Source organism: Cryobacterium sp. AP23 (assembly GCF_054075385.1).
In genome coordinates this window covers 4024776-4140118 of the sequence record NZ_CM133415.1, presented here as the reverse complement: position 1 = coordinate 4140118, position 115343 = coordinate 4024776, and the positions used below count along the sequence as shown (strand labels likewise).

Genomic DNA, 115343 nt, shown 5'->3' with positions numbered 1-115343 from the left:
CTCCACTGCACGGGCACCCCGAACTCGCTGAAGGTCTGGTTGAAGGCCGGCAGGTGGCCGTCCCGTTCGGTGTCGGCGAGCACCCCGTCGCAGTCGAAGATCAGCGCCGGCATGTCACGCCTTTCCCGCGCTACCGAACTGCTCGGCGAGCCCCGTGGTGAGGTTGACGATGTCGGTGCGCACCTTCGTGAACAGCGACGGCGGGTCCCACTTGTCGCGCGCCTGCGCATCCGTGAGGAAGGACAGGTTCGATTTCATGAAGGTGATCTTCAGCGCCGTGGAGATGTTCACCTTGGCGCAGCCGCGCGCGATCAGGTCGGTGAACTGGGCGTCGGTCATGCCGCTGCCGCCGTGCAGGGCGATCGGGATCGGGTGCGCGGCCACGAGGTCGCTCACCCGCTGGAAATCCAGCACCGGTTCCCGCTTGTACACGCCGTGCGCGTTGCCGATCGCCGGCGCGAACACGTCGACCCCGGTGGCTTCGAGGAAGCGCAGCGACACCTCGAGGCTCTGCCTGGCCGCCTCGGTGTCGCTGCCCACGCCGTCTTCCACCCCGGTGATCGATTCGATCTCGCCCTCCACATGGGCGCCGAAGGTGCGCGCCTGCTTGACCACTTCGATGGTCTGGCGCTGGTTCTCCTCCACCGGCAGGGTGGATGCGTCGAAGAGCACCGAGTTCCAGCCCCGCTCGAGGCATTCGGTGATCACGTCCCGGTCGGGGCAATGGTCCAGGTGCAGGGCCACGGGCACCTCGATGCCGGCCGTCATCGACGACCACATGGCGAAGAGCACGTCGGAGCCGATCGACTTGACCGTTTTCACCGAGGTTTGCACGATCACCGGGGAGCGCGCTTCAACCGCTCCGGCCAGCACCGCCTCCATCGTCAGGTCGTTCACGATGTTGATCGCGGGAACGCCGTATTTCTCGGCGAACGCACGATCGACGATGTCCTTGAGAGTGCTCACGGCCATGTGCGCCTCGCTTCCTCGCGTGTTGCTGGGGATGGTAGGCGGGAACCCGTGAACCGGCAATGGCAGGCGTGGGCGGTGCGGCAGCGTTCGCGCCCCGCCCTTGCGCATAATGGTCGCTATGGACCCTGTCAGCACCATCGTCTGGATCGTCGCGTTCGTCGTGGTCACGGTCACCGTGACCGGCTTCTCCCGGCGGATCGGCTGGTCGGCGCCCTTCGTGCTGGTGGTGGTCGGTGCGGCGGCGTCATTCCTGCCGTCGGTGCCGCGGATCGAGCTCGAACCGGAGCTGGTGCTCTACGGTTTGCTGCCTCCGCTGCTGTTCGCGGCGGCCATCCGCACGTCGGTGGTGGATGTGCGCGCCAGGCGGGACGGCATCCTGTTGCTGTCGGTGGGCCTGGTGGCCTTCACGGTGGTGGCCGTCGGGCTCACGGCCTGGCTGGTGGTGCCGGCGATCACGCTCGCCGCCGCGTTCGCGTTCGGTGCCGTCGTGGCGCCGACGGATGCCGTGGCGATCACGGCCATCGCCGGGCGCCTCGGCCTGCCGCGGCGGGTGGTGACGGTGCTCGAGGGTGAGAGCCTGCTCAACGACGCCACCGCGCTGGTGGCCCTCAACGCGGCGATCGCGGCCATCCTGAGCACCGTGAGCCCGTGGTCGGTGACCGGCGACTTCGTGGTGGCCGTGGTCGGCGGGGTGGGCGTGGGGCTCGTGGTGGGCTACGTCCTGGCCATGATCCGCAAGCAGTTGCGCGCCCCTGTTCTCGACACCAGCCTGTCGCTTGTGACGCCCTACCTGGCGTTCATCCTGGGCGAACTCGTGCATGGTTCCGGCGTGCTGGCGGTGGTGATCGCCGGGCTGTTCCTGGGCTATCGCGCCCCGGTGATCCAGTCGGCCGAGGCCCGCATCGCCGAGTCGATCAACTGGCGCACCATCCAGTTCCTGCTGGAGAACGCCGTGTTCCTCTTCATCGGGTTGAACCTGGAATCCATCCTCGAGGGCGTGATGCAGACCGGCACCGGCTTCTGGGCGACCGTGCGGATCTCCCTGGTGATCTTCGCCGCCCTGCTGCTGTCGCGGTTCGTGTGGATGGCAATCACCACCTCGATCTACCGGTACGGGCCGAGACGGCTGCGGGAGCGGGGCTGGAGTTGGCGCACCGGGGTGGCCGTGTCGTTCGCGGGGATGCGCGGCGTGGTCACGCTCGCGGCGGTGTTCCTGCTGCCGCCCGAGACGCCGCAACGGGAGCTGCTGCAGCTGCTGGCGTTCGTCGTGGTGGTCGGCACCCTGCTGCAGGGGCTTGCCCTGCCGTGGATCATCCGCCGGCTGCGGCTGCCGCCGCCCAATAAGTCGCAGGAGCGGATCGAGGCGCAGATGCTGTTGGCGGAGGCGCAGACCGCGGGCCTGGCCCGGCTGGATGCCGAGGTCACCGACGCCGACGAGGATCGGGTGATCGGCCGGTTGCGCACCAACGCCCGGTTCCTCGCCGATGCGCTCGACAACCCGGCTCCGGAAGAGGCGGAGCCGCTGCCGGCCGCGTACAACCGGCTGCGGCGGGCCATGATCGAGGCCGAGCGGGAGGCCGTGCTCGCCGCCCGGGTGGAGGGGCGCTACCAGGAGCCGGCCATCCGTTCGGCGCTGGCGTTCATCGACGTGGAGGAGACGGCCCTCAAGGCCGGCTCCCCCAAGCGCCTCGAGACCTGAGCGATAAAGCCTCACGGCACGTGTTACGCCCGGCGGCACGTGTACGCACTCTCGCGGCACGCGTTACGCCCGGCGGCACGTGTACGACCACGTGCCGCCGGGACTACGGCGTGCCGCGAGAGTTCAGCCGGCGCTTGTGCCGCGAACGCCGCCCGCGGCGGCTACGTGAGCGCGGGGCGCGGGGTGAGTTCGGGCTTGTTCCAGGTCTTCGCGATGGCCCAGCCGACGGCGGCGATCGGCACGGCGAGCACCGCGCCGATGATGCCGGCCAGGATGGTGCCGGCGGTGAGCGCCACGAGGATGACCAGCGGGTGCAGCTTGAGCGACTGTGCCATGACCACGGGCTGCAGGAAGTTGCCCTCCAGCTGGTTGACCACCACGACGATGCCCACCACGATCAGGGCCACGACCCAGCCGTTCGCCACGAGGGCGACCAGCGCGGCCAGGATGCCGGCCACGGTCGCGCCGACCAGCGGGATGAAGGCGGTGAGGAACACGATGACCGCCAACGGCAGTGCCAGCGGAACCTGGAGGATGGTGAGTCCGATTCCGATGGCGGCCGCGTCGACGAAGGCCACGATGGCGGTGCCCCGCACGTACCCGCCGAGTACCCGCACCGAGGTGTGGCCAATGCGTCGGCCGCGCTGCAGGCGCTCGCCCTTGAACGGGCTCAGGAAGAAGTTCCAGATGACGTCGCCGTCCTTGAGGAAGAAGAAGAGGATCACGATCACGAGCGCGAGCCCGGTGATGAACTGTCCGGCGGCCGAGACCCCGGCGAGCGCGCCGGAGCCGAACTGGCTGCTGGTGAGGAAGTCGATGCCGGCATTCTTGGCATCCTCGATCTGGCTGGCGTCGATGGCCAACGGGCCCTCGGCGAGGTAGGTGGACAGCTCATCGATGCCGTCAGACGCGCTGGAGTACAGCTCGTTCCACTGGTTCTCGACGGCGAAGACGATGAGCGTGATGATCCCGCCGAACACGACGATGGCGGTGAGCAGGGTGACCCAGGTCGCCAGGATGGCCGACAGCCCGCGCCGGCGCAGCCATCCGACAACCGGGCTCAACGCCGAGGCCAGGATGATGGCGATCAGCACGGGAATCACCACGAGCTTCACCTGCACGAGGATGAAGATGATGACGGCGACCAGCGCGAGCGCGAGCAGGATCTGCCCGCTGCGCAGGCCGAGCCAGCCCAGCTGGTCGGTCAGCAGTGTGCGCAGCGTTGTCGGAGAGTCGGTTCGGTGACCGGTCTGACGGGCGCCGGAGTTGTCGGGAGTTCGCATGTGACCACACTAAACAACGTTTCGCGACATATCTCGATAAAACGCGGCGATCGCACGCAGTTTGCGGGGCGCGATTTGGCGTTCGACACACACACGATACACACCTTTTGCATTACCGACACCCTTGAAATTCCCAGTCTCGTGGAGTGCCATTGAGAGTGTTCCGGCGCCTTCTGCTGCTCGGGACGAACCACCGAGAAACACCACTGAGGATGCCGTGCGCCACAAGCGCGAACCGACAGGTTCAGGTGTCACAACAGGTATCAAGGAGGATACAAATAATGGCAACAAACAGAGCAGTTGCTTACGAAGGACCCGGCAAGGTCGACGTCATAGACATCGACTACCCCACCTTCGAGCTCAAGGACGGACCCGGCGTCAACCCGGCAAATGTCGGGCGCCAGGTTCAGCATGGCGTGATCCTGAGGACCATCACAACGAATATCTGTGGGTCAGACCAGCACATGGTCCGGGGGCGCACGACCGCTCCGACCGGGCTGGTGCTCGGGCATGAAATCACCGGCGAGGTGGTCGAAGTCGGCCGCGACGTCGAGTTCATCAAGGTCGGCGACATCGTCTCCGTCCCGTTCAACATCTCCTGCGGTCGCTGTCGCAACTGCAAGGAACGCAAGACCGGCGTCTGCCTGAACGTGAACCCGGACCGTCCGGGTAGCGCGTACGGCTACGTCGACATGGGCGGCTGGGTCGGCGGGCAGTCGCAGTACGTGCTCGTGCCCTACGCCGACTGGAACCTGCTGAAGTTCCCGGACCGGGAGCAGGCGCTGGAGAAGATCCTGGACCTCACCATGCTGTCCGACATCTTCCCGACCGGGTTCCACGGTGCGTTCACCGCCGGAATCGGCGTGGGCTCAACGGCCTACATCGCCGGTGCCGGACCGGTAGGCCTTGCGGCGGCCGTTTCGGCCCAGCTGCTGGGCGCGGCCGTCGTGATCGTCGGCGACCTCAACCCCGAGCGGCTGGCGCAGGCCCGCAGCTTCGGATGCGAGACCGTCGACCTCACCAAGGGCGAGCCGCAGGACCAGATCGAACAGATCCTGGGCGTGCCGGAGGTGGATGCGGCGGTGGACGCCGTCGGCTTCGAGGCACACGGCCACGGCAAGGACGCCGGAACGGAAAAGCCGGCAACGGTGCTGAACTCGCTGATGAGCATCACTGCCGCCGGCGGTGCGCTCGGTATCCCTGGCCTCTACGTCACGGGTGACCCGGGAGCGGCGACCGAAGCGGCCAAGGTGGGCTCACTGTCGCTCAGCCTCGGTACCGGTTGGGCGAAGTCACTGTCGTTCACCACCGGTCAGTGCCCGGTGATGAAGTACAACCGGCAGCTGATGATGGCCATCCTGCACGACCGGGTACAGATCGCCAAGGCCGTGCACGCACAGCCGATCAGCCTCGAGGATGCCCCGCGCGGGTACGCCGAATTCGATGCGGGTGCGGCGACCAAGTACGTGCTCAACCCGAACGGCTACCTGAAGGACTAGGTCAACAGAACTAGGGCAGCGCAGCCGTCGGCCTCTCCAACCGAGACGGCCGGCAGGCGACAACCGGGATCGGGCGGCATCATGCGGCCCGGTCCCGGTTGTCGTGTTCGGGGCCTTGGCGGCGGTCGTCGTATTTCGTGGTGTTCGTCGTGTCAGTCGTGTTCGTCGGCAGTCGAGCCCCGGTAGCCTGATCGGGTCGCCGCAGCCGTCTCACGCCGAGCAACCGCCCGTTCCACCCGATCCCCTGGACCCGCCATGCACCCCGATCCTTCGCCTGCCTCACCGAGTTTCGCCCCCGCTCCACGCTGGGATGCGATCATCGTGGCGGGCGGCCGCGCCAATCGGTTGGGTGGCATCGACAAGACCGCATTGCTCTGGCACGGACGAACCCTGCTCGACGGTGCTGTCACCGCCGTCGCCGGGGCCGGTCGCCTGTGCGTGGTCGGCTCTGACGCCGACCTGCCCGCATCCGTCGTGCGCACTGTGGAGGAGCCGCGCTGGGGCGGCCCCGCCGCGGCGATCGCGGCCGGGCTGGCTGCCCTGGCCGCGGCTCACGGCGCCGACAGCCACACCGGCGCCGATACCGATGCCGATATCGACGCGGACTGGGTCGTCGTGCTCGCCGGCGACCTCGTGCGGCCCGGCGATGCGGTCACTGCGCTGCTGGCCGAGCTCGGCACGGTCCGCGACTCCCCCGAGATCGGTGGCCAGCCCGCGGTCATCGACGGTGTGATCACTCTCGATGCCGGGGGTCGGCGCCAGCCCCTGCTCGCCGTCTATCGTCGGGCCGCCCTCGTCGCCGCCGCGCGGCGGCTCGGCAGCGCCGAAAACCTCGCCGTGAACAGCCTGATCGGCGGCCTCAACCTGGTGGAATTACGCCTTTCCGAGGCGCTCAGCGATGATGTCGACACCCCGGCTGACGCGGCCCGGCTCGGCATCGTGCTTCCCGCTCCCGCCGGATCGCCGGCGACTCCGCAGCGAGAGCGGTGAGTGGCTAGCCTTGACTCAGGCGACCTGTCGTCGATGATCCGCAAGGAGTCAGCAATGCCCACGATCCACCCTGCCCGGCCGGCCACCTTCGGCGCGACCCGTAGCGACGGAGTGGCCCGCTGATGGAGTGGCTGGAGGCCCGGGCCACCGTGCACCGACTCGGCACGGAGCTGCCCCGCACGACCACAACCGTGCCGCTCGCCGAGGCCACCGGACGCACGCTGGCCGCTGATGTGCACTCCCTGACCCCCCTGCCGAGCTTCGCGTCTTCGGCCATGGACGGCTGGGCCGTCAGCGGCGAGGCGCCGTGGCTGCTCGGCGACCCGATCCTCGCGGGCGATCCGCCGGCAGCGCAGCCCCTCACACCGGGAACTGCACGGGCCATCGCCACCGGCGGCTGCGTGCCGGCCGGAACCCACGGCATCCTGCGCTCTGAGCACGGGGTGGTCGGCCCGTCTGCATCGGCGGGCGCCGGGACCACTCTGACCCGGTCGGCGGAGTCCCGCGCCGACGAACCGGCGCCCGGGGAGCATGTGCGTGCCCGCGGCGAGGAGTGCGGACTGGACGAACGGATGCTCCAGGCCGGCTGCCTGCTCACGGCACCGCGCGTGGCGTTGGCCGCGGTGACCGGCCACGACAGCGTCTCCGTGACGACGCCGCCCACCGTGGAACTGCTGCTGCTGGGCACCGAAGTGATCGAGGCCGGAATCCCCGGTCCGGGACAGGTGCGCGACGCCTACTCCCCCGAGTTCCCGGCGCTCCTGACGAGCCTCGGCGTGCAGCTGAGCGGTCTGCGACGACTGCCCGACGACCTCGGCCAGACCATCGACGCCGTGCGGTCGAGCACCGCCAGCCTGGTGATCAGCACCGGCGGCAGCGCCCGCGGTCCGGCCGACCACGTACGCGCCGCGCTCACCGAGCTCGGCGCCACGGTGCTCATCGACGGTGTGCGGATGCGGCCGGGGCACCCTGTGATGGTGGCTCGGCTGGTCGATGGGCGGCTGATGCTGTGCCTGCCCGGCAATCCTCTGGCCGCGATGTTGGTGCTGGCGAGCCTCGGTGTGCCGCTCATCGACGGGATGCTGGGACGTCCGCTGGCCCCGCTGGGCCGGGTCACGCTGGCCCAGGATGTGGCCAATCTCAGCGGCTCGACCCGCCTGGTGGCGTACCGGCAGAGCGCTGAGGGTGCGGTTCCGACGGCACGGCAGGGCTCGGGGATGATGCGCGGACTCGCCGAGGCCGATGGCGTGGCCATTGTGCCGGCCGGCGGCGCGTGCGCCCCCGATTCGGTTGCCACCCTGCCGCTGCCCTGGTAGCGGAGACCGACCGGTGTACTCAGCCGGCCAGCGCCGTCAGCGTCTTCGTTTCGCCATTCCAGAAGCGCGCCGCGACGCACTGACCGGCCGGCGGCGGCTCACCGAGCACCTCGAGCGCCTCAGCGACCTGGGCGGCGCTGATCCGCCGGGCAAGCGTGACATGCGGAGTCCACCGGTCGGGCTGGGTCAGCGCCACCGCACCCGGGGCCTGCGCGAGGACGGTCCGATGGAGCGCAAGCAGTGCTCGGCTCATCACCACGGGACGGGCGAGGACGAACCGGCCGGAGCTCGCCGTGAACAGCACCAGGCCGGAGACCCCGAGGTCCACCGGCAACGGGAATGCCGGATGCGGTTCGAACACGCCTCGCAGGGCATCGGTGAGCGCGACGGTCGACCCGGCGGCCAATGTGAGGTGTGGCCGGTTGCTCGGATCCGGGTGTCGGCCGAGGTTCGGTAGTCCGGCTTCCTGCAGTGCCGCCCACTCCGCACGAAAGGCGGCCTCGGTGTCCGGGTCGAAGGTCAACTCGATGCTGCGCATGTCCTCATCCTGCCCTGCCATGACAGGAAGGTGGCGTCAGGACGGCGGGTCTTCGGGAAGGTCGCTGCCCGCTGCCTCGGACGGTGACGCCGGGTCTGGTTGTTCCGGTGTCGGTGCCTGGGTGATGGGTGGGCCGAGGCAGGTTTCCGGGTACCTGCGGTGGGTACGCACGCATCACGATTGCCGTGCGGCGAAGACGGTGCTACTCCTGAAGCACGAATCGCGCACCCGAATCCGGCCACAAGGAGATCCCATGAGCAACCCGATCGACGACACCCGAGCGCTGGATGACCTCAGCCGACGCCTGACCCAGGCACTCCAGATCCTCGACCTGGAGGTGGACCACGCACTGCTGCTGAGCCTGGCCGACCAAACGACACGGGCAGCGGGCGAGGGTGCCGGCCCGATCAGCACGTTCCTGGTGGGGTATGCGGCCGGCATGACGTCCACGGACGGAAAACAGGAAGCGACCGCGGCCGTGGAACGGGCCGTCGGCGTGGCCAGGCAGGCCACTGAGAAGACCGGCAGCGGCGGCATCGACGACGGCTGGGCGCACACGGCCCAGTGACCTGGTCAGCCCTCCCCGATGGCCCTCGGAGCCGGGAGGCTACGCCTAGGAGGTCAGCACCGCCTCGACGTTGCGCGCCGCCTGCAACCGCACGATGACCGCCTTCGACACCGGCGTATTGCTGCCCTCGGCCAGATGCCCCAGCGGCACAAGCACATTCGCCTCCGGGTAGTACGCCGCCGCGCAGCCGCGCGCCGTCGGATACGCCACCGCCCGGAACCCGCGCAGCACCCGCTCGACGCCGTCGTCGTACACGCCGTGGACATCCACCAGCTGCTCGTCGGCCAGGCCCAGCGCAACGAGGTCGTTGGGATTCACGAACACGACGTGCCGGCCCTTCTTGATGCCGCGGTACCTGTCGTCGTGCCCGTAGATGGTGGTGTTGAACTGGTCGTGCGAACGCAGGCTCTGCAGAATGAGGGTGCCGTCCGGCCGGTCGAGGTACTCGAGGTCGTTGACGGTGAGCATGGCCTTGCCCGTCGGGGTCGGAAAGGTGCGGGAATCCCGCGGACCGTTCGGCAGCAGGAAGCCGCCGTCCTGGCGGATTTTGGTGTTGTAGTCATCGCAGCCGGCCACGACGTGGGAGATGTGCTCCCTGATCAGGTCGTAGTTGCGCTCGAACCCGGCCCAGTCCACGTTCACGGCGGAGCCCAGCACGGCCCGGGCGAGGCGGCTGATGATCGCGACCTCGGAGAGCAGGTCCGGTGACACCGGCGACACCTGTCCCCACGACGGATGCACCGCGCAGACGGTGTCCTCCACGGAAACGAACTGCACGCCGGTGGCCTGCCGGTCGATCTCGGTGCGGCCCATCGTCGGCAGGATCAGCGCCTCGGCACCGACGACGGCGTGCGACCGGTTCAGCTTGGTGGACACCTGTACCGTCATCTCCGCGCCGTGCATCGCCGCTTCGGCGGCCTGGGTGTCGCTGATCGCCGACACCAGGTTGCCGCCGACGGCCATGAAGAACTTGATCCGGCCGTCGCGCAGCCCCTCGATCGTCTGCACCGAGTCGGTGCCGTGCTCGCGGGGCGGGTCGAAGCCGAACTCCCGTTGCAGTGAGTCCAGGAACGTCGGCGGCATCTGCTCCCAGATGCCCATGGTGCGGTCGCCCTGCACGTTGCTGTGGCCACGGATCGGCGACGCACCGGCTCCCGGCTTGCCGATGTTGCCGCGCAGCAGCAGCAGGTTGATGATCTCCTTGATCGTGGCCACACCCTTCTTGTGCTGCGTGAGGCCCATCGCCCAGGTGATGATCACATTCTCGGCCCGGAGGTAGCGTTCGGCGAGCTCGTCGATCTCGGCCGTGCGCAGGCCCGTCGCCTCGAGCACGGCGGCCTCGTCCACCTGGGAGAGGTGGTCGGTGAGTTCTTCCAGCCCCTGGCAATGCTCGGCCAGGAAGGCGTGGTCCAGCACGGTGCCCGGCTTCGCCGCCTCGGCGGCCAGCACCCGCTTCGACACCGCCTGCAGCAGGGCCATGTCACCACCGAGCCGGATCTGCACGAACTGGTCGGCCATGTCGGTGCCGTGCCCGATGATGCCCTTCACCTTCTGCGGGTTCTTGTATCGCTTGAGCCCGGCCTCCGGCATGGGATTGACCGCGACGATCTCGGCGCCGTTCTCCTTGGCCTCTTCCAGTGCGGTGAGCATCCGTGGGTGATTGGTGCCCGGGTTCTGGCCCATCACGATGATGAGATCGGCCTTGCCGAAGTCGTCATAGGTGATGGTCGCCTTGCCGATGCCGATGGTCTGGCCCATCGCCCAGCCGGAGGATTCGTGGCACATGTTGGAGCAGTCCGGCAGATTGTTGGTGCCGAAGGCGCGTACGAAGAGCTGGTAGGCGAACGCGGCCTCATTGGAGGTGCGGCCGCTGGTGTAGAACGCGGCCTGGTTGGGTGACTCCAGCGAGTTGAGCTTGTCGGCGATCACCCGGAACGCGTCCGGCCAGCTGACCGGGCGGTAGTAGTCGTCGCCGGCGGCTTTATAGACGGGCTCGGTGAGCCGGCCCTGCATGCCCAGCCAGTATTCGGTGCGGCCGAGCAGGTCACTGACCGGATGCTCGGCCCAGAATTCACTGCCGATCGTGACGGGCGTGGCCTCCCAGGTGACGGCCTTGGCGCCGTTCTCGCAGAACTCGAAGGTCTTGCGGTGGGTGGGGTCCGGCCAGGCGCAGCTCATGCAGTCGAAGCCGTCCTTCTGGTTCATCGCCAGCAGGGTCTTGCGGGTGCGGGTGACGCCCATCCCCTCCAGTGCCGGGATGGTGGAGTGCAGCACCCCGGGGACGCCCGCCGCCCAGGACTTGGGAGTGCCGACCTCGAGGGTGGACTCGCCTCGTTCATCGGTGTCGTCCAGGTGCACGGGGCTCGGCTGGTTCGTCGTCGGGTTGGTGCTGGACTTCTTGGGCGTCATCGTGGGCATCCCTTCAAGGCGGGATTACCGGCACTGGCGCCGCTACCCGGAGAACACTGCAGTTACAGCTTCAGGGCTATCAGCATCCGGCACTCACGGCAAGCACCCGGGAACGTTCACGGCACACTCTGGGGCACCCGCCGCTCGACCTCCACCGGCCACTCCCGCCAAAGTTCCCCTTCGGGCGCCGGGAAGGGGCCGTTTGCAGCAAGTCGGGAGAAGAGGCTCTCCCGACTTCCGCCAAAGTTCCCCTTCGGGCGCCGGGAAGGGGCCGTTTGCGGCAACTCGCGTGCGGGCGACAGTGGTCGGACGGCGCAGCCGGATCCTCAGACGCTCTGGACGGCGAAGCGCTCGAGCACCTCGCCGATGCGGCCCTTGCAGCCTCCGCAGCCGGTTCCCGCCCGGGTGGCCTTGCCGATGCAGGCCACGGTGTCGTTGCCCGCTTCCGCGGAGGCGGTGATCGCCTCGACGGTCACGCCGTTGCACCAGCACACCGTGGACTCCGGCGCGAACGCGTCCCCCGCGGTGGCCGGGTCGTAGTCCGGGCCGTCGAAGCGCAGCAGCACCGACCGGTCGGCGGGCAGTTCGCTGCCGCGCTCGAACAGCAGCGTCAGTTCGGCGCCGGTGCGCGGCATGCCCACGCAGACGAAACCGGTGAGGATGCCGCCGCGGGTGACCATCTTCACATACCGGCCGTGCTCGGGGTCGGCCCACTGGGAGACGCTGAGCGGGCCCGGGCCGGCCGCGCAGCCGTGCGCATGCTCATCGACCTCGATCAGGGCAGCGTCGAACGGGTCGGCGGACGTGTCACCGGCGGCGACCACGTCGATGCCCTCGGCCTTGAGCATCACGACGGATGCGCCGGGTGCGGCCGCGACCACCAGCTCCGCCGCGACGGTGGCTGCGCCGCCCGCCGCGATGCTGCCGTCGGGGGTGCCTGCCGTGGCCGCGACCCCGAGCTCGTCGGCGCTCCCGGTCGGTACCGCCGGCGCGGTCCTGGTGGTGATCCCCGCACCCCGGCCCGCGGGAATGCCGGCAGTGATCTCGGCGGTGAACCGGGCAGCAAGGCTGTCGGCCTGCCGCCAGCCCGGCCCGATCAGGCCGGAGGGACCGCCGGGCGGCGCCATGCGGGCACCGTTCCAGGCGGCACCGAGGTCGGTGTCGGCGGGGCGGGCGGCCACGTGCGCGCAGTCCCCGATGGCGTGGATCGCCGCATCCGCCCAGCTTCGCTGCGACTCGTCGACCAGGATGCCGGTGGACACGGGCAGGCCGGCCAGGTGGGCGAGTTCGGTGCGGGCGCCCACACCGCAGGAGAGCAGCAGCAGGTCGCCGTTGATCTGCTTGCCGTCGGCGCAGATGAGGGCCTCGAAGCGTTCGATGCCGTCGTCGTCGTGGTGGAACAGCACGCTCTCGGCGCGAGCGTGGTTGACCATGGTCACCCCGGCCCGCCGGGCGCTCCGGGTGAGCACAGAGCCGGCACCGCGGTCGAGGTTGCGGTTCATCGGAATCTCGCCGTGGTACACCACGCACACCTGCGCGCCGGCTGCCGCTGCGGCGAGCGCGATCTCCATGCCCAGCACGCCGGCACCGAGCACCACGATGCGCTGGCCGGCCTGCACCGCCGCGAGCACGGTGGCGGCGTCGGCGAGGTCGCGGAGCGCTGAGATGCCGCGCGGCAGCGGGGCCTCGGCGGAGTCCAGGGTGGCGGCATCCGTGCCGGGTTTCATCAGGCCGCGGCGCACCCGCTTCACACCGTCGAGGGTGGGCACGTTGGCGCGGGCACCGGTGGCCAGCACGAGCCGGTCGTAGGGCAGCGTGCTGCCGTCGCTGAGGCTGACTGTGCAGATGGTGCGGTTGACGGAGGTGACGTTGATGCCGGTGAGGATCGTGGCACCGGCGGCGCGGGCCCGGCCGCCGTCGGTGAGGTCGAGCGTGTCGCGGTCGGTGCGTCCCACGGCGTAGTCGGCCAGCAGCACCCGGTTGTAGGCGTGCTCCTGCTCGGCGCCGACGACGGTGAGGTCGGCCAGGCCGGCCTCGACCAGCGGGAGCAGCTCGTCGACGAACCGGGCGCCGACCGGGCCGTAGCCGACGACGATGATGCGTTCGGGGGACGTGCGCCCGGCGTTGGTCAGTTCAGGCATCCGCCATCACCCTCTCGTGGTCGGTGGCCGGCTGGTCGGGCGCATCGATCGCCCGCACCCGCACGGCCGTGCGCTTGAACTCGGGCATGCCCGAGATCGGGTCGGTTGCCCCAGCGGTGAGCAGGTTGGCGCGCTGGTCGGCGGGAAAGTGGAAGGGCAGGAACACCGTGTCGGGCCGGATGTCGGCGCTCAACTGGGCCCGGCAACGCACGATCCCGCGTTCGTTGGCCAGTTCGGCCCAGCCGCCGTCGACAAGGCCGAGGCCCGCGGCGGTGGCCGGGTGCACCTGCATCCGCGCCTCCGGCTGCGCGTCGGCCAGCTCAGGCACCCGCCGGGTCTGCGAGCCGGACTGGTAGTGCTCGAGCAGCCGGCCGGTGATCAGCGTGAGCGCGCCCCGCGTCTGGGCGGGCGCGGCGACGGCGCGGGCCGTGACGGCGACGATGCGCGCCCGGCCGTCGTCGTGGGCGAACCGGTCCAGGAACAGGCGTGGGGTGCCGCCGGATCCGGCCGGGTACGGCCAGTAGGCGGGCTCCCCCGCATCCAGCAGCGCATAGTCGATGCCGGAGTAGTCTGCGATGCCGCCCTCCGAGGCCCGGCAGAGCTCGTCGAAGACCTCGCCGGGTTCGGCGCTGTAGACGCCGGGGGCGTCCAGGCGCCGGGCCAGTTCCTGGAAGATCCACAGCTCGCTGCGCACCCCAGCGGGCGGGTCGATCGCCCGGCGGCGGCGGATGACGCGGCCCTCGAGCGAGGTCATCGTGCCCTCCTCCTCGGCCCACTGGGTCACCGGCAGCACGACGTCGGCCAGGGCGGCGGTCTCGGAGAAGAAGAAGTCGCACACCACGAGGAAGTCGAGGCTGGCGAGGCCCGCGCGCACCCGGTCGGCGTCCGGAGCGGACACAACGACGTTCGCGCCGTGCACGAGCAGGACCCGGATGCCGCCCGGCTGGCCGAGCGCATTGAGCAGGTCGACCGCGGGGAGACCGGCACCGGGAATGATGGCCGGGTCGACGCCCCACACCGCGGCGACGTGGGTGCGGGCGGCGGGGTCGGTGATCTTGCGGTAGCCGGGCAGCTGGTCGCACTTCTGGCCGTGTTCACGGCCGCCCTGCCCGTTGCCCTGGCCGGTGAGGGTGCCGTAGCCGGAGTGCGCGGTGCCGACCAGGCCGAGCACCAGCGCGAGGTTGATCGCGGCGGTGGCGGTGTCGGTGCCGTCGACGTGCTGCTCGACGCCGCGGCCGGTGAGGATGTAGGTGCCCCGGCCGTTCGCGAGCCGGCGGGCCAGGTCGCGCAGCTGCCAGACCGGAACGCCGGTGTGCTCCTGCACCCGCTGCGGGTACCAACCGGCCACGCTCATCCGCAGCTGGTCGAAGCCGGTGGTGCGGGCGGCGAGGTAGTCGGTGTCGGCGAGGCGTTCGGCGAGAGCGAGGTGGGTGAGGCCGAGCAGCAGCACCAGGTCGGTGCCGGGGGCGGGCTGCACGTGCATGCCGGCGCCGTCGTCGGTGAGGCGGGCGGTGGCGGTGCGGCGCGGGTCGACGACGACGAGGCCGCCGGCCTGCCGGGCGCCGTCGAGGTGGCCGATGAACGGCGGCATGGTCTGGGCGACGTTGGAGCCGAGCATCAGGATGGTCTCGGCCGCATCGAGGTCCTCGACCCGGAACGGCAACCCGCGGTCGAGGCCGAAGGCGCGGTTGCCGGCCGCGGCGGCGCTGGACATGCAGAACCGGCCGTTGTAGTCGATGCGGGAGGAGCCGAGCGCCAGCCGGGTGAACTTGCCCAGCTGGTAGGCCTTCTCGTTGGTCAGTCCGCCGCCGCCGAAGACGCCCACCGAGTCGGCGCCGTTGTCGGCACGGCTGGTGCGGAGCGTGTCGGCGATGAGGTCGAGCGCCTCAGCCCAGGAGACCGGCGCGAAGCTGCCGTCGGCCTGGCGCCGCATGGGTTCGCGGATGCGGTCGGCCGAGGCGAGCAGTTCCGCCGCGGTCCAGCCTTTCTTGCACAGCCCGCCGCGATTGGTGGGGAACGCCCGGCCGGCGATGGTGACCGGCAGGGTGATGGCATCCGCGGGTACGGCGGAACCGGCGGGGGCGGGGGTGGTGGGCGTGAGCGTCATCGCGCACTGCAGGGCGCAGTACGGGCAGTGCGTGTCGACGGGGTTCACGGTGGCGCCTTTCGTATCGCTGGTCGAGCTTGTCGACTTGTACTGAGCCTGTCGAAGCAGACCCGCTGATCGAGCTTGTCGAGATCCGGTGAGGGTCACGACAAGCTCGACCGGCGAGGCGGTGGCGAGCGGGGTGGAGCTAGATGCGGTGGCCGGCCACCGAGGAGTTGCGGCGGAGGTAGACGAACGCGGTGACGGCCATCATCACGACATAGGCGCCGGCGAAGGCGTAGATGGCGCTGGAGTAGTCGCCCGTGGTGGTCTTCGAGAAACCGAGCACCTGCGGGATGACGAATCCGCCGTAGGCGCCGATCGCGGAGATGAGGCCGAGGGCCGCCGCGGTCTTGCGCTGCGTGCCGACGTCGCCGGAGTTCTTGTGGGCATCCGCGACCCCGCTCTTGGCGGCGAACACGCTGGGGATCATGCGGTAGGTGGAGCCGTTGCCGACGCCGGTGGCGACGAAGATGAGCAGGAACGTGACCAGGAACAGCCAGAAGTTGCCCAGCGGCAGCACCAGGTTCACCAGTACCGCACCGCACGCCATCACGCCGAACGCGACGACGGTGACCAGGGCGCCGCCGAACCGGTCGGCCAGGCGGCCGCCGAACGGGCGGGCCAGGGAGCCGGTGAGGGCGCCGAGGAAGGCGAGCGACAGCGACGCCGAGACGACGTGGAAGGTGGAGAAGTCGGGGAACTGGTCGGCGATGAGCTTGGGGAAGACGCTGGCGAAGCCGATGAACGAACCAAAGGTGCCGATGTAGAGGAACGCCATGATCCACAGGTGCGGTTCCTTCACCGCCGCGATCGAGCCGGCGAAGTCGGCCTTGGCGCTGGAGAGGTTGTCCATGTACTTCCAGGCCCCGAACATGGCGAGCAGGATGAACGGCACCCAGAAGAATCCGGCCAGCGGCAGGTTGAGCGTGCCGAGGGCGCCGAGGGTGATGACGATGGGCACGACGAGCTGCGCGACGGCCGCACCGAGGTTGCCGCCGGCGGCGTTCAGGCCGAGCGCGTAGCCCTTCTGGCTCTGCGGGTAGAAGTAGGTGATGTTCGACATCGAGGAGGCGAAGTTGCCGCCGCCGAGACCGGCGAGCGCTGCGATGAGCAGCATCACCGGGAACGGGGTGTCCGGGTTTCCGACCGCGATGCCCAGCCCGATCGAGGGGATGAGGAGCATCCCGGCGGAGATGATGGTCCAGTTGCGGCCGCCGAACTTGGGCACCAGGAAGGTGTACGGGAACCGCATGGTGGCACCGACGAGGGTGGGGATGGAGATCAGCCAGAAGATCTGGCCGGTGTCGAAGGTGAAGCCGGCGTTGGGCAGCTGCACCACCACGATGCTCCAGAGCTGCCAGATCACGAAGCCGAGGAATTCGGCGAAGATCGACCACTTGAGGTTGCGGGAGGCGATGGCCTTGCCGCCACCGGCCCACTGCTGGGGGTTCTCGGCGTTCCAGTTGTCGATCCACCGGCCCGGCCGGTGCACCAGTTCAGCGGACGCTGCGGGAGGGGAGGTCGCGGAGAGCGGGGCTGGTGGTGCGCTGGTCGTCTGGGACATCAGGTTCTCCTCAAGAATGTGGTGCCGAGTGATGCGCTGGCTTGCGTGTCTTCGACGCTACGCAGCCGGTGTTTCGGTGGTTCGCTGGCCCAGTTACCTTTTGATCACCGTGTTCTCACCCCCGGCGGGTGCCGGTGATAGGCCGCTGTTACATGTCGGACACATGAGCGCGGCGACCAACCCGACCGGTCACCGGACACCCCAAACGACCGTCGCGTCGGCATAACTCCTGCTGGATTCTCGGCCAGCCCGGTCAGCCCGCAAAACTGCAGCCGGATCCGGGAAATTGCAGGAGTTATGCACAGCGCGGGGCGGACGAGCCGGGGAATGGGGCTAGGAACGGGTGCTGAACGACCAGGGCAGGCCGGCGAGCGCCTGCTCGAGCCGGGCGGCGGAGGTATAGAGGTCGACGACCACGTCGACGAGCTCCTGCGGCGGAGCCACGCCGTCCACCAGCAGCGGGGAGCTGACGGCATCCGCACCGCAGTCGGCGGCCAGGCCGGCGAAGTAGCCGGGCGCCAGCAGGTAGGTGGCCACCACCACCCGACCGGATGCCCCGGCGCGGGCCGCGACCACGGCGTCGGCCAGGCGGGGCTGGGCGGCGGAAATGAAACCGACGGTGACGGCACGGCCGAGCACTGCGGCGAGTTGGTCGCCCACGGTGTGGCAGTCGGCGACGGCGTTGGCGTCGGTGGAGCCCGCCGCGGCGAGCACCACGGTGTCGTCCGGCCTGAGGCCGATCTCGTGCAGCCGGCCGGCGAGCACGCGGGCCAGGCGCAGGTCGGGGCCGAGCGCCCCGGTGACCCGCACGGGCTGGCTGGCCTCGGCGGCCGCCTCGGCCAGGTCGACGCGCACGTGGTAACCGGCCGAGAGCAGCAGCGGCACGATCACCACTGGCCTGCCGGCCAGGTCGCTCGAGATGACGAGGTCGGAGCCGACAGGGTCTGCGGCGGCGGTGGCGGTGTCGACGTCGCTGGAGGCGGCGATCGCGGTCAGGCAGGTGGGCACATCCGGGCTCTGCACGTCGACGTAACCGCCCACAACGGTGAGGTGCGGCGCCGCGACAGCCACGGCGTCGACCAGGGCCACGACGGCGCGCTGACCGGCCGGGTCGCTGGTGCCGTGCGAGGTCGCCAGCAGCACCGGGGCGAGGCCCGTCGCCGTGCGGCGCACCGGCGCCGGCCGGACCGGGACGGTGATCATGCGGCCGCGAACTCCGCGTCGACGCCCTGCACCGAGCCGAGTTCGACCTGCTCGCGCACCTGGACCTGGACCATGCCGTTGTCGATGCGCACCGGGAAGGTGCGCAGGGCGTACTCCGGCGAGGTGAAGCACTCGCCGGTTTCGAGGTCGTAGACCTGCTTGTGCAGCGGGGAGGCGAGGGTGGGCCGGGCGCCGCGGGATCCGACGATGCCGCGGCTCATCACGAACGACCCGGTGGCGGGGTCCTGGTTCGAGACGGCGTAGAGGCTGCCGTCCGGCAGCAGCACGAGGGCGATCTGCACACCGTCGATCAGCGCGGCCTCGCCCCAGAGCGGTTCGAGCCCGTCGAACTCGCACACGCCAGTCCAGTCGGTGGGAGTGCCTTCGGCGTCGTGCGAGCGGGAAGTTGTCTGCACGGGATCCTCCAGTGGTGTGGCGAGCGGCGGATGCCGCCGTCCAGCGGTTCCTGGTGTCCAAGGTAAGCAGCCCGCATGTCGGCCACCGTGCAAGGCCGTGACGATCGCGTAACGAAGACCTCTCAGGGCGCCCAAACGGACGTGAGGCGCCCGTCACACTCCGTTACTCCGGCGACACGGTAGGGAAATCGCCGACTTTTAGGCTGACGGAACAGCTCGCCACACTGAGAGGCCATCCCATGGACAACGTCACCCCCGCCCCGGATCACTCCGGCACGCCGCGACGCGTCGTGGTGATCGGCGGCGGCCCCGCCGCACACCGGTTCACCGAAGCCATGTCCGCCCGCGCCACCGCGTCCGGCAACACAGCGGCCGGTCACACAGCGGCCGGAATCATTGCCCACACCGTGACGGTGTTCGGCGAGGAGCCGCACCTGCCCTACGACCGGGTGGCGCTGTCCCGCCGCCTCGTCGACTCCGAAGACCTCACCCTCGGCGACACCACCCTCTGGGACGCCGAGGCGATCAGCTACCGCGGCGGCAGCAAGGTCGTCGGCCTCGACGCCGAGGCCAAGGCCATCACCCTCGAAGACGGCGAACGGGTCCACTACGACGACCTGGTCCTCGCCACCGGTTCCGCCGCGACCGTGCCGCCCATTCCCGGCGCCGAGGCCGGCCACGTCTACCGCACCCTCGAAGACGTCGACTTCCTCGTCGGCGAGATCGCCCGGCTGAAGGAACGCCTCGGCCGCCCGGCCAACGTCGTCGTCGTCGGCGGCGGCCTGCTCGGCCTCGAGGCCGCCGGCGGCCTGGCCCGGCTGGGCGCCGCCTCCACCCTGGTGCACTCGGGCAACTGGCTGATGAGCGCCCAGCTCGACGAAGGCGCCGGCCAGGCGCTCGGCCGGTTGATCGGCGCGCAGGGCATCATCCTGGCGCTCGGCACCCGTCCCACCGAGATCCTGCGCTCCCCCACCGGCCGCGTCCTCGGCGTCTCCCTCACCAACGGCACCCAGCTGCACGCCGACCTCGTGGTCTTCTCCATCGGCATCACCCCGCGGGACGAACTCGCCCGCGCCGCCGGCCTCGACCTCGGCCCGCGCGGCGGCATCGTCATCGGCGACGACTGCCGCACTTCGGCCGACGGTATCTGGGCCATCGGCGAGGTCGCCAGCATCAACGGCGTCTGCGTCGGACTGGTCGCCCCGGCCAACGCCATGGCCGAGGTCGCCGCCGACCGGCTGCACGGCGGCGAAGCCCTCTTCCCCGGCATCGACGACGCCACCAAGCTCAAGCTCTCCGGTGTCGAGGTGGCCAGCTTCGGCGACGCCCTCGGACGCACCGAACACTCCCTCGAAGTCGTCTACGCCGACCCCGCCCGCGGCCTGTACCAAAAGATCGTCGTCACCGGCGACGCCAAGACCCTGCTCGGCGGCATCTTCGTCGGCGACGCGTCCCCGTACACGTCGCTCCGCCCGCTGCTCGGCCGCGAGCTGCCCTCCGAGCCCGGCGCGTACCTCTCCGCCGCCGGCGCCGAACCGCCCGCGGGCACCGACCTGCCCGACGACGTGCAGCTCTGCTCGTGCAACAACGTCTCCGTCGGCGCCGTGCGCGAAGCCATCCGCGGCGACCACGGCGAGGCCTGCACCGAACTCGGCCCGCTGAAGGCCTGCACCCGCGCCGGCACGCAGTGCGGCTCCTGCGTGCCCCTGGTCAAGAAGATCCTCGAAACCGAGCTGAAGAAGGCCGGCATCGAGGTCTCCAAGGCCCTCTGTGAGCACATCATTCTCAGCCGCAGCGAACTGTTCGAGAGCGTGCGCATCCTGCAGCTCACCTCGTTCGACGACATCATGGAACGCTTCGGCACCGGCCTCGGCTGCGACATCTGCAAGCCCACCATCGCGTCGATCCTCGCCACCCAGACCAACGGCTACGTGCTGGATGCCGGCCGCGGCGGCCTGCAGGACACCAACGACCGCGCGCTGGCCAACATGCAGAAGGACGGCACCTACTCGGTGGTGCCGCGCATCCCGGGCGGCGAGATCACGCCGGCCAAGCTCAAGGTGATCGCCGAGGTCGCCGAGGAATACAAGCTGTACACGAAGATCACCGGCGGCCAGCGCATCGACATGTTCGGTGCCCGGCTTGAGCAGCTGCCCGAGATCTGGAAGATCCTCGTCGACGCCGGCTTCGAATCCGGCCAGGCCTACGGCAAGAGCTTGCGCACCGTGAAGAGCTGCGTCGGCAGCACCTGGTGCCGGTTCGGCGTGCAGGATGCCGTGTCCATGGCCATCCAGCTGGAGCTGCGTTACCGGGGCCTGCGGTCACCGCACAAGTTCAAGCTCGGCGTCTCCGGCTGCGCCCGCGAATGCGCGGAGGCCCGCGGCAAGGACATCGGCATCATCGCCACCGACCAGGGCTGGAACCTGTACGTGGGCGGCAACGGCGGCTACCAGCCCGCGCACGCGCAGCTGCTCGCCCAGGACCTCGACGACGACACCCTGATCGCCTACATCGACCGCTACCTGATGTACTACATCCGCACCGGCGACCGGCTGCAGCGCACCGCCCGCTGGCAGGAGGAACTGCCCGGCGGCCTCGACCACGTGCGCGACGTCGTCGTGAACGACACCCTCGGCCTGGCCGCCGAACTGGAACTGGCCATGGCCGCCCACGTCGGCAGCTACGAGGACGAGTGGGCGGCGACCCTCAAGGACCCGGAGCGGCTGCGCCGGTTCCGCTCGTTCGTGAACGCGCCCACCACGCCCGACCCGGCCATCGTGCAGGTCCTCGAGCGCGGCCAGCCGCGCCCGGCCTGGCCCGGCGAGCGCGAGGCCGCCGCGGCCGCCGCGGCCGCGCAGCCGACCGAGTACTTCGGCGTCAGCGTCAACGAACCGTCCGACGACGACACCGGCGACGCGCACACCGGCTCGGTGATGCTGTCCGGTGCCCGCATTCCGATGCGCCCGGCCGACCCGGCCGGAACCTCTCGTTCCGCCCCGGCGGCAGAAGTCGGAGAATAGGGCCATGTCCTACCGTCCCATCGAACTCAACCTCGACGTGACCGGCCGGCGAGTGCTCGTCGTCGGCGGCAGCCGCCCGGCGCGCCGGGTGATCGCCAAGTACCTCGCCGCGGGCGCCATCGTCTTCGTCGCCGCCGACACCTACGAAGTGCCCAACCCCGACGTGCACCCGGTCGAGTGGCCGCGCTCACCGGCCGGCTGGCGCAACCTCGTCTCGGCGGTCGACCTCGTCGTGGCTGTCGACGTGCCGGCATCCGCCGAACCGCATCTCATCGCCGCCTGTACCGACAAGTCGGTCTGGCTCACGCGCGAAGCGGCCGCGCCGGTGTCCCGGCCCGGCCGCGTCACCCTCGTCGGCGGTGGCCCCGGCGAGAACGACCTGCTCACCGTCGCCGCGCTCACCGCGCTCCGCGGCGCCGACATCGTCTACTACGACCGGCTCGGCCCGCACGACCGGCTCGACGAGTGGGCGCCCGGCGCCGAACAGGTGAACGTGGGCAAGCTGCCCGGCCACCACGCGGTTCCCCAGGTCGAGATCGAGCGGATGCTGGTCGCCAGCGCCCTCAGCGGCCAGACCGTCGTGCGCCTCAAGGGCGGCGACCCGTTCGTGTTCGGCCGCGGCGGCGAGGAGATGGCCGCCTGCCGTGCCGCCGGGGTGCCGGTCACCGTCATCTCCGGGGTCACCAGCGCCATCAGCGTGCCGGCACTGGCGGGCATCCCCGTCACCCACCGCGAGGTGTCGAAGATGTTCACGGTGCTCAGCGGCCACGTGCCGCTCAGCGAAACCGAGCTGGCCCACCTGGTGGGCCTCGGCGGCACCATCGTGGTCCTCATGGGCGTTGGCACGTTGCCGCACCTGGCCAGCGGCCTCGCCCGGCACGGCATGCCCGCGAACATGCCCATCGCCATCATCGAACGCGGCTTCTCCGCCCAGCAGCGCACCACGGTGGCCGACATCGACACCGTGGTGAGGGTCGCCGGCGAGGTGGGCGCACGCTCGCCCGCGGTGCTCGTGATCGGCGAGGTCGTGCGCCTGGCGCAATGCGACGACGCCGCGGCCGTCGCGGTGCTCGCAAACGCCGCTACACTCTCAGGCCAGAGGTAACCTGCCCGGACGACCCTGCCCCCAGACAATCGGAGACACCGTTAACGACATCGGAATCGAAGCGGGGCTGCCCGGCTTCCGACCGGACCAGCTCGAGGGCTTCCGCATCGGGGTCACCTCCGACCGCAGAAGTGAAGACCTCATCGCCGCGTTCGAACGACGCGGCGCAGACGTTCTGCACGCCCCCGCCATCCGCATCGCCGCCGCCGCAGACGACGCGCAGATCACCGCGGACACCGCAGCGATCATCGCGGGCCGGCCCGACGTGCTGCTGGCCACCACCTCCTACGGCGTGCGCCGCTGGTTCGAGGCGGCGGATGCGGCGGGGCTCGGCCACGACCTCACCACCACCCTCGAGCACAGCCGCATCCTGGTGCGCGGGCCCAAGGCGCGCGGCGCCATCCGGGCGGCGAACCTGGACGACTCGGGCATGAGCGACGAGGAGACGACCCGCTCGCTCGTGGACAAGGTGCTCCAGGACGGCGCGACCGGGCTGACCGTGGCCGTGCAGTTGCACGGTTTCACCGACGAGTCCCAGATCGAACGTCTCCGGGACGCCGGCGCGACGGTGCTCACCGTCGCGCCGTACCGGTGGCTGCTGCCCGAAGATTCGAGCCGGGTGCTCAAGCTCATCGACGCCGTCTGTTCCGGTTCGCTGGACGCCGTCACGTTCACCAGCGCGCCCGCAGTGGAGGCCCTGTTCGGTGCCGCCGACGGCGTCGGCAAGCTCGACGCGCTGCAGGAGGCCCTGCGCGGCCCGGTGGTGGCCGCCGCGGTCGGTCACGTCACGGCCGCCCCACTGGTGGCGGCGGGCATCACGCCGATCGTGCCGGAGCGGTTCCGGATGGGCGCCCTGATCAAGCTGGTCTGCGATTACCTCGCCGACGAGCGGGTGCTGCGCCTGGACAGCCAGCACGGGCTGGTGGAATTGCGCGGCCGTCAGGTGCGGGTCGCCGGGGCATCCGCCCTGCTGCCGCCGACGTCGCTCACGCTGCTGCGCGCCCTGCTCGCCGCCAGGGGGTCGGTGCTCTCCCGGGCCGACCTCACCAAGGCGCTGCCCGAGATCCAGGACGACCACGCCGTGGATGTGGCCATCAGCCGGCTGCGCCAGGCTCTGCCGGTGCCGGCCCTGATCGCCACCGTCATCAAGCGCGGCTACCGCGTCGACGTCTAGCCGAGCTGCCCCGCGCATCCGCCCCCACGACTTGCCGCAAACACCCCCTTCAATCGCCCTGAAGGGGCACTTCGCGGCAAGTCGGCCCCGGCAGCGGCGGGTGCCCGGCTGCTTAGGACAGGCGGGCGGCCACCTCGTCGAGGACGGACTCCGCTCCGGCGTAGATGCCGTCGGGGCGGGGCCAGTGGCTGATCACGTCGGTGAAGCCCAGTTCGGCGGCCCGGCCGACGGCGTCGTCGAAGGCGCCGATGCTCTGCAGCGAGTACGCGCCGCCACTATCGAGCGAGAGGTACCGGTCGAGCGTCGCCGGCTCACGGTCCGTCGCGGCCAGGGTGTCATCGAGCCGGCCCGCCAGGGCGGAAACCGCGCTCCACCATTCCTCACCCACGGCCCCGTCGGCACCGGTGGTCACCCAGCCGGCGGCGTGCTCGGAGACGAGCTTCAGGCCCTTCGGCCCGTTGGCGGCGATCACGAACGGAACCCGCGGAGGCTGGGCGGGCCGGCCCACCATGCGGGCATCCACCGCGGTGAACCAGTCGCCGGTGAAGCTGAACCCGCCGGCGCCGGGCTCCTCGTGGCGCAGCAGCAGGTCGAGGTCGCTGACGAACTCGGCGAACCGCTCGTGCCGTTGGCGGGGCGTGTAGCCGGGCTGGCCGAGCACGAACGCGTCGAAGCCCGTGCCGCCGGAGCCCACCCCGAGGGTGAACCGCCCGCCCGAGATTTCGTCCACGGTGGCGATCTCCTTGGCGAACGGCACCGGATGCCGGAAATTCGGTGAGGCGACGAAGGTGCCGAGCCGGATCCGGTCGGTGACCGCCGCGGCGGCGGCCAGCGTGGGAATCGTGGCGTGCCACGGCTGGTCGGCCAGGCTGCGCCAGGAGAGGTGGTCGTAGGTCCAGGCGTGGTCGAACCCGTATTCCTCGGCCGCCTGCCACCTGCGACGGGCCTCCGGCCACTCGAACTGGGGCAGGATCACGATTCCGTAGCGCATACCCGCAGTCTACAAACCGGCGCCGACGCCGCATCCGGCCCGCCCGCGCCGGCGCGGCCGGACGGTGCTATGAATGGTGCGTCCGCGCCCCGCAGGCGCGCCCCGGCACACTCGTCAGCCAGCAAGGGAGCATCTGATGAACACAACCGTGACCCCGGACCGGTTCGCCGGCCAGACCGCGATCGTCACCGGGGCCGGTTCCGGCATCGGCAAGGCGACCGCCGTGCGGCTGGCCAGGGAGGGCGCGCGCGTGATCGCCGGCGATGTGGTGCCCGCCCGGCTGCAGGAGCTGGTCGACCAGTACGGTGACCTCGACATCGTCACCGTCGACGGCGACATCAGCCGGGAGGACACCACCACCCGGCTGGTCGCCGCGGCGCACGGCCGCATCGACGTCGTCGCGAACGTGGCGGGCATCATGGACGGCTTCCTGCCCGCCGGCGAGGTCGATGACGCCACCTGGGAGCGGGTCTTCGGTATCAACGTGACCGGCATGATGCGCCTGATCCGCGCGGCCCTGCCCATCATGGTGTCCGGCGGCGGCGGGTCCATCGTCAACGTCACGTCGGAGGCCGGCCTGCGCGGCGGCGCGGCGGGCGTCGCCTACACCGCCTCAAAACACGCCGTGGTCGGCCTCACTCGCAACACCTCGGTGATGTACTCGGCGCAGCACATCCGCTGCAATGCCGTCGCCCCCGGTGGCGTGCAGACGAACATCGAAGCGCCGATGCTGTCGGCGCTGGCCGGTTCGGTGCTCGGCCCGGTGTTCCAGCATGTGCTGCCGCCGGTCGCGACGGCCGACCAGCTCGCCGCCGCCATCACCTGGCTCGCCAGCACCGACTCCGCGAACGTCACCGGCATCGTGCTGGCCTCCGACGGCGGCTGGTCGGCGCTGTGACGCGTCCCCAAAACGCCTGGATGCGAATGTCGGTCGGTGCTGGCAGACTCTCCGCATGACAGGCACAGACCACACCCAGAGCCCCGTCCCGTTCCCCGGCCGCCCGCGCGGAACCTTCCCGCTGCAACCCCACCTGCAGTCCCACCAACACGCCGACAACCGCTTCCCCGGAAACGGCCCGGCCGCCGGACCGGTGCGCTGCGGCATCGTGCCGCCGTACCTGCTGGCCCGCCTCGCCACCGTCGACGACCCGCGCTTCCTCACCGCGGCCGAGGCCGCCCGGCGGTCCCTGCGAGTGGACGACCCGATCCGCAGCCTGCGCGCGACCGAACGCCGCGCCACCGTGCCCCCGCCTGCGGCTGCCCCCGCCGTTGCCGGCGTCACCCGGCGCACCATCAGCGACGCCCTCCACCTGCAGTCGCTTCCCGGCCGCATCGTCCGCACCGAGGGGCAGCCCCCGGTCGCTGACATCGCCGTGAACGAGGCCTACAACGGCCTCGGCGACACCCACGACCTGTTCTGGAGCCGCTACCAGCGCGACTCCATCGACGGCCGCGGCCTGCCGCTGGACGCGAGCGTGCACTACGGCCAGGCCTACGACAACGCGTTCTGGGACGGCGAGCGCATGGTGTTCGGCGACGGTGACGGCGAGGTGTTCAACCGGTTCACGATCTCGCTGAGCGTGATCGCGCATGAACTCACCCACGGCGTCACCCAGTACAGCGCCAACCTGGCCTACCGCGACCAGTCCGGCGCCCTGAACGAGTCGGTGTCCGACGTGTTCGGCGCCCTCGTCGAACAGTACGCGGCGGGCCAGGACACCGCCTCGGCGAGCTGGCTGATCGGCGCGGGCCTGTTCACCGAGGAGGTGCAGGGCCAAGCGCTGCGCTCGATGAAGGCGCCGGGCACCGCCTACGACGACGACGTTCTCGGCACCGACCCGCAGCCGGACTCAATGGACGGCTACATCGAGACCGAGGACGACAACGGTGGAGTCCACCTCAATTCGGGCATCCCCAACCGGGCGTTCTATCTGGTCGCCGACGCCATCGGCGGCAACGCCTGGGAAGCGCCGGGCCAGATCTGGTACGACACCCTCACCGGGGCGGACCTCACCGCCAACGCGACCTTCGCCGTGTTCGCCCGCGCCACGGAAACGGCGGCCATCAACCGTTACGGCCGGGGCTCCCTCGAGCACGAGGCCGTGCGCACGGGCTGGGACGGCGTCGGGCTCACCCTGGGCCCGCTGCGGGCCGCCTCCTGACCCGGCGCCCGATCGGGGACTGACTGGGAAGGCACTGCCGATCATCCCGACATCCCCGATCGGGGCCTGACCAGACGTAGCATGGGGCCATGAAGGTCGTCGTCTCACGCAGCGGGGGCATCGCTGGGCTCCGGGTGACCTGGGATGTGCAAGTCGACGAGCAACCGGATGCGGCAGCGTGGATGCAATTCCTGCAGGAGTTGCCCTGGGACGAGGCCGAAGACACCACCCCGGCAGCAGATCGCTTCGTCTACCGGATCCGCTGCGCCCCGCACGAGGTGGTGCTTGCCGAACCGCAGGTGCACGGCCCGTGGAAGGACCTCATCGACCGGGTCCGCGCCGCCAGCGAACGCTGAAGCACACCCGTTACGCAGGGTCGTAACATTCCAGTGCCTGCCTCACGCCGCTTGGGATACTGACGGGATGACCTCCGCGAACCGCATCCCCACCACGCACGCCGGCAGCCTGCCCCGCACCGACGCTCTGCTCTCCGCCAACGATGCCCGTCTGGCGGCGGCCGCTGACGGCCTCACGCTCGACAGCCCGGACGGATTCCAGCCGCTGCTCGAGGGTGCGGTCGTGGACCTGGTGCAGCGGCAGAAGGACACCGGCATCACCCTGCCCGGTGACGGCGAGTTCGGCAAGGCCATGTCGAGCGCCGTGGACTACGGCGCCTGGTGGTCGTACTCCTTCCAGCGCCTGAGCGGCCTTGAGCTGGTTCCCGGCGGCCCGTTCGCCGGGTCCCCGGTGCACTCCAGCCCCGGGAACGTGAAGCTGACCACCTTCCCCGACCGCCGCGACTGGACCCGGTTCGCCGACGCCTATGGTGACCCCAAGAGCGGTATCTCCGTTGGCGACCGGGCCCCGGCCTTCCCCACCGCCACCGGCCCGGTGGCGTACACCGGCCAGGCCGCGATCGCCTCCGACATCGCCCACCTGAAGACCGGTCTCGCGGCGGCCGGCGTGGAGCAGGGCTTCATCACCGCGCTCTCCCCCGGCAGCGCCTCGCGGATCGGCAATGAGTTCTACGCCACCGAAGAGGAATTCGTCTGGGCGATGGCCGACGCGCTCCGCGAAGAATACCGGGCCGTGATCGACGCCGGCCTGATCTTGCAGATCGACGACCCGTCGATCGCCGAGAATTGGGACCAGATCAACCCCGCCCCCACCGTCGAGGACTACCTGGCCTTCACCCGCATCCGGGTCGAAGCCCTCAACCACGCCCTCAGGGGCCTCCCCGAGGAGCAGATCCGCTTCCACCTCTGTTGGGGCAGCTGGCACGGACCGCACACGACCGACCTCGAATTCCGCTATCTCGTCGACGCCATGCTCGAGATCAACGCCGGGTCGTACTCCTTCGAGGGCGCCAACGCCCGCCACGAACACGAATGGCGCATCTGGGAAGACGCCACGCTCCCGGCCGGCAAGACCATCGTGCCCGGCGTGATCGGCCACGCCACCAACGTCGTCGAGCACCCCGAACTCGTCGCCGACCGCATCGAACGCTTCGCAAGCGTCGTCGGACGCGACAACGTGATCGCCTCCACCGACTGCGGCCTTGGCGGCCGGATTCACCCGCAAATCGCCTGGGCGAAGCTGGATTCGCTCGTCGCCGGCGCGGACCTGGCAACCTCGAGACTGTGGGGCAAGGCCGCCGTCACCGTTCCGTTGTAAAGCGGCGCCGCTGCACCTGCTAACGTGACCCTTCTGGGGGTTGCTTGACCCTCTCGCGAGGGGGGCCACTGATGGCTACGGCACGTTCACTTGATTTCACGACTACCGACCACGGCCCCATCCCGGGATCTCGCCGCACGACAGCCTCGACCTCTCTCCTGCGTCGCGGCCTGGCCGTCACGTTCGGACTCGTCGTTGCCGCCGCCGCGATGCTCGGAACCACGCAGGCACCGGCATCCGCCGCGGTCGTCGCCGGCGTTGCCGAGCAGTGCAACGGGATCCAGAACGCCGGCGGCCAGGCCGTGGAGTGCGAGGTCACCATCGAGAACTACCTTGACGTGGCCACCGGCCTCTCCAGCTCGGTCGTCGTCGCCCGTTCGTGCACCGGAGCCGCCAACACTGAGCTCCTCTGCACGACCCTCCCGGTCAGCTTCCCCACCGCCACCACGGAAATCGACCAGTGCAACGCCGCCGGCCAGGGCGGCGGCGCCACCGTCACCTGCCGTGTGACGGTAGTCAACAACATCATCGGCGACACCACGCTCACCCCAGCGACGGTGAACCAGTGCGTCGGGTCGGGCGCCGGCGGCGGAACCCAGCCCACCCTGGATTGCACCCCGGTGCAGTCCACGACGAACGCCACCATCACGCAGTGCAACGGCGCCGCCAACGGTGGTGGCGACACCCGCCGGGTCACCTGCGTCGTGCGACCGTCGACCCAGAGCACCGCGCTGCCCGTCTCGATCACCCAGTGCAACAACGGCAACGTCACCGCACCCGGCTCCCTCGTCACCTGCACCGCGTCCCTCACCCACCGCCTGCTGCCGGCCGGCACCGTGATCCCGACCCCGACGTCGACCGCCACCCCCGTGCCCACGCCGACAACCACCCCGACGTCGACCCCCACCAACACGCCGGTACCCACACCGTCCGCCACCGCGACGGCGACGCCGACGCCGACCTCGACTCCGACGCCCACCGCGTCGGCGCCGACCCCCAGCGCCTCCGCCACGCCCGTTCCGTCCACCACACCGACACCGTCGAGCACCCCGACGTCCGCCCCCACCCAGGCCGCCAGCCCGGTCGTGCCGGCGATCCCCACGTCGACGCCCACCCCCGCGGCGACCATCGTCGCGAGTCCGCTGATCCCCGCCGGCGGCACCGGGCAGGCCGGCGCGCTGGCTGAGACCGGCATGGATGCGCTGCCGGTGTTCCTGATCGCCGCCGGCGCCCTCCTGGCCGGCGGGGTCCTCCTCGCCGTCGTGCTGATCCGCCGCCGCAGCGGCTCCGCTGCCGACCGGAACCCCACCCGCAGGCCCTGACCCCACCGCGCCCGGCGACCAACACGCCGCGGCCCACTCGCCTGTAGTCGCCGAGTGGGCCGCAAAGTGGGAACATGAGGGCATGGACATCAACGACCCTGATCCGGTCCGCATTCTGGGCGCCGACGAATGCTGGGAGCTGTTGCTCTCCTCGAGTTTCGGGCGCCTCGCGGCGAGCGTCGCCGACGACATCGAGATCTTTCCGCTCAACTTCGTCGCGGCGGACCAGCGGCTGCTGTTCCGCACTGCGGAGGGCACCAAACTCCTCGCGCTGACGGTGAACAACAAGGTCGCCCTGGAGACCGATGACATCGGCCGCGCGGATGCCTGGAGCGTCGTCGTCAAGGGGATCGCCCGCATTCTGGACACCCAGGCCGAGATCGACGCCGCCAATGCCCTGCCGCTGCGCCCGCTCGTCCCCACCCTCAAGTACATCTGGGTGGAGATCACCCCCACCGAGATCACCGGCCGGCGGTTCGAGCTCGAACCCGAGCCGGAGAGGTACTAGCCGAAGCGGTACGAGCCGATACGCGCGATCACTCCGCAGCGGACATCACTCCGGAGCGGTACCGGGCCCCGCAGCCAGGCTCGCGCCAGAGCGGCCGATGAGCATGAGCACGGCGGTCGCGTAGGCGTCCTCGGCGGTCGCCGCCTCGAACGACTCGTCGGCCCCGGCCAGGTGCACGCTCACTCGGTACCGCTCGTCACCCTGTCGGTGCAACGAACGGAACGTGCCGCGCAGGAGCGAGCGGAGCTGATCCTCCCTGGGCAGCCATAGGGCGTCCTCCAGGGCGAGGGAGTCCAACGCCCACTCGGTGGTGCCGTTGAAGCCGAGGATCGTGCCGGTGTCGAATTCGTGCGCCTCGATGGTCATCTCGCTGACCGTGAAGACCTCGGAGTCGAAACCGGGCCGTTCGATCCGGAAGGAATCCCCGGACGCCGGTCGCCAGCGCAATCCGGCCTGCTGCAGGGCACGGGCACAGTCGGTTGTGATCATGCCCCATTATCACCGCGCTGCACCGTGAACGCGAGAAAGGGCCCGCTCGTTTGAGCGGGCCCTGTCGAGGATGGTTCGTTTAGCTGACGCCGAGCAGGTCGATCACGAAGATCAGGGTCTTGCCGGAGAGGCGGTGACCCGAGCCGGCGGGGCCGTAGGCCAGGTGCGCTGGAACGGTGAGCTTGCGGCGGCCGCCGACCTTCATGCCGGGGATGCCCTGCTGCCAACCGGCGATGAGGGAGCCGAGGGGGAAGTTGATCGACTGGCCCCGGTTCCAGGAGGAGTCGAATTCCTCTCCGGTGTCGTACTCGACACCGAGGTAGTGCACGTCGACGGTGGCGCCGGCGGTGGCCTCTGCGCCGTCGCCCACCACGATGTCAACGATGTCGAGCTGTTCGGGCGCGGGGCCCTCCGGGAAGTCGAGTTCTGGCTTGCTGTTCAGATCAGTCATGACTCCATCCAACCGGATTCCGGGCCGCGGTGCCTACCCCGAAATTCCCCCTTGCGCGAACGAAGACCCAAGGTGCATCCTTAACCCATAGAAACTCGCCGCTCCGGGAGAGTTGTCGGCATTGCCACACCACCGGGCGGCGAGTTTTCTCGTTAAGCGAGTTTCCTCAGCCGAGCACCTCGGCCCGGTCCGCCATCAACAGTCCCAGCAGCCGGGCCTCTTCGACCTGGTCCGGCGTGGGCCCAGGGGCGCCGCCGCGCGCGGGTCGGGTGTGCCCGCTCACCAGGCGATGACGCACGGAAGCGAGCCGGGTCGCATCCACGATGAAGCGGTTCATCGCCAGCCGGCGCGGCGCCGGCTGGCCATGGGCCCAGGCGCGGGCCTGGCGGCGACCGCGGGTGGTGGCGAGCATCTCCACCTCGGCCGGGGTGAACCAGCCCACCGCCGCGTAGTCGCCGAGCCGGTGCACGGTCAGTTTCTCCTCGTGGCGGCGCAGCCACACCATGGTGAGGATGGCGCCGAGGAACATCGGGAACTGGACGAGGAAGTAGTAGCCGATCAGGGACTCATCCGTGGTGAGGAAGAAGAAGGCGCCGTTCCACAGGGCGTGCAGCAGCACGGCCGCGACGAACCCGATCAGCACGGTGCCGATGTAACCGGACCCGTGGGCGCGCCGCGCGGCGAGGCCGAGGGCGAATCCGGTGCAGGCCGTGAACAGCACGTGCGCGAATGGCGACAGCACACCGCGCAGCAGGAAGGTGACGCCGAGGGTGCCGAGGCCGCCCTCGAGCATGGCGATCCCGAAGTACTGGATGTTCTCCGAGAAGGCGAAGCCGGCCGCGATCATGGCCGCGTAGACCACGCCGTCGATCGGACCGTTGAACTGGCCGCGGATGACCCAGAACAGCAGCAACAGGCCGAAGCCCTTTGCGCCCTCTTCCACCAGCGGCGCCTGCACGACGGCGGACATGAATTCACCGGCGGGGCGGGCGGCACCGCTGGTGGCCGCGACGATCTGCACTCCGAGGTCGAAGACGAGGGCCGTGACGATGGATACGCCCGCGCCCCACAGGAATGCGAACCACAGGGCCGGCCGCGGTTCCGGCTCCCAGCGGTCGACCCAGCGCACGGCCAGGATCACCAGGGTCAACGGCACGAGTGCCAGCACCAGGCAGACCCCCAGGGCGGCCGCCCCGAGGAACGAGGCCAGGTAGACGAGCACCAGGATCACGGCGAGTGCGCCGATCACGATCCCGACGCTGGCCCACACGACGGTGCTGGTCTTGGCACGCCGGACCGGCGCACTCCAGACCGGGCTCTGAATGGGCGCATCCTGCGTGGGGACGGCGTTGGGCCGGCCCGTCGGGTCGAGGGTCATGCCCGTCAGTTTAGGGGGACGGAACCCGTGCCGCAGGCCCCCGTTGCTGCGCCCGTTGGGGCCCCCGTCGCCGCCGGGACGGCGGTGTCCGATTTCCGCTACCGGCAGCGGGGTGAACCTGTCAGGCTGGACGGGTGACAGCAGCGACCGCCCTTCCCCGGCAGACCTCCCCCGCGAGCACCTCCCCCGCCGGCGCCTCCGCCAGGGGCAGCGTCGACGACCCCGTCTTCGCCGAACGCTACCGGGCGATGTCGTCGCGGGATGCCCGGTTCGACGGGCAGTTCATCACCGGTGTGCACTCCACCGGCATCTACTGCCGGCCCAGCTGCCCGGCGACGACGCCCAAGCCCGCGAACGTGTCGTTCTACCTCACGGCCGCGGCCGCGCATGAGGCGGGGCTGCGGGCCTGCAAGCGCTGCCTGCCCGACGCCGTGCCGGGCTCGCCGGCCTGGAACATCCGCGACGACCTGGCCGCCAGGGCGATGCGGCTGATCGGCGACGGCACCCTCGAACGCGAGGGCGTGCCCGGCCTGGCCCGGCGACTCGGCTACACCCCCCGACACCTGACCAGGGTGCTCGTCGCCGAGGTCGGCGCCGGACCCCTCGCCCTGGCCAGGGCGCACCGCGCGCAAACCGCGCGGGTGCTGCTCACCAGCACCGACCTGTCCATCACCGACGTCGCGTTCGCGGCCGGCTTCGGCAGTGTCCGGCAGTTCAACGACACCATCACGGCGGTGTACGAACGCACCCCCTCCGCCCTGCGCGCTGCCCGGCGTGGCGGCACCGCGGCCGCCGATCTGGCGCCGGGCTCGGGCATCCGCCTGCTGCTGCCCGCCCGAGCGCCGTTCGACGGTGCCGGCCTGTTGGAGTTCCTCGGCGTGCGCGCGGTGGCCGGGGTGGAATCGTACGGCCCGGACGGTTACGAACGCACGCTGCGCCTCCCGCACGGCTCCGCGCGCCTGCACCTGTCCCTGGCCGGCACCCCCGCCGCCCCCATGGTCGCCTGTGTGGCCCGGTTGGACAGCCTCGCCGACCTGGCTCCCCTGGTCAGCCGGGTCCGCCGTTTGTTCGACCTCGATGCGGATGCCCAGGCCATCGACCGTGCACTGGCCGACGACCCGGCACTGGCCGACTCGGTGCGCCGCACCCCGGGAATCCGGGTGCCGGGCAGCCTCGACCCGGAGGAGACGCTGTTCCGGGCCCTGCTCGGCCAGCAGGTGTCGGTGGCGTCCGCCCGCACCGCCCTCGGCCGGCTCAGCAGGGCCCTCGGCGAGCCGATCCCCGGCAGCGGCGGCGACCCCGACGACGCACCGCTCCTACTCTTCCCCACCGCCGCCCGCATCGCCGAACACGGCCGCGACGTGCTGCGCGGGCCGGCCGCGCGCATCACCGCCATCGTGGGTGTGGCCGAGGCCCTCGCGACCGGCGACCTCCAGCTCGACGTCGGCGAATCACGCGACGACCTGCAGGCCCGGCTCACCGCCCTGCCCGGGATCGGCCCGTGGACGGCCGGGTACGTGGCCATGCGGGTGCTCGGCAGTCCCGACATCCTGCTCACCAGCGACCTCGCGTTGCGGCAGGGGGCCGAGCGGATGGGACTGCCGCCGAAGGCCGCGGACCTCGCCGCCCACGGTGCCCGTTGGGCGCCATGGCGCAGCTACGCCGGCATGCACCTCTGGCGGGCGGCGGGCGCTCCGCGTCCTGCGCCGGATCCTGTGACGCGACCGGCCGGGGCCGCAGATGACACCGGGATGGGTGTCGCGCCGTTACTCTGAGGAGGTGAAGTTTGCGCATCTCAGAGTCGAAGGCCAATCCACCCCCCGTCTAGCCATCGTGGTGGACGACGCGGCGCTGTTCCTCGACGAGGTGATCGACGACGCCCCCCGCGACCTGCAGGACCTCCTCGAAAAGGGTGCCCCGGAGTACGACCGGGTGCGGGCGCTCACCGCGAACGCGCTGACCCACGGCGCCACCCTCACCCCGATCGACGACCTGCGGCACTCCTCCGCGGTGCTCCGGCCGCCGCAGATCATCGCGATCGGCGCCAACTACGCCGCCCACTCCTCCGAGCTCAAGCTGCGCAGCGAGACCGCGGCCACGGTCTTCTCGCTCTGGCCGAACTCCCTCACCGGACACGAATCGATCGTCACCTGGCCCACCGACCTCACCACGCAGGTGGACTATGAGGCGGAACTCGGCGTCATCATCGGCCGGCCCGCCCGCAACGTGTCGGTGCGCGACGCCCTCGACTATGTCTTCGGCTACACGGTCGTGAACGACATCACCGCGCGCGACCTGCAGTTCTCCGAGGCCCAGTGGTCACGCTGCAAGTCCTTCGACGGCTTCACCCCCACCGGTCCGCTCGTGGTGACCGCGGACGAGATCGCCGACCCGCAGAACCTCTGGCTGACCACCCACGTCGACGGCCGGATCCTGCAGGACGCGTCAAGCGGCGACATGGTGCGCACCGTGGCCGAGATCATCTCGTATCTCTCGCTCACCTCCACCCTCATGCCCGGCACACTGATCTCCACCGGCAGCCCCGGCGGCGCCGGCTACAGCCGCAAGCCGCAGGTGTTCCTCAAGCACGGGTCCACGGTCACCGTCTCCATCGACCGCATCGGCCTGCTCACGACCCATTGCCGTGAAATCTGACCCGCCCCCGCTCCACCCGCCCATCACCGTTTCGGTCGTCATCCCGGTCTACAACGACGCCGAGTTCCTGAGCACCTGCCTCCGTGCCCTGTCCCAGCAACGCCGCCCGGCCGACGAGATCATCGTCGTCGACAACGCGAGCACGGATGCCACGGCTGCGGTCGCACGAGCGGCCGGCGTTCGCCTGATCGCCGAGCCGGTGCGCGGCATCTGGCCCGCCGCATCCGCCGGCTACGACGCGGCCACCGGGGACGTGATCGCCAGGCTCGACGCCGATTCGGTGCCGCCGGTGGACTGGCTGGAACGGATCGACGCCCGGTTCACGGCCCACCCCGACACCGCCGTGTACACCGGTCCCGGCGACTTCTACAACTGCGGCCCCGTCACCGCCTGGTTCGGCGGCCGGGTGTACATCGGCGGCTACTTCGTCTGGATGGGGCTGTGGCTCGGCCACTACCCGCTGTTCGGGTCCAACTTCGCCATGCGGCGGCACGTCTGGAGCGCCAACCGCACCCGGGTTCGCCGCGGCAGCGCCGACGTGCACGACGACCTGGATTTCAGCATGCACCTGGCCGGGGACCAGCCCGTCACCCTCGACCGCACCTTGCGGGTCGCGATCTCCGCCCGCCCGTTCGAAACCCCGCGCGGGCTCGGCCGCCGGATCCGCTGGGCCGGGCGCACCCTCTTCTCCGGCTGGCCAGAGTACTCGCCCTGGCGCATCCGCCGGAACGCCGGGCGAGGCCGCTGACTCCCGGCGGTCTCAGCGCCCGCGGGCGTAGAGCGCGAGCATGTCCCGGGCCAGCTGGTGCGGGGTGGTCTCGCACGGGCTGTGCCCGGCCGGGTAGATCTGCAGTTCGGCGCCGATCCGGTCGGCGAACCGGCGGTGCAGCCGCACCTTCCACAGGTCGCGGTCACCGACGGCGATGAGCACGGGCACCGGGCTCCGGGCCAGCGCACCGCGCGCATCCGGGGTGTGCTTCATCAGGGCCATGATCTGATCGATGCTCGAACGGCTGGTGAAGTCGAACCTCTCGCGGGCGAGCGCCAGGCGGCCCGGCCGGGTGTGGTTGCGGTTGGTGACGATGCCCCAGATCATCAGGGACGCGATCGTGTGCGACGGCACCAGGCCGCTGACCGGGCCGAGCCACCGCACGCCCCGGAACGTCTGGCCGGGCTGCGGCGGGGTGGTCAGCAGGGTGAGCGAGGCGAACAGCTCCGGCCGGCGGGACAGGGCCAGTTCCGCGACCAGCCCGGCGAACGAGTACCCCAACACGTGCACCGGGTACTCCCCCGAGTCCAGCACCGCGATGAGGTCGGCCACGAACAGCTCGTAGCCGTACCGGTCGCCCGGGCGCGGTCCGGCCGCCGCTGACTGGTACTGGCCCGCCAGGTCGAAGCTTTCCACCCGGTAGCCGGCGTCGGCGAGCAGCGGCGCGAGCAGCACGAAGTCCTCCTTCGAGCCGGTCGCTCCGGGCACCAGCAGCACCCGCGGGTCGCCGGGCCGGCCGAGTGCCGTCGCGGCCAGGTCGCCGCTGGGCGCGTGGAATGTGAACGTCTCGGTGCCGGGCGGCAGGACCGTCCAGTCGAGGTCGGGCAGGGCAGCATCCAGGGCCGCGAGACGGTCCCGCTGAACCGTCTCCTGCCGGCGGTTGTGCTGCCTCACACGCAGGGACACGGCACCAGAGTAGCCCCGCCGCCCCCGTGGCGCGCGGCCCGCGCGCCACGGGGCTGTGGTTACTCGATGATCGGGATGGAGGAGGTGCCGGTGTCCAGGAGCATGCCGGACAGCCGGGCGGGCTCGAGCTCGCGCATCACGTCGTCCCTAGTCATCAGGCGCGCTTCGACCACGAGGTCGGCCACGTTGCGGCCGGTGAGCAGCGCCGTCTGGGCGAGCGCGGCCGCGGCCGCATAGCCGATGTGCGGGATCAGCGCGGTGATCACGCCCACGCTGGACCCGACCATCGCGGCGAGCCGTTCCTCGTTGGCGGTGATGCCGTCGATGCAGTTCACCCGCAGGGTCCACATCGCCTGGGTCATCCAGGTCAGGCTCTGGAACAGGTAGTGCGCGATGACGGGTTCGAACGCGTTCAGCTGCAGCTGCCCGCCCTCGGCGGCCATCGTCACCGTCACATCCGCCCCGGCGACGGCGAACGCCACCTGGTTCACGACCTCGGGGATCACCGGGTTGACCTTGCCGGGCATGATGCTCGAGCCGGCCTGTCGCGGCGGCAGGTTGATCTCGCCGAAGCCGGCCTGCGGACCGGAGGAGAGCAGTCGCAGGTCGTTGCAGATCTTCGACAGCTTGATGGCGCTGCGCTTGAGGTTGCCGCTGAACGACATGAAACTGCCGGCGTCGCTGGTGGACTCGATCAGGTCGGGGGCCGCCTCCAGTTTGAGGCCGGTGATCAGGTTGAGGTGGCGGATGGCCGCGGCCGCGTAGCCGGGATCGGCCGTGATGCCGGTGCCGATCGCGGTGGCGCCCAGGTTGACCTCGGCGAGCAGCCAGATCGTCTCGGTGAGCCGGTCGTAGTCCTCGCCGAGCGTGGTGGCGAAGCCGTGGAATTCCTGGCCGAGGGTCATCGGCACGGCGTCCTGCATCTGGGTGCGGCCCACCTTGAGGATCTGGGAGAACTCGTCGGCCTTGACCGAGAATGAACCCTGCAGGGCCTTGAGCTCGCGGAGCAGGTGCTTGAGGAAGAACGCCAGGGCGACCTTGATCGCGGTGGGGTAGGTGTCGTTGGTGGACTGGCTGCGGTTGACGTGGTCGATCGGGCTGAGGACGTCGTAGCGCCCCCGGCCGTAACCGGCGTTCTCCAGCGCCAGGTTGCAAATGACCTCGTTGGCGTTCATGTTCGTGGAGGTGCCGGCGCCGCCCTGCATGACGCCCACCACGAACTGGTCATGGTGCTTGCCCTCGATGATCTCCTGGCAGGCGGCGTCGATCCAGTCGGCCCGTTCCCGGGACAGGGCGCCCACCTCGGCGTTGGCGCGGGCGCAGGCCTGCTTCACGGAGGCCAGGGCGACGACGAAATCGGGGTACACCGAGATCGGCCGCTTGGCGATGGGGAAATTCTCCAGGGCCCGCTTGGTGTGCACACCCCAATACGCCTCGGCGGGGACCTCGACGCGGCCGAGCGAGTCACGCTCGATGCGGAAGCCAGGGGTGGCGGCGGGGATGTCGGCGCTGAGATCCCCCGTGGTGGTGGTGCTGTCTATGGTCAATTCGCGATTCGTTTCGGTGTTTGCGGACATGCTGCTGGTGGTGTGCACGCTGGCTCCATTGCCGTCGGTGAAGAGCTTGTGGCTCATGACCGGTTCACTCTATCGCGAGGCCAACGCCCGGCCCCAGACCCGCACATTTCATTTGTTGTGCGCAGCGAAGCGCCGCCGGCGGCCCGGCCGAAGCAAGAAATCGCAGCCGAACCGCCGACCCGTCCCACCCTGTTCCGCTGGAGCTCCCGGACCGGGCGGCGGCCCGGTCCGGCGGAGGGAGCTAGGCGCTGGGGAAGACGTCCTTCTCCATGGCGTCGTACCCCTCGGCCTGCGGGTCGCCGTGCATGCCGCCGGACAGCGCGTATTCCTCTTCGGGCGAGAGCACCAGGCGGCTGCGGCCGAACACCGCGAACAACACCAGGCCCACCACGTAGACCACGGCGATCGCCACGATGGCCGGGCGGAAGGCTTCGTTGAGCAGGAAGCCCAGGAAGATCGCCAGGGCGATGATGCCGGCGACGACGGCACCGGGCACCCCGGTGGGGCTCAGGTAGGGCCGCTTGGCGTTGGGGAACACCCGGCGCAGGATGATGAAGGACGCCATCTGCAGCACGTACGCGAGCACCGCACCCCAGACGGCGATGTTCAGCACGATCGCGCCACCCGAGCCGGTCGCTCCACCGGTCAGGTCGACCACGGCGAGCGCCAGGAAGCCGATGACGGCACCGACCAGCAGCGCCACCCACGGCGTCTGCCGCTTGCCGGTGAGCGAGAGGAACTTGGGGTAGTAGCCGGCCCGGCTCAGCGAGTACATGTTGCGGCCGTAAGCGAACATGATTCCCTGCAGCGACGCGAGCAGGCCGATCAGCGCGAAGGCGCTGAGCACGGCGGCGAGGCCGTCGGGCAGGATCGCCCGGAACCCGTCGAGGAGGGGTTCGCCGGAGACGCCGAGTGCCTCGGAGCCGTTGATACCGGGGTTGAGCACGAGCACGGCGGCGCCGCAGACCACGAGCGTGATCATGCCCGTGATGCCGGCCCGCGGGATGTCCTTGGTCGGGTTGTGCGCTTCCTCCGCCACCAGCGGCAGTTCCTCGATGCCCAGGAAGAACCACATCGCGAACGGCAGCGCGAACAGGATGGGAAGCACGCCGTGCGGGAGGAACTCGGTCTGGCCGGCATCCGGGACGATGTCGAACAGGTTGGCGACGCTCCACTGGCCGGAGACAACGGCCAGGACCGCGAAGACGGCCAGGATCGCGATCGAGATCACGGCCACCACCAGGGCGAAGGCGAAGGAGACGGATGCCCCGGCCATGTTCAGCAGGATGAACACTGCGTACAGGATCACCCACCACAACCAGCCCGGCAGTTCGAAGCCGAACAACACGGAGGTGATGCCGTTGGCGTAGGCCGCGGAGAAGTACACGATCACGGCCGTCGTGGCCACGTACTCGATGGTCTCGGCCAGTCCGGTGATGAACCCGCCCCACGGGCCCATGGCCGCGCGGGCGAAGGAGTACGCGCCGCCGGTGTGCGGCATGGCGGCGGACATCTCCCCGATCGAGAACAGCATCGTGAAGTACATCACCACCACGAGCACGAAGGCAATCAGCATGCCGCCGAAGCCGGCGGAGGCCAGGCCGAAGTTCCAGCCGGAGAAGTCTCCGGAGATGACCGCGGCGATCCCGATCCCCCAGATGCCCCAGAATCCGGCGGTGCGCTTGAGGGAGCGTTTCTCGAAATAGCCGGCTTCGGCAGGCGTATACGTGACGCCGGAGACGGATCGGGCGGACTCAGACACCAGGGGGCTCCTTGAAGGTAGTCGACAACGGGATGCTGTCGGTCGTGCCGTGGCCGAGTGGTTCGGTTGTCGAGAGCCTAGGCACTCAATGGTCGTCTGCACAGACCTTTGGATGTAAACAACATGTAACAAGTCGCCCGGGTTTTCGTCGTCGCCCTGTGCTCTAATGGTCGCAGATCGCTCCGTTTGACCCCTGTCAGCTCTCGCACTCACGCGCTTCGCGCACCGTCCACGAGGAGATCCCATGACCGAGAACGCTCCCTCCGCCCCGACAGCCGGGCTCCGCAACACCGGCTACCTCGGCGTCGACGCGCTCGCCGAGGCGGTCTCCGCCGGCCGGATCGACACCGTGATCGTGGCATTCACCGACATGCAGGGGCGGCTGGTCGGCAAACGGGTCTCCGCCCGGCTGTTCGTGGAGGACGTGCAGTCCCACGGCGCCGAATGCTGCAATTACCTGCTCGCCGTCGACGTGGACATGAACACCGTCGACGGGTATGCCATGTCCAGCTGGGAACGCGGCTACGGCGACATGGTGATGATGCCCGACCTCGACACCCTGCGCCTGGCACCGTGGCTGCCCGGCACCGCCCTGGTCACCGCCGACCTGCGCTGGCTCGACGAGGCACCGGTGGTGCAATCGCCGCGCCGGATCCTGCAGACCCAGCTGGACCGGCTGGCCGCACTGGGGCTGGAGGCCTTCGTCGGCACCGAGCTCGAGTTCCTGGTCTTCGAGGACGGCTACCGCGACGCGTGGAAGAAGGGCTACCGGGAGCTGACCCCGGCCACCGACTACAACATCGACTACGCCCTGCTCGCCAGCACCCGGATGGAGCCGCTGCTGCGCGACATCCGCCTGGCCATGGACGGCGCCGGCATGTACTGCGAGGGCGTGAAGGGCGAGTGCAACCTGGGCCAGCAAGAAATCGCCTTCCGGTACGCCCCGGCGCTGGTCACCTGCGACAACCACTCGATCTACAAGAACGGTGCCAAGGAGATCGCGGACGCGCACGGCAAGAGCCTGACCTTCATGGCCAAGTTCAACGAGCGCGAGGGCAACAGCTGCCACATCCACATCAGCCTGCGTGGCACTGACGGCTCCGCGGTGTTCGCCGACGCGGATGCCGAGCACGGCATGTCCACCCTGTTCCGGCAGTTCCTGGCCGGCCAGCTCGCCGTGATGCGGGAGCTCACGCTGTTCTCGGCCCCCAACATCAACTCGTACAAGCGGTACGTGCCCGGCAGCTTCGCCCCCACGGCCATCGCCTGGGGCCTGGACAATCGCACCTGCGCGCTGCGGGTCGTGGGCCGCGGCCACGGTATGCGGGTGGAGAACCGGGTGCCCGGCGGGGACGTCAACCAGTACCTGGCCGTGAGCGCGCTGATCGCCGCCGGGTTGTACGGCATCGAGAACAAGCTCGAGCTCGACGACGTCTTCGTGGGCAACGCCTACGACAGTAACGCCCCGCGGGTGCCGGCAACGCTGCGGGACGCGGCGGCGTTGTTCGCCGAGTCGACCGTGGCCCGGGAGGCGTTCGGCGACGAGGTCGTCGACCACTACCTCAACAACGCCCGCATCGAACTGGCCGCGTACGACTCCGTGGTCACCGACTGGGAGAGGGTACGCGGCTTTGAACGGCTCTGAGAACGACATCGACCCCGGCACCGACGGCGGAACGCCTCCGCTGATCGGCCTCACCACCTATCTCGAGCAGGCCCGCACCGGGGTCTGGGATGTCCCTGCCGCGTTCCTGCCGAAGGTGTACTTCGACGCCATCACCCGGGCCGGCGGCATCGCGGTGCTGTTGCCGCCGCAACCGGTCACGGCGGGAATCTCGCACCGGGTGCTCGACTCCCTGGACGGCCTGGTGATCACCGGCGGCAAGGACATCGAACCGGGACGCTACGGCCAGTCGCCGCATCCACAGACCGACGCTCCCCGGCGAGACCGGGACGCGTGGGAGGACGCGCTCCTCTCGGCCGCCCTCGACCGGGACCTGCCGTTCCTCGGCATCTGCCGCGGCGCCCAGGTGCTCAACGTCACGCTGGGCGGCACCCTGCACCAGCACCTGCCCGACCTGATCGGTGACACCCGGTACCAGGCCGGCCACGGGATCTACTCCCCCGCCGACGTCACCGTCGAGCCCGGCTCCCGGCTCAGCGCGCTTCTCGGCGGGGACGACCGCATCACGGTGCCGGTGTATCACCACCAGGCGATCGACACCCTGGCCGACGGCCTCGTGGTCACCGCGGTGTCCGAGCCGGGAATCGTGCAGGCCGTCGAGCTGCCCACCGCCGCCTTCGCGGTCGCCGTGCAGTGGCATCCGGAGGAGGCCAGGGACGACCTGCGGCTCTTCGCCGGGCTCGTTGCCGCGGCAACCGAGTACCGCGACCGCGGGCAGGCACCCCGCCCCGCCGCGCCGGCCCCAGGACCCTCTTCCGCGGAGTCTCCCGCGTACTCTCCCAAAGGACGACACCGACCATGACCAGCTACACCGTGATCAACCCGGCCACCGAGACCGCGGTGGCCACCGTCGCGCACCTCGACCTGACGGCCACCGACGACGCGGTCGCCCGCGCCGTGGCCGCGCAGAAGCTGTGGGCCGGGGTCGCCCCCGCCGACAAGGCCACCATGCTGCGCCGCTTCGCCGAGGCCGTCGACGGGGACCGGGAGAACCTCGCCGGCATCGAGGTGACCAACTCCGGGCATCCGATCAGCCAGGCCCGCTGGGAGGCCGGCCATGTGCGCGACGTGCTGCAGTACTACTCCGCCGCCCCCGAACGCCTGTTCGGCCGGCAGATTCCCGTCGCCGGCGGCATCGACGTGACCTTCCAGGAACCGCTGGGGGTGGTGGGCGTCATCACCCCGTGGAACTTTCCCATGACCATCGCGGCCTGGGGCTTCGCGCCCGCTCTCGCCGCCGGCAACGCGGTGCTCCTGAAGCCGGCGGAGTGGACGCCGCTGTCGAGCATCCGCTTGGGCGAGCTGGCGTTGGCGGCCGGCCTGCCCGAGGGACTGTTCCAGGTGCTGCCCGGCCAGGGCTCCGTGGTGGGCGAACGGTTCGTCACCCACCCGGAGGTGCGCAAGGTGGTTTTCACCGGGTCGACCGCAGTGGGCACCCGGATCATGGCCGGCTGTGCCGCGCAGGTGAAACGGGTCACCCTCGAGCTCGGCGGCAAGAGCGCCAACATCGTCTTCGCCGATTCCGACCTCGAGCAGGCCGCCGCGACGGCGCCGTACGGGGTGTTCGAGAACGCCGGCCAGGATTGCTGCGCGCGCAGCCGCATCCTGGTGGAACGGAGCGCCTACGACAGGTTCATGGAGCTACTCGAACCTGCAGTGGCCGGGGTCGTGGTCGGCGACCCGACCGACGAGGCCACCGAAATGGGACCGCTGGTCTCCGCCGAACACCTGGCCAGGGTGTCGGCGTACCTGCCGGCCGACGCCCCGGTCGCCTTCCGCGGCAGCGCGCCGGACGGCCCGGGCTACTGGGTACCGCCCACCGTGCTCACCCCGGCCAGCCGCACCGACCGCACCGTCACCGACGAGATCTTCGGTCCCGTCGTGACCGTGCTTCCGTTCGACGACGAGACGGATGCGGTGCAGCTGGCCAACGCCTCCCGCTACGGCCTCTCCGGCTCGATCTGGACCAGGGACCTGGGCCGCGCCGTGCGGGTGGCGCGGGGAGTGGAGTCCGGCAACCTGTCGGTGAATTCGCATTCCTCGGTGCGCTACACCACCCCGTTCGGCGGTTTCAAGCAGTCCGGTCTCGGCCGGGAGCTCGGGCCGGACGCACCGCTGAACTTCACCGAGACCAAGAACGTCTTCATCGCCGTCGACGGCCTGTGATCGTCGTCACCACCATCCCCACCCTTTCTCGCAAGGAGCAGTCATGAGCATCACCCCGATCAACCTCACCCAGCGCCTGGCCGGGAAGGTCGCCGTGATCACCGGCGGCGCGAGCGGGATCGGCCTGGCCACGGCGAAACGGTTCGCCGCCGAGGGAGCCACCGTCGTGATCGGCGACGTCGATGAGAGCACCGGAACGGCCGCCGCCGAACTGGTCGGCGGCCTGTTCGTGCGGGTGGATGTGACCGACGAGGACCAGGTGAACGCCCTCTTCGACACCGCGGCCGGCACCTACGGTTCGGTCGACATCGCCTTCAACAACGCCGGCATCTCCCCGCCGGACGACGACTCCATCGAGACCACGGAGCTGCCCGCCTGGAACAAGGTGCAGGACGTCAATCTGAAGTCGGTGTACCTGTGCTGCCGGGCCGCACTGCGGCACATGGTGGCCCAGGGCAGCGGGTCGATCATCAACACTGCCTCGTTCGTCGCCGTGCTCGGTTCGGCGACCAGCCAGATCTCCTACACCGCGTCGAAGGGCGGGGTGCTCGCGATGAGCCGGGAACTCGGCGTGCAATTCGCCCGCCAGGGCATCCGGGTGAACGCGCTCTGCCCCGGGCCGGTGAACACCCCGCTGCTGCAGGAGCTCTTCGCGAAGGACCAGGCCAGGGCGGCCCGCCGGCTGATCCACATCCCGGTCGGCCGGTTCGCCGAACCGGAAGAGCTCGCCGCTGCCGTGGCCTTCCTGGCCAGCGATGACGCGTCCTTCATCACCGGGTCCACCTTCCTCGTCGACGGCGGCATCAGTTCGGCGTACGTCACGCCGGAGTGAGCGAGCGGGCAGACCGGCGTAATTCACGCCGGAGTGAGCGAGCGGGCAGAATGGACAGCATGATCCAGCAGGGCGCAGCCGCCGAACCGGCCCGCCCTGAAACGGCCGGCCCTGACCCGGCCGGCGCTGAAACGGCCGGCGCTGACCCGGCTGTGGCCGCCGACACCGAACCGGCCGCCACCGAACCGGCCGCCGGCATCCGGTCGGAGCTTCTGCTGCGGCCGGTGCACGGCGGCAACGCCTTCGAGGAGACCGTGCAGCGGCTGCTGCAGACCGTGCGGCTGGGCCTGATCGCTCCCGGCGAGCGGCTGCCGGCCGAGCGTGATCTCGCGGGCATGCTCGCGGTGAGCCGGGACACCCTGAGGGACGCGCTCGCGTCGCTGGGTGAGGCCGGATACCTGGTCTCCCGCCGCGGCCGCTACGGCGGAACCTTCGTGGTGGACGAGTTGCCCACCACGGTGCCGGGCACCCGCGACGCGAGCGGCCGGCCCAGCGGGCACCGGTTCAGCGCCGCCGAGATCGAGGACGCCCTGATCCTGCGCGAGGTGCTGGAGGTGGGCGCGGCACGCCAGGCCGCCGCCCGCGCCCTGTCCCCCGCCGAGCGGGAGGCGCTCTGGTCGAGCCTGGGTGAATCCATCGACGCCACCGACGACGACTACCGGCGGCTGGATTCCCGGCTGCACCTCACCATCGGCGAACTCGCCGGCTCCAGCTCTCTCGTGCCGCTGCTGGCCGAGGTGCGGATGCGGGTCAACGAGTTGCTGGACAGCATCCCGTCGCTCGGCCCCAACATCGCCCACTCCAACCGGCAGCACGAGCAGATCGTGATGGCCGTCCTCACCGGCAATCCGGACGCAGCGGCGCAGGCCATGGCCGAACACCTGGCCGGCACGGCGCTGCTCCTGCGCGGCTTCCTGGAGTAGCGGCGCTCCCGCCGGCGCGCATCCGCTAGACGCCGAACAGTGCCTCGACGGGGCCGCGCACGAAGAAGACCAGGAAGCCGACGGCGACGATCCAGAGCAGCGGGCTGATCTCGCGCGCCTTGCCCGACAGCGACCGCACGACGACCCAGCTGATGAAGCCGGCGCCGATGCCGTTGGCGATGGAGTAGCTCAGCGGCATCACCAGGATGGTGAGGAACACCGGCAGCACCATCGAGAAGTCGCTGAAGTCGATGAACCGGATCTGGGAGACCATCATCGCGCCCACGATGACGAGGGCGGCGGCGGCCACCTCCAGCGGAACGATCTGGGTGAGCGGGGTGAAGAACATCGCTGCGAGGAACAGCACACCGGTGACGACGTTGGCGAAGCCGGTGCGGGCGCCCTCGCCGATGCCGGCGCCGGACTCGACGAAGACGGTGTTCGACGAGGCGGATGCGGCGCCACCGACGACGGCGCCGACGCCCTCGACGATCAGGGCCGACTTGAGCCGCGGGAAGTTGCCGTCCTTGTCGGACACGCCGGCCTCGTTGGACAGGCCGGTCATTGTGCCCATGGCGTCGAAGAAGTTGGTGAACACGAGCGTGAAGACCAGCATCACGGCCGCGAGCATGCCGATGCGTTCGAAGGCGCCGAAGCTCACCTGGCCGACGAGCGACAGGTCGGGCAGCGCGACGAGGCTCGTCGGCAGCACGGGGGCGTTGAGGTTCCAGCCGGCCGGGTTCGTGCCGAGCGACGGGCCGACCTTGAAGATCGCCTCGAGGATCACGGCGAGCACGGTGGTGCCGACGATGCCGATGAGCAGGGCGCCCTTGACCTTGCGGGCCACGAGCACGCCGATGACGAGCAGGCCGATCACGAACACCGTGGTGGGCAGGGTGGCGATGGAGCCGTCCTCGCCCAGCTGCACGGGCGGTGAGGCCAGCCCGCTGGAGCGCACGAAACCGGAGTCGACCAGGCCGATGAACGCGATGAACAGGCCGATGCCCACGGTGATGGCGATCTTGAGCTGGCGGGGCACGGCGGTGAAGATCATCTGGCGGAGGCCCGTCGAGGCCAGCAACACGATGATGAGCCCGTTGATGACAACGAGTCCCATCGCTTCCGGCCAGGTGACCTGGCCGACGACGCTCACGGCGAGGAAGGAGTTGATGCCCAGCCCGGCGGCGAAGCCGAAGGGCAGGCGGGCGATGACGCCGAAGAGGATCGTCATCACGCCGGCGGTCAGCGCCGTCACGGCGGCGACCTGGCCGTTGGGCAGCCAGTTGCCGGCCACATCCACCGCGGCCTGGTCGGCGCTGAACCCGCCGAGGATGAGCGGGTTGAGGATGACGATGTAGGCCATCGTGACGAAGGTCACCAGGCCGCCGCGCACCTCGCGGCTCCAGCTGGAGCCGCGGCGGGTGATCTCGAAGTAGCGGTCGAGCGCGGACTTCGTGCCGCGTCCGGTCGGCTCGGACCGAGGGGGCGATGCCGGGGCCGTTCCGGTCGGGGCGCCGGTCGTGGCGGGTGCGGCTGCGGCGGTGGACTCGTGCTCTGATGCGGAAATGATGCTCTCCCGGTCGACGTTCGGCGGCGTGCCAAACGCCTCAGTCTACGACGCGGCTCGCGACGGTGGAAATCAGCCCAACCGGGCTGGTCAAACGTGCGGCACGAATTTGCCCCACGCCAGCCGGCGCTCGGCCCACGGATCGGCCTCGATCCGGTCGCGGGTGTCGATGATGAGGGTGAGCCGGTCGGCCTCCGTGTAGGCCGGCCAGGCGGCATCCGGGTCGCCGCTGGCGGCGAAGGCCAGCCACCAGCCCTGCATCCGCGCGCCGATGGCCTTGAACGCCCGCCGGCCGCCCAGCACGGTCATGCCCCGACCGAACCAGCCGTCGAGCCGGTCGAAGAGCGGGAAGAGTTCCAGGCCGTGGGTGGCGTCCAGGCCCATCCGGCGCAGCAGCCGGGGCGCGGCGTCGAAGCGATAGAAGTGCACCGGCGCGTACCGGGAGTGCCGCTCCCCCACCTTCACGCTCGGGTACCAGAACGAGTAGTCGCCGCCGAAATCGAGCGCCGCCCGGGCCGCGGGGATGCCCGGGTATTGCGCCTTGAGGGCCTTCTTGGCCTTCTTCTTGGTGTTGGCAAAGACCGCCCGCATCCGCGGCGGCGTCGAGGCGAGGATGTCGATCCGGCCACTGAACAAGGATCCCTCGCGCTCGTTTGTGCCGATGATGAGCGGGATCCGGTGCGCCCGGCCGTCGCGGAACGCGTCGAGGGGGCGTTCGGGCAGGAAGTCGCCGTCGATGACGGGACAGAGCGGGATCGTGCCCGGGTACCGGTCGGGTGAGCGGACGGTCAGCGTCGTCGTGGCGCCGGCGAGGCGGGCCGGTTCGGCCTCCACGAGCAGCCGCACGGCGTCGGCGTCGGTGAGGCCGGACTCGCCGGGGTCACCGGCGGCGGGCGCGTGCAACGTCTGCTCGGCGAGGATGCCCACGAACGTGGCCGCCCACTCGGCGGTCAGCGCCGGCGGGTACACGGCGTTGGGCGGGGAGCTCTGCGCGATCGCGCGCTGGAACAGGCCGGCCGCGGCCGGAACCGTCATGAGGGTGGTCACGGCGTTTCCGCCAGCGGACTCGCCGAACAGGGTCACGGCGTCGGGGTCACCGCCGAACGCCCGGATGTTCGCGCGCACCCAGGCCAGTGCCGCCACCTGGTCGCGGAGGCCCAGGTTGCTCTCGAACGGGCGCTCCGGGGTGGAGTAGCGACTGAAGTCCAGGTACCCGAGCGCCCCCAGCCGGTAGTTGATGCTGACATAGACGATGCCGCCGCGCCGCACGAGTCCCTCGCCCTGGCGCGGGTTCTCCCTCGACGACCCGACGCTGTAGGCGCCGCCGTGCACGAACACCATCACCGGGCGCAGCGCCGCATCGTCGACAGGCGCATCCGGGGCGATCACGTTGAGGTTCAGGCAGTCCTCGCTCTGCGGGATCCGCGGGTGCGCGCCGATGAACTGGCCTTTGTGGCTCTGCGTGGCCACCGGCCCGAACCCGGCGGCGTCCCGCACGCCCGACCACGGCACCGGCGGCGTGGGGGCGCGGAACCGCAACGGCCCCACCGGCGCCGCCGCATAGGGGATGCCCCGCCAGGCCCGGATGCCGCGCTCGCTGACGCCACGCAGCCGCCCGCCCGACACGGTGACCTCGAGCGGATCGCGCGCGCGAGTGCCGGTGTGCGAGGTCATGGGGTGATCCTAATCCGCTCCGCTGACGCCGGGGCAAACTCGGTGGGCCGGCCGCGGAGCAACTACGCTCAGCTAGGGCCGCTCGAACCGGCCGGCCGGCTTCCACAGAAACGAGTTACGAATGGCACTGCCCTGGACCCTGCACGGCGACGGGAAAACCGTCGCCTCGACCGACGTCGTGGCCCCCGGCGAGCGCCTCAACTGGCCGATCACCATCGGCGTCGGCGCGCAGCACGTCGTCGCGATGTTCGGTGCCACCTTCCTGGTGCCGCTGATCACCGGCTTCCCGCCGAGCACCACCATCTTCTTCTCCGGCATCGGCACGATCCTGTTCCTGCTGATCACCAAGAACAAGCTGCCGTCCTACCTGGGATCGTCGTTCGCGTTCCTCGCCCCGATCGCCGCGGCCACCGCCACGGCGGGCATGGGCAGCGCGTTGTTCGGCATCCTGGCCGTCGGCCTGCTGCTGGCCATCGTGGGCGCGATCGTGCAGTTCACCGGCGCCGGCTGGATCGACGCGCTGATGCCGCCCGTCGTCTCCGGCGCCATCGTCGCCCTGATCGGCTTCAACCTGGCCCCAGCGGCCAAGGCCAACTTCACCCTCGCCCCGCTCACCGCCGTGATCACCCTCGCTGCCGTCATCCTGTCGACGGTGCTGTTCCGGGGCATCCTGGGCCGGCTGTCGATCTTCATCGGCGTCATCGTGGGCTACCTCGCCGCGCTGCTGCAGGGCCAGGTCGACTTCAGCGGCGTCGCCGACGCCGCCTGGGTCGGACTGCCGCCGTTCACCCTGCCCACCAACCCGTTCGAGAACCCGGCGGTGCTCGCCATCCTGCCGGCGTTCCTGCCCGTCGTGCTCGTGCTGATCGCGGAGAACGTCGGCCACATCCGCGGCGTCGCACAGATGACCGACAGGTCGGTCAACAAGCTCACCGGTCGCGCGCTGCTCGCCGACGGCCTGGCCACCATGCTCGCCGGTTTCGGCGGCGGCTCCGGCACCACCACCTACGGCGAGAACATCGGCGTCATGGCCGCCACCCGGATCTACTCCACCGCCGCATACTGGGTCGCCGGGATCGTGGCCGTGCTGCTCGGCCTCTCCCCCAAGATCGGCGCGGTCATCTACACCATCCCGGTCGGGGTGCTCGGCGGGGTCACGACGGCGCTCTACGGCCTCATCGGCATCATCGGTGTGAAGATCTGGCTCGACAACAAGGTGGACTTCTCCAAGCCGGTCAACCAGTTCACCGCGGCGACGGCGCTCATCATCGGCATCGCCGACTACACCTTCAGCGCCGGCACCCTCACCTTCAATGGCATCGCGCTGGGCACGATCGCCGCGATCGTGATCTACCACCTCATGACCTTGGTGGCCCGCCTCCGCCGTACGGCGTAAGGCGCACCACACAGCCCACGAGCCGTGAGCTGAGCACCCACATCCCACCCGGGATGGTGCTCAGGTCACGGCTCGCGGGCTTTTTGGGGTTAAGAGTGCAGGGCGGGGACGATCAGGTAGACGCCGTAGAGCACGATCAGGCCACACAGGGTGAAGCAGAGGTAGCCGGAGTACTGGGCGAGGCGCTTCTGCCCGGAGGTGAGCGGGTTGGCCTTACGGGCCTTCTTCGCCCTCTTGGCGTTCTTGGCCGCCCGGGCCGGGGTGAGCACGGTGATGGCGCCGGTGAACTCGAGGGGCTCCACCGTCGGGATGCGCCCGGCCGTGGTCAGGAGGCGGAGGCCCAGTGAGTACAGCGAGACGACGACGGCCGACGACACCAGGGCGGCGGCGGCGACAACGAGGAAAGCGGCCCAGTCGATCACAGTGCAACCTTCTGTCGGTCCTTGCGGGACGGCTTGCGGGGTGTCTTCTTGATGCGCACGACGTGCCCGGCGTCATCGATGTCGTGCAGCATGTTGTCGTGCGAGACCCGGTCGCGCTTGGACCAGCGGAAGAGGATGTAGACCACGGCGGTGCCGATCACGACGTCGAGGATGATCCCGACCGGGCCCAGCAGCGCGAGTCCGGCGGCGAACGCGCCCATGATGGCGGAGGCGGGCAGGGTGAGCAACCAGCCGAGCGCGATCTGGCCGGCCATGCCCCAGCGCACGGTGGAGCCGCGCCGGCCGAGGCCGGAACCGATCACGGAGCCGGAGGCGACCTGGGTGGTGGAGAGGGCGAAGCCGAGGTGGCTGGAGGCGAGGATGGTGGCGGCGGTGCTGGTTTCGGCGGCGAAACCCTGGGCCGGCTTGATCTCGGTCAGTCCGCGGCCCATGGTGAGGATGATGCGCCAGCCGCCGGTGTACGTGCCGATCGCGATGGCGAGGGCGCAGCAGGCGACCACCCAGAACTGCGGTCCCGAGCCCACGGCCTGGTACCCGCCGGCGATGAGGGTGAGGGTGATCACACCCATCGTCTTCTGCGCGTCGTTGGTGCCGTGCGAGAGGGCCACGAGCGAGGAGGAGAAGATCTGGGCGTAGCGGAAGCCGCCACGGCCGTCCGGCTTGCCGACGTCGCGGCGGGTGATGGCGTAGGCCAGGCGGGTGGCGATGAACGCCACGATGCCCACGGTGATGGGGGCGATCAGCGCGGGCAGGATGACCTTGGCGACGACCACGTCGAAGGCTACGGCCTGCGCGCCGACGCCGATCACGGTGGCGCCGATCAGGCCGCCGAACAGGGCGTGGCTGGAGCTGGACGGGAGTCCCCGCAGCCAGGTGATCAGGTTCCAGACGATCGCCCCGATCAGCCCGGCGAAGATGAGCTCGGGGGTGATCTGGATGCCGCCGTCGCCCTCCTTGATGATGCCGCCGGACACCGTCTTGGCGACCTCGGTGGAGAGGAACGCACCGACGAGGTTGAGCACGGCGGCGACACCGACGGCGACCTTGGGCTTCATGGCCCCGGTGGCGATCGGCGTTGCCATGGCGTTGGCCGTGTCGTGGAAGCCGTTGGTGAAGTCAAAGATGAGGGCTAGTGCGATGACCAGCACGACGATAAGGGTGAAATCCACCGGCGTCTTTCCTTGTGTATTCGCCCCGGACCGCGCCTGGACTTCAGGTCCGCGCACGTCAAGAGAACTGGCTGGCTCGAAACCGGGCCTCGTTGATCCTGACAGCCAGCGGCGGGCAGGTCAATTCAGGCGGTGTTCAGACGCCGTCTTCATAACGTTCAGGTAGAGGGTTGCCAGGGTCAGCCGCGGGCCACAACGGTGGCCAGATCTTCCCCGAAGGTGAAGGTGGCCTTGACCGGGATTCCGGCCAGCACGCCGGGCAGCCAGTGCCTGGCATCGTCCCACATGTCGTCGACGGGCAGGTCGGCGATGGTGAACCACACCGGGTTCAGTTCGTCGGACTCGCGGGGCACGCCGCTGAACCGGTCGGTGACGAACACGTTGGAGCGTTGGCTCCAGGCCGGCTTGTGTGGGAACAGGTAGGTGAGCACGCCCATCGGGGTGAGCGCATCCTGCGTCACGGTCAGGCCGGATTCCTCCTCGACCTCCCGCACGGCGGCATCCAGGGCCGACTCCCCCGGCTCGAGCTTGCCGCCGAGACCGACGATGTTGCCCAGGCCCAGGCCCTTCTTCTTCCGGCCGAGCAGCACCTGCGGCTGGCCGGTATCGGAGAGGCGGGTGAGGTAGCACACGCACACCTGGGGCAGGTCGGTCATGAATCAATCGTAGCGAGCGGTCACCGGAGCGAAGCCGCAAGCGTTTTCGGGGGAATCTCGGTTACGCTGTATGCATGGATTTTGTGCCTGAGACCGGAACTATCACGATGTTCACCACCAGCTGGTGCGGCTACTGCTCGCGTCTGAAGACGCAGCTCGACAAGAACGGCATCGGTTACACCGAGGTGAACATCGAAGAGGTCGAGGGAACCCCCGAGCTCGTGATGAGCCTCAACGGCGGCAACCAGACCGTTCCCACCGTTCTGTTCCCGGATGGCTCGGCCGCGACCAACCCGTCGCTCGCGCAGGTGCAGGCCAAGCTCGCCCCCGCAGCCTAGGCAGACCGTTCGAGCGGTTCCACCGCCACGTACCCGACAGCGCAATACCTGACAGCGCAATACCCGACAGCAGACTGCCCGGGCGGCCGAAGCCGTCCGGGCAGTTCTCTGCCTGTTTCGGGTTTAGCCGAAGAGCACGGCCGCTTCGTCGTACCGCGCCTGGGTGACCCGGTTGAGGTCCATGGTGGCGTCGGCGATGCTGACGGTGTGGATGTCGGTGCCCTTGAGGGAGACCATCGAGCCCCACTTCTCGTCGTAGACGGCGTCGACGGCCGACATGCCCAGGCGGGTGGCGAGCACCCGGTCGTAGGCCGACGGGGCGCCACCGCGCTGGGTGTGGCCGAGCACGGTCGCCCGGGCCTCGATGCCGGTGCGCTCTTCGACCATGGGGGCGATGAGCTCGGAGATGCCGCCGAGGCGGGGACGGTTGAACGCGTCCAGGCCCTTGTGCGAGTGGGCCTCGCCCATCTCGGCGAGCAGGAAGCCCTCGGAGACGACGAGGACCGGGGCGCGGCCGCGGTCGCGGACGCTCTCGACCCACTCGCAGATCTGCTCGATGGTCTGCGGCTGCTCGGGGATGAGGATGGCGTGTGCTCCACCGGCCATGCCGGAGTGCAGGGCGATCCAGCCCACGTGGCGGCCCATGACCTCGACGATCATGCAGCGGCCGTGTGAGTCGGCGGTGGTGCGGAGCCGGTCGATGGCCTCGGTGGCGATCTCGACGGCGGTGTTGAAGCCGAACGAGTAGTCGGTGGCGGCGAGGTCGTTGTCGATGGTCTTCGGCACGCCGACGATCTTGATACCGGCGTCGGTGAGACGGCGGGCAGCGGTGAGGGTGCCCTCGCCGCCGATGGCGATGATCGCGTCGATGCCCTCGGCATCCATGGTCTTCTGGATGTTCTCGGGTCCGGCGTTCTCGCCCTCGAACGGGTTGGTGCGGGAGCTGCCGAGGATGGTGCCACCCTGGCGGGAGAGGCCACGAACGCTGTGCCGGTCGAGTTTCATGAACTCGCCCTGCACCAACCCCCGCCAGCCGTTGCGGATGCCCACGAATTCGGAGTCGTAGGCGCGGCCGCCCTTGAGGACAGCACCCCGAATCACTGCGTTGAGGCCTGGGCAGTCTCCACCGCTGGTCAGGATACCGATCTTCATTTTCTGGCTACTCCTTTAGTGCATGCATGTTGTGGTGCGGCAGTCGCCCGTCCCATCATGGGGGCGAGTGAGTACCTGGATCAAGTCAACACCGACGGCGCTGCTCTCAGTAGGGACTTCCGGCCCGGTGTTACAGCTCTCCGTCGAGCGCCTGCGTGAGCACGAAGGCCAACGCGCTGGCTTGCACGGAGTCGGCTGGGGAGACATCCTCGTCGGCACCGTCGAGCGCACGGGCCGCGAGGCCCTGCTTGCTGCCGATGAGTTCGGCGATGCGCGCGTCGATGGTGTGCGCGGCGATGATCCGCCACGCCGTCACCGGTTCGGACTGGCCGATGCGGTGCACCCGGTCGATGGCCTGCGTCTGCTCCGCCGCGGTCCAGCTGAGTTCGGCGAGCACCACGTTGGATGCGGCCTGCAGGTTCACGCCGACGCCGGCGGCGGTGAGCGAACACACCACAACGGCGACCTCGGGGTCGGTGTTGAAGGAGTCGATCGCCGCCTGGCGGGCCAGGGCGCTCTGGTCGCCGCGCAGCGACACCGTGCGGAGGCCGCGCTTGGCGAAGATCTCCTCCGCGGCATCCATCACGTCGATGTGCTTGGCGAAGAACACCACCTTGCCCACCGAGTGCGCGAGCTGGGCTGCGTAGTCGGCGGCGAGCCCGGCCTTGGCCTGGCCGATCTTCCGCACCATGGTGAACACGTTCTCGCCGGTGCTGGTGCCCTTGGACTCCTCGAGGTCGGCGTGCGCGACGGCGCGGATGTACGCGGTGCGTTCGTCGTCGGTGAGGACAGGGGCCTTGACTCCGGGGTGGCGGGCGGCGACGAGGGCGTTGTAACGCTTGACCAGGCGGGCGCCGAGTTCGCGTTCGGCCTTCTGGATCGACCGGCCGAGTTCACTGTCGAGCTCCACCGGGAGGTCGGCGATGCGCTTGGCGGGCAGGTCGGCGGCGACGTCGACCTTGCGGCGGCGCACGATGCCCATGTCGATGACGGCGGAGCGGGCGGCGGTGTAGAAACCGGCGTCCGCGGGGGTGAGCCCGGTTTCCTCCAGCCGCTGCATGAGCTTGGCCGTGGGTTTGTCGCCGTCTATCCAGCCGAGGAACTGCCAGATGGCCCGGAAGTCGTCGACGTCGTTGATCAGCGGCGTGCCGGTCAGCGCCATCAGCAGTGGGTTGTTGCCCGGTGTGCGGCGACGGATCTGGTCCGCGAGGCTGAGCACGTGCTTGGAGCGCTGCGACTGCAGGTTCTTGATGAAGTGCGCCTCGTCGACGACCATGCCTTTGAAACCGAGGGTGCCGAGCCAGGCGAGGTGGCGGTCGAGCACGTCGTAGTTGACCACGACGACGTCGGCGAACGCGTCGAGGGTGTCGCCGTCACCGTGGATGACGGTGGCGCGGCGGTGCGGCGTCCATAGTTCTACCTCGCGTACCCAGTTCATCTTCACGACGTTGGGCACGATCGCCAGCAGCGGGTAGGCGCCGGCGACGGAGGCGGCGAGCAGGCTCTGCGCGGTCTTGCCGAGGCCGGGCTCGTCGGCGAGCAGGTAGCTGCGATGGCCGAGGCGGGCGCTCTCGATGAAGCGCGCCTGGTGCCGCATGAGCTCCATGCCGCGCGGGGAGAACCGGTCGACGTTCGGGGCCTCGGGCAGGTCCATGCTGGCGGCCTGGCCGCCGGAGCCGTATTCGAATGCCTTGAAGAGCGGGCCGAGCAGTTCCCAGTTGGCGAGCCTGCGGGCGGAGGACACCGGGGCGGCCTTGACGGCGCTGAAGTCGGGGGCGAGGAACGGGTTGGCGAGCTGGCGGGCCCGCACGGACTGCGGGATGACCTGGTTCTGCGGCACCTCGGGCTTGGCCTCGGGTTCGCGGGTGATGATGAGCTCATCGGGGCTGAGTTCGGCGCCGGATTCCAGCAGCCAGTCGCGGCGGAAGCGCTGCGCGACGGTGGAGACACCGGCATCCGGTTCGAGGAGGGTGATCAGGCTGGTGTCCCTTGCGGCGGTCTTCGCGAGGATCTGCGCGATGCCGTCGAGGCGTTTGAGCAACTCGGCCCGGTTCGCGTCGGTGAGTTCGCCGTCGGCCTTCACCCGGGCGCGTTCCTCGCGCATCAGCAGCGCGATGACCTGGTACTTCGTGCGGTTGGTCGGACCGAGCTTGGCTCCGCTCTGCGCCTTCGCCTCGACCTCGCGCACCTTGCGGGCGAGGATCGGGATGATGGGGGCGTCGTCGTCGCGGGAACGCGGACGTTGACGGGTACGACCGCTGCCGGCGCCGGCGCGGCCCGCTCCGTTGGGGCGGGTGTAGGCCATTTTTCTCCACTTCACACCAGCGCGTACAAACATGCGCGCTCGTCGTGTTGCGCATCCGCAGGATGCCTTTGCGATCGATACGCCGAACCCCAGAATCGAGCAACGCGACGCCGCAACGCTCAGGCACAGGTGCGCTGATCCTTGCAGGGCCACGGTCGAGACACTGACCGGGTTCTCCAGACGTGCCTTCAGTCTATGCCCGTGCCCGGATTCAGCGGTGCATCGGCACCGGGACCTTTGTTCGGACGCCGATGACGATGAACAGCAGCGCGGCGATGAACTGGGCGGACACCCAGCCCTGGCCGTGTAGTTCGATGACCACGATCGGGTTCCACAGCACCGCGATCGGCACCAGGCCGATGAGCCACCACCAGGCCTTCGCCTGGATGACGAAGACGCAGATGATCAGGGCCAGGATGCTCACCACGTAGCGGATGATGACGAAACTGTCCACGTCGAGCAGCGCCAGTCCGGCCAGCAGCGCGATCGCGCCGAGCAGGCCGGGCGCGAGTGCCGACCGGGTGTAGGTGGGTTCTGCCGGGGTGCCCATCAGACGCCCCCTCCCCCGCCGCCGCCGCCTCCGCCGCCGACGGAACCACCGCCGCCTGAGCCCGAACTGGACGAGCTCGCCGCACTGCCGGACCACGCCGACGAGGTGGTGGTGGCGAAGGCGGCCACCCCGGTGGCGAAGTACGCGGCGGAGAACGGCGCGTTGCCGACGTACCAGTCGGGCTGCTCGCGGGTGCCGTCGTAGTAATCACCGAGGACCTTCGACCACTGCTTCTCCTCGCCGGTGAGCACGGCGTACGGCAGCAGCCGTTCATAGAGTTTGAGCACCTGGACGGGGGCGGTCCCGGCCGGTGCGGCGTCGTCCGGCCGGTAGGGCGTGCGCAGGGCGCCCTGGGGGCTCTGCAGCACGCGGAGCCGGTCGGCTTCGGCCAGCGAAATGTACACGATGACGCCTTTCAGGTAGTCGCGGAGTTCGGCGCCGCGAGCGGTGAGCGGGCGCACCTCGACGGTGACTGCAAGCGTAACAATGGCGGCGACCAGTCCCACCGCGAGGGTAAGCGCCGGCCAGGCGCCGGCGACCTCGGTCGCGAACGACATGATGCTCGCCACGAGCGCGAGGATGCCGGTGACGATGGCCGCGGCGATGAGCCAGCGGCGCAAGGCGCCACCCTTGTGCTCGCGGAGGCCGTCGGTGAGCATCCGCTTGCGGGCCGTACTGCGGATCTTCTGTAGCGCGGTGCCCAGCTTGGTGCTCTTCTTCTTGAGGTCGCGGACCGCACCGATCTTCCGGCCGGCGGGGAACAGGGCGGTCAGCACGGCCGTCTCGGTGGCGTCGAGGCCGTCCCGGCTGCGCAGTTCGAGCAGGTAGTGGTTGGTGCCGTCGCCCTCGAGCACCCGCACGTTGCCGCGCACGGCGAACTGCAGGAACTGGGCGGTGAGGGCCCGACTGCCGGCGCGGGCACCGAGGACGTCGCCGGCCTGCAGCAGGTTCGCCCCCGCCGGCGGCAGGTATTCGGGGATGATGGTGGGCCGGCCCGGGGCGCTACGCCACCGGGTGACCCGGGCGATCACGCCGACGACGGCAGCGGCCACCGCGGCCAGTGCCGCGAGCAGGGCGATGGTGGGGAACGGGTTGGCGGTGAACGAGTCGTCCCGGGGCACGAAGGTTCCGTCGGAGAAGCCCACGGCGAGGGCGAGTCCCTCGTGGGGGCCGAGGTCGCGCGCGGTGGCCTCGATCAGCCACTCGTCGCCGGCGGCGGCGCTGGTCAGCGCGTCGCACTCGGCACCGGACGCCGAACTGCCCTGGTAACACGCCGACTGGCCGGTGAGCGCCGGCACCAGGCTGGCTGGCACGTGCACGGTTGCCGAGACGGTGCCGAACGGCTGGGCCCATCCGGTGCCGTTCACCTCCCAGTAGAACTCCTGGTCCGCCGCGTCGTCGGGGAAGAGGATGACGTGGCGCTGGCTGTAGCTGATGACGTAGGTCTGGTCGCCGTGCACGAAACCGTCGGCGGCGATGGTGACGCTGAGGTACTCGGCATCCGAGTCGTCGGAGATGGTCTCGGTCTCGTAGTCCCGGGCGGCGCCGTTCTCGTCGGTGACCGACTCGATGGTGAGACTGGTGGGCTGGCCGCGGTAGTGGGTGGGGATGTTGCGGCGGATGCCGTGGTTCTGGTCGGCCTGGGGGAACTGGGCGATGAGGGTCTCGGTGGTGGCCAGGGTGGAGTGGCCGTCGTCGTCGCGGCCGAGCGTGTAGTCGGCGTGCATGGACGGGAAACTGAAATCATCGACGTCGGCAGGCAGGCTTTGCGCGGCGATCCGCTCCGGAGCAGGGGCCGAGATCGTCTGGGCCGTCGCCCCGGATGCTGCGAACCCGAGGAGTCCGGTGAGCGTCAGCGCGCCCACCGTCAGGCTGGTGAAAAACCGGAGGGGTCTGCGCATGCCTTCATGCTAGCCACCCGCGACCGGTGACCCGGTCACGCGGGTTGGGTTCAGGCGGGTTGGGTACTGACGGGCAGAGCGAGCGGATGCTGCAAGGCGTCGACCAGTGCCGGGCGCAGCTCAGCGAGCCACACGTCGTAGCCGGCTTCGGTGAGACGCAAGCCGTCGGTCGACCACTCTGCGCTGAGCCGGCCGTGAGCGTCGGCCAGTACCGGCCAGAGATCGAGGTACCTGGCCTTCACCGTCGGGGCGAACTGGCGCAGGTGGCGGTTGACCGACCGGATCACCGGCGTGAAGTCTTCTTCCCGCGGCGGCACGGACTGGATGAGCAACCGCGCGCTGGGAAGCTGCTTGCGAAGGTTGCAGAGGATGGTTTCGATGTTGCGCACGATGTACTCGTCCGAACGATGCCAGCCGACGTCGTTGGTGCCCACCTGCAGCACGACCGCGTCAGGAGCCGCCTCCACGACGTCGTCGAGCCGGGCGATCACTTCGTCTGTCGTGTCACCGCTCACCCCGAGGTTGTGAACTTCGAACTCTTGCAGTCGTTCTTGCCAGCGGGCGGCCGCGCTGAGGCCATCACCTACAAACACCACAACTTCAGACATGCTGCCTCCCGCGCTTGCCTTCCATAATGCGTCAGCGGGTGGAGCTTGGCTAGAGTCCAAGCTGGCAACCTACCGTCAGACCGCCACGCGGTGCGGTCGGAGTCCCATCGGCACAACGCTTGCTTCTCCCTCATGTCAATCCTCGCCCCGACCCGGGCCCAACCAGCGTGTCGCGCGGCTTAGTGCTGGTCGTGCTTTTCGAGGGCGACGGGGCTCTTGCTGCGGAGCCGGATGAGCGTCTGGCCGGGATCGACCGCGGCTGGAGGCCGGAGCCAGTAGGTGCCGTGGTGTTCGAAGATCTGCCAGCCCTGGTTGTGTAACAGCAGGTGGTGCGGGCTGCAGAGCAGGATTCCCAGGCGGATGTCGGTGCTGCCGTGGTCGCGAAGCCACTGGTCGAGGTGGTGCACCTCGGTGCGGGAGGGCGGTTTGTCGCAGTCACCCCACATGCAGCCGCCGTCGCGGGCCGCCAGGGCGATGCGTTGGGCCTGGCTGAAGATGCGTTCTTCCCGCCCGAGGTTCAACGGTTGCCCGTCGGCGTCGAAGGTGACCTTGACGGTGCCGGAGGTGCAGATGATCCGGTCGATGGTCTCCTGGGAGACCGGGGCCGGGTTGCCTTCGAGAAAACCGTGGCCGGTGCCGTCCGGGATCGCGACCAAGGCCTCGGTCGGGTCCGCTGCCGGAGCCTTCGGGGTGGCCGTGGTCAGGATCCGCACAGCGGGGGTGCGGCCGCCGAGCATCCGGTCGGGGTTGACGCTGCTGCCGGCTTTGAGCAGGTCGAGGAACCCGTCGGCGGTGAGCTGGTCGGTGCTGCGCGGGTCGTCCTGCACTGCTTTGGCCCAGGCTGCCCGGTCCGGGTCGACGAACCGGACGCCGCCGCGACGGGGACCGGTCAGGCTGTCGTAGAGGTCCAGAATGTACTGGCCTTGCTCCGGCGGGAACAGCCCGTGGAGGTGGACCTGCCCGGTGTCGATTTTCCAGACCTTGAGGTAGCGGTCGTCCCAGGCCTTCTTCTCCCGCACCGCGATGCCCGCCTCGTCGAGGCTGTCGCGCATCCGGCGGGAGCGCTTGAGCAGCTCATCCACGGTCATCCGGGTGGCCTCGATCAGCAGGGTGTGCACGGCGTCGGCGAGCTTCTCCGCGGTGACGACGGTGTCGATATCGCCCAGGCCGGTACGGATCGCATGCGCGGCCGCGACCGACAGCTCGCCGGAGGCCACGGCGCGCGAGATAGGCGCGTACCAGGGCTGTGCAACTGGCTCCGGCGGTGACGCCAGGTCGTCGAACAGGCCGGGTGGCGTGTCCAGCCCGTCCGCGCCGTCGCTTCCATCGGCTTCGTCACGCAACCGCCGCGCCGCGTCGGCCGCTTCTTCTGCGGCCCGAGCGTCAGCCGCTTCGGTGTCGGCGAGCATCCGGCCCACGTCCACGAGCTTCCGGGCGTCCTGACGGGTGGAGCCGGTCAAGTCCTGGATCAGGTCAGCCGGGTTGAGAAAGCCTTGCTGCTGGGCCAGGCCCTGCTGACCCAGCTCGGGCCGGGACCGGTGCTGGAGCGTTTTCGCCATCCAGGTCTGCCGGGTTTCGACCAGCTGCCGCAGCCGGGCCAGGTCCTTCTGGCCGGCGAGCAGTTCGGCATCGGAGAGGGTGTCGTAGTCGGTGCTGCAGGCCCCCAAATGTTCCACCGCTTCGACCGCGGCGACCAGTGAATCAGCGGGCACAACCACCCCCGACACGGCGTCTAGCGCCGTGCCGGGGGTGAATGTGTCTGCGATGGTGGACATGTACTGAGAATAGCTCAGTATCGCAGATCTGTCTGGTCAAATCTAAACTGTGGAGAACTTTTTTTCGACGTATTTTGGGCGCGTCAGCGCCGCGCGTGCCAGGGACACGACCGGGTCACGGGTTAGCTGTGAGAGGCCTCGGATGCAGCGTGGGTGCCCGCTGTTATGACCGATGTGCCGGCTGTAACGTCACCGGAGGGTGCGTCGACGGCTTCAGCATCCGCGACAGTGAAGTCAACGGCCTCGGTGTCAACGGCGGCCGCCTCGGATTCCGCCGCGGCGGTGATGCGGTTGGCCATACCGGTGAAGATCACCCCGTGGAAGGGCAGGATCGAGAACCAGTACAGCCGGCCGCCGAGGCCGCGCGGGAAGAACACCGCGCGCTGCCGGTACACCGACCCGCCGTCCTCCGTGGGCTCCGCCCGCATCTCCAGCCAGGCCCGGCCGGGCACACGCATCTCGGCGCGCAACCGCAGGAAGCTGCCGCGGTCGATCCGTTCGACGCGCCAGAAGTCCAGCACATCGCCGGTCTGCAGGCGGTCGGGATGCCGGCGTCCGCGACGCAGGCCCACTCCCCCGACGACCTTGTCCATCCAGCCGCGCACGGCCCAGGCCAGCGGGAATGAGTACCAGCCGTTTTCGCCGCCGATGCTTTCGATCACACGCCACAGGTCGGCCGGCTTGGCCGAGGTGCGCTTCTCCTTGAGGTCGGTGTAGACGAGGTGGCCGGCCCAGTCCGGGTCGCTGGGCAGCGGGTTGCTCGACGCGCCCTCGGTCGACGCGTTCTGCCAGCTGGTCTCGACGTCACCGTCGCGCATCCGACCGAGCGCCAGGCGCACGGCCCGGCGATACGTGGTCAGGCCCCCCTCCGGCGGAGGGATCACGGCGTCGATGTCGTGCTCGTGCACGACGCAGTCGTACTGCAGCGACGCGATGATCGGCACCGCGAGGCTGCGCGGGATGGGCGTGACCAGGTTGACCCACTGCGACGCCAGCCACGGGGTGAGCACCGGCAGCGGGGCGATGGGCCGCTGGTGCAGCCCCGCCTCGACGGCGTATCCGTTCATCATCTGGCCGTACCGCAGCACATCGGGGCCGCCGATGTCGAAGGTTCGGTTGACGTCGGCCGGCACCTCGGCGGCGGCCTGCAGGTAGTAGAGCACGTCGCGCACGGCGATGGGCTGGATGAAGTTGCGCACCCAGCGGGGTGCGGGCATGTACGGCAGCACGTCGGTGAGGTGGCGGATCATCTCGAACGAGGTGGACCCGGAGCCGATCACGACGCCGGCCTGGAATGCAACGGTGGGCACCCCGGAGTCCAGCAGGATGCGGCCCACCTCGGCCCGTGAACGCAGGTGCGGAGACAGCGTGGGCGTGTCGGGGTGCAGCCCGCCGAGGTACACGATGCGGGACACCCCCGCCGCGGCCGCCGCGGCGGCCACGTTCCGGGCGGCCGTGCGCTCGGTCTCCTCGAAGTCGCCCTTGGCACCCATCGAATGCACGAGGTAGTAGAACACGTCGATGTCCGCACTGGCGGCGGCGACGGACGCCCGGTCGGAGAGGTCGCCCTGGACGATCTCCACCTCGCCGGCCCACGGCACATCGAGCAGTTTCTGCGGGGAACGCACCAGCACTCGCACCTGGTGCCCGGCCTCGAGGAGCTTGGGTACCAGTCGCCCGCCGATGTAGCCGGTGGCGCCGGTGACCAGGATGCGGAGGGCTGTCGTCTCTGTCATTGCGTCAGCCTAGGGCGAGAGTCTGGGCTGGACCTGCAGATTCTCCCGCGGCCACCGCCGCCTGTGGACGGATCCGACGGCGCGGGGCGGTCCTGGGGGAAAATCGCCGCATGGTTCTCCGACTCGACCCGCGGTATCCGCTCGTCTGGCGCACCCCCGACACGATCCAGCTCGGCATCGACCGGCCGCTGGCGATCGTGCCCGGCGTCACGGCGCCGCTCGAGACCGTCGTCGCCGCGCTGCGGGTAGGGGTGCCGAGATCCGGCGCGCTCATGCTCGGCCGGCAGGCCGGGGCGACGGATGCGGCGACCGCCGCCCTGCTGCGGGCCCTGGCCCCTGCGCTGGTCGACCTCGCTCCCCGGCCGGAGCCGCCCGGAATCGACACCGGGTCCGGCACCGCCACCCGACCCGGCGGCGCACCGCCACCGCGACCCGGCCCCGGCGCCCACCCGTCGGTGTGCGTCGACGGGGTTGGGCCGACGGCCGATCGTATCCGGGACCTGCTGGCCGAGTTGGGCATCCGGGTCGTGGCCACCGGCACCCCGGCGCCCGGCCCCGACCTCGCCGTGATCCTGGATCACTTCGTGCTCGCCCCCGAGCGACACGGCCGGTGGTTGCGGCGCGATGTGCCGCATCTGCCGGTGGTGTTCAGCGACGCCGAGGTGCGGATCGGGCCGCTCGTGGAGCCCGGTGCCGGCCCGTGCCTGACCTGCCTGGAGTTGGAGCGGGTCGATGACGACCCGGCCTGGCCCGCGATCGCCTGCCAGTTGTTGCACCGCACCGCACCGACGGAGACGACCCGGCTGGGCATCGAGGCCGCCACCACGGTCGCCGGCATGGTGCACGACCGGGTGTTCGCGGCGTCGAACCAGTTCGCGGCCGCATCCCTCGCGATCGACGCCGCGACGCTGACGGTCAGGCGCCGCGCGCACCGGCCGCACGAGCGGTGCGGATGCCGATTTCTGCCAGAAAACGTGATCGTTCTCGCGGGGAACGCTGCTGGGTACCGGCCGCTGACCAGCTGAGCGACAGGCGTTTGCGGGCCCGGGTGACCCCGACGTAGAGCAGCCGGCGTTCTTCGTCGACCTGCTCGAAGGTGCCGGCGTAGCTGATCGGCACCAGGCCCTCGGAGAGGCCCACCACGAACACGGCGTCCCATTCCAGCCCCTTGGCCGAGTGCAGGGTGGCGAGGGTCACTGCGGCGACGGTGGGTTCGTGCTGGCCGGCCTGGCGTTCCATCAGCTCGTCGGTGAACTGCCGGAACGTGGTGCCGGGAGCGGCCTGGTCGACCAGTCCCATGATCGCGTTCAGCGCCTCCCAGCGGTCCCGCACGGCGCCGCGGGTCTCCGGGGCGGTCTGGCTCCAGCCGAGCCCGCGCAACACGTCGCTGACCGACTTGAACAGCGGCTCCCCCATGATCGACACGGATGCCGCGCGCAGCGACATCACCGCCTGCTTCACCTCCGGCAGGTCGAAGAACCGCTTCGACCCGCGGATCTGGAAGCTCACGCCGACATCCCCCAGCGCCGTCTCGAGCAACGCGGCCTGCACGTTGACCCGGTAGAGCACGGCGATGTTCTCCGGCGCCATGCCGGATTCGATCAGCTCGAAGATGCTCTGGGCGACGCCGCGGGCCTCGGCCATGTCGTTCGGATAGTCGCGCACCATCGGTTCCGTGCCGGACTCGGCGACAGCGGCGTGCAGCGATAACGCACCGGGGCGGCCGCGCATCAGCTGGTTCGCGGTGGCGACGATGGCCGCGGTGGAGCGGTAGTTCTGCTCCAGGCGCACCACTGTGGCGTCCTCGTAGTGCTTGGGGAAGTCGAGCAGGTAGTCGCTGCGGGCGCCCGCGAAGGAGTAGATGGTCTGGCTGGCGTCGCCGACCACGCACAGGTCGCGCCGGTCGCCGAGCCACAGCTTGAGCAGGTCGTACTGCAGCGGGGAGACGTCCTGGAACTCGTCCACGACGAAGAACCGGTACTGCTCGCGCACCTGCAGCGCCACGGAGGGTTCCGCCTCGATCATGCCGGCCATGGCCAGCAGCACGTCTTCGAAGTCGATCTGCTTGCGGTCGTCCTTGAGCCGCTCGTAACCGGCCTGCATGTCCAGGGTCTGGTTGATGTCGAGCCGGCCGGGCAGGGTGCGGCCTGCGGTCGCGTACTGCTCGAGGCTGAGGCCGCTGGTCTTCCGCCACTCGATCTCGCCGGCCAGGTCGCGCAGGGTGGCGGTGTCGAGCTTCAGCTTCAGCTGCTCGGCGGCGTGGCCGAGCAGCCGGCCCTTGCCCTCGAGGATGCGCGGCGCCTGGCCGCCGACGACGTGCGGCCAGAAGTAGTTCAGCTGGCTCAGGGCGGCGGCGTGGAAGGTGCGCGCGGCGACCCCGCCGGCGCCCAGCTGCCGCAGCCGGCCGCGCAGTTCGGCGGCGGCGCGGGCGGTGAAGGTGAGCGCCATCACCCGGTTGGGCGAGTAGGCGCCGCTCATCACGCCGTACGCGATCCGGTGCGTGATGGCGCGGGTCTTGCCGGTTCCGGCGCCGGCCAGCATGCACACCGGCCCGATCAGCGCCTCGGCGGCCACGCGTTGCTGCTCGTCGAGCCCGGTGAGCAGTGACTCTGCGGTGGGCGTCAACGGGTCAGACACCCTGGCGCACCTGCCCGGGGTCGGTGACGACGGCCGGCCGGGCCAGCCAGTCGTCGATGAGGGCGCGGGCGATGGAGGACGGGCCGGGCAGCATGATCCCGTTCTCGGTGTCGGACAGTTCGGCGCGGGTGAACCAGCGCAGGTCGAGGATCTCGGTGCCGTCGGGCACGAGCCCGCCGGAGTGCTGGCCGTCGGCCAGCCGGGCGGTGAAGCCCACCATGATCGACGCCGGGAACGGCCAGGGCTGCGACCCCTGGTAGACCGGGTCGGCCACCCGTATGCCGGATTCTTCGAAGACCTCGCGCACGACGGCGGACTCGAACGATTCGCCCGGTTCGACGAACCCGGCCAGCAGCGAGTACCGGTTGGCCTCCCACATGGCGTTGGAGCCGAGCAGCACCCGGTCGAGCTCGTCGGTGATGAGCACGATCACGGCAGCGTCGGTGCGCGGAAAGACCTGGCTGCCGTCGACGGGACAGTGCCGCACCCAGCCACCGGAGCGCACATCGGTGGCCGCGCCGCAGCGCGGGCAGTGCGGGTGCGAGTCGTGCCAGTGCAGGATGCCGAGGGATTCGGTGAGGATTCCGGTGTCCCGGTCGGAGAGCAGGGTGGCGTATTCGCGGAGGCCCACCCAGCGGGATTCGTCGCTCTCCAGCGCGGCGGCCTGTTCGTCGTCGAGCGGCACGGCCACCAGGGGTGTGCCGACCGGTTCGGCGGCGTCCTCGGCCAGCGACCGGCCGAGGTACACCCGCAGGGCGGATGCGTCCAGCTCGATCGACAGGTCGGCCGGCGCCGGCAGCAGCAGGCGGGGCGCACCGTCGGCGGCGGGCTCGGCGAGCAGCGCCTTGCCCTTCCACAACGGCAGCAGCCGGGTGCCGGCATCCGCCCAGAGGCGTTCGAAAAGGTCCGGCTCGGCGCGGGCGTCGTTGTCGCGATCGACGGCGTGCCTGGACAGTGGCAGCCGGGCCGTGAACCTGAACGACATGGGACCCCTCGGGAGATCGGGCAACACGTGCCGAAGTTGACTGCAGGCGTGGCGAATGGCCTCACCGGGAGGAAGTCGACCTAACCTATAAGGCATGGCCAGATCCCATCTCACTCTAGCCGCGTTGGCCACCAATGCAGTGCCGGAGCTCGACGTCGCCCACGCCCGCAACCACAGTTTCGCAGGCGACGGGTCGTTCGACTCTGCCCTGTTGATCACCCGCGACGAGAAGGAGCTGATCATCAGGGTTCCCACGTCGCAGGCGGCCGAAACCGAACAGTCAGCCGACCTCGTGGCGCTCCGCGCCCTCACCACCGGCAACCGCAGCCGGCTGCCGTTCGACGTGCCGGTGTTCGTGGGTCAGGCCCCGTTCGAGAACACCAGGGCCGTCGTCTACGAACGACTGCCCGGTGCGTCCTATGACGCGGATGCCCTCACCGGCCATGTCGGGGTGTCCGGGTCGATCGGTCGCGCCATCGCCGCCATCCACGGCCTGCCGACCGCGTTCATCGGTGACGCCGGCCTGGTGCAGCAGAGCGCCCTGGACTGCCGCACCTCCACCATCGACCTGATCGACCGGGCCGCCGCCACCGGCAAGCTGCCGGCCGCGTTGCTGCGCCGCTGGGAGCTGGCCACCGACGACCACACCCTCTGGCAGTTCACCCCGACCGTGATCCACGGTTCTCTCTCCGCCGATTCCTTCCTGATCAGCGATGATGCCGTGGCGGCCGTGCTCGGCTGGTCGGCGCTGAGCGTCGGAGACCCGGCCCGCGACATCCACTGGTTGCTCGCCGCCCGCGGCGACGCCGCCGAGACGGCCATCGCCACCTACACCGCGGCCCGGCAGGGCAACGACCCGCTGATCACCCAGCGGGCGATGCTGTACGCCGAACTGGAACTGGTCCGCTGGCTGCTGCACGGCGTCGACACCCACGACGAGGCCATCGTCGAGGATGCGGTATCGATGCTCGACGGCCTGGTGGACAACGTGCACAGCCACACCATGAACTCGCTCTCACCCGAGACCGGTCCGATCCTCAGCGTGTCCGACGTGGAGTCGATGCTCGAGGACACCCCGCGCACGGCGACCTCCGGGTCCGCCGGCCGGAACGACTTCGAGAACGACGACTACGGCACCAGCGAGTTCGCCGAGACCGGGTCGTTCTCCCGGGTGACGAGCTTCGACGGCACCGGTTTCGACGCCCCGGACATCGACGCGGCCGGGTCGAACGCGGCCTACACCGACGACGCGACCGGCCCGGTTCCCACGATCGACGGCGGCTCGGCGGATGACGCGGCCACCGATGACCAGGCTCGCACGAGGTCCTCCTCGGAGTAGAGCCGCTCGGGGGCCACGATCCGGTCGTCGGCGACGAAGTAGAACACCGCGTCGACGATGGCGGGGTCGATGCCCTTCCACCGGGCGTAGGCAAGGCGGTACAGCGCCAGCTGGGTCTGCTTGAGTTCGAGGTCCGCGGCGTCCTTGGGCGCCTTGCCCGTCTTCCAGTCGACGACCTGGTATCCGGTCTCGGTCTTGTAGACGGCGTCGAGCTTGCAGATGAAGACCTGGTCGCCGAGCACGTGGTGGATTTCGATTTCCACCTCCTCCGGCGCCAGGGTCGCCCATGGCGACCGTTCGAAGGTGGCCTTGAACCGCTCGAGCTGGTCCAGCTCGACCGTCATCCCGTCGCCGGCGTCGGTGTCGGCATCGAGGTCGAGGTCGAGCTCGTCGAGCCCGGCATCGATGAGATCACCGGAGAACGCCCCGGTGGAGCGCTGTTCCACCCAGGAGTGGAACAGGGTGCCGAGCCGGGTGGCCCGGTACGGCCGCTCGGGCATCGGCCGGCGCAGCCGGGCCAGCACGGCGGCAGGATCGTCGACGTAGTCCTTGAACCGGGACGCCGGGATGCGGGTGGGCAGGTCGAGGCTGCCCGGTCCGGCCAGGCGTTGCGCCCGTTCGGCCAGCAGCAGGGTCACCTCGCGCGACCAGGGCGTCTCGATGTCATCGGTGACGGTGTCATCGGCGGCGGTGTCGTCGGTGTTGTCGTGCGTGTTGTCGTGCGCGCGCACGAGCGCGGCGGCGGCCTCCACGACCCGGCGGCGCGCGCCGAGCGGGTCGAAGGGCCACACCTCGGTGGCGTCCTCGTCGGTGACGGGTTTCTCGTCGGACTCGCTGCCCTCCGGCAGGGCCTGGATCAGGCCGGCCTCGGCGAGTTCGAGCAGGTACCGGCTGGGTTTCCGCACTGTCGTGCCGCCGCCCCAGAACGCGCCGGTGAGCAGCAGGTGCTGCTGGGCGCGAGTGGTGGCGACGTAGATCAGCCGGCGTTCCTCGGCGTCGTGCCGGGCGGCGAGTTGCTCCTTGTAAAGCTGGAAGTCCTCGTCGAACGACAGCTGGGTCTCATGGCCCAGTCGTTTGAGCTCGGGCAGTTCGGCCCGGTCGCCGCGGCAGGGGTAGGGCAGTTCGCCGAATCGCAACCAGCCGGTCGTTTCCCGCGACGGCGCGGGCAGGGTCTTCTCGGTCAGCCCGGGGATGGCCACGTAGTCCCATTCCAATCCCTTGGAGCCGTGGATGGTGAGCAGCTGCACGGTGCCGGGTTCGGCGGCCTCGCCGCGCGGGCCGAGGTCGTCCTGCCGTTCGGCGCGGGCCAGCCAGCGCAGGAAGCTGGCCAGGGTGCCCTGCTCGTCGCTGTCGAGGAATGCCGACACGGCGTCGTGGAAGGCGTACAGGTTCGCCAGGGCGCGGCCATGGGTCTCGTTGGCGACGAGTTCGAGGTCGAGCAGGGTCTCCTGTTCGATCAGGCGCACGAAGTCGAGCAGGCCCAGGTTCGACCGGCTCCGCAGCCAGCCCAACTGCCGGCCGGCCTGCCGCAGGCGTTGCCGGCCGTCCTCGCTGAAACCGGCCAGCTGCCCGTGCGACTCCGGGGCGGAGGCCACGAAGTCGAGGGCGTCGACGAGCGAGCGGCTCTCTTCGGTCGCCACCGAGGCGCGCAGTTTTGCCTTGAGCTCGTCGGTCACGGCCTTCTGGGCCCAGTCGTGGCTGGCCAGCCAGCCGGCCACGTTGGAGAGGGCCTGCAGGTCGCGCACGCCGACGCGCCACCGGCCGCCGGTGAGCAGCCGGATCAGGTCGCTGCCGGCCGCGGGGTCGTGCACGACCCGCAGCACGGCGAGCACGTCAGCCACCTCGGGGGTGGAGAGCAGGCCGCCGAGCCCGAGCACGTGCGCGGGCACCCCGTGGTCGCGCAGCACCTCGGCGTAGAACTCCATGTCGCGGCGGGCGCGGAAGAGCATCGCGCCGGACTCCGGAACGGTGTCGGGCCGTTCGGCGGCGGTGCCGGTGCCGAGCCGGGCGGCGAACCAGCGGGCGACGGACGCGGCCTCCTCCGCGATGGTCTCGTGCATGGCCGCCTGCACCTGGCCGGCGGCCTTGCCCTCCGGCACCTTGAGGGTTTCCACCTGGATGCCGTTGGGCCGGGCACGCAGCTCGGCGCTCAGCGGCGCCACCAGCGCGTTGGCGGTGTCGAGCACGGTGACCGGGTTCCGCCAGGTGAAGGAGAGCGACATCGACGGCGCCTGCGTGTTGGGCAGGTCGGCGAAGTCGGTGGAGAAGCCGAGCAGGTTCGCTGAGCTGGCGCCGCGCCAGCCGTAGATGGACTGGTGCGGGTCGCCGACGGCCATCACCGGGTGATGCGCGAACAGGGTGCGCAGCAGCTCGGTCTGCAGCACCGAGGTGTCTTGGTATTCGTCGAGCAGCACGATGCGGTACTGGTCGCGGTAGCGATCAACCACAGCGGGCACCTTGCGGCAGACCTGCAGGGCCAGGGCCACCTGGTCGGAGAATTCGATCAGGCCCTGGCGGCGTTTCTCGGCCCCGTAGGCATCCGCCAGTTCGGCCAGCACCGGCAGCGGCGCGACGGCACCGATGGCCTCGAGCACCGAGTCGAAGGGCTTCTTCTTGCGCGGGTTGCCGTAGGGCAGGTCGGCGAGGTAGCCGAAGCTGTTCGCCAGGCGGGCCAGGTCGTGCGGCACGGGGTCCTCGCCGGGCACGAAAACCGGCGGGTTCTCGGCCAGGGCCCGGCTGAGCGAGAGCACGGCATCCGTGACCGCGTCAACGCCCTTGCCGTACTGCACCAGGCGGCCGTCGCCGTGGGCAACGACCACCCGGCGGGCCAGCAGCCAGGCGCTGGTCTCGCTGAGCAGCACCGATTCGGGTTCGCGGCCCAGCAGCAGGGCGTTGTCGGTGAACAGCCGGCTGGCGAAGGAGTTGTAGGTGGAGACCGCCGGCGCGTTGAACAGGTCGGCCGAGTCCAGCCCGGGCCGGGCCGTGAGCCCGGTCACCGGGTCGGCCGAATCGGTCGTGGGCATCAGCCCGGCGTCGCTGAGCTGGCGGATGCGGCCGTTGATGCGTTCCGCGAGTTCGCCGGCGGCCTTGCGGGTGAACGTGAGGCCGAGGATCTGGTCGGGCCTGGCGTGCCCGTTGGCCAGCAGCCAGAGCACCCGGTTGGCCATGGTCTCGGTCTTGCCGCTGCCTGCGCCGGCAACCACGAGGGTGGGCGTGAGGGGCGCCTCGATCACGGCCTGCTGCTCGCTGGTGGGCGGGAACATCTCCAGTGCCCTGGCGATGTCGAGGGCTGAGACGTAATGGGCTGAGACGTAATGGGCTGAGCCCGACCGGTTGTCTGCGGGCGTGGTGCTCATGAGCTGACCTGCTTGATGACGTGGATGCGGCACGAGCCGTAGGAGCGGGGGTCGAGGCAGTGGTCGGCGATCTCGGCCACGAAGGTGGCGCCACCCATGCCGGCGGCGTCGTCGGTGACCCGCTTGGTGAACGTCGCGAGTTCGTCGGGGGTGAAGGCCGGCTGGGTGGGGTTGCGGTAGTTCTGCTTCTGGGTGCCGGAGGACACGATCACCAGGCGGGCGCCGGCCAGTTCCATGCCGGGTTCGAGGCCGTCGATGACGCCGGCGGAGAAGGCCAGCTGGTACGCGCCGAGTTGCGGGTGCTCGGCGACGCCGCTGTCGCTGGTGGCGTCGCCCTTGCCGGTCTTCAAGTCGACGATCACGGCCCGGCCGTCGGGCAGCCGTTCCACCCGGTCGATGGTGCCGGAGAGCACTGCGCCGTCGAGCTCGAGCGCGAACCGGCCCTCGGCGCTGAGCAGCCGGGTGCCGTCCCGGGCGCCATCGCCGAGGTAGGCGGCCAGCCTGTCGGTCAGCTCGCGGGCCTGGGTCTTCTGCACCCGGGACTGCCAGTCGGCGTCGAAGGCGAGTTCGCCCCAGCGTGCCTCGACGCCGGCCCAGAGCGCATCCGCGCTGATCAGCGCCGGGTCGGGGGTGAGCGCGGGGTCGGTGGCGTCCTCCATTACCTTGTGGATGATGGTGCCGAGGTTCGCGGCGGTGCTGGAGTCGCCGCCGCCGATCTGGCCGATCAGCCAGTGCAGCGGGCAGGTCTCGAACGCGCTCATCCGCGACGGTGACACCCGCACCGGGCCGTCGCCAGCGTCGGGGTCGTTGAGCGGCCGGTCGGTGCTGGCGTCGCGCAGGCCGTACCACTCGTCGGGGGTGGCGCCGGGCACCTTCTCCCTGGCCAGGCGGGCGAGGGTGGCGGCGGCATCCGTGGCCCGCACCGGAAGCACGGCCGGCAGGGCGGCGACGGGGTCGGCGGCCGCGGGCTGCAGCCGGGGGCGCAGGGTCTGGGTGAGGTCGCGACGCAACCGGCCGACCAGCCCCCGCAGCGACAGCGGGTAGCGCGCCAACGGGGCCGGGTCGGGCTCCGGCAGCAGACGCAGGAACGCGGAGGGCTGGTTCTCGTCGTTGTCGACGGCGGTGACGAGCAGCTCGGTCGTGCTGCGGGACGCGGCCTGGGCGAACATCCGCAGTTCGTCGTGCAGCACGCTGGTGCGGGCGCCGGCCGGGTCGGGCGTCTGGCCCGCCGCGAGCAGCGCCAAGTCGCCGGAGCCCAGCAGCGAACCGCGGATGCGCAGGTCGGGCCAGACGTTCTCCTGCACGCCGGCGAGCACCACGAGGTCGTAGTCGCGGCCGATGGTGCCGCTGGGGGTGGAGACGAGCACGGATTCGGCCAGGGCGCGCGGCGCCAGGGTGTCCTCGGGCACGTCGGTGTCGACGAGGTGTTCCACGAACAACACCGGCGGGGCCGCCGGGGTGCGTTCGACGAAGCGTTGCGCCGCGGAGAACAGGGCCACGACGGCGTCGAGGTTGTGGTTGGCCTCGTCGGCGTCGATGCCGGTGCCGGTGGACTGCTCGGCCCAGGCGGGGGCGAGTCCGCTGCGCTGCCAGAGGCCCCAGAGCAGTTCCTCGATGGTGGCGCCGGCGGCGAACGCGGTGCGGGTCTGGCGCAGGTTCTTGGCGCAGGATGCGGCGCGGCGGGCGGTGCGGTTGTCGATCCGTTCCAGCAGGGCCGGGTCGGCGAACGCCGCGAGGAGCAGTTCGTCCGCGGTGCGGGCGCCGTCCTCGGCGAGGTTCTCCTGGCTGAGTTCGTCCTGGCGCAGCGCCGCCCGCAACCTTCGCAGGGTGATCGGGTCGAGGCCGCCGAGCGGTCCGCGCAGCAGGTCGACCGCGGCGTCGGCATCGAGCGGCCGGCGGCCCAGGGTGACGTCGAGGGCGAGGATGAAGGCTTTCACGGCCGGTTCGTCGCGAAGGGCGGCCCGGGAGGCGGCGACCTGGGTGGGCACCTCGAGGGCGGCGAGGCCCTTGGACAGCGCCGGCACGAGCGCGCCAGTGCGCACGATCACGGCCATCCGTCCCCACGGCACGCCGTCGAGCACGTGGCGTTCCCGCAACCGCCGGGCGATCACGGCGAGCTGGTCGGCCGGGCTGGCGGTGACGACGGTCTGCACGGCGCCGGTGCCGGGTGCCGCCGGCACCAGGGCCTCCTCCGCGCTGCCGGCGGAGCGCTGGGTTCCGGCAGCGGCGGCGCCGATCCGGCCGGTGAACTCACGCACCACCTGGCGCAGCTCGGTGCCGTGCCGGTGCACGGTACCGAGGGTGAGGGTCGCCACGTCGGGCAGGCCCAGGTAGTGGCCGAGGCGGCCGAGGGCATCCGGGTGGGCGCCGCGGAACGACCCGGTGCTGAGGTCGGGGTCGCCGAACGCGACGACGGTGACCCCGCGGGCGGCGAACTGGGCCAGCAGCGCCAGGGTGGACTCGGTGGCCTCCTGGGCGTCGTCGAGCACGATCAGGCGGAGCGCGCCGAGCGGGCCGAGCGGGTTGCCGGCGGTGACCGCGTCCAGCATCGTGGACGTGCCCGGGCCGGCCGGCCGGGGGCTGAGGCGCGGGGCGTCCTGCACGATCGCCGCGGCGAACTGCACGAGCTCGGTGGAATCGAACTGGCCGGGCCGGCTCTGGTCCTTGATCTCCTGGTAGTCGCGGATGAACGCGGCGGCGGCGGCCCACTCCGGCCGGTCGTTCTCGGCGGCGAGGTCGGCCAGGCGGGCGGGGGTGACGCCGTATTCCACGGCGCGCATCATCAGGTCGCGCAGTTCCGTGCGGAACCCGCGCAGGAGGCGCACCTCGGCGTCGAGCGGGCTGGGCCAGGCCGGGCCGGTGCCCTCGAGGATGTCGCCCTGCAGGATCTCGGCGATGATCTGGTCCTGCTCCCCACCGGTCAGCAGGGTGGGGCTGGTGCGGCCGGCGGCGACTTCGGCATCCCGCACGATCTGGAAGGCGACGGAGTTCATGGTGCGGGCCAGCGGCCCGTTGGTGGGCACCCGCAGGCGCAGGGCGAGCCGGTCGCGCAGGGCCGTGGCGCCGGTGCGGGTGGGCACGAGGACGAGCACCTCGCTGGGCGAGAGGCCGCGGCTGAGCACCCGGTCGGCGACGAATTCAACCAAGGTGTGCGTCTTGCCGGACCCGGGCGCGCCGATCACGGCGGCGGAACGGTCGACGTCGAGGTCCAGCACGGCCCGCTGGCTGGCATCCATGTCGACGGTCAGGGCGGGGCCCCCGCCGGGGGTTGCGAGGGCGGAGGCAGAGGGCTCATTGAGCAGTTCGGACACCGGGTTCATCACGGTCCAACGGTAACGGGTTGCGCCGACAGTGAACGTGGCGGGCCGATCACCGGGCATGTCGTAATCTGGGCGGACAGGCAACCGAAAGGCGCATCCGTGGACATTCGCATTGGCATTTTCAACTCCCCCCGGGAGATCAGCTTCGAGACGACCCAGCCCGCCAACGAGATCGAAGAGATCGTCGCTGCCGCGCTTGCCGGGCAGACCGGCTACCTCAAGCTCAGCGACAAGAAGGGGCACCTCTACATCGTGCCGACCATCGGACTCGCCTACGTCGAGCTGGGCTCCGAGTCCTCCCGCCGCGTCGGCTTCGTCGCCTAACACCCGCATGGAGCTCCTGTTCGTCGCCCTCGGCGGCGCGCTCCTCGGCCTGGCGGCCCGCTATGCCCTGCCCCGGCGTCACACGCACGGTTCCGTGCTGGTGCCGGCCGTTGGCACCGGCGTCGCCGCGCTGGTCTGGGTCGCCCTGACCTGGCTCGGCTGGGCCTGGGACGGCGGCTGGATCTGGTGGGTGTCCCTCGTGGTCGCCGCCGTCGCATCCGTCGTGGTCGATGTGCTCGTCGGCAAGCGCCGCGAGACGGCCGACCTGGCCATGCTGCACCGGATCACCAAGACCGGGCAGGTCGCGTAGCTCTCCCCCGGCAGGTCAGCAGCCCGGCAGGTACGCTGCCCGCAGGTACGCAGAGACCAACAGAAACGCCCTCATCGATCACGATGAGGGCGTTTTCTGCTGTGTCGGGGCGGATGCTACGCGGTGAGGCCGAGGCCGTCCATCCGTCGGGTGTGTGCGGCGATCAGTTCGGTGAAGACGGGTTCGATGCGAGAGTCCTGGGTCACGGCCATGGCCGACCGGGCCACCAGCAGGGTGTCACCGACGAGGCGCCGGCCCCACAGCGCCAGGCGCGATTCGAGCGCGGGCTCCGCGGCGATGGCCGCGGCGAGTTCGTGCACCAGCACATCGGCGCCGCCGTGCTCGCCGAGCAGGTGGGCGACGCGGGGTCCGATGTCGCCGGGAAGGGCATCGGAGAGCCGCATGAAGAAGTCATCCAGCAGTCCGCCGGTGAGGTAGCAGCTCAGCAGCAGCTCGTGCCAGTCGGCGCCGGCGGTGGCGGCGCGGAAGTTGTCGAGGGCCGGGACGAACGGGCTCATCACGGAGGCCGGTTCGCCGTCGCGGCGGCGGATCTCGTCGATCAGGCCGTGGTGCTTGGACAGCGCCCGCCCGGCGGCCAGGCTCAAGCCCTCCTTGGCGGCGACGGTCGGCGCGGTGATCACGGCGGTCGAGAGGCTCTCGAACATGCCCAATTCGAAATATGCCGCCTGGCCCAGGTAGGTGAGCAGGTCGGGCGCCAGTTCGGTGATGTCGACCTTGGTCGTCGCTCGGCGTTCAGCCCTGGCCGACAGCCGGGGCGTCTCTGCCCGTTTGGGACGTTCACCTAACCACGAGATCACCAGCCAAGCATAGGTCCACCATCCCGTTCGAGGTGCGCTTTGGGGTGGGCTCGCCGCACGGCCACCTGCCTTTGCACAGGGCCGCCCTATAGTCTGGTGTCATTCACCGGCAATGGACCGGTGGACTTGCGCCTGAGGCAAAGACGGGCGCATCCCGCTTCGAGCTAGACAGGCAACCACAAAGTGACCTTCACTGAACTCAATATCGACCAGGACATGGTCGAGGCTCTCGCCGCGAAAGGCATCCTGGAGCCGTTCCCCATCCAGACGCAGACCATCCCCCTCGCCCTCAGCGGCCAGGACATCATCGGCCAGGCCAAGACCGGAACCGGTAAGACCCTCGGCTTCGGGCTTCCCCTGATCCAGCGCCTCGGCCTCAACCCCGAGCCCGGCGTGCAGGCCCTGGTCGTCGTGCCCACCCGCGAACTGTGTGTTCAGGTCAGTGAAGACCTCGAGCTCGCCGCGAGCAACCGTGGCACCACCGTCGTCTCCATCTACGGCGGCAAGGCCTACGAGGGCCAGATCGAGCAGCTCAAGGCCGGCGCGCAGATCGTCGTCGGAACCCCCGGTCGCCTGCTGGACCTCGCCAGCCAGCGCCTGCTCAGCCTCGCCAACGTGCGCGAGATGGTGCTCGACGAGGCCGACAAGATGCTCGACCTCGGCTTCCTCGCCGACATCGAGAAGCTGTTCGCGCAGACTCCGGCCACCCGCCACACCATGCTCTTCTCGGCCACCATGCCCGGCCCGATCGTGGCCCTGGCCCGCCGCTTCATGAGCAAGCCCATCCACATCCGTGCGAGCGACCCCGACGAGGGCCTCATGCAGGCCAACATCGAGCACCTCGTCTACCGCGCGCACAACATGGACAAGGACGAGGTCATCGGCCGCATCCTGATGGCCGAGGGTCGCGGCAAGACCGTGATCTTCACCCGCACCAAGCGCGCCGCCGCGAAGCTCGTCGAGGAGCTCGGCGACCGCGGCTTCAACGCCACCGCTGTGCACGGAGACCTCAACCAGGAGCAGCGTGAGCGCGCCATGGCGTCGTTCAAGGCCGGCAAGAAGGACATCCTCATCGCCACGGACGTCGCCGCCCGCGGCATCGACGTCGACGACGTCACCCACGTGATCAACCACACGATTCCCGAAGACGAGAAGGCCTACCTGCACCGCGTGGGCCGCACCGGCCGCGCGGGCAAGACCGGTATTGCGGTCACGTTCGTGGACTGGGACGACATGCCCAAGTGGACCCTGATCAACAAGGCCCTCGACTTCGGCACCCCGGAGCCGCAGGAGACCTACTCCTCGTCGCCGCACCTCTACACCGACCTGAACATCCCCGCCGGGTCGAAGGGCCGCCTGCGTGCGACCCCGATCAAGGAAACCGTGCCCGGCGCCGCATCCGGCCGTGACGCCAACCGCGGCGGCCGCAGCGACAGCCGCTCCGGCGGTCGCTCGGACGCCGGACGTTCGGGTTCCGCCCGGTCGTCCGACCAGGCCAGCCGCCCGCGCACCCGCGTCGGCAGCAGCACCAACCCGGATGCCCCCGCGGCCACGCCGGCAGCGGGCACCCACGACGGTGGCGGCACCGAGCACCACGACGGAAACAGCGCCCCGCGCCGCCGCAGCCGCACCCGCCGCCGTTCCCCGCAGGCGCCGACCGCGTAGCGGCGCAGCGAATTGCCCGGACGGCCCCCTGACCTCGTGTCAGGGGGCCGTTTCCGTCTTCTCGGCGCCGACCGTTTCGCCGACTTCCGCGAAAGTGCCCCTTCAACTGCCGGGAAGGGGCAATCTGCCGCAACTCGCTGCCTCGAACTGGCGCTGTCGCTATGCGGAAGGGTCAGGCGCCGGCGCGGTAGCCGCGGGATGCGTCGATGACGCGACGCATGGTGGCCAGGGCGTGCCGCAGCTCATCCTCCCCCACCTCGGCCGCGACCTGATTGGCCCAGGCGTGCTGCGATGCGGCCAGCCGGTCCACGGCATCCCGGCCCGCTGTCGTGGGCTCGAGCAGCTTCGCGCGCCGGTGCGCGGGATTGTCCGTGTACACGGCCCAGCGGCGTTCCACCAGGATGTCCGCCACCCGCTGCACGCTCTGCCTGGCCAGGCCCAACCCCACCCGGCGGGCGATCTCCGCCACCGGCAGGGGTTCGGTCAAGGTGGCGCCGAGCACCTGCCACCAGGCCGGGGTGAGGCCCACCGGCCTGGTCATGGTTTCGGCCGCGGCCAGGAACTCCCCGTTCAGCTCGAACGCCGGCAGCACCAGCTCGGTCAACGCGTCCCCGGCGGTCGTGCGGGGCACGCCCGCGTCGGGCGACTCCCCCGGTCCATTGCGCACCGTCGGCGTCCCGGTCGTACTCTCGGCGCCCACGTCAGGCCGGCTCAGTGCCGACAAGCGTGTCGAAGTAGTGCCGCTCCCCCGTGGTGTACAGCCCGTACCAGGCATCCGTGATGGCCGGCGGGAACAGCTCGAGCCGCCGGAAGATCGCCGCGCTGAAGTCGACGGGCGCGGTCGCCGGCGCCGTGATCAGGTCGCCGTCCTCCACCACCCGCTCGTCAAGGTACCGGTCAGCGCCGCCGTAGCCGGACGCGGCGAGGAAGTCCGGTGCGTTGCTGGTGTGCGTGCGGGTGTCGAGCACCCCGGCGCGGGCCAGGCCGAACGTGGCCCCGCAGATGGCGGCCACCGGTGTGTGCCGCTCAAGCAGGGTGCGGGCCAGCGCCAGGGCCCGATCGTGGCCGTCGAACCAGGTGTCGGCACCGGGCAGCACGAGCATTGCCACGTCATCGGCCGTCACGTCGCCGATGGCGCCGTCGGTCTGCAGCCGCAGGCGGCCCTTGGTGGTGACGATGTCGGGCCCGTCGGCCAGCACCCGGAACCGGAACCGGTCCGGCTGCATCTCGGCCGCCATCGCCAGCCCGCTCGTGAGATAGGAGTACTCCCAGTCGGCCATCGTGTCGGTTGCGTACAGAATGATGTCCCGCATGATTGCTCCCTTCGAAATGACAGGATGCGGTCATGCTAAATCGATGACAGCACGCTGTCAACGGTCGGTTGCACCGGGAGGGAGGCGCTGACCAGTGGCAGGCGGATCTCCACAGTGGTGCCCACGCCGAGCGTGCTGGCCGCCGTGATGGAGCCATGGTGAGCGTCCACGATGATCTTCGCGGTCGTGAGACCGAGACCCGCCCCGGCGATCATCCCGGTGCGCGCCGACTGTGCGCGGAAGAAGCGCTCGAACATCCGCTTCCGGTCGTCGTCGGTCATGCCAACTCCGGTGTCGGTGATGCGCACGACGGCGTCGGTCGCGTCCGTCGACACCGACAGCTCGATCCGGCCGTCCGGCCGGTTGAACTTGAGGGCGTTGGAGAGCACCTTGTCGAACACGTCCCCGAGCCGGTCGGCATCCACCTCGGCCACGACGGGACCGCTGTCGGTGCCGACAACCTGGATGCCCGCAGCATCGGCCTGCCGCCGGATCGTGTTGACCGAGTTCAGGGCCACCGCGGCCACATCGAACGGGCGCCGGTCCGACGGCGGTTCGCCCTGCGCGGTGAGCAGCAGGTCGTTGACCAGCTTGAGGAGCCGGTCGGTGTTGCGCTGGATGACCTCGAATTCCTGCGCGATCCCGGTGTCCTCGAGGTCGAGGGCCTCCTCGATGATCTCGAGGTACCCGATCATCGAGGTCAACGGCGTGCGCAACTCGTGGCTCACCGTTTCGAGGAACTCATCGCGGGTGCGGGCCAGCGGCGTGACGTCGTGCGAGGCCACGACGGTACCGATCAGCTCGCCGGATGCCCGCCGCACATACTGGGACGTCGACATGATGGCCCGCTGCGCGTCCCCGGTGCCCACCCAGTAGGCCCGTCGGGTGACGAGTTGCCCGCGGGCGGCACGCGCCAGGACCTGGTCGAACCGAGGGATGGGCGTGATCCGGTCGTCGGCGAACTCCGCCGGATCCAGCTCCTCCGACCGGGACAACACGGCGAGGGTCCTGGCGGTGTCGTTGGTGAGCATGATGTGACCATCCGGCGCGTACAGCGTGATGGCCGCGTCGACGGTGTCCACGACCGCCAGCGTCGTCGACGCCGCATCGATTCCCTGGGCGATGGAAACCCGCAGCGCCTCAGCGCCCTCCTTCCCCTTGGCGACGGAGACCCGGAGCGCCTCGGCACCCTCGACCCCAGCGGCGACCGATACGCGCAATTTCTCGTCGCTGACCGCTCCGCTGGCGACGGCCACCCGCAGGTTCTCGTCAGCCTCCAGCCCACTCTCCACGGCCATCCGCAGGTGCTCATCGCTGGCGCGCCCCTTGGCCAGCGCCGCGCGCAGCTTCTCGTCGCCCGCCCGGCCCTGTGCCACCATCACTCGCAGCCGGCGGGCAACGGTGACCCGTTTCTCGTTCGACACCCGCAGGGCCTCGTCGCCGGCCAATCCGTTCCGCACGGCGATGCGCAGCTTGTCATAGCTCGCCGCCAGCCGGCTGCGCTGGGCACGGCCGTTGGCCGTACCCACACTGAAGAGGTAGATAGCAATGAGGGCCGCGAGGACGGGCGCGATCGTTGAGGTCCATTCCCCCGTCGTTCCCGGCCACCGTCCTGCGCCGATCAACGGTGCGCTGGAGCCGGCGACGATAACGGCCAGCAGGGCGATCTGGACCCAGTAGAGGGCACTCCAGAGAACCCGGCGCTCGGGTTCGGTCGAGGGGTCGTTGCTCGCGGACATGGCAGCCCTCTCCTCAGTCGTGACTGAGCGGGGTCTGGGCTCTCATCCTGCGTGTGGTCCGAGCTTAGCGATCGCGCGGCCGCGGGAGGCTCAGGCGGCGAAAACCGGTTCGGACCCGCGGCCCTCGCCGACCAGGCGTTCGAGCACATCGGGCGTCGTCGTATTCTCGCCGAGCCGGTTGGGCTTGCCCTCGCCGTGGTAGTCGCTGGAGCCGGTGATGGCGAGGCCGTACTTCTCGGCGAGCATGGTCAGCCGTGCGGTGGCCTCCGGTTTGTTCTCGCGGTGCCGCAGCTCCAGGCCGAACAGGCCGGCGTCCACGAGGGCGGCCAGCCGGCTCTCCGCCATCACGTCCGCGACGCCGCGGGTGGCCGGATGCGCGATCACGGGCACTCCCCCGGCGGCGCGCACCAGGGCGACGGCGCGCAAGGGGTCAGGGGCGTAGTGCGGCTGGTAGTACCCGGCCTCCCAGTGCAGGATTCCGGCGAAGGCCTCGCTGCGGGTCAGCGCGAGCCCATTGGCGACCAGGGCGTCGGCAATGTGCGGCCGGCCGACCGTGCCGCCGGTGGTGGTCTGGGCCAGCACGTCGTCCCAGGTGATCTCGTAGTCGGCGCCGATCCGGGCCACCATCTGCTCCGCACGGGTGAGCCGGGCCTTGCGGATGTGCGCGGTCTCGGCCACGATCCCCGCATCCGACGGGTCGAACAGGTAGGCGAGCAGGTGGATGCTGGCGTGGCCGACCCGGGTGCTGAACTCCATGCCCGGGATCAGGGTGATGCCCGCGGTGCGGGCGGCGACCGACGCTTCCGACCAGCCGGCGGTGGAGTCATGGTCGGTGAGCGCCACGGTGCCGAGCCCCGCGGCCGCTGCCGCGCGCACGAGCTGGGAGGGGGTCTCGGTGCCGTCAGAGACGCTGGAGTGAGTGTGTAGGTCGATCGGACCTGTGAAACGCCGTTCGACTGCCATGTGCTCATGTTAGTTGGAGCGAGCTGGCAGGAAGTTCCCTTACAGTGACTGGTCTATGTTCCCCACCCTTGTGCGCAGTGTCGTCGTTCTGGCCACAGCCGCCATCCTGGCCGTGCTTGCCTGGCCGCAGTTCATCGGCCTGCAGAACGCCTGGGTCGTGGCGCACGCGGTATCGCTGCGCGGTCTGGCCGTTCTGGTGGCGGCCGCCCTGTTGGTCGTTCTCGCCGTCCTGCTGCTCCTGGTTCGGCGCTGGCGCGGTACGACGGCGCTCCTGATGGTGCTCCTGCTGGCCTTCGGTGCCGTGAACACCGGCATCCTGCTGCACCGGGGCGTCGATGCGGACGCGGCCGACACGGTCGGGTCGGCGACAACCGGCGACGCTGCCGATGCACAGACTGCCGACGCACCCGCTGCCGAGACGACGCCCGGGGCCACCGCCGCGCCGGCGTCCTCGATCACGGTGCTGAGCTGGAACACGCTCGGTGACGCGCCGGGAGCTGCGGCCATCGCCGCGCTCGCCGTGGCGGAGGATGCGGACGTGCTCACCCTGCCGGAGACCACCGAGGAGACCGGGGTGCTCATCGCCGAGGCCCTGCGCGCCGCCGGCCGGCCGATGTGGGTGCACACGGTGTCGTTCGACCTCATCTCCAAGGCACGGTCGACGACCCTGCTGATCAGCCCGGACCTCGGCGACTACACGGTCACCTCCGCGGCCGGTTCCGGTCCGCCCGGCAACACCAACGTGCTGCCGACGGTGGTCGCCACTCCCGTTGACGGCGCCGGCCCCACGATCATCGCGGTGCACGCCGTGGCCCCGATCCAGTGGGAGATGTCGAACTGGCGCTCCGACCTCGACTACCTGGCCACGCAGTGCGGCTCCGGCCAGGCCGGCAGCGCCGGGGTGATCATGGCGGGCGATTTCAACGCCACCCTCGACCACTTCTCCGGCCGGGCCACGTCGGCGGGCGCCGTGCTCGGCGACTGCCGGGACGCCGCCGTGGCAGCCGGATCCGGCGGCCTGGGCACCTGGCCCGCCTCGGCGCCCATGCTGCTCGGCGCCCCCATCGACCATGTGCTCGCCACCGCCGACTGGCGGGTGCGGGGCATGCGGGTGATCGACACCGAGAACGACGCGGGCAGCGACCACCGACCGATCGTGGCCACGCTGACCACCGACTGACCCGCCCCGCCGTCGCCCCGCCATTCCCCGCCTGCGCCCGACGGCGCGGCCGGCACCGCCTGGTGGGACAATGGAGGAATGGCTGACTCCACCGAAACCGCTCCCGCTCCCGCCCCCGCCGCCCGTTCGAACGAGAACCGGTCGACCACCCCCGGTTCTGTGGGGTTCAAGGAGTACATCTCCAGTGGCTGGGCCGAGCGCACCGAACCGGTGCCGGCCGCCCGCGAGCAGGCCCCGTTCGCGGCCGCACGCCGGGAGCGCATCTCGCAGCTCTACCCGGGCCACCGCCTGATCGTGCCGGCCGGCCGCCTCAAGCAGCGCGCCAACGACACCGACTACCCGTTCCGGGCCCACTCCGCGTTCGCGCACCTCACCGGTTGGGGCAGCGACTCGGAGCCCGGCGCCGTGCTGGTGTTCGAGCCCACCGGCACCGGCCACGAGGCCACAATCTACTTCCGGGAGCGCGCCGGCCGCGACTCCGACGAGTTCTACGCCAACTCCGAGATCGGCGAATTCTGGATCGGCCCGCGCCCCTCCATCGCCCAGGTCGCCGGCGACCTCGGCATCACGGTGCACGGCATCGACGGCTTCGCCGACGTGCTCCGCCGCGTGGACAGCGAGACCCTGCTCGTGCGCGAGGCCGACCCGTTCCTCACCGGCCAGGTCGACGACGCGCGCCTCCGCAACGCGGCCGAGAAGATGATCACCGGAAACGGCTCCGACGCCCCCTTCAGCATCGAGATCAACGACGCGCACGACGCGGACGCCGGCCTCGCCCGTGACCTGTCCGAGCTGCGGCTGGTCAAGGACGCCTACGAGATCGGCCAGATGCGCCTCGCCGTGGCGGCCACCGCACGCGGCTTCGAAGATGTCATCCGCGACCTGCCCCGCTCCAGCACGCACGCGCGCGGCGAACGACTCGTCGAGGGCGTCTTCAACACCCGCGCCCGCGCCGACGGCAACACCGTCGGCTACGACACCATCGCCGCCTCCGGCCCGCACGCCTGCATCCTGCACTGGACCCGCAACGACGGCCCCGTCGTTCCCGGCGATGTCATGCTCATGGACGCTGGTGTCGAGGTGGACAGCTACTACACCGCCGACATCACCCGCACCCTGCCCGTCACGGGAACGTTCACGGATGTGCAGCGCCGCGTCTACGACGCCGTGCGCGAGGCCGCGGATGCCGCCTTCCTGGTGGCCAGGCCCGGCGCGATCTTCCGCGAGGTGCACGCCGCCGCGATGGCGGTCATCGCCCGGCACACCGCCGAGTGGGGCATGCTGCCCGTCACCGCGGAGGAGGCGCTCAAGCCCGAGAACGGCCAGCACCGCCGCTACATGGTGCACGGCACCAGCCACCACCTCGGCCTCGACGTGCACGACTGCGCGCAGGCCCGGCGCGACATGTACATGGACGGCGTGATCGAGCCCGGCATGGTCTTCACCATCGAGCCCGGCCTGTACTTCCAGCCGGACGACCTCACCGTGCCGGCCGAGTACCGCGGCATCGGCGTGCGCATCGAGGACGACATCCTGATCACCGAGACCGGCGCCGAGAACCTCTCGGCCGGCATCCCGCGCGAGTCGGCCGCGGTCGAGGCCTGGATGGCCGCCCTGCAGTCCTAACTCCCCGGCCGCCCGCTCCCACAACTGGTCCCCGTGCGGACAAATGGTCCCGGTGTGCCGGGTGCATTTGTCCGCACGGGGAACAGTTACGGGTCGCGAGACCGGGTCGGGCGACAGGCCGCGGCTGGTTAGCGGGCGGGGTCGATCGGGCCGGAGACCGGCGGTGCCGGCTGGATCGGGCCGGCTGCCGGCGGTGCTGAGACCGGCGGCGCGGTCTCGCCGTAGGCGGGCGGCGCGGTCGGCTGCTCCCCCGCCGCATCGGCGGGCGGGGCCGTGGGCGGCTCGGGCGCCGAGCGCGGCGGGTCAGACGGATGCGGCGCGGCCGCGGCGGGCTCGCCCTGACCGGCGAGCAGGTTGCGGGCCTTGTTCAACAGCTCCACGTCCACGATCACCTGGTAGTTGCCGGCGATCACCTGCATTGTCGAGGTGAAGTCCTTGCGCCGGCGGTTGAGCGCGTAGCTGACCAGCCCGAAGAGCATGCCGAACCCGGCGCCCATCAGCACCGCCGCGAACACGAACGGCAGGCCGGCGCCGTCGGGCGAGAAGATGAAGAACAACAGCCCGAAGAACACACCGAGCCAGGCACCGGATGCGGCGCCGGCCAGCGCGACCCGGCTCCACGTGAGCTTGCCGGTGACACGCTCGACCGTCTTGAGGTCGTTGCCCACGATCGACAGCTGTTTCACCGGGAAGTCAGCCTTCGCGAGCAGGTCAACGGCCAACTGGGCTTCGTTGTAGGTCTCGTATGTCTCCAGCACCTCGCCCTTGGGCAGAACTGGGTACAGTGCGGAGGCGCGACCGCCGAATGGGCTCTGATTGGTCATGAACCCATTCTTTCACGGCCGCCGGGAATCCCCGATGAGCCCGCTGTGCATCCGTTGGGAGAATGCCCCGGTCACCGGGCTGCCACCCCGCCGGCACCGCACCGCGCCGACCCGGCTCCGCACCGGCCCGGCACCGGCCTCCGCGCAGCCCGCACAAGCTAAGTTATAGGTGTGGCAAACACCAGAGTCTTCGTCGCCCGTCTGGCCGGGTGCAACGTCTTCGACCCCGCGGGCGACCGCGTGGGCAAGGTCCGCGACGTGCTGGTGGTCTACCGAAAAGACGACCCGCCCCGGGTGGTCGGCCTGATCGTCGAGATCCCCGGCAAACGCCGCGTGTTCGTCTCCATCGGCCGGGTCACCAGCATCGGCAGCGGGCAGATCATCACCACCGGACTCATCAACGTGCGCCGCTTCGAGCAGCGCGGCGGTGAGGTGCGCGTGATCGCCGAGATGCTCGGCCGCAAGGTCGCGTTCAACGACGGCTCAGGCGAGGCCACCATCGAAGACGTCGCCATCGAGGAGTCCGGCCAGGGCGATTGGGCGATCGGTCAGCTCTTCGTGCGCCGGCCCAAGACCGGTTCATCGCCGTTCGCCAAGGGTGCCACGGCGTTCGCGAACTGGGCCGAGGTGTACGAGAAGGTCACAGCCGGCCAGTCCCAGTCGGCCGAACAGCTCATCGCCACCTACTCCGACATGAAGCCCGCCGACCTCGCGAACACCCTGCTCGACCTGCCGCGCCAGCGCATGTTCGAGGTGGCGGAGGAACTGCCCGACGGCCGCCTGGCCGACGTGCTCGAGGAGATGCCCGAAAGCGAGCAGGTCGGCATCCTCACCCGGCTCGGCGACTCCCGCGCCGCCGAGGTGCTCGACCACATGCAGCCCGACGACGCGGCCGACCTCATCGCGCAGCTGCCGGAGGAACGCGGCGAGCACCTGCTCGACCTGATGGAGCCCGAAGAGGCCGACGACGTCCGGTTCCTGCTGTCCTACGCCCCCGACACCGCCGGCGGCCTGATGACCACCGAGCCGATCATCGTCTCCGCCGACGCCACCGTGGCCGAGGGCCTGGCCCTCATCCGCCGGCACGACCTCGCCCCCGCGCTGGGCGCGGCGATCTGCGTCACCCTGCCGCCGTACGAACCGCCCACCGGCCGGTTCCTGGGCATGGTGCACTTCCAGCGGATGCTGCGCTACCCGCCGCACGAACGCCTCGGCACCCTGCTCGACCTGGGCCTGGAGCCGGTCACCGCGGAAACCTCCGCGGCCGAGGTCAGCCGCATCCTCGCGAGCTACGACCTGGTCTCCGTGCCCGTCGTCGACGAGAACCACCGACTCGTCGGGGTGGTGACGATTGATGACGTGCTCGACTACCTGCTGCCGGACGACTGGCGAAGTCACGACGACGGCGACGAGGTACGCAAACGTGCCACGGCGAGAACCCAGCTCGTAACGGGAAGCATCCCCCTGCCAGGACGGAGGCACGGCAATGGCACGCGCTAACAAGAGCGAACTGCGCCTCGACACCCCCAAGGGCCTGCGCACCACCAACCTCGTCGGCCGCAAGCGCGGCGGGCGCAGCAACGACCGGTTCGGCCGGTTCACCGAGGCGATCGCCCGCGGCATGGGCACGCCCTGGTTCCTGCTGGGTCTCAGCCTGTTCACGGTCTTCTGGATCGCCTGGAACACCCTGTCCCCGCTCCCCCTGCGCTTCGACTCGATCGAGCTCGGCTTCATCGCGCTCACCCTGGTGCTGTCGCTGCAGGCGTCGTACGCCGCCCCGCTGATCCTGCTCGCGCAGAACCGGCAGGACGACCGCGACCGGGTGCAGTTCGAGCAGGACCGGCAACGCGCCGAACGCAACCTGGCCGACACGGAGTACCTCGCCCGCGAGGTCGTGGCGCTGCGCCTGGGCATGAAGGACCTCGCCTCGAAGGACTTCCTGCGCGCCGAGTTGCGGGCCATGCTCGACAACCTCGACCAGCGCGATGAGCAGGCGCGCCGCGAAAACGAAGCCGCCCGTGACCGGGAAAGCCGGGAGCTGGAGAGCCGGGAACGCGAAGCGAGCCCCCGAACCGCCCCGCACGAGGTGCACCCGTTTGACTGAGTACGATCCGGCGTCGACCGAGCACCGGGTGCAGGCCGCCCTCACCCGCGTCATCGACCCCGAGATCCGCAAGCCCATCACCGAGCTGGACATGGTCTCCGGTGTCACGGTCGACGCCGACGGCGGCGCGACCGTGGACATCCGCCTCACCATCGCGGGCTGCCCGGCGGCCACGCGCATCGAAACGGATGTGCGCCAGGCCGCCGAGTCCGTCGTGGGAGCGGGCCTGGCCCGGGTGGTGGTCTCCGTGATGACGCCCGAGCAGCGTCGCGCCATGACCGAGAAGCTGCGCGGCGGGCAGGGCGCCCGGAGCCTGCAGTTCGGGCCGGACTCGCTCACGCAGATCTATGCCATCACCAGCGGCAAGGGCGGCGTCGGCAAGTCCACCGTCACCGCCAACCTCGCGGTGGCCCTGGCCGCCAGGGGCTTGCGAGTGGGCATCGTCGATGCCGACGTCTACGGCTTCTCCATCCCCGGCCTGCTCGGCCTGGTCACCCCGCCCGGGGTGCCCGGCGGCCAGCCCGGCATGGTCAAGCCCACTCAGGTGGGCGACATGATCCTGCCGCCGATCGGCTTCGAGGTGAAGGTCATCTCGATCGGCATGTTCGTCGACGACACCTCCGTGGCCGTCGCCTGGCGCGGGCCGATGCTGCACCGCACCATCACCCAGTTCCTCACCGAGGTGTACTTCGGCGACCTCGACATCCTGCTGCTCGACCTGCCGCCGGGCACCGGCGACATCGCCATCTCGGTGGGGCAGCTGCTGCCGCACGCCGAGGTCATCGTCGTCACCACGCCGCAGCCGGCCGCGTCCGACATCTCCGAGCGCAGCGGCGCCGTCGCGCGGCAGACCGGCCAGAAGATCTACGGCGTGATCGAGAACATGTCCGGGCTCATGCAGCCCGACGGCACCCTGTTGGAGATCTTCGGCGCCGGCGGTGGCGCGGAGGTCGCCGCCCGGCTCTCCGCCGGCCAGGACACCCTGGTGCCCCTGCTCGGCCAGGTGCCGCTGTCCGTGGCCCTCCGCAGCGGCGGCGACACCGGCCTGCCGGTCGTGCTCGGCGACCCGGCCGACCCCGCCGCCGTGGCCATCCAGGCCATCGCGGAGCGTCTGGCTACCCGCGGTCGCGGCCTGGCCGGGCTGAGCCTGGGCATCTCGCCGCGCTGACCCGAGCCCGGGCGGCGCCCGGGCGGCGGCCGAGCGGCGGCCGAGCGGCGGCCGAGCGGCGGCCGGATGCGACCGGCTGCGACCCGGCTGTGTGACCCGGCACGCGCCCGGCCGGCGTGTCTAGACTGGCCAGCATGACTGCTCCCACAGCGCCTTCATCAGCCGTTCCCGCCGCCCACAGGGGCCTGGCGTTCATCGTCGACCTGGACCGCGACATCCGCTCGAGCACGGGCGAGACGGCCACGGTCATCGCCCCATTCACCGGGGTGGCGTTGCACGAGCTGCCCCTCAGCGACGAGCGCGATGTGGCGGATGCCTATGCCCGCGCCCGGCTCGCCCAGATCGCCTGGGCGCGCTCCGGGTTCGCCCACCGCCGGGCCGTGCTGTTGCGCGCCCACGACCTGCTGCTTTCCCGCCGTGAGGAGCTGCTGGACATCCTGCAGACCGAGACCGGCAAGACCCGCGGGCAGGCCTTCGAGGAGGTCTTCCAGGCCGCCGGCGTCACCCGCTACAACGCCCTGGCCGCCCGCCGGGTGCTCGGCGGTGAGCGGCGCCACTCCGGCCTGCCCGCCCTCGTCACCACCCGGGTGCGCTACCGGCCCAAGGGCGTGGCCGGTGTCATCACCCCGTGGAACTTCCCGCTGAGCCTGGCCGCGATGGACGTCGTGCCGGCCCTGGCCGCCGGCTGCGGGGTGGTGCAGAAGGCCGATAACCAGGGCGCCCTGAGCATCCTGCTGCTGCGTCGCGCGTTCATCGACGCCGGCGTGCCCGCCGACCTGTGGGCCGTCGTCGCCGGTGACGGCGGCCGGATCGGCGGCGCCGTCACCGCCGGCGCCGACTACGTCTGCTTCACCGGTTCCACCGCCACCGGGATCCGGGTGGCCGACCAGGCCGCCAGCACGCTCACCGGGGCGTCCCTCGAGCTCGGCGGCAAGAACCCGATGATCGTGCTCGACGATGTCGACCCGCACCGCGCCGCCGCCCAGGCCGCGTACGCCTGCTTCTCGTCCCTGGGGCAGCTCTGCGTCTCGATCGAGCGCATCTACGTGCAGCGGAGCGTGTCCGACCAGTTCCTGCGCGAGTTCGTGACCGTCACCCGGGCGCTGCTGCTCGGTTCCGCGCTCGATTACAGCGCGGATGTGGGCTCACTCACCTCGCAGGCCCAGCTCGACCGGGTGATCGAGCATGTGGCCGACGCCGTGGGCCACGGCGCCACCGTGCAGGCCGGCGGGCGGGCCCGGCCCGACCTGGGCCCGTACTTCTTCGAACCGACCATCCTCACCGGGGTCACCCCGGCGATGCTCTGCCACGCCGGCGAGACGTTCGGCCCGGTGGTGGCGGTGTCGGTCGTCGACACCGAGCAGGAAGCCATCCTCGCCGCCAACGACAGCGACTACGGCCTGAACGCCTCGGTGCTCAGCGGCTCCGGCCGGCGGGGGCTGCGGGTGGCCGAGGCCCTCGAGGCCGGCAGCGTGAACGTCAACGAGGGCTACCGGGGGTCGTTCGCCGCCGTGGACGCCCCGATGGGCGGTGTGAAGGCCTCGGGCCTGGGCCGGCGCAATGGGCCGGAGGGGCTGCTGCGGTTCGTGAACCCGGTCACCATCTCCCGCGCCACGGGCGTGCTCAGGCTGCCGGGCACCGGCGCCGAGTTCGCCCGGCTGGTGGGCCCGATGGTGCTCCTCGCCCGCATCCTAAAAGCGGCGAGGCGGCGCTAGCCGCCACCCCCGCAGGGGCGCCGAGGTTCCCATCCGCCGGTCGAGCTTGTCGAGACCCCGCGACCATGTCTACGTTCAGACGACGCTTGAGGGATCTCGACAAGCTCGATCAACGAGGTGGGCGCACTCTCGGCGGCTAGGTGGCCTCGGAGTCGAACGGCGCCGGTCCGGTCAGGGCGGCCTGGCCCTCGCGGGCGCGTTTGCGATGCAGGTAGGCGCTGTCGGGGTTCGGGCCGGCCCGGGACACCGTCGCGGACTGGGGCTTCACCGGCTCGTCCTCGGTGAGGGCTTCCCGGATGATGCGACGCGGGTCATACTGCCTGGGGTCCAGCTTCTTCCAGTCGACATCGTCGAAGTCCGGACCCATCTCGTCCTTCATCCGGTCCTTGGCGCCGTTGGCCATGTCCCGCAGCTGGCGTACCAGACGGCCGAGCTGGGCCGCGTAATGCGGCAGTTTCTCCGGTCCGAGGAGGAAGACGGCGATGATCCCTATGAGGAGGAGTTTCTCGAACGTCAGACCGAACATGCCCTCAGAATATCCCCCCGGCGAGGCGTCCCCCGACCATGGGCCCGCCCACCGTAGTCTTGACCCAATCATCTACTGGAGTTGCGGAATGTCTGACAAAGATCTGAACTGGAAATTCGCCGACGACTCGGTGGTGGAGAGCGACGCCCTGGCGCGCGCCCGGCAGCAGTCGCACGAACTGGGCATCGAAGCGATCGCCCCGTCGGTGGGCGCGCAGTCCGCCGTGATCGCCGCCGCCACCGGAGCCCGCAGCATCCTCGAGGTCGGCACCGGCGCCGGCGTCTCCGGCATCTGGCTGCTCACGGGGGCGCCGGGCGCCACCCTCACCTCGATCGACCTCGAGGTCGACCACCTGCAGCACGCCAAGGCCAACTTCCACGAGGCGGGCATCCCCACCAACCGGGTGCGGCTCATCACCGGCCGCGCCGCCGAGGTGCTGCCGCGCATGAACGAGAACTCCTACGACATCGTGTTCGTGGATGCCGACCCGCAGTCGGTCATCGAGTACGTCGAGCACGGCCTGCGCCTGGCCCGTCCGGGCGGCACCGTGCTGGTCGCGCACGCCCTCTGGCGCGGCCGGGTGGCCGACCCCGTGGCGCGCGACGAGGTCGCGACGGGCTTCCGCACCCTGCTCAACGAGATCGGCTCGTCGAAGGCCGTGATCAGCGCGCTCTCCCCCGTCGGCGACGGCCTGCTGCAGATCACCAAGCTGCGCGCCTGAGGCGCATCAGGACACAGCGCATCCGGATACACAGCGCATCCGGATACAGCAATCGGCTGTGCGGAACCCGCACAGCCGATCAGCCGGAAATCTTGTAACTACAAATCGTCTAACTACACCGCCGGGGTGACTACTCCGGCGAGCGCATCGTGAAGCTCCTTGGCTTCGGCGTCGTTCACAGAGACGACGAGTCGTCCTCCGCCCTCGAGCGGTACACGCACGATGATCAGGCGCCCCTCCTTTACAGCCTCCATTGGTCCGTCTCCGGTCCGTGGCTTCATGGCCGCCATGAACTCCCCTTCCATTCGTAGTCTGTACTCCTATTATCGACCATTCGGCCGTCAGACAGTAATTAGGGCGGGGTCCAATCGGCCCCGTCGACGCCCCAACAGAGCAGAAGCCAGCCCCATTGGCCGCAGATGAGCACCAGTGTGACCACAACGCGGTACACGACACTGCGCGGCCGGGCGAGCGCGCCGAGCAACGGGAACATCGGCATCAACAGCCGGAAGACGCTCGACTGCGGAAAGAACACCGCGAGCAGGTACAGCGCGTATGACACCACCCACAGCCGCAGGTCGATGCCGAGGCTGCGCACCCACGGCGTGAACATCACGGCCGTGAAGGCCAGGATCAGGCCGACCACCGCGAGGATGCCCACCGGCTGCCCGAGCCACCACACGCCGCTCTGGAACCAGGCGGTGAATGGCACCAGTTCCTGGTAGCCGATGTACGCCGACCGCCAGGACAGTTCGGTGTCGGTGTATGCCGTGATCGACCCGGTCACCGCCCAGGCGAGGGCCGGCCAGGCCAGGCCCATCACCCCGCTGAAGACGGCAACGGATGACGCCAGCACCGCTTCGCGTACCGGGAACGGGTCGCGCGCGCGGCTGTACCACCGGTAGCCCACGTGCAGCGCCAGGAAGAGGGCGAACGCCAGCCCGGTCGGCCGGGTGAGCGCCATCACGAAGATCACCGGCATCAGCACCAGGTACCGCCGCTCCAACACCAGCAGGAGCGCCAGGGTGAGCAGCATCAGCTGCATGGACTCGGCGTAGCCGAACTGCAAGAGCGGCGACAGCGGGGCGACGCAGAACAGCACCACGGAGAACAACGCCATCGACTGCGGCTGCACCCGCCGCATCAGCCGGTAGAACAGCAGCGCCGTGACCAGGCTGCAGGCCACCGACACGAACACGGCCACGCTCTCCCAGGGAGCCCCGGTGAGCATCATCAGCAGCCGCACCAGGACCGGGTAGCCCGGCATGAACGCCCAGGCGTTCTCGCCGACGTGGCCGTCGACGGTGACCGGCAGCACCGACGGGTAGCCGCCGACGGCGACGATGTTGTACCAGAGCGAATCCCACATCGTGGCGAAGTCCAGGTAACCGGGTTTCGCCGGCGTCCACGCGTTCTGCCCCTGCACGCTCGCCAGCACCAGCACCAGCGTCGTGGTGACGACCCGGGAGAGCAGCCAGACGGCCACGACCTTGCCCCACCAGGGCACCAGCCGGTACCGGGCGCGCCAGTGCGCCGGGACGGCGGCGGCCCCACCGCGGCGGCGCACCGTCGAGGTGCCTGCGGGCGTCACGCTCAGCCGATGGGAGCGGTCAGCCAGGCGCGCAGGGCGTCCTCGCAGTCGGTGATCTGGCTCAGCGCCACCCGCTCGTCGTCGGCGTGCGCCTTGAGCGGGTCGCCGGGTCCGTAGTTGACGGCGGGGATGCCCAGGGCCGAGAACCGGGCCACGTCGGTCCAGCCGTACTTGGGCCGCGGTTCAGCGCCGACGGCCTCGATGAACTTCAACGCGAGCGGGGCGTCCAGGCCGGGACGGGCGCCCTCGGCCAGGTCGACGACGGTGATGTCGAAGCCGGCGAATAGCTCCTCCAGGTGCGCCACCGCCTCAGCGGCGGTGCGGCTGGGGGCGAAGCGGTAGTTCACGTGCACCATGCACTCGTCGGGGATGACGTTGCCGGCGATGCCGCCGCTGATGCCCACGGCGTTCAGGCCCTCCCGGTACACCAGTCCCTCCACCTCCACCTCGCGCGGGGTGTAGGCGGCGAGGATGTCGAGGATCGGTGCGGCCTTGTGGATCGCGTTCTCGCCCACCCAGGCGCGGGCGGAGTGCGCCCGCTTGCCGAAGGTGCGCACCTCGATGCGCACGTTGCCGTTGCAGCCGCCCTCGACCTGGCTGTTGCTCGGCTCCCCCAGGATGGCGAAGTCGCCCTGGAACAGGTCGGGACGGTTCGTGGCGAGCCGGCCGAGGCCGTTGAGCGCGGCGTTGACCTCCTCGTGGTCGTACCACATCCAGGTCAGGTCGACGTTGGTGTCGGCGAGCTCGGCGGCGAGCTTGAGCTGCACGGCCACGCCGGCCTTCATGTCGGTGGTGCCGCGGCCCCAGAGGTAGTCGACGCCGTCGATGGTCTCGAACCGGGTGGGCAGGTTGTCGTTCAGCGGCACGGTGTCGATGTGCCCGGCGATCACGACCCGCTGGGCGCGGCCCAGGTTGGTGCGGGCCACGATGGTGTCGCCGTCGCGGATCACCTCGAGGTGCGGGTAGCCGGCCAGGGCCGCTTCGATCGCGTCGGCGAGCGCGGTCTCGTTGCCGGAGACCGACTCCGCGTCGCAGATGGCGCGGGTCAGCTCGATCGACGACATGCTCAGGTCGAGGGCGGGAACGGACGGGGCAGCGGCTGGGTCTACGTCTGAGGGCACCCTACTAATCTAGAGCCATGGTCACTGCGCTTCCCCCCGAACCCCTGTCAGACTCCGTCGCACCCGCAACCACACACGCCTGGGGGTACGGCCTGGCCACGATCGCCGGTGACGGCACGGTGCTCGACACCTGGTACCCGGCGCCCAAGCTGGGCGCGCTGCCGGCCGACCGGGACCGCTGGATCGTGCCCACCGAGCTGGAGGAGGCTGCCGGTCCGGACGCCCGCCGTAACGTGCGCCTCGAGGCCGTCACCGTCGAGATCGACCTGCAGGCCCCGCCCGCCGGCACCCCGGATGCGTACCTCCGCCTGCACCTGCTCTCCCACCTGCTCGTCAAGCCCAACACCATCAACCTCGACGGCATCTTCGGCCACCTGCCCAATGTGGTCTGGACCAATGCCGGGCCGGTGCTGCCGGCCGACTTCGACCGGCTCCGCCCCTCCCTGCAGCGTCACGGCATCTCGGCCAGCGGCCTGGACAAGTTCCCGCCGCTGCTCAACTACGTCTCCCCGGAGCGGGTGCGCATCGCCGACGCCTCCCGGGTGCGCCTGGGCGCCTACCTCTCCCCCGGCACCACGGTCATGCACGAGGGTTTCGTCAACTTCAACGCCGGCACCCTGGGCGTCTCGATGGTCGAGGGGCGCATCTCCCAGGGCGTCGTGGTCGGTGACGGCTCCGACATCGGCGGCGGCGCATCCATCATGGGCACGCTCTCCGGCGGCGGCACCCAGCGGGTCACCATCGGCGAACGGGCGCTGCTCGGCGCCAACTCCGGCATCGGCATCTCCATCGGCGATGACTCCGTCGTCGAGGCCGGCCTGTATGTCACCGCCGGCACCAAGGTAGTGCTGCTGGATGCCGCGCGCACCGCGGAGGGCGCCCCGCGCACGGCCAAGGCCAAGGACCTCTCCGGGGTGCCGAACCTGCTCTTCCGCCGCAACTCGATCAGCGGCGCGGTGGAGGTGCTCCCCCGCAAGGAGGGAATCGTCCTGAACGCGGCCCTGCACGCCTGACCGCCGCCGCCAGACGTGAAAGAACCCCTTCCCGGACCGGGAAGGGGTTCTTTTCTTGTCTCGCGCGGTGAGGACAGCCCGTTAGGACAGCGGGTAGTCGCGGGCGACGGAGCCCGTGTACAGCTGCTGCGGGCGGCCGATCTTCGCGGTCGGGTCGAGGTTCATCTCCCGCCAGTGCGCGATCCAGCCGGGCAGCCGGCCGATCGCGAACAGCACGGTGAACATGCGCGGGGGGAAGCCCATCGCCTTGTAGATCACGCCGGTGTAGAAATCGACGTTGGGGTAGAGCTTGCGCTCCTTGAAGTAGTCGTCGTTGAGCGCGATGAATTCGAGCTCCTTGGCGATGTCGAGCAGGTCGTCCTTGACACCGAGGGCCTCGAGCACGGCGTCGGCGCTCTCCTTGACGAGCTTGGCGCGCGGGTCGTAGTTCTTGTAGACCCGGTGGCCGAAGCCCATCAGGCGCACGCCGGCTTCCTTGTTCTTCACCCGCTCGACGTACTTCTGCACGCCCTCGCCGGATGCCTTGATCTCGCTGAGCATCGTGAGCACGGCCTCGTTGGCACCACCGTGCAGCGGGCCGGAGAGGGCGTTGATGCCGCCGGAGACGGATGCGAACAGGTTGGCCTCGGTGGAACCGACCAGCCGCACCGCCGACGTGGAGGCGTTCTGCTCGTGGTCTTCGTGCAGCATCAGCAGGCGTTCGAGCGCCTTGCTCACGACGGGGTTCACCTCGTACGGTTCGGCGAGGGTGCCGAAGTTGAGCTTGATGAAGTTGTCCACGAAGCTCAGCGAGTTGTCCGGGTACAGGAACGCGTGCCCGATGCTCTTCTTGTGCGCGTACGCGGCCATCACGGGCAGCTTGGCGAGCAGCCGGATCATGGAGAGTTCGACCTGCTCGGGGTCCTTGGGGTTCAAGGAGTCCTGGTAGTAGGTCGACAGGGCCGAGACACCGGCCGACAGCACCGACATCGGGTGCGCGTTGTGCGGCAGCGCGTCGTAGAAGCGGCGCAGGTCCTCGTGCAACAGAGTGTGACGGCGAACGCGGGTGTCGAACGCGCTCAGTTCGCTGGCGCTGGGCAGCTCACCGTAGATGAGCAGCCAGGCGGTCTCGAGGAAGCTCGAGTTCTGGGCGATCTGCTCGATCGGGTAGCCGCGGTAGCGCAGGATGCCGGCTTCACCGTCGATGTAGGTGATGGCCGACCTCGTCGCCGAGGTGTTCACGAACCCGGAGTCGAACGTGGTGAACCCGGTCTGCTTGGTCAGCGTTCCGATGTCGATGCTGGACGGGCCATCCGTGCTGGCCAGGATGGGGAACTGCGCCGTGCCCCCGGGGTAGGTCAGAGTGGCCGTCTGCGGGCCCGGTACGGGCCGATCGATGAACTGCGGCTCATTGGATGGTGTTCGCTGCGCGACGTCGCTCACGGCGCCTCCCTGGATTTTCAAGCCTTTCGGCTGTTGGTCTGTGGCGGTCCGCCGCAGCACGCTCGTGGTGCTTGGCAACGATAACCCGCCTACAGCCTATTCCGCCGAGGGGCATACTGTTGCATCCGCCAACATCGACCGGAGTCTGTTGGCGGTACGCCACAGCCGGCAGCACCGGGTGGACGTATCATTTCCCAGCGTACTGCTGCGCGCGGACCCGCCAGGGCCATAGGGCCCGAATGAACGGATCGGCGGCGCTCAGCCGGCCGAAACGAAGCTGTAAGCCTGGTCGAGGACCTCACTCCAGGTGCCCACACCGGCCTCGACCGGGAACCGTGCCCACTCGCGCATGGTGCGTGTGCCCATCACCACCGGCAGGCCGGAACCCTGCGCCACGAACTCCCGCACCCTCGGCTCGGGGAGCTTGGCGATGAGGTCACCGTTTCGGCCGATGAATGCGAAGAACTTCTGCCGCACCTTCACGCCGTCGCCGTTGAACATCCGCCCCTCCGTCACCGGCGGCACCGGCGGCAGTTCGGCGATGAGCGCGTGCAACGCCGCGACGCTGGCGGTGTAGACGGTGACGGTGTAGCTGTCGTCTCCGGGTTTCGCGGTGCCGGCCATGCGCCCAGCCTAGGCAGGATGGCCGTGAGCACAACTCCTGCAGAATCCGGCCGAGGCGGGGCACCACCGCGGAGTTCCGGCATCCGCCGGCCGCCGACCAGACGAATTGCAGGAGTTATGCCCCAGAGGGGTGGGCCCAGGCGCGCAGCCGCGCGGCGGCGGCGTCGATGCGCTCGTCGCTGGCGGTGAGCGAGAACCGCACGTGCCGGGGGTAGAAGTCGCCGTAGAACGGGCCGGGGCCGGCCAGGATGCCCAGCCCGGCGAGCTGCCGGATCGAGTCCCAGGCGTCGACACCGGCGCTGGCCCAGAGGTAGAGGCCGGCTTCGCTGTTCTCGATGCTGAATCCAGCGGCGACGAGCGCGGGCAGCAGCACCTCGCGGCGAGCCCGGTAGCGGTCCCGTTGCACGGTGACGTGCTCGTCGTCACCCAGCGCCGCCACCATGGCCGCCTGCAGCGGTGCGGGCAGCATCAGGCCGGCGTGCTTGCGCACGGTGAGCAGGCGGCCCAACAGGGTGCCGCTGCCGGCGGCGAACGCGCCCCGGTAGCCGGCCATGTTGGACTGCTTGCTCAGCGAGTAGATCGCCAGGATGTTCTCGGTGTCGCCGTCGGTGACGCGGGGGTCGAGGATGCTCGGGATCGGCTCGGCGTCCCACGGTGCGTCCCAGCCCAGCTCGGCGTAGCACTCGTCGTTGACGATCACGGCGTTGAGCTCGCGGGCGCGGGCCACGGCGGCGCGCAAGTGCTCCACGTTCAGCACCCGGCCGTCGGGGTTGCCCGGGCTGTTCAGCCAGATCAGTTTCGTCGTCTCCGGCCACTCTCCCGGGTCATCGGACGGGAACGAGTCCGCGCCGGCCATGGCCGCACCGATCGCGTAGGTGGGGTAGGCCGCCCGCGGATGCACGATGGTGTCGCCCTCGCCCACGCCCAGCATGAACGGCAGCAGCGCCACGAGCTCCTTGGAGCCGATGGTGGGCAGCACGTTCGCCTCGGCCAGGCCGGTCACGCCACGGCGGCGCGCGTACCAGTCGATGATGGCGTGCTGCAGCGCCGGCGTGCCGGTGGTCTGCGGGTAGGAGTGCGCATCCGTCGCGTGCGCCAGGGCGGCCTGCACCACCGGCGGCGTGGCGTCGACGGGAGACCCGATCGAGAGGTCGACGATGCCGTCGGCGTGCGCCCTGGCCTGCTGCGCGAACGGCAGCATCTGGTCCCACGGGTAGTCGGGAAGCGGCTTCAACACCTCTAGTGCTGAACCTGGGGAGGGAGCACCGAGATCACCGGGTGGTCCTTGGCGATGACGCCCACCTTGGCGGCTCCGCCGGGCGAGCCGATGTCGTCGAAGAACTCGACGTTGGCCTTGTAGTAGTCGGCCCACTGCTCGGGCAGGTCGTCTTCGTAGTAGATGGCCTCGACCGGGCAGACCGGTTCGCAGGCGCCGCAGTCCACGCATTCATCGGGGTGGATGTAGAGGGAGCGTTCGCCCTCGTAAATGCAGTCGACGGGGCATTCGTCGACGCAAGCGCGATCCTTGACGTCCACACAGGGCAAGGCGATGACATACGTCACAGTGGCGGAATTCCCTTCACGAACGGAATAATCAGTCTACGCCGTTGGCCGACGGGCCGGTATTCGCGGCCAGGCGATGACCACGGCGGCGACGAAGGCCGGCACGATGGTCCAGATCGTGCCCAGCACGCCTTCCGGCACCAAAACCGAGCCTCCGGTGCTGCGCAGGGACAGCAGGAAGAGCGTGACCAGCAGCCCGATCGCCGCGGCGAGCACGACCAAACGGTCCCGCACCACCAAGCGCAGGCCCACCAGCAGGGTGCCGGTGGCGGTCAGGGAGAGCAGCAACCCGATGGGCACGGTGACCGGTCCGACCTGCACCGTGGTCTGGTGCGCCACCGTGCCCAGCACGGCGAAGAGCACCCCGGCGGCCAGGGCCACCAGGGCCGTGACCAGGCGGGTGACCACGGTCGGTTTGTCGGCGTCGGCCGGCTGCGCGGGGACGCTGGGGCGCACGAAGGTTTCCGACCCGGTGACCGGCATCTCTCCCCCGTCGGCGAGCCGCACCAGCCGGCCGTCGACGTGCCAGCGGTCGGTGTAGGCGGCCAGCGCGGCCAGCTTGCGGTCGAGGTGGTCGCTCACGTCGATGGCCGTAAGGCGTTGACCGGCGGCGGCGGACACCCGACTGTTGAGGAAGACCGGCACGCCGTGGTCGGCGGCCGCGTCGGCGGCAGCCTGGCGTAGCACCGGATCGCCGGCCGCGGTCACGACGGCGCTCGCCTCCGCTTCGGCCAGGGCCGCTGAAAGCACGTCCCGGCGGGAGGCCGCGTCGGGCTCACCGGTGAGCACCCGCCACTGGCCCGGATCGTTCTCGCCCAGTGCGGTGCGGGCCGCCGTGACGGTCGCGGCGTGCGCTGCGGCGGCATCCGTCCGGCCGAAGAGCACGGTCACCCGTGCGCCGTCGCTCAGCAGCCTCGCGATGGTGCCGCCGGTGAGCAGGGACTCGTCGCCGGGTTCATCGAGCACGAAGACCACACGTTCGCCGGTACCGGACATGACCATGGAAACTCCTGAGCGATGCGAACAAGCGGGTGGTGATGGAAATCGGCCGGACGGGGCCGGGCCAGTGACAAATCTTAGCTGGACACATCCGGCGAACCTACGTAGAGTGGGCGGGTAAGGTTAGCCTTACCAATTGCGGACGACCGTCCCTCACACCCCACCGTTCACAACCGGGAAGCACTGTGCTCGCAAACTACCTGATCGGCCTGCGCGAAGGCCTTGAAGCCGCGCTGATCGTGACGATCCTGATCGCGTACGTCGTGAAGATCGGCCGCCGCGACGTCCTCTCCCGGCTCTGGGCCGGTGTGGGCCTGGCCGTGCTGCTGGCGCTGGGCCTCGGCGCCGTCCTCACTTTCGGCACGTACGGCCTGAGCTTCGCCGCGCAGGAGACCATCGGCGGGCTGCTCTCCATCATCGCGACCGGGCTGGTGACCTGGATGGTGTTCTGGATGCTCCGCACCGCCAGGGACCTCAAGGGGCACCTGCACGGCAACATCGACAAGCACCTGGTCGGCACCGGGATGGGCCTCGTGCTCGTGGCGTTCCTCGCGGTGGGCCGCGAGGGCATCGAAACCGCCCTGTTCATCTGGGCGGCCGTGCAGGCCACGGGAGCGACCACCCTGCCCCTCGTCGGCGCGAGCCTGGGCATCCTCACGGCCGTGGGCCTGGGCTGGCTGATCTACGCCGGCATGCTCAAGATCAACCTGAGCCGGTTCTTCACCTGGACCGGCGGCATCCTCATCATCGTCGCCGCCGGGGTGCTCTCCTACGGGGTACACGACCTGCAGGAGGCCGGCCTCCTGCCCGGGCTCAACGCGCTGGCCTTCAACGTCTCGGCCGTGATCCCCCCGGACAGCTGGTACGGCACCCTGCTCAAGGGCACCCTCAACTTCTCGCCCGCCACCACCTGGCTCGAGATGTTCGCCTGGGTCGCCTACGCCGTGCCCACCCTGACCCTCTTCATCCTCAAGAGCCGCCATGGCCGCCCCACCTCCGCTCCCGCCGCACGCCAGACCGCGTCCGCGGTCGCCGCCCACTGACCCCCACATCACGCACCACCTCCCCTTACGAAGGACAACCATGCGCGCCCGTTTCCTCCCCCTCGTCGCCGTCTCGGCCGTCGGCCTCCTGGCCCTCACCGGCTGCGTCGCCAACGCCACGGGGTCAGACTCCCCGGATGGTGCGCTCACGGTCGACAGCAGCGCGGATGCCTGCGCCGTGTCCGCCGCCGAGGCGCCGTCGGGCAACCTCAGCTTCAACGTCACCAACTCGGGTGACCAGGTGACAGAGTTCTACCTGCTCGCCGAAGACGGCCTGCGCATCGTCGGCGAGGTCGAGAACATCGGGCCGGGGCTCAGCCGCGACCTCGTCGTGCAGCTCGCCCCTGGCAACTACCTCACCACCTGCAAGCCGGGCATGGTCGGAGACGGCATCGACAAGACCGCGTTCACCGTCACCGACTCCGGTGAGGACGCCGTGGTCGACGCCGACCTGGACGCCCAGGTCGAGGTCGCCAACACCAACTACGCCGCCTACGTGCGCGACCAGGTCGCCCAGCTCCTCACCGGCACCCAGGCGTTCGCGGACGCGTACCTCGCCGGCGACGACGACACCGCCCGCACCCTCTACGCCGGCACCCGCGCCCACTGGGAGCGCGTGGAGACCGTGGCCGAGTCGTTCGGCGACCTCGACCCGCAGCTCGACCTCCGCGAGGCCGACCTCGAAGAGGGCCAGGACTGGACCGGCTGGCACGCGATCGAGAAGGACCTCTGGCCCGCAGAGGCCGAGGCCGGTTTCACCGCCTACACGCCCGAGCAGCGCCAGAACTTGGCGGACCTGCTCGTCGCGGACACCACCACGCTGAACGAGAAGGTGCAGGACCTGGACTTCACGCTGTCCCAGCAGACCAATGGCGCGATCGGCCTGCTCGACGAGGTCGCCACCGGCAAGGTCACCGGCGAGGAAGAGTTCTGGTCGCACACCGACCTGTGGGATTTCCAGGCCAACATCGACGGCGCCAAGGTTCTCTACGCCGGCGTGCGCGACATCCTGCTCGAGGAAGACGCCGACCTGGCCGCCGACCTCGACTCCGAGTTCGCCGAACTGCAGACCCTGCTCGACGCCCAGCGCGTCGGTGATGGTTTCACCCTCTACACCGAGCTCACCCCGGCGGAAATCAAGGCGTTCGCCGACCAGGTGAACGCACTCGGCGAGCCGCTGAACCAGCTCACCGCTACGCTCGTTCTGTAGCCCCCGCAGCGAAAGAGCCCTCCCCCGCATGACCGACTCCCCCACGTCCGGCCCAGCCGGAACCCCGAACGCCGCCGAGCCTGCCGCACCCCGCGGCCTGTCCCGGCGCGGGCTGCTCGGCCTGGCGGGGGCGGGCGTGGCCGGGCTCGGCCTGGGCATCGCCGGCGACCGGGCGGCCATGGCCGCGACGGCGTCCTCCGCCCAGACCAGCGCGAGCGCGGTGTACCCGTTCTACCAGGAGCACCAGGCCGGCATCGTCACGCCGGCCCAGGACCGCCTGCACTTCGCCGCGTTCGACGTCAGCGACGGCACCAACCGGGCCGACCTGATCGAGCTGCTGCAGGACTGGACCGTCGCGGCCGCCGCGATGACGGCGGGCCAGGACATCGGCGAGTACGGCGCGGTCAGCGGGCCGTACGACGCCCCGCCGGAGGACACCGGCGAGGCCGTCGGGCTGCCGCCGGCCGGGCTGACGATCACGTTCGGGTTCGGGCCCAGCCTGTTCCAGACCGCCGCCGGCGTTGACCGGTTCGGCCTCGCCGCCCGGCGGCCCGCCGACCTCGCGGAGCTGCCGCACTTCCCCGGCGACATGCTCGAGGATGCCAGCAGCGGCGGGGACCTCTGCATCCAGGCCTGCGCGAACGACCCGCAGGTGGCGGTGCACGCCATCCGCAACCTGTCCCGGATCGCGTTCGGGCGGGCGGCCATCCGCTGGTCACAGCTGGGCTTCGGCCGCACCTCGTCCACCAGCACCAGCCAGGCCACCCCGCGCAACCTCTTCGGGTTCAAGGACGGCACGGCCAACATCAAGGCCGAGGAACCGGCCGCGGTGACCGAGCACCTCTGGGTGGGCGCGAACGATGGGCCGGCCTGGCTCGCCGGCGGCTCCTACCTGGTGGCGCGGCGCATCCGCATGACCATCGAGACCTGGGACCGCACCAGCCTGCGTGAGCAGGAGACCGTGATCGGCCGCAACAAGGGCGAGGGCGCGCCGCTGTCCGGCGGCACCGAATTCACCGAACCCGACTTCACCCTGGCCGGGCGGGCCGACAAGCCGCTCATCGACACCGCCGCCCACGTGCGCCTGGCCCACCCCACCCAGAACGACGGCATCCGCATCCTGCGCCGCGGCTACAACTTCGTCGACGGCAACGACGCGCTCGGCCGGCTCGACGCCGGGCTGTTCTTCATCAGCTTCCAGCGCACCCCGGCGAGCTTCACGACCGTGCAGCTGAACCTGGCCCGCAACGACGCCCTCAACGAGTACATCCGCCACGTCGGCTCCGCCCTCTTCGCGGTGCCGCCTGGGGCCCGGAAGGGGTCCTTCGTCGGCGCGGCTCTCTTCGCCTGACAGCCCGAGAGATTTACGCGGGGGCGACCGTGTAGAGGACGCCGTCGGGGGTGCCCGCGATCGTGACCGTGTAGGTGGCGTTCTTCAAGGCCACCACACCCACGTCGCCCACATTGGCGGAATTGCCGGTGTCCAGTTCGAATCCGGCGTCGACGAGGGCCTGCTTGGCGTCGGCCAGCGGGTCGGCCGCGGCGGATGCCACGGTCACCACCCAGCCCTGGTCGCCGTTGGTGGTGTTGCCGGCACCGAACTTGATGTCGCCGTCGATCACCGGGATCTCGGCGGGCCAGCCGTCGGGCAGCGCCCCACCGAGGCTCACGTCACCGTCGGTGGCTCCCTGCACGGCGCCGTTGACGGCATCCTGCACCTGCGCGTCGGAGCAGCCGGCCAGCGCCGGCGTGACCGCCAGCGCCGCCAGCAGCGCTAGGCCCATCCGCAGCCGTGACGTCTTCGTCTCAAATCCAGTGGTCATGGTTCCCTCGCGCCTACTCGTTCATGTGTCTGATGAAAAAACCGCAGGCACCCCGCGCCGGAGAACCGGAACAGGATGCCTGCGGTCAGGTAATGCTGTCGATCTAGTTCGCGTCCTGCTTCTTCAGACGCGAGACGTTGCGCTGACGAGCGGATGCGGCGAGCTCGACCTTGCGGATACGAACCACGGCGGGGGTGACCTCGACGCACTCGTCTTCGCGGGCGAATTCGAGGCACTGCTCGAGCGTGAGCTGCTTCGACGGGGTCATCGACTCGAACGTGTCGGAGGTGGACTGACGCATGTTGGTCAGTTTCTTTTCCTTGGTGATGTTCACGTCCATGTCGTCACCGCGCGAGTTCTCGCCGATGACCATGCCCTCGTAGACCTCTTCGGTCGGGTTCACGAAGAACTGCATGCGCTCCTGCAGGGCGATGATCGCGAACGGCGTGACAACACCGGCGCGGTCGGCGACGATCGAGCCGTTGGTGCGGGTGTTGATCGTGCCGGCCCAGGCCTCGTAGCCGTGGAAGATCGCGTTGGCGATACCGGTACCGCGGGTGTCCGTGAGGAACTCGGTGCGGAAGCCGATCAGGCCGCGCGACGGGACGATGAACTCCATGCGGACCCAGCCGGTGCCGTGGTTCGCCATGTTCTCCATGCGACCCTTACGGGCGGCGAGGAGCTGCGTGATCGCGCCGAGGTACTCTTCCGGCGAGTCAATGGTGAGGTGCTCGTACGGCTCGTGGATCTTGCCGTCGACGCGCTTGACGACTACCTGCGGCTTGCCGACGGTGAGCTCGAAGCCCTCACGACGCATCTGCTCGACCAGGATGGCGAGAGCGAGCTCGCCACGGCCCTGGACTTCCCAGGCGTCCGGACGGCCGATGTCCAGCACGCGGAGCGAGACGTTACCGACGAGCTCCTTGTCGAGACGGTCCTTGACCATGCGGGCGGTGAGCTTGTGGCCCTTGACCTTGCCGATGAGCGGCGAGGTGTTGGTGCCGATGGTCATCGAGATGGCGGGGTCGTCGACCGTGATGGTCGGCAGCGGGCGAACATCATCGGGGTCGGCGAGGGTCTCACCGATGGTGATGTCGGGGAATCCGGCGACGGCGACGATGTCACCGGGGCCGGCGCTCTCGGCCGGGTAGCGGTCGAGGGCCTTGGTGATCATCAGCTCGGTGACGCGCACGTTCGAGACGCTGCCATCGTGCTTGACCCAGGCCACGGTCTGGCCCTTCTTGATGGTGCCCTGGAAGATACGCAGCAGCGCGAGGCGGCCGAGGAACGGCGAGGAGTCGAGGTTGGTGACCCAGGCCTGCAGCGGGTGCTCGTCGTCGTAGACGGGAGCGGGGATGTGCTGGAGGATCGCTTCGAAGAGCGGCTCGAGGTCGTCGTTGTCGGGCAGCGAGCCGTTGTCCGGCTTGTTGAGGCTGGCGGCGCCGGCGCGGCCGGAGGCGTAGACGACCGGCACGTTCAGGACCAGGTCGAGGTCCAGGTCGGGCACGTCGTCGGCCATGTCGGAGGCGAGGCCGAGGAGCAGGTCCTGGCTCTCTTCGACGACCTCATCGATGCGCGCGTCGGGGCGGTCGGTCTTGTTGACCAGGAGGATCACGGGCAGGTGCGCCTCAAGTGCCTTACGGAGCACGAAGCGGGTCTGCGGCAGCGGGCCCTCGGATGCGTCGACGAGGAGCACAACACCGTCGACCATGGACAGGCCGCGCTCGACCTCTCCACCGAAGTCGGCGTGGCCGGGGGTGTCGATGACGTTGATGGTGATGGGGCCGTCAGTGGCGTGGATGCCCTTGTACGAGATCGCCGTGTTCTTGGCGAGGATCGTGATGCCCTTTTCGCGCTCGAGCTCGTTGGAGTCCATGGCGCGCTCTTCGGTGTGGGAGTGCTCGGCGAACGAGTTCGTCTGCTGGAGCATCGCGTCGACCAGGGTCGTCTTGCCGTGGTCAACGTGGGCAACGATTGCAACATTCCGGAGGTTATTGCGGGTAGCAATCGCCATAAAAATAGATCCTTACGAAGAATGGATGCCGCGAAAAAGCGAATGCGGCGAAGAGTGGATGAGTGGGGTCACTACGGACCCAAGGATTTATCTTACCGTACTCAGCCACCTTCCCGTCGGGCGAGGTCCGCTGACTCCTATATAAGGGGGTCCCGAACGTGTATAAGGGGTCCCGAACGTGCGGATGGGACGTGGCCGGCGGCCACGTCCCATCCGTTGTTCAGCGTGTTATTACTTGGCCCAGCCCACCACGGTCCAGTCGACCGACTGGAACTGCTTGGCGCCGTAGTTGACCAGTCCCTCCTTGACCGCGTACACGTTCGGCAGCGGTGCGAGCGGGATGATCGGCACGTAGGCGGCGAGAACCTTGTCGATCTCGTCGGCGATCTTGAGGCGGGCGTCGGGGTCGAGCTCCGCGTTCACCTCGTCGTACAGGCCCTCGAGCGACTCGTCCGTGATACCGGTGAAGTTCGACTCGGAGTCGACCGGGGAAAACAGCGCCTCAGAGGAGGAGATCGGGAATGCAGTGCCCTGCCAGGAGAAGCTCGTCATCTCGTAGTCGCCGGGGATGATGTAGTCCGAGAAGTACTTGGCGGCGGGAACCTCGTCGAGTTCGACGGTGACGCCCACATCCTTGAGGTCGGCCTGCACCTGCACGGCGCGCTGCTTGTTCGTCGGCGTCTCGGCGGGAACCGTGATCGAGAGGGTCAGCACGTCGCCGTCCTTCTCGCGCAGACCGTCGTCGTTCAGCTCGTAGCCGGCCTCGTCGAACAGGTCGGCGGCCGCGTCGACGTCGAAGCCGATGGCGGCCCCCACGTTGTCTTCGTAGCCCTTCTGGCCGGGCATGAAGATGTAGCTGCCCTGCGTGGTTGCGCTCACACCCACGGGGGTGTTCGCCGACTCGGAGATCAGCTCACGGTTGATCGAGTGGCCGATGGCCTGCCGCAGCGTCTCGTCGGCCAACGGGCCCTTGGCGCTGTTCATGGTCACGTGCGTCCAGGTGAGACCGCCGGATGCCTGGATCTCGGCATCCGAGCGCTTCGTCGCCGTCTGGTACGCATCGGCGTTCGACGAGATGTAGAGCATGTCGGTCTCGGAGTTGCCGAAGGCGGTGGCCTGGGTCGCTCCGTCGATGACCTTCACGATGATGGTGTCGAGTTTGGGGGTGTCACCCCACCAGACGGGGTTGCGCACCATGGTGACGACCTGGCCGGAGGTGTCGATGTCGGAGATCATGAACGGGCCGGAGGACGGCACCGGGGTGGTGGTGAAGCCCTCGTTGAACGCCGCGGGGGTTGAGGCGACCGACGCGGGCAGCACGCTGGTGAAGATCGACTGCCAGTCCGCCGTGATCTGGGAGAACGTGACCGTGAAGGTGTAGTCGTCGTCCGTCGACTCGATGGCGGTGATGTCTTCGAAGATAGCGGTGGACGCAGAGAGGTACTCCTCGTTGCTGCCGTTCATGGCCTGCCAGGTGGCGACATAGTCCTTGTACGTGATGGGGGTGCCGTCTTCCCAGACCGCGTCCGGGTTCAGCGTGATCTCCACGACCTGGGGGTCGTCGCTGATGACCTCTGCCGACACCGCGTAGTCGGGGTTCACAACCGCGGTGCCGTCTTCGGCGATCTCAATGGGGCCGCCGGTGGTCGGCTCGATGGTGTTCACGGTGTCGACCTCGTTGCCGTCGACCTCGTAGTTGTTCCAGTTGACCGGCATCGCATTGATGGCCAGGTTCAGCGTGCCGCCGTCTTCCACATCGGCCGCGTCGGCAACCGCCCAGGCGGTGCTCGGCAGTACTTCCTCGGGGCCGGCGCTGGACGTGTCCGTTGCCGTGTTGCCTGGCGCGCAGGCGGTGAGCAGCAGGGCAGACGCACTCAGAACGGCGACTGCTGCAAATGCGGTGTTTCTCCGACGCATAGGGTTTCTCCTTCTTATCTTGGTGACGGGCGGTGCTTGGTGACGAGCTGTGCTTGCTGTGTGGATGGTGCGGATCGTGCGGTCGGACAGGTTCAGGGGGCGCCGACGAGCGCCGAGTCGACGATGCGGTTGCGATCGACGTGGTGGCAGGCCGCGTCGACGCCGTCGTGGGTGACGAGCGGCGGGTCGTCGGTGGCGCAGAGCGCTTGCGCGGCCGGATCGAGCAGCCGGTAGAGCGGGCAGCGGGTGCGGAAGTTGCAGCCCGTGATCTCCTCGGTGGGGCTGGGCAGGTCGCCCTCGAGCAGCACCCGGGTGCGGCTGCGCTCGATGGCGGGGTCGGGGATCGGCGCCGCCGAGATGAGCGCCTGGGTGTACGGATGCCGCGGGTGCGCGAACACCTCGGCCACCGGTCCGTACTCCACGATGCGACCCAGGTACATGACCGCGACGGTGTCGGCGATCTGCCGCACGATCGCGAGGTCGTGGGCCACGAACAGGTAGGACAGGCCCAGCTGTTCCTTGAGGTCCTCGAGGAGGTTGATCACGCCGGCCTGGATCGACACGTCCAGGGCCGACACCGGCTCGTCCAGCACGACCAGCCGCGGGTTGGTCGCCAGCGCCCTGGCGATGCCGATGCGCTGGCGTTGCCCGCCGGAGAACTCGTGCGGGTAGCGGTCGGCCATCTGCGGGTCGAGCCCGACCAAGTCGAGCAGCTCCTGCACCCGTGCGCGCCGGTCGGCCCGGCTGACGCCGTGCACGGTGAGGGGTTCGCCGATCACCTCGCCGATCGGCAGGCGGGGGTCGATGGCGGCCATCGGGTCCTGGAAGACGATCTGCACGTCCTTGCGCAATTTGAGCCGCTCCGACCGGCTGGCGGTGCCGATGTCGGTGCCGTCGATGAGGATCCGGCCGGCCTGCGGGGTCGTCATCTCGAGGATTTCGAGGATGGTGGTGGACTTCCCGCAGCCGGATTCGCCCACCAGGCCCAGGGTCTGGCCGGGTTGGATCGAGAACGAGACGCCGTCGACGGCGCGCACGGTGCCGATCCGGCGGGAGAAGAGTCCGCCGTTGGTCAGCGGGAAGTGCCGTTTGAGGTTGGTGACGGTGAGCACCGGCTCCTGCACCTCCCGAGCCACGGCGTGCTGCATCTCCAGCGGTTCCGGCCGGGGGAACACGTCGGCGCGGGTGAGGCGGCCGGAGGCGATCTCGCCGGAGCGGTGGCACGCGGCCACGTGGCTGTCGACGGCCGGATCCGCCGTCGCCGGGGTGGCCGACAGCAGGTCAAGGCCGGGAACCGTCACCCCGCCGACGGATTCGGCGTGCGCGGCGAGCAGGGGCTCGACCTCGCGGCAGACGTCGAGCGCGATCGGGCACCGGGCCGCGAACGGGCATCCGGGTGGCAGCGCGGTGAGCGACGGTGGTCGGCCCTCGAGCGGCACCAGCCGCTGTGTGCCGGCGGTCTGCATGTTGGGCACGGAGCGCAGCAGGCCGATCGAATACGGCATGTGCGGTTCGCTGAAGACGTCGGCGGTGCTGCCGTTCTCCACCAGCTTGCCCGCGTACATCACCGCGATGCGGTCGGCGTGGCCGGCGACGACGCCGAGGTCGTGGGTGATGAGAACCACGGCAGCACCGGTGAGTTCCTTGGCCTTCTCCAGCACCTCGAGGATCTGGGCCTGAATGGTCACGTCCAGCGCGGTGGTGGGCTCGTCGGCGACGATGAGCTTGGGGTCGTTCGCGATCGACATGGCGATCATGGCGCGTTGCCGCATGCCGCCGGAGAACTCGTGCGGGAACGCCTTGGCACGGCGTTCGGGGGCGGGGATGCCCACGACCTTGAGCAGTTCGACCGCGCGGACCCGGGCCGCCTGCTTGCTCAGTGCCGCGTCGTGCAGCAGCAGGGCCTCCGCGATCTGGTCGCCGACGGTATAGACGGGGGTGAGGGCGGAGAGCGGGTCCTGGAAGATCATCGAGATGTCTCGGCCGCGCAAGGCCGAGAGCTGGCGGTCGTTCATCTCCAGCAGCTTGTGGCCGTCGAAGTCGATGTCCCCGGTGATCTGCGCCGAACTCGGCAGCAGGCCCATCAGCGCCAGCGATGACACCGACTTGCCCGAACCCGATTCGCCGACGATGCCGAGGAATTCTCCCTGGTGCACGTCGTAGCTGATGCCGCGCACCGCGTTCACGGGCGGGCCGCTGCGCTGCGGGAAGGTCACCGAGAGGTTGCGCACCCGCAGCAGCGGGGTGCGGGCGCCGACCCGGCCCGGCTCGGGGGCGGTCAGGAAATCAGTCACGGTTCACTCCCGAGGTGGGGTCGACGGCGTCGCGCAGGGCGTCCCCGATCAGGCTGACGGCGAAGAGCGTGGCGATGAGCACGCCGGCCGGGAAGACGAAGAGCCACGGCCGGGTGACGGCGGCGGCGGTGCCCTCCGAGAGCAGGGTGCCCAGCGACACGTCGGGGGCGCGGATGCCGAAACCGAAGTAGCTCAGGCTGGTTTCGGCCATGATCATGGCCACCACGCCGAGGGTCGCGTCGATGATCAGCAGCGACGCCACGTTGGGGATGATGTGCCGGGCCAGGATGGTGGGCATCGGCACGCCCATGTACCGGGCCGCCTTGACGAAGTCGCGACTACGCAGCGACCGGGTCTGCGACCGGATCACCTGGGCCATGATCATCCAGCTGAAACCGGCCAGGAACACGGTGAGGAAGATCCAGGACAGGTCCTCGAAGAGCGGGCTGAGGATGACGAGCAGGATGAACGACGGCAGCACGAGCAGCAGGTTGATCACCCAGACCAGCACGTTGTCGACCACGCCGCCCAGGTAACCGGCCACCGAACCGACCACCGCGGCGATGAAGGTGCCGAGCGGTCCGGCGATCAAGCCGATGATCAGGGACTTCTGCAGTCCGATCAGGGTTTGCGCGTAGATGTCCTGGCCGATGTTGTTGGTGCCGAACCAGTGCAGCTGGGTGGGCCCCATGCCCATGTTGAGCGGGTCACGGCTGAACGCGTCCACCGGGTACAGCAGCGGGCCGAGCACCGCCCAGAGCACGATGAGTGCCATCGCCACGGCGCCGATCCAGAAGCGCGGCGTGTGCGCCAGGCGGTTCCAGATCAGGCGGCCCCGCGAGAGCGGCTTGCGGGCGAGCGCGACGGGAGTGGGTTCGGGCTCCGGCCCGGCGGCGAGGGTGGCGCTGGCGCCTTCCACGATCGACATGTCAGTTCCTCACCCGGGGGTCGAGTGCTGCGTAGAGAATTTCGGACAGGGTGGACGAAAACAGCACCAGCACGGCCAGGAACAGCGTCGATCCGGCCACGGCGTTGATGTCGCTCTGGGTGATGGCCTGCAGGGTGAACTCCCCCATGCCGTGGAAGGAGAACACGATCTCGAGCATGATCGACCCGGACACGAGGGTGCCGAAGCTGTAGGCGAAGAACGTCGACATGGGGATCAGGGCCACGCGCACCCCGTGTCGCACCAGCGCCGAATTGCGGGAGCGCCCCTTCGAGCGTGCGGTGCGGATGTAGTCGGAGGCCAGCACATCGAGCATGACGCTGCGCTGGTAGCGGGAGTAGCTGGCCGCACCGGTGAGCACCAGGGCGATGGTCGGCAGCAGCAGGTGCACCCCCCGGTCCACGAGCAGGTCCCACCAGGAACCGGTGAGGCCGGCCGAATACGACCCGGTGAAGGTGATCAGCTGTTGGCCGACGATGCCGTTCAGCATGGTCGCGCCGATCATGAGCAGCACGCCGATCACGAAGGTGGGGGTCGCGAACACCAGGTACGAGGCATAGGTGACCGTCTGGTCGCTGAGCGAGTACTGCTTGACCGCGCCCCAGACGCCGAGCACCACGCCCAGGATCGCTCCGATGATGGACCCCAGCAACAGGAGCTGCAGGCTCACGCCGGAGCGGGTGACGATTTCTGCGACGACGGACTTGCCGCCGACGGTTTCGCCGAGCGAGCCCTGGGTGACGAGGTTCACGATCCAGTTCCACAGCCGCACGAGCACGGGCACGTCGGGGTTGACGCCGAGGCCGTTGAGGATGCTCTCGATCACGTTCGCGCTCGGCTGCGGGTTGCGGCCGTAGTACTTCGCCGCCGGGTCGAGCGCCAGGCTGGCGACGACGTACGCGAGGCAGGTCGCGATGGCCGAGAGGATGAAGTAGTTGACGAATCGCCGCAGGGTGTAGAAGACCATGTCGGTACTCGAGCAGCCTCTAGAGCCCGGCCGCCTGTCGCTGGCTGGATCGGGCGCTCACACTCGGAGCGCTCCCGGTGCTGCGGCCCGGCGTGCTGGCGACTGGTTCGACGATCAGAGTGGTGCTTTTCACGGTATTCCCCCTCAGCTCCTCCGGGGAGGAGCCCATAACGTTTAGAGCGCCGGTGCTCAGCAGGTATTGGAGAGAGCCTAGGCGAGCGTTGACGGCACTTTCGCAGGAAACAGGGCATTCGCGTGATTCGGCCGCGAACTCGCGCATTTCGCAGGTTTTCGTCGTCGCGACGGTCGAAAAGCCCCGTTTCGTGTGCTCATATGAGCAGGATCAGTGGACCCACAACACCTGGCCGGTGGCGATGAGCGCCAGCGCAGCGAGGATTCCGGCCGTGGTCCAATGCCACCGGCGGCGGACTGTGACGGCGGCGGCGGCGGCAGAAGCGGGCAGCGCCGGGTCACCGTACTGGGCGAGGTACGACTCAATCACCCGGTGCGGAGAGGATGCCCGCAGCCAGCCGGACGTGCCCGTTGCCGCCCGGTCGCGGGTGCGGGCCACGGCCACGGGCCGGGTGCGTGCGGCAGTCGGCGCACCCCAGCAGCGGATGCGTCGACCATCCCGGGTTTCAACCGACACCTGGAACCGGGTGGTCACATCCGCGACGTCTGCCCAGGGCACCTCGGTGGTCACCAGCGGGTTGACCACGGTGATGCCGCCGTGGTGCAGCCGGATGCCGGGGCGGAGGAACACCTCCACCGCGAGGCCGGCCACCAGGCCAAGGGCGGGCAGGGACAGCGCGGCCACGTCCCACCGGCCCCGCAGCACGGCATCCGCCAGCAGCACGCCAACCAGGGCGAGCAGGGCGGCACCGACGAACACCGACGTGCGGGCGCGGAGGGTCGTTCCGGGTGACGACGTGTTCGCCATCGTGGCGCCCCCTCTGTGACGAGAACTGCCCCCCGGCCGAAAGCCGAGGGGCAGTCTCTATGAACGGTGTTACCTGAACGGTATTACCGGCCGAACTGGAAGTTGCCGCCGGGGATGGCGGCGAGCAGCTCCTGCGTGTAGGCCTGCTGCGGGCTCTCGAAGACGCTGTCGGTCGACGCGGCCTCCACGATCCGGCCCTTCTGCATGACACAGACGTTGTCGGCCACCAGGCGCACGACCGCGAGGTCGTGCGTGATGAACAGGTACGTCAGGCCGAGCTCGGTCTGCAGCTCGGTGAGCAGGTTCAGCACCTGGCCCTGCACGAGCACGTCGAGCGCCGAGACGGCCTCGTCGAGCACGAGCACGTCGGGCTTGAGTGCGAGCGCACGCGCGATGGCGATGCGCTGGCGCTGGCCGCCGGACAGTTCGCTCGGGTACCGGAAGCGCGACGCCCACGGCAGCGAGACCTGCTCGAGCAGTTCCTTGACGCGCGCCTGGCGCTCCTTGGCGGTGCCGACACCGTGCGCGAGCAGCGGCTCGGCGATGGTGTTGCCCACGTTGTACTGCGGGTCCAGCGACCCGTACGGGTCCTGGAAGACCGGCTGCACACGGCGGCGGAACTTGAGCAGCTCCTTGCCCTTGAGCCCGGCAACGTCCTGGCCGTCGAACTCGATTGAGCCGCTGGTGATGCTCTCCAGCTGCAGGATGAGCTTGGCCACGGTGGACTTGCCCGAACCGGACTCGCCTACGAGCGCCGTTGTGGTGCCCTTCTGGATGCCGAAGGACACCCCGTCGACGGCGCGGAGCTCGTCGGTCTTCAGACCCTTCTTGCGGATGCGGTACACCTTCGAGATGTCCCGCACCGAGATCAGGTCCTTCACCGGGGCAGCGTTCTCACGCTCGGCCGCGCGGGCGATCAGGGTCTCGTCGAGCGAACCCTCACTGAAGATCTCGGGGTCGCCGGAGCCGGCGAGCTTGGCCGACTGGATGCGCCGCGAGGCGAGGCTCGGCGCCGCGGACACCAGCCGCTGGGTGTACGGGTGCCGCGGGTTGGCCAGGATCTCCTGCGAGGGACCGGACTCGACGACCTTGCCCTTGTACATCACCACGAGCTGTTCGGCCCGCTCCGCGGCCAGGCCGAGGTCGTGGGTGATGAACAGCACGCTGGTGCCGTAGTCGCGGGTGAGGGTGCCCAGGTGGTCGAGGATCTGGCGCTGCACAGTCACGTCGAGCGCCGAGGTGGGCTCGTCCGCGATGAGCAGCTTGGGCCGGGCGGAGAGGCCGATGCCGATCAGTACCCGCTGGCGCATACCGCCGGAGAACTGGTGCGGATACTGCTTGAGGCGGTCCTCCGCGTCGCTGAGCCCGGCTTCCTTGAGCACCTGGATGGTGCGGGCGCGGGCGTCCTTACCCTGGGCGATGTTGTTGGCCTTGATGGCCTCTTCAACCTGGAAACCGATGTTCCACACCGGGTTGAGGTTCGACATCGGGTCCTGGGGCACGTAGCCGATCAGGTTGCCGCGCACCGCCTGGATTTCCTTGGCATTGAGCGTGGTGAGGTCGCGGCCTTCGAACAGGATCTGTCCGCCGGTGACCTTGCCCGGGCCCGGAAGCAGGTCGATGATCGCCTGCGCCGTTGTGGTCTTGCCCGAGCCGGA

General features: G+C 69.9%; 96 protein-coding genes (2 of these 96 cut by a window edge). 40 read left to right on the top strand and 56 right to left on the bottom strand.

Features of this window, described 5'->3' with window-relative positions; genetic code table 11:
• Both ACU5E9_RS19470 and ACU5E9_RS19465 read right to left on the bottom strand, forming a co-directional pair.
• Positions 1 to 113, bottom strand: partial view of an HAD-IA family hydrolase gene (locus ACU5E9_RS19470; protein WP_456811528.1) — the beginning only. The gene continues 706 nt to the left of window position 1, outside the view; only the first 113 of its 819 coding nucleotides appear in the window; it begins with the start codon at positions 111 to 113; its stop codon lies off the left edge, out of view.
• Between the two features lies 1 nt (position 114).
• Positions 115 to 972 carry a class II fructose-bisphosphate aldolase gene (locus ACU5E9_RS19465; protein ID WP_456811527.1) on the bottom strand — a complete coding sequence of 286 codons (858 nt, stop codon included), beginning with the start codon at positions 970 to 972 and terminating at the stop codon, positions 115 to 117.
• A 118-nt stretch (positions 973 to 1090) separates the two neighbouring features.
• Here ACU5E9_RS19465 and ACU5E9_RS19460 point away from each other — a divergent pair, with 118 nt between their 5' ends.
• Positions 1091 to 2671, top strand: a complete 1581-nt coding sequence (locus tag ACU5E9_RS19460; protein ID WP_456811526.1) for a Na+/H+ antiporter — start codon at positions 1091 to 1093, stop codon at positions 2669 to 2671.
• Positions 2672 to 2832: 161 nt separating this feature from the next.
• Here the strand turns inward: ACU5E9_RS19460 and ACU5E9_RS19455 are convergent, their stop codons facing one another.
• Positions 2833 to 3954, bottom strand: coding sequence for an AI-2E family transporter (locus ACU5E9_RS19455; RefSeq protein ID WP_456811525.1), 1122 nt, complete (start codon positions 3952 to 3954; stop codon positions 2833 to 2835).
• Positions 3955 to 4235: 281 nt separating this feature from the next.
• Here ACU5E9_RS19455 and fdhA point away from each other — a divergent pair, with 281 nt between their 5' ends.
• From fdhA to ACU5E9_RS19440, 3 genes are all read left to right on the top strand, one after another.
• Positions 4236 to 5453: a formaldehyde dehydrogenase, glutathione-independent gene (fdhA, locus tag ACU5E9_RS19450; protein ID WP_456811524.1), complete on the top strand. Its 1218-nt coding sequence runs from the start codon at positions 4236 to 4238 to the stop codon at positions 5451 to 5453.
• A gap of 255 nt (positions 5454 to 5708) precedes the next feature.
• On the top strand, positions 5709 to 6443 hold the full coding sequence (gene mobA, locus ACU5E9_RS19445; protein ID WP_456811523.1) for a molybdenum cofactor guanylyltransferase: 735 nt from the start codon (positions 5709 to 5711) through the stop codon (positions 6441 to 6443).
• A 122-nt stretch (positions 6444 to 6565) separates the two neighbouring features.
• Positions 6566 to 7759: a molybdopterin molybdotransferase MoeA gene (locus ACU5E9_RS19440; RefSeq protein ID WP_456811522.1), complete on the top strand. Its 1194-nt coding sequence runs from the start codon at positions 6566 to 6568 to the stop codon at positions 7757 to 7759.
• Positions 7760 to 7778: 19 nt separating this feature from the next.
• Here the strand turns inward: ACU5E9_RS19440 and ACU5E9_RS19435 are convergent, their stop codons facing one another.
• Positions 7779 to 8297, bottom strand: a complete 519-nt coding sequence (locus ACU5E9_RS19435; RefSeq protein WP_456811521.1) for a 2'-5' RNA ligase family protein — start codon at positions 8295 to 8297, stop codon at positions 7779 to 7781.
• Positions 8298 to 8550: 253 nt separating this feature from the next.
• Between ACU5E9_RS19435 and ACU5E9_RS19430 the strand changes: the two genes are divergently transcribed.
• Complete coding sequence (locus ACU5E9_RS19430; protein ID WP_456811520.1) at positions 8551 to 8865, top strand: DUF6457 domain-containing protein; 315 nt, start codon at positions 8551 to 8553, stop codon at positions 8863 to 8865.
• A 45-nt stretch (positions 8866 to 8910) separates the two neighbouring features.
• On the opposite strand, the gene ACU5E9_RS19425 is transcribed toward ACU5E9_RS19430, so the two are convergent.
• The 6 genes from ACU5E9_RS19425 to nirD all read right to left on the bottom strand — a co-directional run bounded on the left by ACU5E9_RS19425 (position 8911) and on the right by nirD (position 18747).
• A complete protein-coding gene (locus ACU5E9_RS19425; protein ID WP_456811519.1) occupies positions 8911 to 11274 on the bottom strand; it encodes an FdhF/YdeP family oxidoreductase in 2364 nt (787 codons plus the stop codon).
• Positions 11275 to 11600: 326 nt separating this feature from the next.
• Complete coding sequence (locus ACU5E9_RS19420) at positions 11601 to 13415, bottom strand: FAD-dependent oxidoreductase (protein ID WP_456811518.1); 1815 nt, start codon at positions 13413 to 13415, stop codon at positions 11601 to 11603.
• Positions 13408 to 15570, bottom strand: a complete 2163-nt coding sequence (locus tag ACU5E9_RS19415) for a molybdopterin oxidoreductase family protein (RefSeq protein WP_456811517.1) — start codon at positions 15568 to 15570, stop codon at positions 13408 to 13410. Before ACU5E9_RS19415 ends, ACU5E9_RS19420 begins: the two co-directional genes overlap by 8 nt.
• A 139-nt stretch (positions 15571 to 15709) precedes the next feature.
• Positions 15710 to 17128 (bottom strand): MFS transporter, encoded by a 1419-nt coding sequence (locus ACU5E9_RS19410; RefSeq protein WP_456811516.1) that lies wholly within the window; start codon positions 17126 to 17128, stop codon positions 15710 to 15712.
• A gap of 333 nt (positions 17129 to 17461) precedes the next feature.
• Positions 17462 to 18331: a sirohydrochlorin chelatase gene (locus ACU5E9_RS19405; protein WP_456811515.1), complete on the bottom strand. Its 870-nt coding sequence runs from the start codon at positions 18329 to 18331 to the stop codon at positions 17462 to 17464.
• Entirely contained in the window at positions 18328 to 18747 is a 420-nt protein-coding gene (gene nirD / locus ACU5E9_RS19400) for a nitrite reductase small subunit NirD (protein ID WP_456811514.1), read from the bottom strand. The genes ACU5E9_RS19405 and nirD overlap by 4 nt, the downstream gene beginning before the upstream one ends.
• Before the next feature lie 239 nt (positions 18748 to 18986).
• Between nirD and nirB the strand changes: the two genes are divergently transcribed.
• From nirB to ACU5E9_RS19385, 3 genes are read left to right on the top strand one after another with little or no spacing between them, the layout of a single operon-like run.
• Entirely contained in the window at positions 18987 to 21767 is a 2781-nt protein-coding gene (gene nirB / locus ACU5E9_RS19395) for a nitrite reductase large subunit NirB (protein WP_456811513.1), read from the top strand.
• A 19-nt stretch (positions 21768 to 21786) separates the two neighbouring features.
• Positions 21787 to 22872, top strand: a complete 1086-nt coding sequence (gene cobA, locus ACU5E9_RS19390) for a uroporphyrinogen-III C-methyltransferase (RefSeq protein ID WP_456813585.1) — start codon at positions 21787 to 21789, stop codon at positions 22870 to 22872.
• Between the two features lies 1 nt (position 22873).
• A complete protein-coding gene (locus ACU5E9_RS19385; RefSeq protein WP_456813584.1) occupies positions 22874 to 24046 on the top strand; it encodes a uroporphyrinogen-III synthase in 1173 nt (390 codons plus the stop codon).
• Between the two features lie 112 nt (positions 24047 to 24158).
• Here the strand turns inward: ACU5E9_RS19385 and ACU5E9_RS19380 are convergent, their stop codons facing one another.
• Positions 24159 to 25037: an LLM class flavin-dependent oxidoreductase gene (locus tag ACU5E9_RS19380; RefSeq protein ID WP_456811512.1), complete on the bottom strand. Its 879-nt coding sequence runs from the start codon at positions 25035 to 25037 to the stop codon at positions 24159 to 24161.
• Positions 25038 to 25173: 136 nt separating this feature from the next.
• On the opposite strand from ACU5E9_RS19380, the gene ACU5E9_RS19375 reads away from it, so the two are divergent.
• From ACU5E9_RS19375 to ACU5E9_RS19350, 6 genes are all read left to right on the top strand, one after another.
• Entirely contained in the window at positions 25174 to 25935 is a 762-nt protein-coding gene (locus ACU5E9_RS19375; RefSeq protein WP_456811511.1) for an SDR family NAD(P)-dependent oxidoreductase, read from the top strand.
• Positions 25936 to 25990: 55 nt separating this feature from the next.
• Positions 25991 to 27199: a M4 family metallopeptidase gene (locus ACU5E9_RS19370; RefSeq protein WP_456811510.1), complete on the top strand. Its 1209-nt coding sequence runs from the start codon at positions 25991 to 25993 to the stop codon at positions 27197 to 27199.
• Positions 27200 to 27288: 89 nt separating this feature from the next.
• The gene (locus tag ACU5E9_RS19365; protein ID WP_456811509.1) at positions 27289 to 27555 is read left to right on the top strand and encodes a protealysin inhibitor emfourin; all 267 of its coding nucleotides are present in this window, start codon (positions 27289 to 27291) and stop codon (positions 27553 to 27555) included.
• Positions 27556 to 27622: 67 nt separating this feature from the next.
• On the top strand, positions 27623 to 28873 hold the full coding sequence (locus ACU5E9_RS19360; RefSeq protein ID WP_456811508.1) for a cobalamin-independent methionine synthase II family protein: 1251 nt from the start codon (positions 27623 to 27625) through the stop codon (positions 28871 to 28873).
• 71 nt (positions 28874 to 28944) lie between these two features.
• Positions 28945 to 30195, top strand: coding sequence for a hypothetical protein (locus tag ACU5E9_RS19355; protein WP_456811507.1), 1251 nt, complete (start codon positions 28945 to 28947; stop codon positions 30193 to 30195).
• A gap of 82 nt (positions 30196 to 30277) precedes the next feature.
• Positions 30278 to 30703: a pyridoxamine 5'-phosphate oxidase family protein gene (locus ACU5E9_RS19350; protein WP_456811506.1), complete on the top strand. Its 426-nt coding sequence runs from the start codon at positions 30278 to 30280 to the stop codon at positions 30701 to 30703.
• 45 nt (positions 30704 to 30748) lie between these two features.
• On the opposite strand, the gene ACU5E9_RS19345 is transcribed toward ACU5E9_RS19350, so the two are convergent.
• From ACU5E9_RS19345 to ACU5E9_RS19335, 3 genes are all read right to left on the bottom strand, one after another.
• Positions 30749 to 31192 (bottom strand): hypothetical protein, encoded by a 444-nt coding sequence (locus tag ACU5E9_RS19345; RefSeq protein WP_456811505.1) that lies wholly within the window; start codon positions 31190 to 31192, stop codon positions 30749 to 30751.
• A gap of 79 nt (positions 31193 to 31271) precedes the next feature.
• A complete protein-coding gene (locus ACU5E9_RS19340; RefSeq protein ID WP_441648260.1) occupies positions 31272 to 31643 on the bottom strand; it encodes an FKBP-type peptidyl-prolyl cis-trans isomerase in 372 nt (123 codons plus the stop codon).
• A 166-nt stretch (positions 31644 to 31809) separates the two neighbouring features.
• Positions 31810 to 33021 carry a PrsW family intramembrane metalloprotease gene (locus ACU5E9_RS19335; RefSeq protein WP_456811504.1) on the bottom strand — a complete coding sequence of 404 codons (1212 nt, stop codon included), beginning with the start codon at positions 33019 to 33021 and terminating at the stop codon, positions 31810 to 31812.
• A 134-nt stretch (positions 33022 to 33155) separates the two neighbouring features.
• Here ACU5E9_RS19335 and ACU5E9_RS19330 point away from each other — a divergent pair, with 134 nt between their 5' ends.
• Genes ACU5E9_RS19330 through ACU5E9_RS19320 form a run of 3 tightly spaced genes read left to right on the top strand, consistent with a single transcriptional unit; the run spans position 33156 to position 36424 of the window.
• Complete coding sequence (locus ACU5E9_RS19330; RefSeq protein ID WP_456811503.1) at positions 33156 to 34796, top strand: AlkA N-terminal domain-containing protein; 1641 nt, start codon at positions 33156 to 33158, stop codon at positions 34794 to 34796.
• A 4-nt stretch (positions 34797 to 34800) separates the two neighbouring features.
• Positions 34801 to 35676: a fumarylacetoacetate hydrolase family protein gene (locus ACU5E9_RS19325; RefSeq protein ID WP_456811502.1), complete on the top strand. Its 876-nt coding sequence runs from the start codon at positions 34801 to 34803 to the stop codon at positions 35674 to 35676.
• Complete coding sequence (locus ACU5E9_RS19320) at positions 35666 to 36424, top strand: glycosyltransferase family 2 protein (protein ID WP_456811501.1); 759 nt, start codon at positions 35666 to 35668, stop codon at positions 36422 to 36424. Before ACU5E9_RS19325 ends, ACU5E9_RS19320 begins: the two co-directional genes overlap by 11 nt.
• A 12-nt stretch (positions 36425 to 36436) precedes the next feature.
• Here ACU5E9_RS19320 and ACU5E9_RS19315 read toward each other — a convergent pair whose 3' ends face one another.
• The 3 genes from ACU5E9_RS19315 to ACU5E9_RS19305 all read right to left on the bottom strand — a co-directional run bounded on the left by ACU5E9_RS19315 (position 36437) and on the right by ACU5E9_RS19305 (position 40690).
• Positions 36437 to 37351: an alpha/beta fold hydrolase gene (locus ACU5E9_RS19315; protein ID WP_456811500.1), complete on the bottom strand. Its 915-nt coding sequence runs from the start codon at positions 37349 to 37351 to the stop codon at positions 36437 to 36439.
• Between the two features lie 59 nt (positions 37352 to 37410).
• Positions 37411 to 38985, bottom strand: coding sequence for an aspartate ammonia-lyase (locus ACU5E9_RS19310; protein WP_456811499.1), 1575 nt, complete (start codon positions 38983 to 38985; stop codon positions 37411 to 37413).
• A 184-nt stretch (positions 38986 to 39169) separates the two neighbouring features.
• Complete coding sequence (locus ACU5E9_RS19305) at positions 39170 to 40690, bottom strand: amino acid permease (protein ID WP_456811498.1); 1521 nt, start codon at positions 40688 to 40690, stop codon at positions 39170 to 39172.
• Positions 40691 to 40934: 244 nt separating this feature from the next.
• Here ACU5E9_RS19305 and ACU5E9_RS19300 point away from each other — a divergent pair, with 244 nt between their 5' ends.
• From ACU5E9_RS19300 to ACU5E9_RS19280, 5 genes are read left to right on the top strand one after another with little or no spacing between them, the layout of a single operon-like run.
• Complete coding sequence (locus ACU5E9_RS19300; RefSeq protein WP_456811497.1) at positions 40935 to 42335, top strand: glutamine synthetase family protein; 1401 nt, start codon at positions 40935 to 40937, stop codon at positions 42333 to 42335.
• Positions 42322 to 43176: a gamma-glutamyl-gamma-aminobutyrate hydrolase family protein gene (locus ACU5E9_RS19295; RefSeq protein ID WP_456811496.1), complete on the top strand. Its 855-nt coding sequence runs from the start codon at positions 42322 to 42324 to the stop codon at positions 43174 to 43176. Before ACU5E9_RS19300 ends, ACU5E9_RS19295 begins: the two co-directional genes overlap by 14 nt.
• Positions 43173 to 44540 carry an aldehyde dehydrogenase family protein gene (locus tag ACU5E9_RS19290; protein WP_456811495.1) on the top strand — a complete coding sequence of 456 codons (1368 nt, stop codon included), beginning with the start codon at positions 43173 to 43175 and terminating at the stop codon, positions 44538 to 44540. The genes ACU5E9_RS19295 and ACU5E9_RS19290 overlap by 4 nt, the downstream gene beginning before the upstream one ends.
• A 43-nt stretch (positions 44541 to 44583) precedes the next feature.
• Entirely contained in the window at positions 44584 to 45372 is a 789-nt protein-coding gene (locus ACU5E9_RS19285) for a 3-oxoacyl-ACP reductase (RefSeq protein ID WP_456811494.1), read from the top strand.
• 59 nt (positions 45373 to 45431) lie between these two features.
• Complete coding sequence (locus tag ACU5E9_RS19280) at positions 45432 to 46295, top strand: FadR/GntR family transcriptional regulator (RefSeq protein WP_456811493.1); 864 nt, start codon at positions 45432 to 45434, stop codon at positions 46293 to 46295.
• Between the two features lie 25 nt (positions 46296 to 46320).
• Here the strand turns inward: ACU5E9_RS19280 and ACU5E9_RS19275 are convergent, their stop codons facing one another.
• Positions 46321 to 47721: an NCS2 family permease gene (locus ACU5E9_RS19275; RefSeq protein ID WP_456813583.1), complete on the bottom strand. Its 1401-nt coding sequence runs from the start codon at positions 47719 to 47721 to the stop codon at positions 46321 to 46323.
• 231 nt (positions 47722 to 47952) lie between these two features.
• A complete protein-coding gene (locus tag ACU5E9_RS19270; RefSeq protein ID WP_456811492.1) occupies positions 47953 to 49536 on the bottom strand; it encodes a carboxylesterase/lipase family protein in 1584 nt (527 codons plus the stop codon).
• A 121-nt stretch (positions 49537 to 49657) separates the two neighbouring features.
• On the opposite strand from ACU5E9_RS19270, the gene ACU5E9_RS19265 reads away from it, so the two are divergent.
• Positions 49658 to 50932 carry a uracil-xanthine permease family protein gene (locus ACU5E9_RS19265; protein WP_456811491.1) on the top strand — a complete coding sequence of 425 codons (1275 nt, stop codon included), beginning with the start codon at positions 49658 to 49660 and terminating at the stop codon, positions 50930 to 50932.
• Between the two features lie 89 nt (positions 50933 to 51021).
• Here the strand turns inward: ACU5E9_RS19265 and ACU5E9_RS19260 are convergent, their stop codons facing one another.
• The 3 genes from ACU5E9_RS19260 to ACU5E9_RS19250 all read right to left on the bottom strand — a co-directional run bounded on the left by ACU5E9_RS19260 (position 51022) and on the right by ACU5E9_RS19250 (position 53200).
• Positions 51022 to 51354: a peptidase gene (locus tag ACU5E9_RS19260; protein WP_456811490.1), complete on the bottom strand. Its 333-nt coding sequence runs from the start codon at positions 51352 to 51354 to the stop codon at positions 51022 to 51024.
• Positions 51351 to 52544, bottom strand: coding sequence for an anion permease (locus ACU5E9_RS19255; RefSeq protein WP_456811489.1), 1194 nt, complete (start codon positions 52542 to 52544; stop codon positions 51351 to 51353). The genes ACU5E9_RS19260 and ACU5E9_RS19255 overlap by 4 nt, the downstream gene beginning before the upstream one ends.
• Positions 52545 to 52723: 179 nt before the next feature.
• Positions 52724 to 53200 carry an 8-oxo-dGTP diphosphatase gene (locus ACU5E9_RS19250; protein WP_456811488.1) on the bottom strand — a complete coding sequence of 159 codons (477 nt, stop codon included), beginning with the start codon at positions 53198 to 53200 and terminating at the stop codon, positions 52724 to 52726.
• A 74-nt stretch (positions 53201 to 53274) separates the two neighbouring features.
• On the opposite strand from ACU5E9_RS19250, the gene ACU5E9_RS19245 reads away from it, so the two are divergent.
• Positions 53275 to 53538, top strand: a complete 264-nt coding sequence (locus tag ACU5E9_RS19245; protein WP_456811487.1) for a mycoredoxin — start codon at positions 53275 to 53277, stop codon at positions 53536 to 53538.
• A gap of 123 nt (positions 53539 to 53661) precedes the next feature.
• Here ACU5E9_RS19245 and ACU5E9_RS19240 read toward each other — a convergent pair whose 3' ends face one another.
• From ACU5E9_RS19240 to ACU5E9_RS19210, 7 genes are all read right to left on the bottom strand, one after another.
• Positions 53662 to 54690, bottom strand: a complete 1029-nt coding sequence (locus ACU5E9_RS19240; RefSeq protein ID WP_456811486.1) for a 6-phosphofructokinase — start codon at positions 54688 to 54690, stop codon at positions 53662 to 53664.
• Positions 54691 to 54820: 130 nt separating this feature from the next.
• Positions 54821 to 56995, bottom strand: a complete 2175-nt coding sequence (locus ACU5E9_RS19235; RefSeq protein ID WP_456811485.1) for a DEAD/DEAH box helicase — start codon at positions 56993 to 56995, stop codon at positions 54821 to 54823.
• Positions 56996 to 57206: 211 nt separating this feature from the next.
• Positions 57207 to 57545, bottom strand: coding sequence for a DUF6804 family protein (locus ACU5E9_RS19230; RefSeq protein WP_456811484.1), 339 nt, complete (start codon positions 57543 to 57545; stop codon positions 57207 to 57209).
• Positions 57545 to 59446, bottom strand: coding sequence for a DUF2207 domain-containing protein (locus ACU5E9_RS19225; RefSeq protein ID WP_456811483.1), 1902 nt, complete (start codon positions 59444 to 59446; stop codon positions 57545 to 57547). Before ACU5E9_RS19225 ends, ACU5E9_RS19230 begins: the two co-directional genes overlap by 1 nt.
• Before the next feature lie 50 nt (positions 59447 to 59496).
• Entirely contained in the window at positions 59497 to 60054 is a 558-nt protein-coding gene (locus ACU5E9_RS19220) for a GDSL-type esterase/lipase family protein (RefSeq protein ID WP_456811482.1), read from the bottom strand.
• Positions 60055 to 60233: 179 nt separating this feature from the next.
• Complete coding sequence (locus ACU5E9_RS19215) at positions 60234 to 61829, bottom strand: DUF222 domain-containing protein (protein ID WP_456811481.1); 1596 nt, start codon at positions 61827 to 61829, stop codon at positions 60234 to 60236.
• 122 nt (positions 61830 to 61951) lie between these two features.
• Complete coding sequence (locus tag ACU5E9_RS19210; protein WP_456811480.1) at positions 61952 to 63565, bottom strand: SDR family oxidoreductase; 1614 nt, start codon at positions 63563 to 63565, stop codon at positions 61952 to 61954.
• Positions 63566 to 63675: 110 nt separating this feature from the next.
• Between ACU5E9_RS19210 and ACU5E9_RS19205 the strand changes: the two genes are divergently transcribed.
• Complete coding sequence (locus ACU5E9_RS19205) at positions 63676 to 64590, top strand: TOMM precursor leader peptide-binding protein (RefSeq protein ID WP_456811479.1); 915 nt, start codon at positions 63676 to 63678, stop codon at positions 64588 to 64590.
• Here ACU5E9_RS19205 and ACU5E9_RS19200 read toward each other — a convergent pair.
• Positions 64481 to 66202 carry an ATP-dependent helicase gene (locus ACU5E9_RS19200; RefSeq protein WP_456811478.1) on the bottom strand — a complete coding sequence of 574 codons (1722 nt, stop codon included), beginning with the start codon at positions 66200 to 66202 and terminating at the stop codon, positions 64481 to 64483. The genes ACU5E9_RS19205 and ACU5E9_RS19200 overlap by 110 nt on opposite strands.
• Positions 66195 to 67187 carry an NAD(+) diphosphatase gene (nudC, locus tag ACU5E9_RS19195; RefSeq protein ID WP_456811477.1) on the bottom strand — a complete coding sequence of 331 codons (993 nt, stop codon included), beginning with the start codon at positions 67185 to 67187 and terminating at the stop codon, positions 66195 to 66197. The genes ACU5E9_RS19200 and nudC overlap by 8 nt, the downstream gene beginning before the upstream one ends.
• Before the next feature lie 94 nt (positions 67188 to 67281).
• Here nudC and ACU5E9_RS19190 point away from each other — a divergent pair, with 94 nt between their 5' ends.
• The gene (locus ACU5E9_RS19190) at positions 67282 to 68526 is read left to right on the top strand and encodes a phosphotransferase (protein ID WP_456811476.1); all 1245 of its coding nucleotides are present in this window, start codon (positions 67282 to 67284) and stop codon (positions 68524 to 68526) included.
• Here ACU5E9_RS19190 and ACU5E9_RS19185 read toward each other — a convergent pair.
• Both ACU5E9_RS19185 and ACU5E9_RS19180 read right to left on the bottom strand, forming a co-directional pair.
• The gene (locus ACU5E9_RS19185) at positions 68424 to 71882 is read right to left on the bottom strand and encodes a UvrD-helicase domain-containing protein (protein WP_456811475.1); all 3459 of its coding nucleotides are present in this window, start codon (positions 71880 to 71882) and stop codon (positions 68424 to 68426) included. The genes ACU5E9_RS19190 and ACU5E9_RS19185 overlap by 103 nt on opposite strands.
• Positions 71879 to 75202, bottom strand: a complete 3324-nt coding sequence (locus ACU5E9_RS19180) for an ATP-dependent helicase (protein WP_456813582.1) — start codon at positions 75200 to 75202, stop codon at positions 71879 to 71881. Before ACU5E9_RS19180 ends, ACU5E9_RS19185 begins: the two co-directional genes overlap by 4 nt.
• A gap of 99 nt (positions 75203 to 75301) precedes the next feature.
• Between ACU5E9_RS19180 and ACU5E9_RS19175 the strand changes: the two genes are divergently transcribed.
• Both ACU5E9_RS19175 and ACU5E9_RS19170 read left to right on the top strand, forming a co-directional pair.
• Positions 75302 to 75526: a DUF3107 domain-containing protein gene (locus tag ACU5E9_RS19175; protein ID WP_456811474.1), complete on the top strand. Its 225-nt coding sequence runs from the start codon at positions 75302 to 75304 to the stop codon at positions 75524 to 75526.
• A gap of 7 nt (positions 75527 to 75533) precedes the next feature.
• Positions 75534 to 75836 (top strand): hypothetical protein, encoded by a 303-nt coding sequence (locus tag ACU5E9_RS19170; protein WP_456811473.1) that lies wholly within the window; start codon positions 75534 to 75536, stop codon positions 75834 to 75836.
• Positions 75837 to 75952: 116 nt separating this feature from the next.
• Here the strand turns inward: ACU5E9_RS19170 and ACU5E9_RS19165 are convergent, their stop codons facing one another.
• Positions 75953 to 76654, bottom strand: a complete 702-nt coding sequence (locus tag ACU5E9_RS19165; protein WP_456811472.1) for a ferritin-like fold-containing protein — start codon at positions 76652 to 76654, stop codon at positions 75953 to 75955.
• Positions 76655 to 76837: 183 nt separating this feature from the next.
• On the opposite strand from ACU5E9_RS19165, the gene ACU5E9_RS19160 reads away from it, so the two are divergent.
• Complete coding sequence (locus ACU5E9_RS19160) at positions 76838 to 78319, top strand: DEAD/DEAH box helicase (protein WP_456811471.1); 1482 nt, start codon at positions 76838 to 76840, stop codon at positions 78317 to 78319.
• 172 nt (positions 78320 to 78491) lie between these two features.
• On the opposite strand, the gene ACU5E9_RS19155 is transcribed toward ACU5E9_RS19160, so the two are convergent.
• The 4 genes from ACU5E9_RS19155 to ACU5E9_RS19140 form a co-directional block, all read right to left on the bottom strand.
• Positions 78492 to 79019, bottom strand: coding sequence for a MarR family winged helix-turn-helix transcriptional regulator (locus tag ACU5E9_RS19155; protein WP_456811470.1), 528 nt, complete (start codon positions 79017 to 79019; stop codon positions 78492 to 78494).
• Between the two features lies 1 nt (position 79020).
• Positions 79021 to 79632 (bottom strand): DJ-1/PfpI family protein, encoded by a 612-nt coding sequence (locus ACU5E9_RS19150; RefSeq protein ID WP_456811469.1) that lies wholly within the window; start codon positions 79630 to 79632, stop codon positions 79021 to 79023.
• Positions 79633 to 79667: 35 nt separating this feature from the next.
• A complete protein-coding gene (locus tag ACU5E9_RS19145; RefSeq protein ID WP_456811468.1) occupies positions 79668 to 81371 on the bottom strand; it encodes a sensor histidine kinase in 1704 nt (567 codons plus the stop codon).
• Between the two features lie 90 nt (positions 81372 to 81461).
• The gene (locus ACU5E9_RS19140) at positions 81462 to 82334 is read right to left on the bottom strand and encodes a PHP domain-containing protein (RefSeq protein WP_456811467.1); all 873 of its coding nucleotides are present in this window, start codon (positions 82332 to 82334) and stop codon (positions 81462 to 81464) included.
• A gap of 55 nt (positions 82335 to 82389) precedes the next feature.
• Between ACU5E9_RS19140 and ACU5E9_RS19135 the strand changes: the two genes are divergently transcribed.
• Both ACU5E9_RS19135 and ACU5E9_RS19130 read left to right on the top strand, forming a co-directional pair.
• On the top strand, positions 82390 to 83514 hold the full coding sequence (locus ACU5E9_RS19135; RefSeq protein WP_456811466.1) for an endonuclease/exonuclease/phosphatase family protein: 1125 nt from the start codon (positions 82390 to 82392) through the stop codon (positions 83512 to 83514).
• 78 nt (positions 83515 to 83592) lie between these two features.
• Positions 83593 to 85140 carry an aminopeptidase P family protein gene (locus tag ACU5E9_RS19130; RefSeq protein ID WP_456811465.1) on the top strand — a complete coding sequence of 516 codons (1548 nt, stop codon included), beginning with the start codon at positions 83593 to 83595 and terminating at the stop codon, positions 85138 to 85140.
• Positions 85141 to 85268: 128 nt separating this feature from the next.
• Here ACU5E9_RS19130 and ACU5E9_RS19125 read toward each other — a convergent pair whose 3' ends face one another.
• Positions 85269 to 85964: a general stress protein gene (locus ACU5E9_RS19125; RefSeq protein ID WP_456811464.1), complete on the bottom strand. Its 696-nt coding sequence runs from the start codon at positions 85962 to 85964 to the stop codon at positions 85269 to 85271.
• A gap of 171 nt (positions 85965 to 86135) precedes the next feature.
• Between ACU5E9_RS19125 and ACU5E9_RS19120 the strand changes: the two genes are divergently transcribed.
• The 4 genes from ACU5E9_RS19120 to ACU5E9_RS19105 all read left to right on the top strand — a co-directional run bounded on the left by ACU5E9_RS19120 (position 86136) and on the right by ACU5E9_RS19105 (position 90951).
• Positions 86136 to 87464 carry a magnesium transporter MgtE N-terminal domain-containing protein gene (locus ACU5E9_RS19120; protein WP_456811463.1) on the top strand — a complete coding sequence of 443 codons (1329 nt, stop codon included), beginning with the start codon at positions 86136 to 86138 and terminating at the stop codon, positions 87462 to 87464.
• Complete coding sequence (locus ACU5E9_RS19115) at positions 87451 to 88068, top strand: DUF1003 domain-containing protein (RefSeq protein ID WP_456811462.1); 618 nt, start codon at positions 87451 to 87453, stop codon at positions 88066 to 88068. Before ACU5E9_RS19120 ends, ACU5E9_RS19115 begins: the two co-directional genes overlap by 14 nt.
• Entirely contained in the window at positions 88061 to 89236 is a 1176-nt protein-coding gene (locus ACU5E9_RS19110; RefSeq protein WP_456811461.1) for a P-loop NTPase, read from the top strand. The genes ACU5E9_RS19115 and ACU5E9_RS19110 overlap by 8 nt, the downstream gene beginning before the upstream one ends.
• Before the next feature lie 134 nt (positions 89237 to 89370).
• Positions 89371 to 90951 (top strand): succinic semialdehyde dehydrogenase, encoded by a 1581-nt coding sequence (locus ACU5E9_RS19105; protein ID WP_456811460.1) that lies wholly within the window; start codon positions 89371 to 89373, stop codon positions 90949 to 90951.
• Positions 90952 to 91087: 136 nt separating this feature from the next.
• Here the strand turns inward: ACU5E9_RS19105 and ACU5E9_RS19100 are convergent, their stop codons facing one another.
• Complete coding sequence (locus tag ACU5E9_RS19100) at positions 91088 to 91477, bottom strand: twin-arginine translocase TatA/TatE family subunit (protein ID WP_456811459.1); 390 nt, start codon at positions 91475 to 91477, stop codon at positions 91088 to 91090.
• A gap of 88 nt (positions 91478 to 91565) precedes the next feature.
• Here ACU5E9_RS19100 and ACU5E9_RS19095 point away from each other — a divergent pair, with 88 nt between their 5' ends.
• The gene (locus tag ACU5E9_RS19095; RefSeq protein WP_456811458.1) at positions 91566 to 92198 is read left to right on the top strand and encodes an O-methyltransferase; all 633 of its coding nucleotides are present in this window, start codon (positions 91566 to 91568) and stop codon (positions 92196 to 92198) included.
• Between the two features lie 113 nt (positions 92199 to 92311).
• Here ACU5E9_RS19095 and ACU5E9_RS19090 read toward each other — a convergent pair whose 3' ends face one another.
• From ACU5E9_RS19090 to dapE, 3 genes are all read right to left on the bottom strand, one after another.
• Positions 92312 to 92488, bottom strand: coding sequence for a DUF3117 domain-containing protein (locus tag ACU5E9_RS19090; protein ID WP_084021373.1), 177 nt, complete (start codon positions 92486 to 92488; stop codon positions 92312 to 92314).
• A 62-nt stretch (positions 92489 to 92550) separates the two neighbouring features.
• Complete coding sequence (locus ACU5E9_RS19085; protein ID WP_456811457.1) at positions 92551 to 93789, bottom strand: hypothetical protein; 1239 nt, start codon at positions 93787 to 93789, stop codon at positions 92551 to 92553.
• Between the two features lie 2 nt (positions 93790 to 93791).
• Positions 93792 to 94853: a succinyl-diaminopimelate desuccinylase gene (gene dapE / locus ACU5E9_RS19080; protein ID WP_456813581.1), complete on the bottom strand. Its 1062-nt coding sequence runs from the start codon at positions 94851 to 94853 to the stop codon at positions 93792 to 93794.
• A gap of 74 nt (positions 94854 to 94927) precedes the next feature.
• Here dapE and dapD point away from each other — a divergent pair, with 74 nt between their 5' ends.
• Positions 94928 to 95923: a 2,3,4,5-tetrahydropyridine-2,6-dicarboxylate N-succinyltransferase gene (gene dapD, locus ACU5E9_RS19075; protein ID WP_456811456.1), complete on the top strand. Its 996-nt coding sequence runs from the start codon at positions 94928 to 94930 to the stop codon at positions 95921 to 95923.
• Between the two features lie 81 nt (positions 95924 to 96004).
• On the opposite strand, the gene ACU5E9_RS19070 is transcribed toward dapD, so the two are convergent.
• From ACU5E9_RS19070 to ACU5E9_RS19050, 5 genes are all read right to left on the bottom strand, one after another.
• Entirely contained in the window at positions 96005 to 97300 is a 1296-nt protein-coding gene (locus ACU5E9_RS19070; RefSeq protein ID WP_456813580.1) for a citrate synthase, read from the bottom strand.
• Positions 97301 to 97603: 303 nt separating this feature from the next.
• The gene (locus tag ACU5E9_RS19065; RefSeq protein ID WP_456811455.1) at positions 97604 to 97969 is read right to left on the bottom strand and encodes a hypothetical protein; all 366 of its coding nucleotides are present in this window, start codon (positions 97967 to 97969) and stop codon (positions 97604 to 97606) included.
• A gap of 115 nt (positions 97970 to 98084) precedes the next feature.
• A complete protein-coding gene (gene dapC, locus ACU5E9_RS19060) occupies positions 98085 to 99206 on the bottom strand; it encodes a succinyldiaminopimelate transaminase (RefSeq protein ID WP_456811454.1) in 1122 nt (373 codons plus the stop codon).
• Positions 99207 to 99208: 2 nt separating this feature from the next.
• Positions 99209 to 99532 (bottom strand): ferredoxin, encoded by a 324-nt coding sequence (fdxA, locus tag ACU5E9_RS19055; protein WP_066594116.1) that lies wholly within the window; start codon positions 99530 to 99532, stop codon positions 99209 to 99211.
• A gap of 36 nt (positions 99533 to 99568) precedes the next feature.
• Positions 99569 to 100534 (bottom strand): hypothetical protein, encoded by a 966-nt coding sequence (locus tag ACU5E9_RS19050; protein WP_456811453.1) that lies wholly within the window; start codon positions 100532 to 100534, stop codon positions 99569 to 99571.
• 182 nt (positions 100535 to 100716) lie between these two features.
• On the opposite strand from ACU5E9_RS19050, the gene efeU reads away from it, so the two are divergent.
• The 3 genes from efeU to efeB are packed head-to-tail and all read left to right on the top strand — an operon-like array spanning position 100717 to position 104135.
• Positions 100717 to 101574: an iron uptake transporter permease EfeU gene (efeU, locus tag ACU5E9_RS19045; RefSeq protein ID WP_456811452.1), complete on the top strand. Its 858-nt coding sequence runs from the start codon at positions 100717 to 100719 to the stop codon at positions 101572 to 101574.
• 40 nt (positions 101575 to 101614) lie between these two features.
• A complete protein-coding gene (gene efeO, locus ACU5E9_RS19040) occupies positions 101615 to 102784 on the top strand; it encodes an iron uptake system protein EfeO (protein ID WP_456811451.1) in 1170 nt (389 codons plus the stop codon).
• 28 nt (positions 102785 to 102812) lie between these two features.
• Positions 102813 to 104135, top strand: coding sequence for an iron uptake transporter deferrochelatase/peroxidase subunit (gene efeB, locus ACU5E9_RS19035; protein ID WP_456811450.1), 1323 nt, complete (start codon positions 102813 to 102815; stop codon positions 104133 to 104135).
• 13 nt (positions 104136 to 104148) lie between these two features.
• On the opposite strand, the gene ACU5E9_RS19030 is transcribed toward efeB, so the two are convergent.
• The 8 genes from ACU5E9_RS19030 to ACU5E9_RS18995 all read right to left on the bottom strand — a co-directional run.
• Positions 104149 to 104607 (bottom strand): hypothetical protein, encoded by a 459-nt coding sequence (locus ACU5E9_RS19030; protein ID WP_456811449.1) that lies wholly within the window; start codon positions 104605 to 104607, stop codon positions 104149 to 104151.
• Between the two features lie 103 nt (positions 104608 to 104710).
• On the bottom strand, positions 104711 to 106621 hold the full coding sequence (gene typA, locus ACU5E9_RS19025) for a translational GTPase TypA (RefSeq protein WP_456811448.1): 1911 nt from the start codon (positions 106619 to 106621) through the stop codon (positions 104711 to 104713).
• A gap of 231 nt (positions 106622 to 106852) precedes the next feature.
• Positions 106853 to 108538, bottom strand: a complete 1686-nt coding sequence (locus ACU5E9_RS19020; protein ID WP_456811447.1) for an ABC transporter family substrate-binding protein — start codon at positions 108536 to 108538, stop codon at positions 106853 to 106855.
• 92 nt (positions 108539 to 108630) lie between these two features.
• Positions 108631 to 110832 (bottom strand): ABC transporter ATP-binding protein, encoded by a 2202-nt coding sequence (locus tag ACU5E9_RS19015; RefSeq protein WP_456811446.1) that lies wholly within the window; start codon positions 110830 to 110832, stop codon positions 108631 to 108633.
• Positions 110825 to 111760: an ABC transporter permease gene (locus ACU5E9_RS19010; RefSeq protein WP_456811445.1), complete on the bottom strand. Its 936-nt coding sequence runs from the start codon at positions 111758 to 111760 to the stop codon at positions 110825 to 110827. Before ACU5E9_RS19010 ends, ACU5E9_RS19015 begins: the two co-directional genes overlap by 8 nt.
• A 1-nt stretch (position 111761) precedes the next feature.
• The gene (locus ACU5E9_RS19005; protein WP_456811444.1) at positions 111762 to 112745 is read right to left on the bottom strand and encodes an ABC transporter permease; all 984 of its coding nucleotides are present in this window, start codon (positions 112743 to 112745) and stop codon (positions 111762 to 111764) included.
• A 343-nt stretch (positions 112746 to 113088) separates the two neighbouring features.
• Complete coding sequence (locus ACU5E9_RS19000; RefSeq protein WP_456811443.1) at positions 113089 to 113685, bottom strand: PH domain-containing protein; 597 nt, start codon at positions 113683 to 113685, stop codon at positions 113089 to 113091.
• Between the two features lie 83 nt (positions 113686 to 113768).
• Positions 113769 to 115343, bottom strand: the 3' portion of a protein-coding gene (locus ACU5E9_RS18995; protein ID WP_456811442.1) for a dipeptide ABC transporter ATP-binding protein. It continues 174 nt past the right edge of the window; the window shows 1575 of its 1749 coding nt (coding positions 175–1749); its start codon lies off the right edge, out of view; the stop codon is at positions 113769 to 113771.

Excerpts from the sequence above, each read along its gene's own strand:
- ACU5E9_RS19465 (WP_456811527.1), bottom strand. The coding sequence starts at position 972 with ATGGCCGTGAGCACTCTCAAGGACATCGTCGATCGTGCGTTCGCCGAG.
- ACU5E9_RS19460 (WP_456811526.1), top strand. The coding sequence starts at position 1,091 with ATGGACCCTGTCAGCACCATCGTCTGGATCGTCGCGTTCGTCGTGGTC.
- ACU5E9_RS19455 (WP_456811525.1), bottom strand. The coding sequence starts at position 3,954 with ATGCGAACTCCCGACAACTCCGGCGCCCGTCAGACCGGTCACCGAACC.
- fdhA (WP_456811524.1), top strand. The coding sequence starts at position 4,236 with ATGGCAACAAACAGAGCAGTTGCTTACGAAGGACCCGGCAAGGTCGAC.
- mobA (WP_456811523.1), top strand. The coding sequence starts at position 5,709 with ATGCACCCCGATCCTTCGCCTGCCTCACCGAGTTTCGCCCCCGCTCCA.
- ACU5E9_RS19440 (WP_456811522.1), top strand. The coding sequence starts at position 6,566 with ATGGAGTGGCTGGAGGCCCGGGCCACCGTGCACCGACTCGGCACGGAG.
- ACU5E9_RS19435 (WP_456811521.1), bottom strand. The coding sequence starts at position 8,297 with ATGCGCAGCATCGAGTTGACCTTCGACCCGGACACCGAGGCCGCCTTT.
- ACU5E9_RS19430 (WP_456811520.1), top strand. The coding sequence starts at position 8,551 with ATGAGCAACCCGATCGACGACACCCGAGCGCTGGATGACCTCAGCCGA.
- ACU5E9_RS19425 (WP_456811519.1), bottom strand. The coding sequence starts at position 11,274 with ATGACGCCCAAGAAGTCCAGCACCAACCCGACGACGAACCAGCCGAGC.
- ACU5E9_RS19420 (WP_456811518.1), bottom strand. The coding sequence starts at position 13,415 with ATGCCTGAACTGACCAACGCCGGGCGCACGTCCCCCGAACGCATCATC.
- ACU5E9_RS19410 (WP_456811516.1), bottom strand. The coding sequence starts at position 17,128 with ATGTCCCAGACGACCAGCGCACCACCAGCCCCGCTCTCCGCGACCTCC.
- ACU5E9_RS19405 (WP_456811515.1), bottom strand. The coding sequence starts at position 18,331 with ATGATCACCGTCCCGGTCCGGCCGGCGCCGGTGCGCCGCACGGCGACG.
- nirB (WP_456811513.1), top strand. The coding sequence starts at position 18,987 with ATGGACAACGTCACCCCCGCCCCGGATCACTCCGGCACGCCGCGACGC.
- ACU5E9_RS19380 (WP_456811512.1), bottom strand. The coding sequence starts at position 25,037 with ATGCGCTACGGAATCGTGATCCTGCCCCAGTTCGAGTGGCCGGAGGCC.
- ACU5E9_RS19375 (WP_456811511.1), top strand. The coding sequence starts at position 25,174 with ATGAACACAACCGTGACCCCGGACCGGTTCGCCGGCCAGACCGCGATC.
- ACU5E9_RS19370 (WP_456811510.1), top strand. The coding sequence starts at position 25,991 with ATGACAGGCACAGACCACACCCAGAGCCCCGTCCCGTTCCCCGGCCGC.
- ACU5E9_RS19365 (WP_456811509.1), top strand. The coding sequence starts at position 27,289 with ATGAAGGTCGTCGTCTCACGCAGCGGGGGCATCGCTGGGCTCCGGGTG.
- ACU5E9_RS19360 (WP_456811508.1), top strand. The coding sequence starts at position 27,623 with ATGACCTCCGCGAACCGCATCCCCACCACGCACGCCGGCAGCCTGCCC.
- ACU5E9_RS19355 (WP_456811507.1), top strand. The coding sequence starts at position 28,945 with ATGGCTACGGCACGTTCACTTGATTTCACGACTACCGACCACGGCCCC.
- ACU5E9_RS19350 (WP_456811506.1), top strand. The coding sequence starts at position 30,278 with ATGGACATCAACGACCCTGATCCGGTCCGCATTCTGGGCGCCGACGAA.
- ACU5E9_RS19345 (WP_456811505.1), bottom strand. The coding sequence starts at position 31,192 with ATGATCACAACCGACTGTGCCCGTGCCCTGCAGCAGGCCGGATTGCGC.
- ACU5E9_RS19340 (WP_441648260.1), bottom strand. The coding sequence starts at position 31,643 with ATGACTGATCTGAACAGCAAGCCAGAACTCGACTTCCCGGAGGGCCCC.
- ACU5E9_RS19335 (WP_456811504.1), bottom strand. The coding sequence starts at position 33,021 with ATGACCCTCGACCCGACGGGCCGGCCCAACGCCGTCCCCACGCAGGAT.
- ACU5E9_RS19310 (WP_456811499.1), bottom strand. The coding sequence starts at position 38,985 with ATGAGCCACAAGCTCTTCACCGACGGCAATGGAGCCAGCGTGCACACC.
- ACU5E9_RS19300 (WP_456811497.1), top strand. The coding sequence starts at position 40,935 with ATGACCGAGAACGCTCCCTCCGCCCCGACAGCCGGGCTCCGCAACACC.
- ACU5E9_RS19290 (WP_456811495.1), top strand. The coding sequence starts at position 43,173 with ATGACCAGCTACACCGTGATCAACCCGGCCACCGAGACCGCGGTGGCC.
- ACU5E9_RS19285 (WP_456811494.1), top strand. The coding sequence starts at position 44,584 with ATGAGCATCACCCCGATCAACCTCACCCAGCGCCTGGCCGGGAAGGTC.
- ACU5E9_RS19280 (WP_456811493.1), top strand. The coding sequence starts at position 45,432 with ATGATCCAGCAGGGCGCAGCCGCCGAACCGGCCCGCCCTGAAACGGCC.
- ACU5E9_RS19270 (WP_456811492.1), bottom strand. The coding sequence starts at position 49,536 with ATGACCTCGCACACCGGCACTCGCGCGCGCGATCCGCTCGAGGTCACC.
- ACU5E9_RS19265 (WP_456811491.1), top strand. The coding sequence starts at position 49,658 with ATGGCACTGCCCTGGACCCTGCACGGCGACGGGAAAACCGTCGCCTCG.
- ACU5E9_RS19250 (WP_456811488.1), bottom strand. The coding sequence starts at position 53,200 with ATGACCGACCTGCCCCAGGTGTGCGTGTGCTACCTCACCCGCCTCTCC.
- ACU5E9_RS19245 (WP_456811487.1), top strand. The coding sequence starts at position 53,275 with ATGGATTTTGTGCCTGAGACCGGAACTATCACGATGTTCACCACCAGC.
- ACU5E9_RS19240 (WP_456811486.1), bottom strand. The coding sequence starts at position 54,690 with ATGAAGATCGGTATCCTGACCAGCGGTGGAGACTGCCCAGGCCTCAAC.
- ACU5E9_RS19235 (WP_456811485.1), bottom strand. The coding sequence starts at position 56,995 with ATGGCCTACACCCGCCCCAACGGAGCGGGCCGCGCCGGCGCCGGCAGC.
- ACU5E9_RS19230 (WP_456811484.1), bottom strand. The coding sequence starts at position 57,545 with ATGGGCACCCCGGCAGAACCCACCTACACCCGGTCGGCACTCGCGCCC.
- ACU5E9_RS19225 (WP_456811483.1), bottom strand. The coding sequence starts at position 59,446 with ATGCGCAGACCCCTCCGGTTTTTCACCAGCCTGACGGTGGGCGCGCTG.
- ACU5E9_RS19220 (WP_456811482.1), bottom strand. The coding sequence starts at position 60,054 with ATGTCTGAAGTTGTGGTGTTTGTAGGTGATGGCCTCAGCGCGGCCGCC.
- ACU5E9_RS19215 (WP_456811481.1), bottom strand. The coding sequence starts at position 61,829 with ATGTCCACCATCGCAGACACATTCACCCCCGGCACGGCGCTAGACGCC.
- ACU5E9_RS19210 (WP_456811480.1), bottom strand. The coding sequence starts at position 63,565 with ATGACAGAGACGACAGCCCTCCGCATCCTGGTCACCGGCGCCACCGGC.
- ACU5E9_RS19205 (WP_456811479.1), top strand. The coding sequence starts at position 63,676 with ATGGTTCTCCGACTCGACCCGCGGTATCCGCTCGTCTGGCGCACCCCC.
- nudC (WP_456811477.1), bottom strand. The coding sequence starts at position 67,187 with ATGTCGTTCAGGTTCACGGCCCGGCTGCCACTGTCCAGGCACGCCGTC.
- ACU5E9_RS19190 (WP_456811476.1), top strand. The coding sequence starts at position 67,282 with ATGGCCAGATCCCATCTCACTCTAGCCGCGTTGGCCACCAATGCAGTG.
- ACU5E9_RS19185 (WP_456811475.1), bottom strand. The coding sequence starts at position 71,882 with ATGAGCACCACGCCCGCAGACAACCGGTCGGGCTCAGCCCATTACGTC.
- ACU5E9_RS19180 (WP_456813582.1), bottom strand. The coding sequence starts at position 75,202 with ATGAACCCGGTGTCCGAACTGCTCAATGAGCCCTCTGCCTCCGCCCTC.
- ACU5E9_RS19170 (WP_456811473.1), top strand. The coding sequence starts at position 75,534 with ATGGAGCTCCTGTTCGTCGCCCTCGGCGGCGCGCTCCTCGGCCTGGCG.
- ACU5E9_RS19150 (WP_456811469.1), bottom strand. The coding sequence starts at position 79,632 with ATGCGGGACATCATTCTGTACGCAACCGACACGATGGCCGACTGGGAG.
- ACU5E9_RS19145 (WP_456811468.1), bottom strand. The coding sequence starts at position 81,371 with ATGTCCGCGAGCAACGACCCCTCGACCGAACCCGAGCGCCGGGTTCTC.
- ACU5E9_RS19140 (WP_456811467.1), bottom strand. The coding sequence starts at position 82,334 with ATGGCAGTCGAACGGCGTTTCACAGGTCCGATCGACCTACACACTCAC.
- ACU5E9_RS19135 (WP_456811466.1), top strand. The coding sequence starts at position 82,390 with ATGTTCCCCACCCTTGTGCGCAGTGTCGTCGTTCTGGCCACAGCCGCC.
- ACU5E9_RS19130 (WP_456811465.1), top strand. The coding sequence starts at position 83,593 with ATGGCTGACTCCACCGAAACCGCTCCCGCTCCCGCCCCCGCCGCCCGT.
- ACU5E9_RS19125 (WP_456811464.1), bottom strand. The coding sequence starts at position 85,964 with ATGACCAATCAGAGCCCATTCGGCGGTCGCGCCTCCGCACTGTACCCA.
- ACU5E9_RS19115 (WP_456811462.1), top strand. The coding sequence starts at position 87,451 with ATGGCACGCGCTAACAAGAGCGAACTGCGCCTCGACACCCCCAAGGGC.
- ACU5E9_RS19105 (WP_456811460.1), top strand. The coding sequence starts at position 89,371 with ATGACTGCTCCCACAGCGCCTTCATCAGCCGTTCCCGCCGCCCACAGG.
- ACU5E9_RS19100 (WP_456811459.1), bottom strand. The coding sequence starts at position 91,477 with ATGTTCGGTCTGACGTTCGAGAAACTCCTCCTCATAGGGATCATCGCC.
- ACU5E9_RS19095 (WP_456811458.1), top strand. The coding sequence starts at position 91,566 with ATGTCTGACAAAGATCTGAACTGGAAATTCGCCGACGACTCGGTGGTG.
- ACU5E9_RS19090 (WP_084021373.1), bottom strand. The coding sequence starts at position 92,488 with ATGGCGGCCATGAAGCCACGGACCGGAGACGGACCAATGGAGGCTGTA.
- dapE (WP_456813581.1), bottom strand. The coding sequence starts at position 94,853 with ATGTCGTCGATCGAGCTGACCCGCGCCATCTGCGACGCGGAGTCGGTC.
- dapD (WP_456811456.1), top strand. The coding sequence starts at position 94,928 with ATGGTCACTGCGCTTCCCCCCGAACCCCTGTCAGACTCCGTCGCACCC.
- ACU5E9_RS19065 (WP_456811455.1), bottom strand. The coding sequence starts at position 97,969 with ATGGCCGGCACCGCGAAACCCGGAGACGACAGCTACACCGTCACCGTC.
- ACU5E9_RS19050 (WP_456811453.1), bottom strand. The coding sequence starts at position 100,534 with ATGGTCATGTCCGGTACCGGCGAACGTGTGGTCTTCGTGCTCGATGAA.
- efeO (WP_456811451.1), top strand. The coding sequence starts at position 101,615 with ATGCGCGCCCGTTTCCTCCCCCTCGTCGCCGTCTCGGCCGTCGGCCTC.
- efeB (WP_456811450.1), top strand. The coding sequence starts at position 102,813 with ATGACCGACTCCCCCACGTCCGGCCCAGCCGGAACCCCGAACGCCGCC.
- ACU5E9_RS19030 (WP_456811449.1), bottom strand. The coding sequence starts at position 104,607 with ATGACCACTGGATTTGAGACGAAGACGTCACGGCTGCGGATGGGCCTA.
- typA (WP_456811448.1), bottom strand. The coding sequence starts at position 106,621 with ATGGCGATTGCTACCCGCAATAACCTCCGGAATGTTGCAATCGTTGCC.
- ACU5E9_RS19020 (WP_456811447.1), bottom strand. The coding sequence starts at position 108,538 with ATGCGTCGGAGAAACACCGCATTTGCAGCAGTCGCCGTTCTGAGTGCG.
- ACU5E9_RS19010 (WP_456811445.1), bottom strand. The coding sequence starts at position 111,760 with ATGTCGATCGTGGAAGGCGCCAGCGCCACCCTCGCCGCCGGGCCGGAG.
- ACU5E9_RS19005 (WP_456811444.1), bottom strand. The coding sequence starts at position 112,745 with ATGGTCTTCTACACCCTGCGGCGATTCGTCAACTACTTCATCCTCTCG.
- ACU5E9_RS19000 (WP_456811443.1), bottom strand. The coding sequence starts at position 113,685 with ATGGCGAACACGTCGTCACCCGGAACGACCCTCCGCGCCCGCACGTCG.